Annotated in this window: 120 protein-coding genes and 2 tRNA genes (2 of these 122 only partly in view); 68 read left to right on the top strand and 54 right to left on the bottom strand. The window is 45.7% G+C overall.

Annotated elements, in window-relative coordinates; translation table 11 throughout:
- Window positions 1-1,056: the 5' portion of an ABC transporter permease gene (locus tag HWN40_RS02285; protein ID WP_176964240.1), read on the bottom strand. Its footprint begins 114 nt before the window's first position; 1,056 of the gene's 1,170 nt are visible here — the first part of the coding sequence; it begins with the start codon at window positions 1,054-1,056; its stop codon lies beyond the left edge, outside the window.
- An 84-nt stretch (window positions 1,057-1,140) separates the two neighbouring features.
- The gene (locus tag HWN40_RS02280; protein ID WP_176964239.1) at window positions 1,141-1,767 is read right to left on the bottom strand and encodes a LysE family translocator; all 627 of its coding nucleotides are present in this window, start codon (window positions 1,765-1,767) and stop codon (window positions 1,141-1,143) included.
- Window positions 1,768-2,034: 267 nt separating this feature from the next.
- On the opposite strand from HWN40_RS02280, the gene HWN40_RS02275 reads away from it, so the two are divergent.
- The gene (locus HWN40_RS02275; RefSeq protein ID WP_176966239.1) at window positions 2,035-3,285 is read left to right on the top strand and encodes a nickel-dependent lactate racemase family protein; all 1,251 of its coding nucleotides are present in this window, start codon (window positions 2,035-2,037) and stop codon (window positions 3,283-3,285) included.
- A gap of 22 nt (window positions 3,286-3,307) precedes the next feature.
- Here the strand turns inward: HWN40_RS02275 and eno are convergent, their stop codons facing one another.
- Window positions 3,308-4,582 (bottom strand): phosphopyruvate hydratase, encoded by a 1,275-nt coding sequence (gene eno / locus HWN40_RS02270; protein ID WP_176964238.1) that lies wholly within the window; start codon window positions 4,580-4,582, stop codon window positions 3,308-3,310.
- A gap of 143 nt (window positions 4,583-4,725) precedes the next feature.
- On the opposite strand from eno, the gene mreA reads away from it, so the two are divergent.
- On the top strand, window positions 4,726-5,109 hold the full coding sequence (mreA, locus tag HWN40_RS02260; protein ID WP_176964237.1) for an MreA family transcriptional regulator: 384 nt from the start codon (window positions 4,726-4,728) through the stop codon (window positions 5,107-5,109).
- A gap of 3 nt (window positions 5,110-5,112) precedes the next feature.
- On the opposite strand, the gene HWN40_RS02255 is transcribed toward mreA, so the two are convergent.
- The 5 genes from HWN40_RS02255 to nadC form a co-directional block, all read right to left on the bottom strand.
- On the bottom strand, window positions 5,113-5,580 hold the full coding sequence (locus HWN40_RS02255) for a PPC domain-containing DNA-binding protein (RefSeq protein WP_343044093.1): 468 nt from the start codon (window positions 5,578-5,580) through the stop codon (window positions 5,113-5,115).
- Window positions 5,567-6,262 (bottom strand): ABC transporter ATP-binding protein, encoded by a 696-nt coding sequence (locus HWN40_RS02250; RefSeq protein WP_176964236.1) that lies wholly within the window; start codon window positions 6,260-6,262, stop codon window positions 5,567-5,569. The genes HWN40_RS02255 and HWN40_RS02250 overlap by 14 nt, the downstream gene beginning before the upstream one ends.
- A 148-nt stretch (window positions 6,263-6,410) precedes the next feature.
- Window positions 6,411-7,517 carry an FtsZ/tubulin family protein gene (locus HWN40_RS02245; protein WP_176964235.1) on the bottom strand — a complete coding sequence of 369 codons (1,107 nt, stop codon included), beginning with the start codon at window positions 7,515-7,517 and terminating at the stop codon, window positions 6,411-6,413.
- 76 nt (window positions 7,518-7,593) lie between these two features.
- Window positions 7,594-8,859 (bottom strand): BatD family protein, encoded by a 1,266-nt coding sequence (locus tag HWN40_RS02240; RefSeq protein WP_176964234.1) that lies wholly within the window; start codon window positions 8,857-8,859, stop codon window positions 7,594-7,596.
- 133 nt (window positions 8,860-8,992) lie between these two features.
- Window positions 8,993-9,817, bottom strand: a complete 825-nt coding sequence (nadC, locus tag HWN40_RS02235) for a carboxylating nicotinate-nucleotide diphosphorylase (protein WP_176964233.1) — start codon at window positions 9,815-9,817, stop codon at window positions 8,993-8,995.
- A gap of 129 nt (window positions 9,818-9,946) precedes the next feature.
- On the opposite strand from nadC, the gene HWN40_RS02230 reads away from it, so the two are divergent.
- The 3 genes from HWN40_RS02230 to HWN40_RS02220 all read left to right on the top strand — a co-directional run bounded on the left by HWN40_RS02230 (window position 9,947) and on the right by HWN40_RS02220 (window position 12,641).
- Window positions 9,947-10,762 carry an aspartate dehydrogenase gene (locus HWN40_RS02230; RefSeq protein ID WP_176964232.1) on the top strand — a complete coding sequence of 272 codons (816 nt, stop codon included), beginning with the start codon at window positions 9,947-9,949 and terminating at the stop codon, window positions 10,760-10,762.
- A gap of 93 nt (window positions 10,763-10,855) precedes the next feature.
- Window positions 10,856-11,776, top strand: coding sequence for a quinolinate synthase NadA (nadA, locus tag HWN40_RS02225; RefSeq protein WP_176964231.1), 921 nt, complete (start codon window positions 10,856-10,858; stop codon window positions 11,774-11,776).
- Between the two features lie 13 nt (window positions 11,777-11,789).
- Window positions 11,790-12,641, top strand: a complete 852-nt coding sequence (locus tag HWN40_RS02220) for a geranylgeranylglycerol-phosphate geranylgeranyltransferase (protein WP_176964230.1) — start codon at window positions 11,790-11,792, stop codon at window positions 12,639-12,641.
- Here the strand turns inward: HWN40_RS02220 and HWN40_RS02215 are convergent, their stop codons facing one another.
- Together HWN40_RS02215 and HWN40_RS02210 are read right to left on the bottom strand one after the other, a co-directional pair.
- Complete coding sequence (locus HWN40_RS02215; protein WP_176964229.1) at window positions 12,642-13,856, bottom strand: methionine adenosyltransferase; 1,215 nt, start codon at window positions 13,854-13,856, stop codon at window positions 12,642-12,644. It lies immediately after the preceding gene.
- Window positions 13,857-13,935: 79 nt separating this feature from the next.
- Window positions 13,936-14,646, bottom strand: coding sequence for an RNA ligase partner protein (locus tag HWN40_RS02210; protein ID WP_176964228.1), 711 nt, complete (start codon window positions 14,644-14,646; stop codon window positions 13,936-13,938).
- 394 nt (window positions 14,647-15,040) lie between these two features.
- Between HWN40_RS02210 and HWN40_RS02205 the strand changes: the two genes are divergently transcribed.
- A complete protein-coding gene (locus HWN40_RS02205) occupies window positions 15,041-17,119 on the top strand; it encodes a methyl-accepting chemotaxis protein (protein WP_246275954.1) in 2,079 nt (692 codons plus the stop codon).
- A 25-nt stretch (window positions 17,120-17,144) separates the two neighbouring features.
- Here the strand turns inward: HWN40_RS02205 and HWN40_RS02200 are convergent, their stop codons facing one another.
- Window positions 17,145-19,385 (bottom strand): CDC48 family AAA ATPase, encoded by a 2,241-nt coding sequence (locus tag HWN40_RS02200; RefSeq protein WP_176964226.1) that lies wholly within the window; start codon window positions 19,383-19,385, stop codon window positions 17,145-17,147.
- Window positions 19,386-19,486: 101 nt separating this feature from the next.
- Window positions 19,487-20,185, bottom strand: coding sequence for a (5-formylfuran-3-yl)methyl phosphate synthase (locus HWN40_RS02195; protein ID WP_176964225.1), 699 nt, complete (start codon window positions 20,183-20,185; stop codon window positions 19,487-19,489).
- Window positions 20,186-20,229: 44 nt separating this feature from the next.
- Here HWN40_RS02195 and HWN40_RS02190 point away from each other — a divergent pair, with 44 nt between their 5' ends.
- Window positions 20,230-20,937 carry a HisA/HisF-related TIM barrel protein gene (locus tag HWN40_RS02190; protein WP_176964224.1) on the top strand — a complete coding sequence of 236 codons (708 nt, stop codon included), beginning with the start codon at window positions 20,230-20,232 and terminating at the stop codon, window positions 20,935-20,937.
- Window positions 20,938-20,970: 33 nt separating this feature from the next.
- Window positions 20,971-21,204, top strand: a complete 234-nt coding sequence (locus HWN40_RS02185; RefSeq protein ID WP_176964223.1) for a hypothetical protein — start codon at window positions 20,971-20,973, stop codon at window positions 21,202-21,204.
- A gap of 11 nt (window positions 21,205-21,215) precedes the next feature.
- Here HWN40_RS02185 and HWN40_RS02180 read toward each other — a convergent pair whose 3' ends face one another.
- Together HWN40_RS02180 and tmk are read right to left on the bottom strand one after the other, a co-directional pair.
- The gene (locus HWN40_RS02180; protein WP_176964222.1) at window positions 21,216-23,432 is read right to left on the bottom strand and encodes a PAS domain S-box protein; all 2,217 of its coding nucleotides are present in this window, start codon (window positions 23,430-23,432) and stop codon (window positions 21,216-21,218) included.
- Between the two features lie 167 nt (window positions 23,433-23,599).
- Window positions 23,600-24,211, bottom strand: a complete 612-nt coding sequence (gene tmk / locus HWN40_RS02175) for a dTMP kinase (protein WP_176964221.1) — start codon at window positions 24,209-24,211, stop codon at window positions 23,600-23,602.
- A 292-nt stretch (window positions 24,212-24,503) separates the two neighbouring features.
- Between tmk and HWN40_RS02170 the strand changes: the two genes are divergently transcribed.
- Both HWN40_RS02170 and polX read left to right on the top strand, forming a co-directional pair.
- Window positions 24,504-25,178: a DUF166 domain-containing protein gene (locus HWN40_RS02170; protein WP_176964220.1), complete on the top strand. Its 675-nt coding sequence runs from the start codon at window positions 24,504-24,506 to the stop codon at window positions 25,176-25,178.
- Between the two features lie 29 nt (window positions 25,179-25,207).
- On the top strand, window positions 25,208-26,932 hold the full coding sequence (gene polX / locus HWN40_RS02165) for a DNA polymerase/3'-5' exonuclease PolX (protein WP_176964219.1): 1,725 nt from the start codon (window positions 25,208-25,210) through the stop codon (window positions 26,930-26,932).
- A gap of 375 nt (window positions 26,933-27,307) precedes the next feature.
- Here the strand turns inward: polX and HWN40_RS02160 are convergent, their stop codons facing one another.
- Together HWN40_RS02160 and trxA are read right to left on the bottom strand one after the other, a co-directional pair.
- Window positions 27,308-28,732: a methanogenesis marker 14 protein gene (locus tag HWN40_RS02160; protein WP_176964218.1), complete on the bottom strand. Its 1,425-nt coding sequence runs from the start codon at window positions 28,730-28,732 to the stop codon at window positions 27,308-27,310.
- A 9-nt stretch (window positions 28,733-28,741) separates the two neighbouring features.
- Window positions 28,742-29,134, bottom strand: coding sequence for a thioredoxin (trxA, locus tag HWN40_RS02155; protein WP_176964217.1), 393 nt, complete (start codon window positions 29,132-29,134; stop codon window positions 28,742-28,744).
- 285 nt (window positions 29,135-29,419) lie between these two features.
- Between trxA and HWN40_RS02150 the strand changes: the two genes are divergently transcribed.
- The 6 genes from HWN40_RS02150 (at window position 29,420) to HWN40_RS02125 (ending at window position 34,647) form a co-directional block, all read left to right on the top strand.
- Window positions 29,420-29,593, top strand: a complete 174-nt coding sequence (locus tag HWN40_RS02150; protein ID WP_176964216.1) for a hypothetical protein — start codon at window positions 29,420-29,422, stop codon at window positions 29,591-29,593.
- A 1-nt stretch (window position 29,594) separates the two neighbouring features.
- Complete coding sequence (locus HWN40_RS02145; RefSeq protein ID WP_176964215.1) at window positions 29,595-30,611, top strand: restriction endonuclease; 1,017 nt, start codon at window positions 29,595-29,597, stop codon at window positions 30,609-30,611.
- A 122-nt stretch (window positions 30,612-30,733) separates the two neighbouring features.
- Entirely contained in the window at window positions 30,734-30,943 is a 210-nt protein-coding gene (locus tag HWN40_RS02140; protein ID WP_176964214.1) for a heavy-metal-associated domain-containing protein, read from the top strand.
- Window positions 30,944-30,978: 35 nt separating this feature from the next.
- Window positions 30,979-33,753 carry a heavy metal translocating P-type ATPase gene (locus HWN40_RS02135; protein WP_176964213.1) on the top strand — a complete coding sequence of 925 codons (2,775 nt, stop codon included), beginning with the start codon at window positions 30,979-30,981 and terminating at the stop codon, window positions 33,751-33,753.
- Window positions 33,754-33,776: 23 nt separating this feature from the next.
- Complete coding sequence (locus HWN40_RS02130; protein WP_176964212.1) at window positions 33,777-34,010, top strand: hypothetical protein; 234 nt, start codon at window positions 33,777-33,779, stop codon at window positions 34,008-34,010.
- Window positions 34,011-34,080: 70 nt separating this feature from the next.
- Window positions 34,081-34,647 carry a GNAT family N-acetyltransferase gene (locus HWN40_RS02125; RefSeq protein WP_176964211.1) on the top strand — a complete coding sequence of 189 codons (567 nt, stop codon included), beginning with the start codon at window positions 34,081-34,083 and terminating at the stop codon, window positions 34,645-34,647.
- 17 nt (window positions 34,648-34,664) lie between these two features.
- Here HWN40_RS02125 and HWN40_RS02120 read toward each other — a convergent pair whose 3' ends face one another.
- Window positions 34,665-35,645: a radical SAM protein gene (locus HWN40_RS02120; RefSeq protein WP_176964210.1), complete on the bottom strand. Its 981-nt coding sequence runs from the start codon at window positions 35,643-35,645 to the stop codon at window positions 34,665-34,667.
- A gap of 67 nt (window positions 35,646-35,712) precedes the next feature.
- Window positions 35,713-36,564: a 4Fe-4S binding protein gene (locus HWN40_RS02115; RefSeq protein WP_176964209.1), complete on the bottom strand. Its 852-nt coding sequence runs from the start codon at window positions 36,562-36,564 to the stop codon at window positions 35,713-35,715.
- Window positions 36,565-36,687: 123 nt separating this feature from the next.
- On the opposite strand from HWN40_RS02115, the gene HWN40_RS02110 reads away from it, so the two are divergent.
- The 4 genes from HWN40_RS02110 to HWN40_RS02095 all read left to right on the top strand — a co-directional run bounded on the left by HWN40_RS02110 (window position 36,688) and on the right by HWN40_RS02095 (window position 40,777).
- Window positions 36,688-37,848: a Coenzyme F420 hydrogenase/dehydrogenase, beta subunit C-terminal domain gene (locus HWN40_RS02110; RefSeq protein ID WP_176964208.1), complete on the top strand. Its 1,161-nt coding sequence runs from the start codon at window positions 36,688-36,690 to the stop codon at window positions 37,846-37,848.
- A 51-nt stretch (window positions 37,849-37,899) separates the two neighbouring features.
- Window positions 37,900-38,715, top strand: a complete 816-nt coding sequence (locus HWN40_RS02105; RefSeq protein WP_176964207.1) for a methyltransferase domain-containing protein — start codon at window positions 37,900-37,902, stop codon at window positions 38,713-38,715.
- Window positions 38,716-38,855: 140 nt separating this feature from the next.
- Window positions 38,856-39,461: a DNA-3-methyladenine glycosylase family protein gene (locus HWN40_RS02100; RefSeq protein ID WP_176964206.1), complete on the top strand. Its 606-nt coding sequence runs from the start codon at window positions 38,856-38,858 to the stop codon at window positions 39,459-39,461.
- A gap of 95 nt (window positions 39,462-39,556) precedes the next feature.
- Complete coding sequence (locus HWN40_RS02095; RefSeq protein ID WP_176964205.1) at window positions 39,557-40,777, top strand: aldo/keto reductase; 1,221 nt, start codon at window positions 39,557-39,559, stop codon at window positions 40,775-40,777.
- An 18-nt stretch (window positions 40,778-40,795) separates the two neighbouring features.
- Here the strand turns inward: HWN40_RS02095 and HWN40_RS02090 are convergent, their stop codons facing one another.
- On the bottom strand, window positions 40,796-41,473 hold the full coding sequence (locus HWN40_RS02090) for a class I SAM-dependent methyltransferase (protein WP_176964204.1): 678 nt from the start codon (window positions 41,471-41,473) through the stop codon (window positions 40,796-40,798).
- Window positions 41,474-41,590: 117 nt separating this feature from the next.
- On the opposite strand from HWN40_RS02090, the gene HWN40_RS02085 reads away from it, so the two are divergent.
- On the top strand, window positions 41,591-41,968 hold the full coding sequence (locus HWN40_RS02085) for a YnfA family protein (protein WP_176964203.1): 378 nt from the start codon (window positions 41,591-41,593) through the stop codon (window positions 41,966-41,968).
- Entirely contained in the window at window positions 41,965-42,309 is a 345-nt protein-coding gene (locus HWN40_RS02080; RefSeq protein WP_176964202.1) for a YnfA family protein, read from the top strand. The genes HWN40_RS02085 and HWN40_RS02080 overlap by 4 nt, the downstream gene beginning before the upstream one ends.
- A gap of 40 nt (window positions 42,310-42,349) precedes the next feature.
- On the opposite strand, the gene HWN40_RS02075 is transcribed toward HWN40_RS02080, so the two are convergent.
- Window positions 42,350-42,565, bottom strand: a complete 216-nt coding sequence (locus tag HWN40_RS02075; protein WP_176964201.1) for a hypothetical protein — start codon at window positions 42,563-42,565, stop codon at window positions 42,350-42,352.
- A gap of 129 nt (window positions 42,566-42,694) precedes the next feature.
- Here HWN40_RS02075 and gatC point away from each other — a divergent pair, with 129 nt between their 5' ends.
- From gatC to gatB, 3 genes are read left to right on the top strand one after another with little or no spacing between them, the layout of a single operon-like run.
- On the top strand, window positions 42,695-42,976 hold the full coding sequence (gene gatC / locus HWN40_RS02070) for an Asp-tRNA(Asn)/Glu-tRNA(Gln) amidotransferase subunit GatC (RefSeq protein ID WP_176964200.1): 282 nt from the start codon (window positions 42,695-42,697) through the stop codon (window positions 42,974-42,976).
- A 10-nt stretch (window positions 42,977-42,986) separates the two neighbouring features.
- Window positions 42,987-44,414: an Asp-tRNA(Asn)/Glu-tRNA(Gln) amidotransferase subunit GatA gene (gatA, locus tag HWN40_RS02065; protein WP_176964199.1), complete on the top strand. Its 1,428-nt coding sequence runs from the start codon at window positions 42,987-42,989 to the stop codon at window positions 44,412-44,414.
- Window positions 44,414-45,841, top strand: a complete 1,428-nt coding sequence (gatB, locus tag HWN40_RS02060) for an Asp-tRNA(Asn)/Glu-tRNA(Gln) amidotransferase subunit GatB (RefSeq protein ID WP_176964198.1) — start codon at window positions 44,414-44,416, stop codon at window positions 45,839-45,841. Before gatA ends, gatB begins: the two co-directional genes overlap by 1 nt.
- A 40-nt stretch (window positions 45,842-45,881) precedes the next feature.
- Here the strand turns inward: gatB and HWN40_RS02055 are convergent, their stop codons facing one another.
- Entirely contained in the window at window positions 45,882-46,223 is a 342-nt protein-coding gene (locus HWN40_RS02055; protein ID WP_176964197.1) for a winged helix-turn-helix domain-containing protein, read from the bottom strand.
- Between the two features lie 217 nt (window positions 46,224-46,440).
- On the opposite strand from HWN40_RS02055, the gene HWN40_RS02050 reads away from it, so the two are divergent.
- From HWN40_RS02050 to HWN40_RS02030, 5 genes are all read left to right on the top strand, one after another.
- Window positions 46,441-46,590, top strand: a complete 150-nt coding sequence (locus HWN40_RS02050) for a 50S ribosomal protein L40e (protein WP_176964196.1) — start codon at window positions 46,441-46,443, stop codon at window positions 46,588-46,590.
- Window positions 46,591-46,598: 8 nt separating this feature from the next.
- Complete coding sequence (locus tag HWN40_RS02045; protein ID WP_176964195.1) at window positions 46,599-47,351, top strand: phosphoglycerol geranylgeranyltransferase; 753 nt, start codon at window positions 46,599-46,601, stop codon at window positions 47,349-47,351.
- A 60-nt stretch (window positions 47,352-47,411) separates the two neighbouring features.
- A complete protein-coding gene (locus tag HWN40_RS02040; RefSeq protein WP_176964194.1) occupies window positions 47,412-49,130 on the top strand; it encodes an ATP-binding cassette domain-containing protein in 1,719 nt (572 codons plus the stop codon).
- Window positions 49,131-49,240: 110 nt separating this feature from the next.
- Entirely contained in the window at window positions 49,241-49,579 is a 339-nt protein-coding gene (locus HWN40_RS02035; RefSeq protein ID WP_176964193.1) for a phasin family protein, read from the top strand.
- A 161-nt stretch (window positions 49,580-49,740) separates the two neighbouring features.
- Window positions 49,741-50,217 carry a hypothetical protein gene (locus HWN40_RS02030; RefSeq protein ID WP_176964192.1) on the top strand — a complete coding sequence of 159 codons (477 nt, stop codon included), beginning with the start codon at window positions 49,741-49,743 and terminating at the stop codon, window positions 50,215-50,217.
- A 22-nt stretch (window positions 50,218-50,239) separates the two neighbouring features.
- Here the strand turns inward: HWN40_RS02030 and HWN40_RS02025 are convergent, their stop codons facing one another.
- A complete protein-coding gene (locus tag HWN40_RS02025) occupies window positions 50,240-50,509 on the bottom strand; it encodes a DUF3303 domain-containing protein (protein ID WP_176964191.1) in 270 nt (89 codons plus the stop codon).
- A 206-nt stretch (window positions 50,510-50,715) separates the two neighbouring features.
- Between HWN40_RS02025 and HWN40_RS02020 the strand changes: the two genes are divergently transcribed.
- From HWN40_RS02020 to HWN40_RS01965, 12 genes are all read left to right on the top strand, one after another.
- Window positions 50,716-52,395, top strand: a complete 1,680-nt coding sequence (locus HWN40_RS02020) for an ABC1 kinase family protein (RefSeq protein WP_176964190.1) — start codon at window positions 50,716-50,718, stop codon at window positions 52,393-52,395.
- Window positions 52,396-52,475: 80 nt separating this feature from the next.
- Window positions 52,476-53,453 (top strand): DUF128 domain-containing protein, encoded by a 978-nt coding sequence (locus tag HWN40_RS02015; protein ID WP_176964189.1) that lies wholly within the window; start codon window positions 52,476-52,478, stop codon window positions 53,451-53,453.
- A 392-nt stretch (window positions 53,454-53,845) separates the two neighbouring features.
- A complete protein-coding gene (locus HWN40_RS02010) occupies window positions 53,846-55,258 on the top strand; it encodes an ammonium transporter (protein ID WP_176964188.1) in 1,413 nt (470 codons plus the stop codon).
- Window positions 55,259-55,263: 5 nt separating this feature from the next.
- Window positions 55,264-55,602 carry a P-II family nitrogen regulator gene (locus tag HWN40_RS02005; RefSeq protein WP_176964187.1) on the top strand — a complete coding sequence of 113 codons (339 nt, stop codon included), beginning with the start codon at window positions 55,264-55,266 and terminating at the stop codon, window positions 55,600-55,602.
- A 248-nt stretch (window positions 55,603-55,850) separates the two neighbouring features.
- Complete coding sequence (locus tag HWN40_RS02000) at window positions 55,851-57,332, top strand: response regulator (protein ID WP_176964186.1); 1,482 nt, start codon at window positions 55,851-55,853, stop codon at window positions 57,330-57,332.
- Between the two features lie 478 nt (window positions 57,333-57,810).
- The gene (gene nifH / locus HWN40_RS01995; RefSeq protein WP_176966236.1) at window positions 57,811-58,632 is read left to right on the top strand and encodes a nitrogenase iron protein; all 822 of its coding nucleotides are present in this window, start codon (window positions 57,811-57,813) and stop codon (window positions 58,630-58,632) included.
- 10 nt (window positions 58,633-58,642) lie between these two features.
- The gene (locus tag HWN40_RS01990) at window positions 58,643-58,960 is read left to right on the top strand and encodes a P-II family nitrogen regulator (protein WP_176964185.1); all 318 of its coding nucleotides are present in this window, start codon (window positions 58,643-58,645) and stop codon (window positions 58,958-58,960) included.
- Window positions 58,961-58,979: 19 nt separating this feature from the next.
- Window positions 58,980-59,360 carry a P-II family nitrogen regulator gene (locus tag HWN40_RS01985; RefSeq protein ID WP_176964184.1) on the top strand — a complete coding sequence of 127 codons (381 nt, stop codon included), beginning with the start codon at window positions 58,980-58,982 and terminating at the stop codon, window positions 59,358-59,360.
- The gene (nifD, locus tag HWN40_RS01980) at window positions 59,357-60,934 is read left to right on the top strand and encodes a nitrogenase molybdenum-iron protein alpha chain (RefSeq protein ID WP_176964183.1); all 1,578 of its coding nucleotides are present in this window, start codon (window positions 59,357-59,359) and stop codon (window positions 60,932-60,934) included. The genes HWN40_RS01985 and nifD overlap by 4 nt, the downstream gene beginning before the upstream one ends.
- Before the next feature lie 12 nt (window positions 60,935-60,946).
- Entirely contained in the window at window positions 60,947-62,317 is a 1,371-nt protein-coding gene (gene nifK / locus HWN40_RS01975; RefSeq protein WP_176964182.1) for a nitrogenase molybdenum-iron protein subunit beta, read from the top strand.
- Window positions 62,318-62,345: 28 nt separating this feature from the next.
- Window positions 62,346-63,845, top strand: coding sequence for a nitrogenase iron-molybdenum cofactor biosynthesis protein NifE (gene nifE, locus HWN40_RS01970; protein WP_176964181.1), 1,500 nt, complete (start codon window positions 62,346-62,348; stop codon window positions 63,843-63,845).
- A complete protein-coding gene (locus HWN40_RS01965; protein ID WP_176964180.1) occupies window positions 63,842-65,260 on the top strand; it encodes a nitrogenase component 1 in 1,419 nt (472 codons plus the stop codon). Before nifE ends, HWN40_RS01965 begins: the two co-directional genes overlap by 4 nt.
- Before the next feature lie 187 nt (window positions 65,261-65,447).
- Here HWN40_RS01965 and HWN40_RS01960 read toward each other — a convergent pair whose 3' ends face one another.
- The 7 genes from HWN40_RS01960 to HWN40_RS01930 form a co-directional block, all read right to left on the bottom strand.
- Window positions 65,448-66,029, bottom strand: coding sequence for a nitroreductase family protein (locus HWN40_RS01960; RefSeq protein ID WP_176964179.1), 582 nt, complete (start codon window positions 66,027-66,029; stop codon window positions 65,448-65,450).
- A 5-nt stretch (window positions 66,030-66,034) separates the two neighbouring features.
- On the bottom strand, window positions 66,035-66,382 hold the full coding sequence (locus HWN40_RS01955) for a ferredoxin-thioredoxin reductase catalytic domain-containing protein (RefSeq protein WP_176964178.1): 348 nt from the start codon (window positions 66,380-66,382) through the stop codon (window positions 66,035-66,037).
- A gap of 10 nt (window positions 66,383-66,392) precedes the next feature.
- Window positions 66,393-66,641, bottom strand: coding sequence for a glutaredoxin family protein (locus HWN40_RS01950; RefSeq protein ID WP_176964177.1), 249 nt, complete (start codon window positions 66,639-66,641; stop codon window positions 66,393-66,395).
- The gene (locus HWN40_RS01945; protein WP_176964176.1) at window positions 66,641-66,958 is read right to left on the bottom strand and encodes a Rieske (2Fe-2S) protein; all 318 of its coding nucleotides are present in this window, start codon (window positions 66,956-66,958) and stop codon (window positions 66,641-66,643) included. The genes HWN40_RS01950 and HWN40_RS01945 overlap by 1 nt, the downstream gene beginning before the upstream one ends.
- Window positions 66,959-66,988: 30 nt before the next feature.
- Window positions 66,989-67,303 carry a Rieske (2Fe-2S) protein gene (locus tag HWN40_RS01940; RefSeq protein ID WP_176964175.1) on the bottom strand — a complete coding sequence of 105 codons (315 nt, stop codon included), beginning with the start codon at window positions 67,301-67,303 and terminating at the stop codon, window positions 66,989-66,991.
- A gap of 75 nt (window positions 67,304-67,378) precedes the next feature.
- Window positions 67,379-68,746: an MATE family efflux transporter gene (locus HWN40_RS01935; RefSeq protein WP_176964174.1), complete on the bottom strand. Its 1,368-nt coding sequence runs from the start codon at window positions 68,744-68,746 to the stop codon at window positions 67,379-67,381.
- Window positions 68,747-68,763: 17 nt separating this feature from the next.
- On the bottom strand, window positions 68,764-69,216 hold the full coding sequence (locus HWN40_RS01930) for a MarR family winged helix-turn-helix transcriptional regulator (RefSeq protein WP_176964173.1): 453 nt from the start codon (window positions 69,214-69,216) through the stop codon (window positions 68,764-68,766).
- 435 nt (window positions 69,217-69,651) lie between these two features.
- Between HWN40_RS01930 and HWN40_RS01925 the strand changes: the two genes are divergently transcribed.
- The 3 genes from HWN40_RS01925 to HWN40_RS01915 all read left to right on the top strand — a co-directional run bounded on the left by HWN40_RS01925 (window position 69,652) and on the right by HWN40_RS01915 (window position 72,402).
- Window positions 69,652-70,371 (top strand): NAD(P)-binding domain-containing protein, encoded by a 720-nt coding sequence (locus tag HWN40_RS01925; RefSeq protein WP_176964172.1) that lies wholly within the window; start codon window positions 69,652-69,654, stop codon window positions 70,369-70,371.
- A gap of 173 nt (window positions 70,372-70,544) precedes the next feature.
- Window positions 70,545-71,873, top strand: a complete 1,329-nt coding sequence (gene glnA, locus HWN40_RS01920; protein ID WP_176964171.1) for a type I glutamate--ammonia ligase — start codon at window positions 70,545-70,547, stop codon at window positions 71,871-71,873.
- Window positions 71,836-72,402, top strand: coding sequence for a GNAT family N-acetyltransferase (locus HWN40_RS01915; protein WP_176964170.1), 567 nt, complete (start codon window positions 71,836-71,838; stop codon window positions 72,400-72,402). Before glnA (HWN40_RS01920) ends, HWN40_RS01915 begins: the two co-directional genes overlap by 38 nt.
- A gap of 207 nt (window positions 72,403-72,609) precedes the next feature.
- Here HWN40_RS01915 and HWN40_RS01910 read toward each other — a convergent pair whose 3' ends face one another.
- The 5 genes from HWN40_RS01910 to glnA (HWN40_RS01890) all read right to left on the bottom strand — a co-directional run bounded on the left by HWN40_RS01910 (window position 72,610) and on the right by glnA (HWN40_RS01890) (window position 78,496).
- A complete protein-coding gene (locus tag HWN40_RS01910; protein WP_246275952.1) occupies window positions 72,610-73,647 on the bottom strand; it encodes a Coenzyme F420 hydrogenase/dehydrogenase, beta subunit C-terminal domain in 1,038 nt (345 codons plus the stop codon).
- Window positions 73,638-74,378 carry a GltB/FmdC/FwdC-like GXGXG domain-containing protein gene (locus HWN40_RS01905; RefSeq protein ID WP_176964169.1) on the bottom strand — a complete coding sequence of 247 codons (741 nt, stop codon included), beginning with the start codon at window positions 74,376-74,378 and terminating at the stop codon, window positions 73,638-73,640. Before HWN40_RS01905 ends, HWN40_RS01910 begins: the two co-directional genes overlap by 10 nt.
- Window positions 74,379-74,380: 2 nt before the next feature.
- A complete protein-coding gene (locus HWN40_RS01900) occupies window positions 74,381-75,889 on the bottom strand; it encodes a glutamate synthase-related protein (RefSeq protein ID WP_176964168.1) in 1,509 nt (502 codons plus the stop codon).
- Window positions 75,886-76,938 carry a class II glutamine amidotransferase gene (locus HWN40_RS01895; protein ID WP_176964167.1) on the bottom strand — a complete coding sequence of 351 codons (1,053 nt, stop codon included), beginning with the start codon at window positions 76,936-76,938 and terminating at the stop codon, window positions 75,886-75,888. Before HWN40_RS01895 ends, HWN40_RS01900 begins: the two co-directional genes overlap by 4 nt.
- A gap of 217 nt (window positions 76,939-77,155) precedes the next feature.
- Window positions 77,156-78,496, bottom strand: a complete 1,341-nt coding sequence (gene glnA, locus HWN40_RS01890) for a type I glutamate--ammonia ligase (protein ID WP_176964166.1) — start codon at window positions 78,494-78,496, stop codon at window positions 77,156-77,158.
- 362 nt (window positions 78,497-78,858) lie between these two features.
- Between glnA (HWN40_RS01890) and hdrC the strand changes: the two genes are divergently transcribed.
- From hdrC to HWN40_RS01870, 4 genes are all read left to right on the top strand, one after another.
- Complete coding sequence (gene hdrC / locus HWN40_RS01885) at window positions 78,859-79,383, top strand: CoB--CoM heterodisulfide reductase subunit C (protein ID WP_176964165.1); 525 nt, start codon at window positions 78,859-78,861, stop codon at window positions 79,381-79,383.
- Between the two features lies 1 nt (window position 79,384).
- A complete protein-coding gene (gene hdrB, locus HWN40_RS01880; RefSeq protein ID WP_176964164.1) occupies window positions 79,385-80,293 on the top strand; it encodes a CoB--CoM heterodisulfide reductase subunit B in 909 nt (302 codons plus the stop codon).
- Window positions 80,294-80,392: 99 nt separating this feature from the next.
- Window positions 80,393-80,467 (top strand) — tRNA-Arg (locus HWN40_RS01875).
- Window positions 80,468-80,502: 35 nt separating this feature from the next.
- A complete protein-coding gene (locus tag HWN40_RS01870) occupies window positions 80,503-80,955 on the top strand; it encodes an N-acetyltransferase (RefSeq protein WP_343044092.1) in 453 nt (150 codons plus the stop codon).
- 9 nt (window positions 80,956-80,964) lie between these two features.
- Here the strand turns inward: HWN40_RS01870 and HWN40_RS01865 are convergent, their stop codons facing one another.
- Window positions 80,965-81,402 (bottom strand): GNAT family N-acetyltransferase, encoded by a 438-nt coding sequence (locus tag HWN40_RS01865; RefSeq protein WP_176964163.1) that lies wholly within the window; start codon window positions 81,400-81,402, stop codon window positions 80,965-80,967.
- Complete coding sequence (locus tag HWN40_RS01860; protein WP_425487360.1) at window positions 81,399-82,598, bottom strand: amidohydrolase; 1,200 nt, start codon at window positions 82,596-82,598, stop codon at window positions 81,399-81,401. The genes HWN40_RS01865 and HWN40_RS01860 overlap by 4 nt, the downstream gene beginning before the upstream one ends.
- Before the next feature lie 150 nt (window positions 82,599-82,748).
- Between HWN40_RS01860 and HWN40_RS01855 the strand changes: the two genes are divergently transcribed.
- The gene (locus HWN40_RS01855) at window positions 82,749-83,690 is read left to right on the top strand and encodes a nucleotidyltransferase domain-containing protein (RefSeq protein ID WP_176964161.1); all 942 of its coding nucleotides are present in this window, start codon (window positions 82,749-82,751) and stop codon (window positions 83,688-83,690) included.
- Window positions 83,691-83,729: 39 nt separating this feature from the next.
- Here the strand turns inward: HWN40_RS01855 and HWN40_RS01850 are convergent, their stop codons facing one another.
- On the bottom strand, window positions 83,730-84,047 hold the full coding sequence (locus tag HWN40_RS01850; RefSeq protein ID WP_246275951.1) for a DUF2098 domain-containing protein: 318 nt from the start codon (window positions 84,045-84,047) through the stop codon (window positions 83,730-83,732).
- 64 nt (window positions 84,048-84,111) lie between these two features.
- Complete coding sequence (gene mptA / locus HWN40_RS01845) at window positions 84,112-85,065, bottom strand: GTP cyclohydrolase MptA (protein ID WP_176964160.1); 954 nt, start codon at window positions 85,063-85,065, stop codon at window positions 84,112-84,114.
- Window positions 85,066-85,485: 420 nt separating this feature from the next.
- On the opposite strand from mptA, the gene HWN40_RS01840 reads away from it, so the two are divergent.
- Together HWN40_RS01840 and argB are read left to right on the top strand one after the other, a co-directional pair.
- Window positions 85,486-85,776: a non-histone chromosomal MC1 family protein gene (locus HWN40_RS01840; RefSeq protein WP_176964159.1), complete on the top strand. Its 291-nt coding sequence runs from the start codon at window positions 85,486-85,488 to the stop codon at window positions 85,774-85,776.
- 155 nt (window positions 85,777-85,931) lie between these two features.
- Window positions 85,932-86,816 (top strand): acetylglutamate kinase, encoded by an 885-nt coding sequence (argB, locus tag HWN40_RS01835; RefSeq protein ID WP_176964158.1) that lies wholly within the window; start codon window positions 85,932-85,934, stop codon window positions 86,814-86,816.
- Between the two features lie 41 nt (window positions 86,817-86,857).
- On the opposite strand, the gene HWN40_RS01830 is transcribed toward argB, so the two are convergent.
- Window positions 86,858-87,898 carry an archaeosine biosynthesis radical SAM protein RaSEA gene (locus HWN40_RS01830; protein WP_176964157.1) on the bottom strand — a complete coding sequence of 347 codons (1,041 nt, stop codon included), beginning with the start codon at window positions 87,896-87,898 and terminating at the stop codon, window positions 86,858-86,860.
- Window positions 87,899-88,813 (bottom strand): glutamine-hydrolyzing GMP synthase, encoded by a 915-nt coding sequence (gene guaA, locus HWN40_RS01825; RefSeq protein ID WP_176964156.1) that lies wholly within the window; start codon window positions 88,811-88,813, stop codon window positions 87,899-87,901. It abuts the gene before it with no gap.
- 250 nt (window positions 88,814-89,063) lie between these two features.
- On the opposite strand from guaA, the gene recQ reads away from it, so the two are divergent.
- The gene (recQ, locus tag HWN40_RS01820; protein ID WP_176964155.1) at window positions 89,064-91,175 is read left to right on the top strand and encodes a DNA helicase RecQ; all 2,112 of its coding nucleotides are present in this window, start codon (window positions 89,064-89,066) and stop codon (window positions 91,173-91,175) included.
- Window positions 91,176-91,192: 17 nt separating this feature from the next.
- On the opposite strand, the gene HWN40_RS13610 is transcribed toward recQ, so the two are convergent.
- The 4 genes from HWN40_RS13610 to hxlA form a co-directional block, all read right to left on the bottom strand.
- Window positions 91,193-91,321 (bottom strand): hypothetical protein, encoded by a 129-nt coding sequence (locus HWN40_RS13610; protein ID WP_281361371.1) that lies wholly within the window; start codon window positions 91,319-91,321, stop codon window positions 91,193-91,195.
- Window positions 91,322-91,386: 65 nt separating this feature from the next.
- Window positions 91,387-91,854, bottom strand: coding sequence for a hypothetical protein (locus tag HWN40_RS01815; RefSeq protein ID WP_176964154.1), 468 nt, complete (start codon window positions 91,852-91,854; stop codon window positions 91,387-91,389).
- Window positions 91,855-92,054: 200 nt separating this feature from the next.
- Window positions 92,055-92,816 (bottom strand): A24 family peptidase C-terminal domain-containing protein, encoded by a 762-nt coding sequence (locus HWN40_RS01810; RefSeq protein ID WP_176964153.1) that lies wholly within the window; start codon window positions 92,814-92,816, stop codon window positions 92,055-92,057.
- Window positions 92,817-94,085, bottom strand: a complete 1,269-nt coding sequence (gene hxlA, locus HWN40_RS01805; protein ID WP_343044101.1) for a 3-hexulose-6-phosphate synthase — start codon at window positions 94,083-94,085, stop codon at window positions 92,817-92,819.
- Between the two features lie 117 nt (window positions 94,086-94,202).
- On the opposite strand from hxlA, the gene HWN40_RS01800 reads away from it, so the two are divergent.
- The 3 genes from HWN40_RS01800 to pyrI all read left to right on the top strand — a co-directional run bounded on the left by HWN40_RS01800 (window position 94,203) and on the right by pyrI (window position 96,101).
- Window positions 94,203-94,643 carry a DUF5788 family protein gene (locus HWN40_RS01800; RefSeq protein ID WP_176964152.1) on the top strand — a complete coding sequence of 147 codons (441 nt, stop codon included), beginning with the start codon at window positions 94,203-94,205 and terminating at the stop codon, window positions 94,641-94,643.
- A gap of 64 nt (window positions 94,644-94,707) precedes the next feature.
- On the top strand, window positions 94,708-95,634 hold the full coding sequence (pyrB, locus tag HWN40_RS01795; RefSeq protein ID WP_176964151.1) for an aspartate carbamoyltransferase: 927 nt from the start codon (window positions 94,708-94,710) through the stop codon (window positions 95,632-95,634).
- Window positions 95,634-96,101 carry an aspartate carbamoyltransferase regulatory subunit gene (gene pyrI / locus HWN40_RS01790; protein ID WP_176964150.1) on the top strand — a complete coding sequence of 156 codons (468 nt, stop codon included), beginning with the start codon at window positions 95,634-95,636 and terminating at the stop codon, window positions 96,099-96,101. The genes pyrB and pyrI overlap by 1 nt, the downstream gene beginning before the upstream one ends.
- 239 nt (window positions 96,102-96,340) lie before the next feature.
- Here pyrI and dapB read toward each other — a convergent pair whose 3' ends face one another.
- The 4 genes from dapB to HWN40_RS01770 form a co-directional block, all read right to left on the bottom strand.
- Window positions 96,341-97,132, bottom strand: a complete 792-nt coding sequence (gene dapB, locus HWN40_RS01785) for a 4-hydroxy-tetrahydrodipicolinate reductase (protein WP_176964149.1) — start codon at window positions 97,130-97,132, stop codon at window positions 96,341-96,343.
- Window positions 97,133-98,005 carry a 4-hydroxy-tetrahydrodipicolinate synthase gene (dapA, locus tag HWN40_RS01780; protein WP_176964148.1) on the bottom strand — a complete coding sequence of 291 codons (873 nt, stop codon included), beginning with the start codon at window positions 98,003-98,005 and terminating at the stop codon, window positions 97,133-97,135.
- A gap of 20 nt (window positions 98,006-98,025) precedes the next feature.
- Window positions 98,026-98,220 (bottom strand): 30S ribosomal protein S17e, encoded by a 195-nt coding sequence (locus HWN40_RS01775; protein ID WP_176964147.1) that lies wholly within the window; start codon window positions 98,218-98,220, stop codon window positions 98,026-98,028.
- Between the two features lie 138 nt (window positions 98,221-98,358).
- Window positions 98,359-98,646 (bottom strand): hypothetical protein, encoded by a 288-nt coding sequence (locus tag HWN40_RS01770; protein ID WP_176964146.1) that lies wholly within the window; start codon window positions 98,644-98,646, stop codon window positions 98,359-98,361.
- Window positions 98,647-98,774: 128 nt separating this feature from the next.
- Here HWN40_RS01770 and dinB point away from each other — a divergent pair, with 128 nt between their 5' ends.
- The 3 genes from dinB (at window position 98,775) to HWN40_RS01755 (ending at window position 102,084) form a co-directional block, all read left to right on the top strand.
- Window positions 98,775-99,863 (top strand): DNA polymerase IV, encoded by a 1,089-nt coding sequence (gene dinB, locus HWN40_RS01765; RefSeq protein ID WP_176964145.1) that lies wholly within the window; start codon window positions 98,775-98,777, stop codon window positions 99,861-99,863.
- A 132-nt stretch (window positions 99,864-99,995) separates the two neighbouring features.
- Window positions 99,996-101,192: a glycosyltransferase family 2 protein gene (locus tag HWN40_RS01760; RefSeq protein ID WP_176964144.1), complete on the top strand. Its 1,197-nt coding sequence runs from the start codon at window positions 99,996-99,998 to the stop codon at window positions 101,190-101,192.
- Window positions 101,193-101,232: 40 nt separating this feature from the next.
- Window positions 101,233-102,084: a pirin family protein gene (locus HWN40_RS01755; RefSeq protein WP_176964143.1), complete on the top strand. Its 852-nt coding sequence runs from the start codon at window positions 101,233-101,235 to the stop codon at window positions 102,082-102,084.
- 15 nt (window positions 102,085-102,099) lie between these two features.
- Here the strand turns inward: HWN40_RS01755 and HWN40_RS01750 are convergent, their stop codons facing one another.
- From HWN40_RS01750 to HWN40_RS01735, 4 genes are all read right to left on the bottom strand, one after another.
- A complete protein-coding gene (locus HWN40_RS01750) occupies window positions 102,100-102,867 on the bottom strand; it encodes a heparan-alpha-glucosaminide N-acetyltransferase (protein WP_176964142.1) in 768 nt (255 codons plus the stop codon).
- A 25-nt stretch (window positions 102,868-102,892) separates the two neighbouring features.
- Window positions 102,893-103,351, bottom strand: coding sequence for a Zn-ribbon domain-containing protein (locus HWN40_RS01745; RefSeq protein ID WP_176964141.1), 459 nt, complete (start codon window positions 103,349-103,351; stop codon window positions 102,893-102,895).
- A 159-nt stretch (window positions 103,352-103,510) separates the two neighbouring features.
- Window positions 103,511-104,374, bottom strand: coding sequence for an S-methyl-5'-thioadenosine phosphorylase (mtnP, locus tag HWN40_RS01740; protein WP_176964140.1), 864 nt, complete (start codon window positions 104,372-104,374; stop codon window positions 103,511-103,513).
- 43 nt (window positions 104,375-104,417) lie between these two features.
- The gene (locus tag HWN40_RS01735; RefSeq protein WP_176964139.1) at window positions 104,418-105,116 is read right to left on the bottom strand and encodes a phosphoribosyltransferase; all 699 of its coding nucleotides are present in this window, start codon (window positions 105,114-105,116) and stop codon (window positions 104,418-104,420) included.
- Window positions 105,117-105,258: 142 nt separating this feature from the next.
- Between HWN40_RS01735 and HWN40_RS01730 the strand changes: the two genes are divergently transcribed.
- The 3 genes from HWN40_RS01730 (at window position 105,259) to HWN40_RS01720 (ending at window position 107,642) form a co-directional block, all read left to right on the top strand.
- Window positions 105,259-105,333: transfer RNA gene (locus HWN40_RS01730), tRNA-Met, on the top strand.
- Window positions 105,334-105,396: 63 nt separating this feature from the next.
- Window positions 105,397-106,230 carry a DMT family transporter gene (locus HWN40_RS01725; RefSeq protein WP_176964138.1) on the top strand — a complete coding sequence of 278 codons (834 nt, stop codon included), beginning with the start codon at window positions 105,397-105,399 and terminating at the stop codon, window positions 106,228-106,230.
- Between the two features lie 92 nt (window positions 106,231-106,322).
- Window positions 106,323-107,642: a signal recognition particle protein Srp54 gene (locus HWN40_RS01720; RefSeq protein ID WP_176964137.1), complete on the top strand. Its 1,320-nt coding sequence runs from the start codon at window positions 106,323-106,325 to the stop codon at window positions 107,640-107,642.
- 33 nt (window positions 107,643-107,675) lie between these two features.
- Here the strand turns inward: HWN40_RS01720 and HWN40_RS01715 are convergent, their stop codons facing one another.
- Window positions 107,676-108,245: a GMP synthase subunit A gene (locus HWN40_RS01715; protein ID WP_176964136.1), complete on the bottom strand. Its 570-nt coding sequence runs from the start codon at window positions 108,243-108,245 to the stop codon at window positions 107,676-107,678.
- A 201-nt stretch (window positions 108,246-108,446) separates the two neighbouring features.
- Here HWN40_RS01715 and HWN40_RS01710 point away from each other — a divergent pair, with 201 nt between their 5' ends.
- From HWN40_RS01710 to HWN40_RS01685, 6 genes are all read left to right on the top strand, one after another.
- Complete coding sequence (locus HWN40_RS01710) at window positions 108,447-109,814, top strand: DUF7125 family protein (RefSeq protein WP_176964135.1); 1,368 nt, start codon at window positions 108,447-108,449, stop codon at window positions 109,812-109,814.
- 176 nt (window positions 109,815-109,990) lie between these two features.
- Window positions 109,991-110,788, top strand: a complete 798-nt coding sequence (locus HWN40_RS01705; protein ID WP_176964134.1) for a 2-amino-3,7-dideoxy-D-threo-hept-6-ulosonate synthase — start codon at window positions 109,991-109,993, stop codon at window positions 110,786-110,788.
- A gap of 33 nt (window positions 110,789-110,821) precedes the next feature.
- Window positions 110,822-111,964, top strand: a complete 1,143-nt coding sequence (locus tag HWN40_RS01700; RefSeq protein ID WP_176964133.1) for a 3-dehydroquinate synthase II — start codon at window positions 110,822-110,824, stop codon at window positions 111,962-111,964.
- A gap of 17 nt (window positions 111,965-111,981) precedes the next feature.
- A complete protein-coding gene (aroD, locus tag HWN40_RS01695; protein WP_176964132.1) occupies window positions 111,982-112,686 on the top strand; it encodes a type I 3-dehydroquinate dehydratase in 705 nt (234 codons plus the stop codon).
- The gene (gene aroE, locus HWN40_RS01690; protein ID WP_176964131.1) at window positions 112,683-113,498 is read left to right on the top strand and encodes a shikimate dehydrogenase; all 816 of its coding nucleotides are present in this window, start codon (window positions 112,683-112,685) and stop codon (window positions 113,496-113,498) included. Before aroD ends, aroE begins: the two co-directional genes overlap by 4 nt.
- Window positions 113,499-113,500: 2 nt before the next feature.
- Window positions 113,501-114,826 (top strand): prephenate dehydrogenase, encoded by a 1,326-nt coding sequence (locus HWN40_RS01685; RefSeq protein ID WP_176964130.1) that lies wholly within the window; start codon window positions 113,501-113,503, stop codon window positions 114,824-114,826.
- 10 nt (window positions 114,827-114,836) lie between these two features.
- Here the strand turns inward: HWN40_RS01685 and tpiA are convergent, their stop codons facing one another.
- Window positions 114,837-114,893: the 3' end of a triose-phosphate isomerase gene (tpiA, locus tag HWN40_RS01680; RefSeq protein ID WP_176964129.1), read on the bottom strand. Its footprint extends 612 nt past the window's final position; the window shows 57 of its 669 coding nt (coding positions 613-669); the start codon falls outside the window, past its right edge; the stop codon is at window positions 114,837-114,839.

Raw genomic sequence — 114,893 nt, 5'->3', positions numbered from 1 at the left:
CGGATCCAGCTTGAGAGGAAGCGTGGTCAGCCCGTAATACGTCTCACTTGGTATGTCTATGGGGTAAGCTAAAAGCAGAACTGTGCCCAGATATCCGAAAACACATCCCAATAGAACACCCATGGTTCCCAGGATCAATGATTCCAGCAGGAAGATCCTTGTTATATGCCCTCTGGATGTGCCCATGGCCATCAACATACCAATCTCCTTTTTCTTGTCCATTACGACAGTGATAAGGGTGTTCGCAACTCCAAAGCCTGCGATCGCATAGATAAGTCCGTAAAAGACCCATACGATTGCTACCTGAGTGTTGATTAACTCAAGTATCTGACTGTTAGCCTCGATCCAGCTCACTGCATCAAGGCCGGTATCGGATTCTATGGACTGTGCGATTACATCTGCCTGGTAGGGGTCCCTGACCCTTACGTTCATGTTACTGGCAACCCCGCTCTCACCAAAGAAATCCTGTACGGTATCAAAACGTGCATATGCAGTACTTTCATCTGCAGGTGTACCACTGTCAAATATTCCCACTATCCGGAAGGATCTTGGTTCGCTTGTCGGAATAACTGCATCCACATTGTCCCCTACGACAACATCAAGGTCTTCCGCAAGATTGTCACCGATCACAATACCGTTATTAGTTCTTGAGATCTCAAAAAGGTCCCCTGAAACAATGTCATTTTCAATATTCACAACAGCATTCTCTGCCACCGGATCTATACCCAGGAGATCCACGCCTTCAGCGTTATCCCGGTACTGCAATGCAGCCTGTCCCGAAAAAACAGTGGACACTGCCATGACACCTTCAGTGTTTCTGATCACTTCTGAATAATAACCGGAAAAGTGAATGAATTCCTGATCATCTTCCTGGGGACTTATGATGATGTGAGGAGAATTCTCCACAGTTGTAGATATGAGCTCATCTGTAAATCCACTCATAAGGGACATCAGAACAACAATTACACCTATGGCCAGAGCTACGGCGAAAATTGCAAAGAAAGTCAGCCTTTTGCGTGCACTGATATGCCTCAGGGCTATTTGAAGTTCGTACATGATTGTCCCGGAATCTGTAATGATAGTTGGTATGTCCACTTATAATATGTTTCGTATGTGCACTGAAAACAGATAAAGCAGGACTTATCTGCCGGAAATTGCAAGCTCCAGCCCTATAAAGGAGAATATGCCTGCCTTTGCCCAGTTGACATACCTGCCAACCCCCGGTCTCTCCATGATCTTAACACCGATATATCCTGCAAACATTGAAACCATGAAGAACACGACCAGCGCCTGAATCAGGAAGACCATACCAAGAAATATCATCTGGTAGGGAATATTGCCTGCATCCAGGTTCACGAACTGCGGCAAAAAAGCCAGGAAGAACAGAGAGACCTTGGGATTCAGCAAATTCATGAATATTCCCCTCCTGTACAGAAGAGAAAGGTCCTTCTCCCCCTCTACACCGGAAGATATGAAACGGTCATCTTCCTTCAGTGATTTGTATGCAAGGTAGAGCAGATATATTGCACCTGCATACTTCAGAATACTGAAAGCAAGGGCGGAATTATAAAGAATAGCAGATACACCCAGTGCTGCGGCAGTAGTATGGAACAACAATCCTGTGCACAGACCGCCTGCTGTTGCCATGCCAGCCTTTTTTCCGCGTGAGATGCTCTGGGTCAGTACGAAAAGTATATCCGGACCCGGCAGAAGCGTGAGGGCCACGGATGCTGCAATGAAGTACAGGAGCTGTGCGGGTTCTATCAAATACTCACCAGGATTCAGAATCCTGGTCTATGTTAAATAAAAGTTGTGACACAAGTGTTCATTTCGGACATACCGGATATATCATTCAGATGTACAGTACAAAAATGATATAAGCAAGCTTATCTGTATAGAAATTGACCACTGACATAATCATACCGGGATCAAAACCCGACCATAACCAATAGAAGTGTATCTATTCTTAAAGGTTGGATACAGGCCGGATGGTTTCAGTCTAACTGAACTGTTCTTAATCAAGAGGGTGATTTTATCAAAGTAAAGATACCTTACGGAAAAGATTACGTGGATCTGAACGTAGACATAGATCACGAAGTTATTCAACCTAATGAAGTAGAAGTGGAAACCGAATCCGAAATAATTTCCAGAGCACTTGAAAACCCTGTGGAGATGGATTCCCTGAAGGATTTCGTAGCCGGTAGCGACAAACTGTTAATACTTGTGAATGACGCCACCAGACCGACACCTACAGCAAAAGTGCTTCTGGAGATGAGAGACACCCTCAGGGACCATAAGGATGTCAGGTTCCTTGTTGCCACGGGTGCACACAGGGGACCTACAGAAGAGGAATTCAGGTGCATTTTCGGAGAGGTGTACGACGAATTCAGGGACAGGATATTCGTGCACGATGCCCGCAAGGATGAAGACATGGAATTTCTTGGCATCTCAAGCAATGGCACGGAAATGTATCTCAACAAGATGGTGAAAGAAAGCAAGAACATCATTCCCATCGGAAGCGTGGAACCTCACTATTTTGCAGGTTATACCGGAGGGAGAAAATCATTCCTGCCGGGCGTGGCTTCATATAAGACGATCGAGATGAACCACAAGCATGCACTCTCTGACGCTGCACAGCCCCTTGCTGTAAAGGAGAACCCTGTTGCAGAAGACATGGATGATGCTATGAAATTACTTAAGGACCTGAACATCTTCTCCATACAGACCGTACTGACAGCAGATCATGGACTGTATGCAATGATCGCAGGTGACCTTTTCAGGACCTTTGATATTGCAGTTGAGAAGGCAAACGAAGTATTCGGTGCCAGATGCAAAAGGAAAGGCAATATTGTCCTTACGGCAGCTCCCTACCCCATGGATATAGACCTGTACCAGTCCCAGAAAGCGCTTGAAAATGGAAAGCTGGCACTTGAAGAAGGAGGAGTCATCATCCTGGTATCCAAATGCAGGGATGGTGTGGGTGATGATACTTTCCTTGATCTGCTCTGTTCTTCAAAAAGATGTAAAGATGTAATGGACAGGATAGAAGAAGGCTACAAACTGGGGTATCACAAAGCCGCTAAAATGGCACAGATAGGCATCTATGCGGAAATGTGGGCTGTTTCGGATCTTGACGATGATATACTGGAAAAGGCCAAACTCAAACCCTACAAAAATATACAGGAAACCTTTGACAGGGCGGTTGCGGAAATAAGAAATAAGGGGAAAGAACCCTATGCAGTCATCCTGCCACAGGGTAGCCTTACCGTCCCTCTTCTGGATTGAGATTTAAAAAGAAAAAGAAAGATCAGAGCTGCATGTAGCGTGCAACATCTCCCAGGTCTTCCTCGATCCTGAGAAGCTGGTTGTACTTTGCAGTTCTTTCACTTCTTGCAGGTGCTCCTGTCTTAATAAGGTCAGCAGCGATCGCCACGGATATATCAGCGATTGTAGTATCCTCGGTCTCTGCGGAACGGTGGCTTACAACCACACTGTAGCCGTTACGCATTGCCATGTGTGCTGCATCCAGGGCTTCAGAAACGGAACCTATCTGGTTGACCTTGAGAAGGAGTGCATTACCTGCACACATTTCTATACCCTTTGCAAGACGTTCGACGTTGGTCACAAAGAGATCGTCACCTACGATAATGGTCTCCCATGCCTCAGATGTCAGGGCTGCGAAGTCCTCAAAGGATTCCTCATGGAACGGATCTTCTATCAATACTATCGGATAGGTCTCGATGAGATCAAGGTAGTAATCCACAAGTTCTGCAGGCTGGAGCAGTTTTCCGTCTATGGAATAGTTCTCTCCGTCAAAGAACTCGGATGCTGCAGCATCAAGACCAAGGGTGATCTCGGTTTCGCCGTATCCTGCCTCTTCGACCGCCTTGATAAGTGAATCAAGGGCATCACTGGTCATCTCAAGTGGAGGTGCATAACCGCCCTCGTAACCTACATTGGTGGCTGATGCACCGTATTTGTCTTCCAGTACCTTGCCAAGTGCATGATAGGTCTCGGTTCCCATGCGCAGGGCCTCTGTAAAGGATTCGGCACCCTTTGGCTGTATCATGAACTCCTGAATGGACAGCTCGTTACCTGCATGCTTTCCACCATTGAGCACGTTCATTGTGGGAACAGGCAGAGTATACGCATTAACTCCGCCAAGGTACCTGTATAATGGTGTGTTCAGGGAGTCTGCTGCAGCCTTTGCGACTGCCATGGAAACGCCGAGTATTGAATTAGCGCCAAGCTCCATCTTGTTATCCGTGCCGTCAAGGGCAAGCATCAAAGCATCGATCTCACGCTGATTCCTCACATCCATACCCAGAAGTTCGTTCTCGATGATGGTGGTTACGTTATCAACTGCGTCAAGTACACCTTTTCCACCGTAACGTTCTTCCTTGTCGCGCAACTCAAGTGCTTCGTTAGTTCCTGTGGATGCCCCGGAGGGAACACTTGCCCTGCCGAAGCCAGATGCCGTAAGAACATCCACTTCTACTGTAGGATTTCCTCTTGAATCCAGTATCTCTCTTGCCTGAATTTTTTGAATTCTGTATTTATTGTCTTCGCTAATATACGCCATCCTGATCCACCTTTAAATTTATACACCTACTTTGCAATTACCGTATATATTGTTACCGTTCATGATTAAACATGGCGCATGGATAACAGAAGCCATTTATATTCACATAAATTATATAAACTTAAAAGTATTATAGTAGTTAAATGAAATATGCAGAATTAAGTCTTTTAGACGGAAAAGGGTATGAGATCATTGAATTACTGCAGGGATTGGGTGTGCCGCGGACAGAATCCATATGTATAGCCTGTCTGGTCTGCGGAGAGGAATTGACATCACAGGATATCGAAAAAGCATCCGGTCTCAGGCAGCCAGAGGTAAGTATTGCCATGCGCCCCCTCAGGGAGAAGGAATGGATCGAGGAGCGCAATGAGAAAAAGAACAACGATAAGGGCAGGCCACTGAAGTACTACAAGCTTGTAGTACCTTTTGATTATATCGTTGAAACCTTTGAGACTGATTTCCTTAAAAAGAACAGGGAGATCGAAGAAGCTCTTGCACAACTTAAAGATCTAAGCTCAGGTTGCTGAGATCTATCTGCTGCCAAAGATAATCGGTGCGAATCCTCTGCCCTCATCGAATGATCTGATAGCAGATATCCCGGATATTTCCATAATAAAGACCTCCACCACCATAAAGATCTCACTTTTGCCCCGCATGCATCCGACAACAGGAGCTTTGCCCCTGCCTGCTGCGGAGTGAAGATGTATCTTTGGCTTTTCATTTTCTAAGAAGATGTTACCGACGCCTATGACCTCATGAACTTCATCCAGATTTTCCCACTGGATTTCAGGAGGAACTTTACTTTCTTTAGGACCAACAACAAGGTTTGCTTCCCTGACAGCTCCAAGCAGCACGAATACTGCGGACCTTATATCTTCAGTCTTTGCGAGATTCTCAAGTTCGTAAAGCAGGTCATCCCCGTGGTCCATCCTCACGGTAAATACCCTTCCTATTGATCCTTTTTCATATTCCATGGATTCACCATCAATCAACGTCATTATCTTCGTAGACCTTTCCGTCTACAAGCCTGATTATACGATCGGTCTTTTTTGCCATTTTCTCATCATGGGTCACCAGTATAAAGGTCTGGCCTTTATCACGATTGAGCTTTCTTAGCAGCTCGTATATCATATCACTGGATTTCGTATCGAGATTACCGGTTGGCTCGTCCCCGATAACGATACTGGGACCGTTCGCAAGTGCGCGGGCAACGGCGACCCTCTGTGCCTGTCCCCCGGATAACTGATTGGGACGATGGTCCATCCTGTTACCCAGGCCGACATCATCAAGCAGGCCGGATGCTATTTTTTTTGCCTCCTTTTTACTCTTTCCTGCAATCAGAAGCGGCATCATCACGTTCTCTACTGCGGAAAAGTCAGGCAGAAGATGGTGATACTGGAATATAAAACCCAGTATTTCGTTTCGTGCCTGTGAGCGCTCTTTTTCCGACATTTCAGTAATAACACGGCCATCTATGGTTATCTTACCTTCCGAAGGAGTATCCAGTATGCCTATCATATGCAAAAGAGTACTTTTTCCGGAACCCGATGGTCCTATGATAGACAGAAATTCTCCTTTACTGATATCAAGGTCTATACCATCCAGTGCACGTACTTCCACACCATTGGAATATATCTTGGAAAGGTTTCTGATCTCAATAATATTTGACTTGCCGTTCATTTTAAACACAGGGTTTCCAAGATAGATTTGGAGTTACACTATTTCAATGTATGTGATTTTTTTGAACCTGATAGAAAATACCACTTCAAAGCTTATACTCAAAAGTCAGGGATGTTATTAAAAAAAAGATGAGGAAAAAGAGCAGTGATCAGTAAGAAGGATCCATACCGTCTATCTGTGAGAATGCGCGGTCCACTTCCTTCTCGTTACTCACACGTTCCTTTTTCTGCTTCTCATAATTTATCGCATCAACTGCTATCGAATAAAGGTTCTCAAGCTCGGATGCGGATTCTAATGTAAGTACAGTGAGCACCTGAGGGAACTCTTCGTTCCGGACAATGATACCTTTGAAAACATGACCTACTGAGCTGGATAATTTTTCCACCTCGGCGGAGATATCGTCAATGCTCAGATATTTCCTGTCACCTTTGATTATCACCATGGACCTGCTTGCTTCATCATAGACATCCGTTGAAAACAGAAGTCCGGATGGTGACAGAGCCTGCCTGATAGCACTCTTGACCGGCATCTCGGAATCTGCCTCAAAGAAGCCTATGGTCGCAAGTCCCGCACCGCCACTCATAACGGTCTTGAAATCACCAAGGTCTGTGACCATCATCATTTCACTGTCAAGAGCATCCAGCAGGAAGAGAAGACGCCTGGCAATCATATCGTTTATGCCATTATAGGCGGATTCGACATTGCCTCCCATCTGTTTGAGGAACTGGTTGTCGGCAAGTATGATCCCGTCCACACCGCTCTCGCGTATGTCCCTTAGACAGAAAGCGGCATTCTGAAGATAGAGTGTACCTTCCTCCCTGAAGGGAAGAACCACAAGAGCATAGACCGGGAAATCGAATTTTTCCTTGAATTCCTTTATGAGCATGGGACTAAAGGAAGAACCGGTACCTCCTGAAGCTGAGGTCAGCACAAAGGCAACATCGAAGTTACCTCTCTCCTCTATCTGTTTCATGATGTGAGCCTTATTATCCTCAAAGACATGTTTTCCAACATTTCTGTTGGCTCCCACACCATGCAGGTGAGGAATGTGGATCCTGTCCTTTGCCTTTGTGAATTTCATCTCTTTTAAGTCATTGATAGCAGTGTTGATGGCAATGGTCTCTACATTGCTTTTGTATTTTTGCTGGGAGTAGAACTTGGCAAAGCGGCTTTTTTTCCCGAATGCCTCCCTGTTAATGGCATCAAGTATACGGTTTCCGCACTGCCCGTTTCCGATGATGAGTACGTTGAGCAACTAAGTCCTCCTGATCTAAATTAAATATAATTTTTTTTATACAATATATACTTATTCTTTTCCATAATCGGACCTATCAGAACTTATATTGTTTATGCCTGTGATATATCCAGCCCGCTATTGCACCGATCAGAACCAGAGGTACCAGATAAACGTATACAGGTTGTTCGAAAAGGTGATCGTATTTGCCTTTTGTCACATAGATCTGATTCGTCGTCAGTGAGGAGCTGGCTTCCTGAATCTGGGAATCCACTCCGTTGTTGAACAGATAAGAACTCTCAGCGGTCAGTGTATAGGTTCCTTCTTCAGCAGCCTTCATATCGAAAAGTATCTCCTTTTCCTGCTGCACTCCGAAAGATTCCAGGTATATTGTGGGAACACCTGATATTACCTCAATACTTGAATCACCGCCAGTATATTCAATTCCATCCGGGACTATCAGCTTTACAGTTACAGCATTTGCCGGGGCATCACCGGTGTTCTTGATCCTGACAACACCCTGAAGATCGTTATTCCTGTCAACCGTGTATTTGTCGACCTCCATGGAAATATCAAGACTTGCATTCTTTGTTGCAGATGACCCTGTGACCGTAACAGTGGGCCTGTTGGAAGAAGCCTGGGGCATATCCTCATCTATTGAATTGGAATAGATCGCAGTGGTAGGTCCGAACGTATAAGTACCGGCTTCTGTAGCCTTCATTACGTATGTATAGACCAGACGGGTTTCGCCTTCCTGAAGAGATATCTGACCCGAAGGTGATACGAATGTCTGCTCCAGAATGAATTTAGGAGGGATATTGTCTGTAAAAACAACTTTCGTCGCTTTATCATCACCTGTGTTCTTTGCGGATATCTTCACGGTAACAGTATCTCCCACATCAACAGTTGAAGGCTCTACTGTCTTGGTGATCTCAATTACCGGGGTACCGGAGAATTCTGCTTCACTGTGACCTCCGTCCACAACACCAAGTGTTCTGCTGTTGATGAAATCATCATCTGTCACAGTTATCAACAGTTTTGCCTGGGGTATGACACCTGAATACACTGAGATCACGGTCAGCTCTACATCCTCACCTTCTATTTCGAACTCAAACGAACCATCCTCAGAGATCAGTTTATCATACTTGGGGTCCTTGGCGTCTCCTTCATATATCTGTATTATAGCAGATTCCTGACTTGGGAAGACTTCGGCTACATCGATCACGTAATCATTGATCTGATAACCGTCACCCTCTGAGATCGTATCGTTATACAGTACTTTACCGGAGGCACCACCTGCAGACACCAGGATAAAAAACAGAAACAGTGATGCGAGTATGATTGTTTTCCTAAAATTAAGCATATTCCCTCAGGTTTATAGAATATTTATTACCATTATTTGCGTTGTGTGATAAATATGTGGAGTTTAATATAAACCTTATGATTATGAGCAAATTCACATTTGCCATATCATGCATATGTTTTTACAAAGTAGGTTAAGAAGTGAACTCAAGGCTTATGTCCACCCACCGAGCCTGATGTATAATAGATCCCATTGATATTACATCGACACCTGTCTTTGCATATTCTTCAAGGTTCCCGGGGCCTATGCCCCCTGAAACCTCAATTATTATATGTTCGGGTACAGATGCTTTTCTCAGGGCTTCCATGGTTTTTATGACAGTAGCGGGGGCCATATTGTCAAGCATGATAATGTCAGCTCCAAATCCTGCAGCCAGCAGAGCATCATCTGTGGATTCCACCTCCACCTCTATCTTCTGGGTGAAACTTGCTTTTTTCCTTGCGGATTCAATTGCTGATTCAATACCCATCATCTTAACATGATTGTCCTTGATCATGACCGCATCTGAGAGATTGAAACGATGAGGGTCGCCACCGCCTGCGATTACCGCCTTCTTCTCGTACTCACGCAGTCCAGGAGTGGTCTTTCTTGTACATGCGACCTTTGTATCCGAGAACTTCCTGACGGTATCGACACAGCTACGTGTAAGTGTTGCTATACCGCACAGATGCCCCAGGAAATTCAGCACCACGCGCTCAGACCTGAGTATGGATACGGAGCTTCCACGCAGGGAAAATATCCGACTTCCCTTTTTAACAGTGTCACCCTGCTTATATTCGGTTTCAGCAAGTATGCCCAGATAATTGAAGAACTCCATAGCAATATCCAGACCTGCAAGGGTACAGTCCTCCTTCGTGAAAATAACAGCCCGGACTTCCCTGTCAGGAACAAGTGTACAGGAGATATCATTGTATCCAAGATCCTCCCTTAGATAATATTCAACATCAGATCTCAGCATGCTTTCACCTCGCAGTAATTAGCTTCAAGAGATTTATATGCTTTTAATGTATTAAGGAAAACCTACTTAAGCAATCAATATAAGCTGTAATGAAAATGAGAATCGATAGTGCGATTCCGGGAGATCATAATGCTCAGAATAGGAGTGATAGGCTGCGGTACCATTGGAACAAGCATTTGCAGAGCCGTTGATGATGGCATGATCGAAGCCGAGCTGGTTGCCGTTTATGACAGGCATACAGAAGGTGTAGAAAAGCTGAAAAGCTCACTGAAGAACTGCAGACCTGAAACTCTTGAAGTGATGGAGATGTCCAGACAGATTGATCTTCTGGTAGAATGTGCTTCACAGGAAGCCGTCTATGAGATGATACCTGTTGCACTTGCAGCACACTGCGATGTAATGATCATGAGTGTGGGAGCCCTTGCAGATGATAAGCTCCACAGGACCATAGAGAAACTGGCAAAGGACAATAATTGTAAGGTTTACCTGCCTTCAGGTGCCATTGTGGGTCTTGACGGACTCAAATCGGCAGCTGTTGAAGAAATATATTCTGTGACCCTGACAACGCAAAAACCACCGGGAGGACTTGCCGGAGCACCCTTTGTTATCAGAAATGACATAGACCTTGATAAGATAACAGGCAAGACTGTGCTTTTCGAAGGACCCGCGAGTGAAGCTGTAAGCGCTTTCCCTGCAAATGTAAACGTGGCAGCAAGTTTAAGCCTTGCAGGAATTGGTTTTGATAAAACAAAGGTCAGGATAGTTGCAAATCCTGCACTTACCCGCAATATCCACGAAATTACAGTTGAAGGTGCATTCGGAGAATTCACAACAAGGGTCGAGAATATACCTTCTCCCGCAAACCCCAGAAGCAGCTTTCTGGCACCACTTTCTGCGATCGCTACCCTGAAAAAGATTGTGAATCCCTTCCAGATAGGAACGTAAAGCAGGGCACAGATTTTTTCATTCCGGAGAACACTTCATCTAAGAGCAGGAACTGTGAATGATTGCAGGAAAGCACTATCTATCGGTGATCCCATGCAGGACATAAAAAAAACTATAGAGCAAATAAAAGATCTTAAAACCAGGAAAAACGCAGTGATCCTGGCTCACAATTATGAAAGAGGTGAGATACAGGACATTGCCGATTTTACAGGTGATTCACTGGGACTCAGCCAGCAGGCTGTAGATCAGGCTGCGGATATCATAGTGTTCTGCGGAGTTCACTTCATGGCAGAAAGTGCTGCCATACTGAGTCCACACAAGACCGTATTGCTGCCTGAGATCCATGCAGGCTGCCCCATGGCATCCATGGTCACCGCAGAGGCACTGAAAGCCGAGAAGCAAAAATACCCGGATGCTGCCGTTGTCTGTTATGTGAACTCAACAGCAGATGTCAAGTCAGAGAGCGATATCTGCTGCACATCAGCAAATGCAGTTGAAGTGGTAAATTCCCTTGAAGAGGAAGAAGTACTCTTTGTACCGGACAAGAACCTTGCGGACTATGTGGCCAGAAACAGCACTAAAAGAATAATTCCCTGGGAAGGCTATTGCCCGACCCACAACCAGATGCTGGCCAGTGACATCATCAGTGCAAAGCAGGCACATCCCGAAGCTGAAGTACTTGCACACCCAGAATGCCGCAGGGATGTACTTGAAATGGCTGACAGGGTTTTCAGTACTACGGGAATGTTAAACTATGCAAAAGAATCCTCAAAAACTGAGTTCATAATCGCCACGGAAAAAGGTATACTTCACAGGCTGGAGAAGGAGAATCCGGAAAAGCGATTCTATTATGCATCGGAATTTGCAGTATGTCCGGAAATGAAGGCCATTGATCTTGTTACTCTGCTGAATTCTCTGGAACAGATGCAGTATGTCATCACGGTACCCGAGGACATAAGAGTAAAAGCAAAACTTGCACTTGACAGGATGCTTGCGGTAAAAAGAAACAGATAGGCCTTGAAAAAATATGAATGCATATCTCAGGTTGATACGTTCCGGAAACTGCACCATGGCTGCAATAGCAGCAACAATAGGAGTATTAATTGTTTACAATATCCTGATATCCGGAGGTTTTGCAGGCATAGCATTTCCTTTTTTTGAATCAATACTGGTATTTCTCACAGTATTCCTGATAACCGGAGCAGGAAACGCCATCAATGATTATTATGATATTGATATCGACCGGATCAACAAACCTGACAGACCGATACCCTCCGGCAGAATTGGCCTGTCCACAGCTCTTTACTTTTCACTGGCTCTGTTTGCACTTGGCACCTTGTTCGCTTTTATGATCAATCCGGTCTGTGGAATTATTGCACTTATCAATTCACTATTATTGATATACTATGCAAGGACACTTAAGCGCACGGCATTTCTCGGAAATCTGGCTGTGGGTTACCTTACGGGATCTACCTTCCTTTTCGGAGGAGCGGTCTTTTTTGAGAGAGGAGGTCTGGAAGACGTGTTCATTCTCTTCCTGCTTGCCACCCTTGCAACCATTGCCAGGGAGATCGTGAAAGATATAGAAGATATTGATGGCGATATGAGGGACGGTGCACGCACACTCCCAATAGTCATCGGCCCCGGAAAAGCTGCAGATATAGCGGCTCTGATAGGCCTTGTAGCCGTGATCACTAGTCCCCTGCCGTACCTTCAGTCCATAATGAGTGTCAGATACCTGTTCCTGGTAGCTATTGCCGACCTGCTGTTCGCTGTTGCTGTCTACGAGATTCTCGGGAAGAACAATCCGGGAAAATCATCCCGGATGTTCAAACTTGCAATGGCCTTTGCCCTGATATCCTTTATTGCAGGTGCCTGATCAGTAGAGGGGTACCATTCCCCTGGCAAGTTCCATTGTAAACTCACCTATATTCTCCAGTTCCCTGTCTATTACTTCGGTAACTTCGTCCTGTACGGATTCCACGCTACCCTTTTTCATTATGATCTGTGCAGCAGCCACCTTGGGTCGGTCTATAGGAGCGCCGATATCGCTCAAAAGCCAGACATATGCCTCCTCCACATCGGGAACGGCTGTGTATATCCTGTCGGCTATGCGATGCGAGAGAGCATTGTATATCTTACCCACATGGCTCACCGGGTTCTTTCCCGCAGCAGCCTCGCTGCTCACGGGACGGTTCAGAGGGATTATTCCGTTTACCCTGTTACCACGGCCCACCTGTCCGCAATCGGCGTCTTCTGCTGATGTACCTGTGACGGTGGTATATATCCCGTTCATTCCACGACCCGGCATGTCAAGATTGTTAAGCGAGAAAGTCACGTCCATAGAAACCTTGTTTTCCTCCACATAATCGGCTATGAAAGTATTGATAGCGTCTGTGAGGTCTTCCTTCACACGGAAATAGTGCTCCTCAGAATCAAGAAAACGATCGACCACAGGCATTGCCACTGTCAGGTCAAGGTCACTGTCTTTTCTCACACCCATTACCTTGATGTCCTCCCCGGACTCGGGATATTTCTCCTTGAAATCAGGAGAATTCAGGTACTTTTCAGTATCCAGAACCATTTTCTCGGTGAAAGAAAGAGGAGCATAGCCAACAGCTGCGGAAGTATCGTTGGAGCCCAGCATTTTCTCCTTCCTTCTGAAAATATCGGTCAGTTCTGCAGAACCCGGTTTCAGTTCCACCTGGTAGTCCAGGAATTCGGGTTCCACGAATCGCAGGTTCTCATCAAACCACCGGCCTGCGGTATCAACGGCTATACTGTTGACATCGATATCCTTTCCCTCTGCCGAGAACGTGGCGCGGTCCCCGATAACAAGCAACATGGGATGGGTTACCATGCCACCACCAAAGATACCTGTTACTTCACCTGCCACGAGCAGGCATTTATCGATATTATGATGCAGTATTTCCCCGAATTCCTGCAGATATTCCTCAGAGAGTCTTACTGATATGTTGTCCATTACAGCATCACAAATACTGTCAGGATGCCCCATACCTTTCCGTTCCACTATCTCAAGCTGTTGTGCTGCCGCACAGCTTGCCCTGAATTCCTCTACTGTTATGTTTCTCAAAGATATACCCCCATATACCTGCATTTTCCTTGGTTCTACAATTAGTATAACAATGTGATGTTATGAGACTCAAGAATGTTTAAACTTCCGAGTCCTCGATGGGAATGATGTTTGCTTCGGAAGCATGTTCCAGATATTCCCGCAGTATCATAGGGAAGGTGCTTGCCGGAACAAAGCGTACCCCGAGTTCCTCAGCCCATTTCTGAATTCCGAAATCACTTGCAACCACCGCAGCGTCAAGCTCCTTTGCAAGGATGAGAACATCAATATCAGGAGCACTGTCAAGTATGCCATAGCGCATGGCAGAACGATACTTGTTCCTGAACTTACCGATATAACCCCCGATAACCTTCCTTTCGATATCAGCATCTATGTCCTTTTTGTCATTGGCTTTTGTTGTTATGAACAGGCATTCCGTGGAAGAATCCCATATGTTTTCTTCTGCTATTGTCATCCCCTTGTTTATACGTTCACGCATGTAGGACACGTACTCATGGAAGACTTTTGAGGGGATCTGCACGTTATATCTGTCAGGGGCTTTTTTCACGAGCCATGTATCGATCTTTGCGATCACATCCTGATCACAAACATTGTTCTGTGCGAATTCCTGCATTTCAGTATACACCGATGGAAAAGGCACATAACAACTTATACCAAGCTGCAGCCTTGCTGAAGCTATCAGCTCCAGAATCTTACGCATCCCGCCACACATACTTTCAATGCCCATTTTCTCCCTTGCCTGCAGGTCGGTCAATGCGGTGGTATCCAGAACAAAACGCTGTCTTAACATGAGATTCCCCTTATTCGATAACAGTGATTACAAAATCGAATGGTTTTATAGATTAATATATGCACCGGGCTTAAAGTATTTTTGCTAGTTGGCTGACAAACTGGCAAACAATACCAAACAGATCCTGATATTGAGTTAAAAATTAAGTATATAAATGTAACGATTTTAAATTTTCATATCTAGTATATGTATTTTACTGTTCATACTATCTTATAATTACTACTTAAAAGAAAAATATAGTAATTATTAAATATAAAAAATCACTACTAACCTCTGATATAGATTACAATAATTTTATAGTCAAGTTGAATTAGAAGGTATTCGCATGAATTTACAAAACTTAAATATCAAAAATAAATTACTTATATATATTGTGGTTAGTATCACTTTGCTGATGGCCATAAGCACGTATGTGATTGTCGACAAAGTGACCGAGCAAGAAATTGAATCAGCAAAGGTCCAGACCGAAAGCATGGCCCAGAGTTATGCCTACAAATATGACGGTGATATATATTCGAACAAACTGCTTGCAGAAACCCTGGCAGGCACCATGGAGAATTACGAAAGCAGTGATCGGGAAGAAGTGAATGCAATACTTAAGAGCACACTTGAAGAGAATCCCGGTTTGCTGGGTACCTATGTGGCGTATGAGACCAATGCCTTTGATGGTAATGATGCGGATTTTGTAAACACGGAAGGACATGACAGCACAGGAAGATTCATACCCTACTGGAGCAAGATCGATGGATCCGTAGCCCTTGATCCTCTTGCAGGATATGAGACAGATGATTATTACCAGTTGCCCAAATCCCTGAAAGATGATGTTATACTGGAGCCTTTCATGTATGACGGTACCATGATGATCAGTTATGTATCACCAATAATGAAGGACAATCGCTTTGTGGGAATAGCGGGAGTGGATGTAGCTCTTGATTATATAGACGATGAAGTGTCCCGAATAACAGTATTTGATACAGGTTATGCATTCATGGTAAGTAATTCCGGCGTTTTCATGTCTCATCCTACTGAAAAAGAATGGATAGGAACAAAATCCCTCTCCGAATTCAATAATCCGAAAATGGACCAAATGGCAGAGGATATAAGAAACGGAGCAGGAGGACGTATAGAAGGAGTTACTGATCCTACAACCGGCAAGACGGTGAACATGGTATACCAGCCTGTGGAAACTTCCGATTTCGGTTTTGTCCTTATGGTCCCTGAAGAAGAGATAGTTGCCGGAGCAGTGGCCCTGAGAAACCAGCTTATAGCAATATCAGCCGTCGGTATTATTGCCATGGCAGGAATTGCTTTTATTATAGCAAGATCGATAACAAAACCAATCAACGATATTGTTTCGGATTTCAAACAGATATCAGAGGATATGCTCAACGGAAGACTCGATACGAGGGCAGATACCAATGTGGGAATTGATTTTGAAGCTATCCCGAGAGGCCTGAACGAGATCATGAGAACGCTTACAGAAATCATAAGCTCGGTGAGTACAAATGCCCGGAACGTAGCGGTAACCTCTGAAGAGATGTCCGCATCAATCGAGCAGATCACAGCTGCTACTAACCAGATATCCCAGACTGTGGGCGATATTTCCGAAGGATCCCATAACCAGTCCTATAAGACCGAGGAAGTCGCAAGGGCAATGACCGACATGACCAATAATGTCCAGGAAATTGCCAGCAATGCTCAAAAGGCAGCAGAATCAGCAACTTCAACAAGTGATTTTATCAAAAATGTTGGTCATCAGTCTGAAAACATGCTGACCCAGATGAATGCGATCAGGCAATCAACAGGCAGTTCGGCAGTTGCGATCAGGGAACTTGATGCCAAATCAAAGCAGATCGAAGAAATTGTCAACCTGATTACCAACATTGCAGACCAGACAAATCTGCTTGCACTCAACGCCGCAATTGAGGCTGCAAGGGCGGGAGAGCATGGGAAAGGTTTTGCTGTAGTCGCAGATGAGGTCAGAAAACTTGCAGAGGATTCCGGCAATGCAGCAAGCCAGATCGCTGAACTTATCCTTGAGATCCAGTCCAGCACAGGCATAGCAGTAGATTCCATGGAAGAAGGCACTAAAACCGTAGAATCCGGTGCAAATGCCCTGAAAGAAACTGTTGAAGCCGTCCTTAGTATTGTAGAGGAGAGCAGTAAAGTGGCCATTATGGCACAGAACATAGCAGCCGCTGCACAGGAACAATCCGCATCAATCGAGGAGATCACAGCATCCGTGGATGAGGTAGCTTCTATCTCCCAGAATGCTGCTTCCGGAACTGAGGAAACATCCGCAGCCGTGGAACAACAAAGCGCCTCCATGCAGGAGCTTGCCACAAATTCCCAGGAACTTGCCGGTATGGCAGCAGCCATGCAGGAAATGGTAGAGAAGTTCGTGCTCTCACAGGAGGAACTGGACATCCAGCCGGATATGCTTCCGGAGCCAAAGAACATGAAAGGACTTTGAAAAGTCCTTTTTTCTTTTTTAAAAATCACTGATAGCCTGTACCTGCATCCAGATCAGGCATTTTTTCCTCATCGTTTGCCGCATATCTTGCAAACGCCTCGGATGCCTGCTCATAGAAGCTCATGGCCGAGCGGGAAGTTGTAGGTTTAACACGTTTTATGGCCTTGAGGAAATGTTCTGAGCTTATTTTTATGTCTGCCAGCCTGGACTTGATCTCTTCCCGGCTGATCCCGGGCGTGATAAGCTCACGCAGTGCCAGCATGGAGGCCTCACGGCAGATCGCCTCGATATCAGCACCCACATAGCCGTCTGTCATATCCGAAAGCTCATGGACATCCACATCATCTGCAAGCGGCTTATCCTTAAGGTGTATGCCAAAAATAATCTCCCTTCCCTTCTTGTCAGGTGCACTTACATAGATCAGCCTGTCAAAGCGACCCGGACGCAGCAGGGCGGGGCCCACGATGTCCGGCCTGTTGGTAGCTGCCACTATGACCACGTCCTTAAGCTCTTCCACACCATCGATCTCGGTGAGGATCTGGCTTACCACCCGTTCGCTTGCATGGGCATCGGTGCTTGAGCCACGCTCAGATGCCATGGCATCGATCTCATCAAAGAATATCACAGTGGGAGCTGCCTGCTTTGCCTTGCGGAAGGTCTCACGCACCGCACGTTCGGACTCCCCGATATACTTGCTGAGCAGCTCGGGACCCTTGATACTGATAAAATTAGCTTCACTTTCGGTTGCCACTGCCTTTGCAAGCATGGTCTTACCCGTACCAGGCGGACCAAAGAGCATGATACCTCTTGGTGGTCTTGTACGCACGGCATCAAATATCTCCGGGAACTTCAGCGGCCATTCCACGGACTCTGCCAGCTCCTGCTTGGCATTGTCCAGCCCGCCTATATCTTCCCATTTTACAGACGGTACTTCTACGAACACCTCACGCATTGCTGAAGGCTCGATGTTCTTAAGTGCCTCATCGAAGTCCTTCCTTGTGACTATGAGCTTTTCCATGAACTCCGGTGGAATCTCATCCTCCACATCATCGATCTTAAGATCCGGGAGCAAACGCCTGAGAGCATGCATTGCTGCTTCCTTACACAGGGAAGATACGTCAGCACCCACAAAACCATGGGTCATCCCCGCAACTTCCTCGAGGTCAATATCATCCTCCAGTGGCATGCCACGAGTATGCACAAAGAGAATCTGCAGCCTGCCATCCGCATCAGGTATGCCGACCTCAATTTCCCTGTCGAACCTGCCGCCCCTGCGCAGAGCCTCATCTATGGAATTGGGGCGGTTGGTAGCGGCTATCACGATAACCTTGCCTCTGGAGGTAAGCCCGTCCATAAGAGAAAGTAATTGTGCGACCACCCTGCGTTCCATCTCACCCACGACCTCGTCACGTTTGGGGGCTATGGAGTCGATCTCATCGATAAACACGATGGAAGGAGCGTTCTTTTCGGCTTCCTCGAATATCTCCCTGAGTTTCTGCTCGCTTTCCCCATAGTACTTTGACACGATCTCAGGGCCGCTTACCGATACAAAATTGGCATCTGTCTCGCTTGCAACCGCCCTTGCGATCATGGTCTTACCCGTCCCAGGAGGACCGAAGAGCAGAACACCTTTTGGCGGATCGATGGAAAGCTTCTCGAACAGTTCCGGGTGCTTGAGAGGCAGCTCGATCATCTCTCTCACAAGCCCTAGCTCACGTTTGAGACCACCTATATCCTCATAGGTGATCTGCCCCGCAACACCTTCCTGCACCACAGTATTTTCCCTGAGCTGTATCTGGGTGTTCCTGCTGACTATCACGGGACCGGATGGCTTTGTTGTCATTACTACGAAAGAAATGGGATTATTGACCGTCTCAACCCTGATGGTCTGTCCTTTTGTAATGGGACGACCCTCGAGTATCCTGAGAATAAAACGTGCGCCTCCGACAAGATGGGTCTCCCTTGTGGGTGCCAGGACAACCCTGTCAGCCTCGTTTACCGAAACCTTTCTGACAGTTACCCAGTCATCTATACCCACCCTGGCATTGGTCCTGAGATTTCCGTCTATCCTGACTATCTTCTTACCTGCATCGTCCAGGTAGCCGGGCCAGACAATTGCATAACACTTCTCCTTGTTCCCGATCTCAACGATATCGCCGCTGATAACCCCTATGCTCTGCATGAGGTCCTTATCGAGCCTCGCAATGCCCCTGCCGACATCACGCGGATATGCCTGTCCCACATTGACGGTAATCTCTTCGGTCAAATTGAATCACCACGGTAGAAGTATAAAGCATCTGCTAAAATATTAATGGTCAGGCGGGATTAAAAAATATACCGGAAAATAAAAGGCGAGATGAGAACAGCTCACATCTCATTTTTCAGCTTGACAACCAGTTCTTCCTGAATGCAGGAAGTCCTGTCGCCTCCGCATACCATGCCGCGCACACCGATAATATCGGGATTGATGCGTCTGAGCACCGGAAGGTCCTCGAACTTCAGCGTGCCTGCAAGTGCGGATTCAAGGCCCTGCTCACGGATGGCACCTGTGAAACGGGTGAGCTCATCTTCGTCCATGAACTCAAAGGTTGAGCGACCGTCCTTGATACCGGTATCGACCATTACAACATCCACGCCTGCCTGTGCACCTATTGCCGGAAGCAGGTGCAGGGAGATAGAATTGATCCTCTTGTAATCGGAATAGCCTGATACAACAACTTTCTTATCGGGATCCAGATCCTTGACCGACTTTGTTATATTGGTCAGCATCTCAAGTGCCTGTTCCTCTGTCTGCACATCATAGAGACCAACCTTGATGTAGTGCGCACCGGCAACGGCAGCACCCAGGGCCGCAAGGGATGCGGTACCCGGCTTAAAGTTGAAGTCCCCGATGGTCGCACTGATGGGTTTGCGGGAATCAATAGCGTCCTTCACAGACTTAATAACCCAGGGAAAATTGGCACCCAGTGAGCCTTCTTTGGGGTTTTTAACATCAATAATGTCAGCACCACCTTGGTGTGCTGCGATTGCCTCTTCAGGGCTAATGGGACTGACGAGTAATTTCATTGTATAACCTCTTTTTTATAGCATGACATATGTATGAATTAAATATGTTTCGTATCCTCTTAGTTCTTGATATTTTTAACAGGACAGTTGTGCACGCACAGGGTGGAAACAGGCATGAATATAAGGCCATCCACTTTTCCAGCCGCATATGCAACAGTTCGGATCCTATTAAGGTAGTTGAAACTATAAAACCCCGTGAAGTATACATTGCCGATCTTAACCTGCTTGAGGATATCGGCAAGAGGGAAAAGAACTTCGAAGTCATGGAAGACATCGCCAAAAAATCCAGGACCATGGTGGACCCCGGGATCAGCTCACCGTCAGAAACGGATGACATCCTGGAGATCGTGCAGACAGTGGTACTTGGAACCGAAACAGCCTCACTTGAAACTATCAGGGAAGTAGCCGCCGCACATCCCGGACGCGTGGTGGTAAGCATTGATAAGAAAAATGGAAAGATACTCAGCAGCGACCCTGATATGCCGGACGATCCCTTTGAGATCGTGAGGATACTCAATGATCTTGATCTGCAGGATATAATAATACTTGACCTTGACAGGGTCGGTACGTCAAGTGGTGTGGATTCACAATTCTTAAGTAAAATAGTTTCCATCTCAGACCACAATGTGCTTCTTGGCGGGGGAGTCCGCAATAAAGAGGATATTGAGACACTCGAGCGGATCGGTATTAAAGGAGCCCTTGTGGCAACAGCACTTCATAACGGATCCATCCCCCCGGAAATGGTACAATAGATTTACTGATAATCCTGTTATCACGGTGTAAATATGGCAGATAAAGAAGATAATATAGAAGTAGGCGAAGGTTACGCAGAGATAAAGATGGGAGCAGGCTGGTACCTGACAGTAAGCCTTGCCTCAAGCGAGAGATACGAGAACGAATACATAGAGATCGCAAAGGAGAGGGGCGGACAGAAAAAAGGACGCTTTAACCTGAATCCAAAATACGCACGTTCACTTGGCGAGGCACTTATCCAGTTTGCCGATAAGAACGAACTCTGAGTTGATACGGGTTACAGGCAGCTTTTGCTGAATGTGACCCAGAAAACACTACCTTTTCCTTCAGGGTTGTCCTCAACCCCGTAACTTCCACCATGAAGTTCCATAATACGCTTAACGATTGCAAGTCCCAGACCAGTGCCCTTGACACCCTTTTTATCGAGACGCTTAAAACGATCGAAGACAAATAACTTATCCTCATCCAGGATACCGTCCCCCTGATCGCTAATGGTGACTTTGCATGTATTGTCATTATCATGAAAAGCAATATCTATCCTTTCGCCTTCCGGACCGTACTTGATGGCATTGGACAGCAGGTTAGCAAAAACCTCACTCACCAGAGGATTTACGGCATAGACACAGGGCCCTTCTGAAAACAGATTAACATCTATATTTTTGTCTGCAAGAGCCTGCCCGAAGTCCCTGACAACTTCTTCAAAGACAGCAACAAGATCTTCGTCGAAATAATCGATCTCATCAATAGAATTCAGTTTCTCATATTTGGAAGCATTCTCAATAAGCTCGATGAGTCTTTTATTACTGTCCTGTATCATCTTTAAGAGATGAAGCTTGTTCTCGTCATCCTCCATCTCCTCCAGTATTTCCGTATAGCCCTTGATGGTTCCTGCAGGATTTAAGAGGTCATGGCGAATAATATCAGAGAAAAGGTCCTTGAGACGATTAAGCTGTTCGAGCTCCTGAGTATGTTTTTTAAGTTCCCTCTCATTTTTCTTGCTCTCTGTTACATCCATAACCGTGAAGCTGATGGCTTTTGAAGGATTTTCCGGATAGATCGGGGTGGCACTGATCTCAACATCTATTATCCTGCCATCCTTCCTCTTTGCCTGTGTATCTATAGTTCCCACGCCGTTTTCTTTTATCCCCGATTTCAGGACAGCTTCCACATCGCTGTAGGTATCATCTATGTCGAAAAGAGAACGTATGCTCCGGCCTGTGAGCTCCTCCCCTGAGTAACCGAGTATCTCGGAACACCTGTCATTAATATCTTCGAACTTTCCGTCTTTTATTACTCCGATCCCCACAGGTGCCGATCGGAGTATACTTTCGATCCTTGCTCTGTTCTCATTGAGTTCCAGTTCTCTCATTTTTCTTTTCGTAACAGGTATAACTACCTGCATTGCGGCGGTAATGTTCCCATCACTATCCTTTATTGGTGTTGCAATAATCTCCGACCACATTGGATTACCATTCCTGTCGAAGCCTTGCTGTTCTCTTACAACCCTGTCCAGTCCCTTATCAAAAACTTCCCTCACGGCACACCCATCACAAACTTTTGACCTTTTGTTGTAAGCCCCATAGCATAACTTGTTCTCGACATCCCCGAATATATCCCTGAGCACATCGTTGGCCCATATGGTACGGAAATCACGCGAGATTACCGCAAGACCAAGTCCCATGCCGGAACTTATTCTCTCGAGGCGATCACGTTCGTCTTTCAGGGAGAGCTCTGCCTTTTTCCTGTCAGTTTTGTCAATCACAATACCATCATATATGAAAGAGCTGTCATCTTTCTTTTTAAGCAGGGATATCTCGTTTACCCAGAAGCTATCCCCTGACCTGTTCAAAAGCCTGTAATCATCAGAAAAGTAGACCCTGTCGGTCGTCTCAAAAGACTCAAAATCCGCAAGCAGCATTTTCCTGTCTTCCGGATGTACGATGTCAATATACTTTATAGTCCCCGATTCCAGCTCTTCTTTTGTATAACCGACCTGAGATATGTTATCGGATACGAAAAGCACAGGTCTTCCCTTTTCAGCAGACCACCTGAAAATGACAACAGGAATATCCTTTTCAACAGATACCTCTTTACTGGCACCTGATATCTCATCCAGTAAACCTTTTTCCCTGAAACCTTCTTCACAGATCTCCCCCACATAGCACACCATACCATCATAGAATCCCGAGTCATCAACTACCGGAAAAAATGTCACCGAACTCAAATTCAGCTCCTTTCCCCGATCTGAAAAGGGAATATTCTCCTCTGCGACCGTCTCAAGGGAAGATTTTGCTTCCTGGAAAAGTTCTTTGAGCTCATTCTCCCAGACAGGAAAGTGTTCGGAAAATACATGATCCAGGCCCCCTCCTATAATATCATCTGCCGAGACTTCGCAGATCGACTCCATTGACCTGTTAAAGACTGTAAAGCTGTCATTTTTATCTACAACAAATATCCCTATCGGGGAATTCTGTACAATATATGAATCAATCATCAATTACCCACGCCCAAATATATTCCGGACCCGACCCGGAACAATCAATACAGATTGAAATTGCGTATAACTATAATTAGGCATAATATATTGATCATATATTAAGAATCTTTTTATACATAAAAATAAGAAGATGCTTATAATAATAGATGGTAATAGACTTCATGTCAGCGCTTCAAAAAAGAATGTATTATATCAATAAGCTCTGCTTCGGTCTCATCTATACTCTTCCCCGCATCAATTATAACAAATGAATCAGGGTTTTCTTTCGCAAGCCTCAGATAGTTAGCACGCACACCTTCCAGAAAACCTATCTTCTCGAATTTGGTCTTGTCCCCTCTGCTGCCACATCTTGCAACCGCTGTCCCGGGATCTACGTCGAAGAGTATCGTAAGATCAGGTTCTATTGTCCAGTCCCTGTGTAAATTGCGTACCCAGTCCAGCGGGTCATCAAATCTGTCGGCAAGTGTCATCCCCTGGTATGCATAGCGACTTGCTGAGTAGCGATCGGATATGACATGCCTGCCACTGTCCAGTGACGGCCTGATCAGTTTTGATATATGCTCCGCATGGTCAGCGGCGAAAAGCATAAGCTCTGCCAGATGGTCCGTGTCCGAATGAATTGCACGATCAACAGCCTCGCCTATCCAGCTTCCGGTGGGTTCCCTTGTAAAGACAAAATCGGAAAATTCGGGATTTGAAGCCAGACGACCTGCAACCGTGGATTTACCTGAACCGTCGATACCTTCCAGAGTTATGAGTTTTCCCTTTGATGACATGCAGTACTAAAAAAGAGAATATTATATTTAGCCTATGTGTATAAATGTAATATTAAAGATTTGAAATTAAAGGCGCGAAACGTTCTCAGAACTGCACTGGAAACATCTTATAGGGAATTGTTCCGGGTTTTCCTCAAAAGTATGTTCGCAAACATTACACCTGAAGTATACTTTATACATATTGCACTGATCCATACTATTCTCCTCAAATAAAATACAATTTATTAATATAAAAATCCTGCCAAGGCATATTTAAATAAACAGAACAATCCCTCCCGGGGAAAAGATCTTCATGAGCACAATCGGAGTCATTACAAGAGGAAAGTACGGTAAAAGGCTTATCGAAACAATTCTTTCAAAAACAGAACTTGATGTTGTTTCCGCAGCTCTTCCTGAACAGCTTCCTGAGTTTATCGACGAACCCGAAGAATTTCTTGAGAACATAGACCTGGATGAGTCCGTATTCAAATCCGATATTCTGATAAGCTATTCCCTGCATCCTGACGTTACCGCTGGTATCGCGCACCTGGCAGGAAAGGCAGGTGTAAAATCACTTATTGTTCCGGGAGGAGCCGCAAAGGCTCCTGTGCATGAGCTTGAGCAGATAGCAAAAAAGTACGGAATGCATATCGAGATTGAGGAGATCTGCTGTACGCTCTCTGACAATCCAGCCATTTCGGATTTCACCTCAAAGCTTGCAAGACCCGAACTTGAAGTTAAGACTGAGAACGGCAGGATATCCGCCGTTAATGTCATAAGAGGTGCACCATGCGGAAGCACCTGGCATATGGCTGAAAAACTGATAGGTACAAAGGTTGAGGAAGCTCCCTCAAAGGCGGGACTGCTGATCCAGCAGTATCCCTGCAGGGCTGTAAGAGGTATTCAGGGCGGGATCCACAGGTCTGCCGATATACACAAAGAGACCATTGAAAAAGCTCTTGAGCTACAAAAGACTAAAAAATCCTGAAAGACAATAGTTCATCGGGAATGGTTGCAATGAATAATTTTGAGGTCGCTGCATTCTTCAAAAAAATGGCCTCATTACTGGAGTTCAGGGGAGAGAATCCCTTCAGGATAAAAGCCTACGAAAAAGCTGCAAGGAATATCAAATCACTTGATGAGGAACTCAGTGCCTATTATGACCAAAAAGGCCGTGTCCCGAAAATACCCGGCGTGGGACAGGCAACTAAAGAAAAGGTAGCCGAAATACTGGATACAGGCACCTTCAGAGAATACGAAGAAACTGTGGCAGATATCCCTCCGGGCATACTTGATATTCTGGACATCCCCGGTATCGGTCCGAAAACTGCAAAGCTGTTCTATGAAAGACTTGATGTCACATCCGTTGATGATCTTGTGAAAGCTGCAGAGCAACACCGCATCCGCAGACTGCCACGTATGGGACCCGGCAAAGAAGAAAATATCCTGCGATCCGTGCAACGCTATCTTGAAAACAGTGAAAGGAAAAGAACACCACTTGCAACCGCAGTCCCCATTGTGGAGCTGATCAGAGAAGAGCTGAATGCATGCCCCTGTATTAAAGAGCTTATTGACGCAGGAAGTCTCAGAAGAAGAAAGGACACGTTGGGAGATATCAACCTGCTTGCACTCTCTGATAATCCTGAAGAAACGCTTGACTGTTTTGCAAACCTGAGTGATATAACAGAAGTGATCGATAAGAATAATGATTTCTGCTCTGTTGTTTACAGGGGAGAAGTAAGGATCGACCTGCGTATAGTACCGGAGGAATCATTTGGTTCATTCCTGCAATATTACACAGGCTCGAAGAAACATAACAGACACCTCCAGTACCTTGCACTCCAGAGAGGCTACATTCTGAATGAATACGGTTTCACCAATACAGAAGCAGATGACACTATCAGATGTGAGGAGGAAAAACAGGTATACGATTTTCTGGGAATTGATTATCCTGTACCGGAACTTCGGGAGGACAGAGGAGAGATCGAGGCAGGCATGCAAAACAGGCTGCCTGAACTTATAGAGATAGGAGACATTAAAGGAGATCTTCATGTCCACTCAACCTGGAGCGATGGGAAAAATACTATTGAAGAGCTTGCCCTGGATGCCCGTGAGAGAGGATACGAATATATTGCAATTACAGACCATTCTCCATCCACGGCAATAGCCAACGGACTCTCCGATAAGAGACTCATGGAGCATGCAAGAGAGGTTGAGAAGGCCGATGAGAATATAGATGGTATAAGAATCCTTTCCGGTACGGAATGTGATATCAGATCCAACGGTAAACTTGATTACAGCAACCGCTTGCTTGAAAATCTCGATATTGTCATAGCCGCCGTGCATGCAGGTCTCGAGCAGCAGGAAAAAACAATGACAAAGCGCATGGTTGCGGCCCTTGAGGACGAACACGTGGATATTCTTGCCCATCCCACAGGCAGGAAGTTCGGGAAAAGGGGAGCCTATGATTTTGACCTGGAAAAAGTGTTCCAGACTGCCCTTGATAATGATAAGATACTTGAGATTAATTCATCCCCAAAGCGCCTTGACCTGAACGATACCCATGCAAGAATAGCAAAGGAAATGGGAATCAAAGTGGCTATCAACACTGACACGCACAGGCTTGATAACTTTAATAATATCAGATATGGGGTGGATGTGGCACGTCGCGCATGGCTTGAACCCAAAGATGTTGTGAATACCAGGAAACTGAAAGATATAGAATCCCTGCTTGGCATTTAGTTAAATATTTTTTTGCCCGTCTGATGGCGTTATCAACGCTTGAAAGGAAAATCAAAAAGTTTAAATTTACATCGTAGCAAATTAGTATTAACAAATACTGAGAGGTTGAGACCTAAAAGATAGCCAGTATTATTTATTGCTAGTATTTTTCTGTAAGTGGTCGAACATTTGTTCCCTTGTGATTCATGAGAGGTGCAATTGTGAAAAATTCCAGATCTAACAGACATGAGAGAATATTAAGAAATCACGAGATCGAGTTCCAGAAAGAAATGAAAAGACAGGAAAAGAGGAACAGGTTCTGATATAGATAACAGGATTTTTCTTAAGGTTTCTAAATAAAATGGCAGGACCTACCTGCCTTTGATCTCTTTACCATCACTTATTCTGTAACTTCATCCTCTGTCCGAGTATACATTTTCCTCCCCTGTGGCCACCAAGCGGATTGAACGTGGTACCAAGGGAATTCATGCACCTTGCCATGACAGCAGCGCCACGGGCAAGACCGTCGTCAACAAAAACCACATTCTCCTCGATGTTGCTGTTGATGCCCAGTTCGTGCAGGTATTTCAGGATCAGTTTTGGCTTATTACCCGTTATCCCGGCCCTCCCGGTAACACCTATGGCAGTATCCTCAAATACCAGACCCTCATCCTGTGCTACCTTTACAAGACGCTGCACAACCTTTGCCATGACCTCATCGATAACTGCAAAGAGTAATTTCAGGTCATGTTTCTCATAGATCTCGGCTCCGATCTCGGATAGTTTGTTCATGTCAGAGCCATTGTCTCCCACATCACAGCCGATAAGCACAACACCGATCTCATCTGCAGCTTCAGAGTTGACAGGAACACTACCGTATCTTTTGCGACCTCTGGGAACTTTTTCGATCAGGATGTATTCGTTTATACGGTCAGCATATTCCCTGATGGTCTTACCCTTTAGCATGAGTGTCAGGGAGCCAAGTGATACATTATCAGACACATCAAGTGCAGTACCCTTCTTTGAATCAACCAGGGCGGTCCCCTGTATGATCGCATCGGGAATTGCTCCGGCATAACCACAGAAGTTTCCTATAGTCTTTGCGTAAGGGAGTTCCGGGCCTATTACCCTGCCATCCAGGGTCGTACCGAAGTCCATTGAGATACAGGGATTACGGAAATCCACATCAACCCATTTGGCACCTTCCTTGATACCGGCTGTTGCAAGCTCTCCTTCCATCTCATTGGCAACGATCTCCACACCAGTGGCGCCTGTAGGTGGTGTTACACTTGCCACGGCGCCATCGAAGACGACATTTTCAAGTTTGCTGTGTTTGCGGAACTTTGCAGGGATATTGGCGAGTGCCATAGGAGGAGTCATGCGGTTTGGAGGCACACCAGCCATAAGACATCCTTCTGCCAGCGCCTTTATGAACTCACCCACCTCATCCGGAGTATCAAAACCCGCAACAACTCCGGTGGAGCGGACAACAAAGTGTATGTCTTCCTTGATATCAAGATTTGCCTTTTTGACTGCGCCTATCAGCGTATCCCTTACAAGTTCGGCCACCGATTGTCTTGTAAGCTCAACACCTGTGAGCGTCCTGCCGAATACTTCTTCTCCTTCCTTGGGCGGACGAACATCCCTGGTCATGCTGACGGTCTTTGTTACGAGTCTTGTTTTTCCGTCCTCCAGATTCGTGGCGGTCAGAATACATTTGGTGGTGGTGTTACCTACTTCCACAGAAGCGACTATGAAATAAGCTTTTGATTTAAGATCCAATAAACGGACGGACGGACTTTCTGCAATCCTGGGTTTCATATCTGAGCCTCACATGTAGGGTTGAAGTTTCTCCATTATACTCTGTTTCGGAACCGCACCTATTATCTGGTCAACAAGTTTTCCTTCCCTGAACACAAGCATCGCAGGTATGCTGGTTATTCCGAACTTTACAGCAGTCATTTTGTTCTCATCCACATTTAGTTTGCCAAAAACAACCTTACCCTGAAGTTCTGAGGCAAGTTCATCGATCACAGGTGAGAGCATACGACACGGACCACACCACTGTGCCCAGCAGTCCACAACCACAAGCGGGTATTTAGATACGGACTGATCGAGATCATTGTCTGTCAGTGTTATAGGGGATGCAGGGAACTGACGGCCCTGAAGGGATTTTTGTAACTCTTCCATTTTCCGTTGTCTGATAGATTCTAATTCGTCCATGATGGTCACCGTGTGAAAACAATATAAACTGCAGCAACAGATATTTCTTATGTGACTGTGGTCTGATAAATACCTGATGGGATATTTTCAGGAATGTTCATGCTTACATTTTACATTCAATACATTTAAGTTTTTGCATGGTTTTTCATTAATCATACACTACCGATATGTAGAACTTTATTTATACGAGAAAATGAAAATATCAGTAGGGAAATTTGTCTCAAAATAATAATTACTAATATAATAGATACATGATAAATATAAAGTGCTTTAAAAAGTGATATTATGTCAGGCAAAAAACAAAAACCGGACCCACCAGCCGACAGGACAATCTTTGACCAGAAATGTATCACCTGTGGCACATGGATGCAAAGGACAGTGAATTCAAGCAGGACCGGGGCAAAGACCTTTTCCTATTCCTGTCCCGAATGTGGACTTTCCTATACAGTGGATGAATAAGATGCAGAGCTGGTCGGTTGCACAACTTCAGGAGACGGACCCCTATGAGTTCGAGAAGCTCCTTGCACAGCTTTTCAGAAACATGGGATATCTCGTAGAGGAAACCCAGCTATCGCGGGACAGAGGAATAGACCTTATCATAAGAATCGATCACTTCGGACTCACCCATACATGGATAGTACAGGCCAAAAGATATACGGACTCCGTGGGTGTAAAGGCAATCCGGGAATACAGCAGCCTGAGACACCGTGATCGAGTAGACGGTGTAATCATTGTCACGACATCACATTTTACAAAGGAAGCGCAGGAAGAAGCTGCAGAGCACAATGTAAAGCTCATCGACGGCAACCTGCTTGCCGGAATGCTGAACCATTACCTGCCATCAGGAAATACTGCCGATCAATCTGCCGGAGTTCCGGGAGAGGATGACAGGAAGCCGGAAAGCTCAACTGTTCTGCGGATAGGAGAGGAAATAATTTCCAGAGAAATTGTGAGCCTTGAAAAAGAAAGATATACAATGGTTATCAGCAACAAGAACATTTTTTTCAAAAAAGAGACAAACGGCCTGTTGTCTAAAAAGGAAAGTGTCGAGCTCCGCATCCTGTTGAAAGACCTGATAGGTATCCACGTTGAAAAACAACATCTATTCCTTATAGCAGGCCGAAAGGACCTGACAGTGTACCCGCTATCGGGTAAAAGTAAAGATAAGATAGCCGAAATTCTCGAGAACCTGAGACCGGAATATATCAGGGGAGAACATCTTATCCTGTCATCCAGGAAGAGCTCTTCCATGACGATCCTGACAAACAAAAGACTGGTGCTGCTTGAGATAGGGGATAGCATTACAAAAGAGATTATGCTCTCAAAGATCGTAGAAATGGAAGTTGAGGGAGGTTTCCTTAAAAGAGACAGACTGATGATCTCTGAATCTTCAGCTGGTATGAACAAACATTACCTTGAAGTTGATGATATCCACAGATGGAAAGAAGAGATCGAACAGAATGTGAAGGTGAATTGAGGTTTTCACCCGTCGGCTAAAAACATTAATTGCAAATATTGACGGTAGAGCAGCGGTTAATAATAGTTACTGATACAATACTGATATCAGTAAAACAAAAATGATAACAAGGGAGTATAGATATGACAGAAGATACGATTAGAATAGAAGGAATGGCATGCGGACACTGTCAGGCTACAGTAGACAAGGCAATAAAGTCTGTGAACGGTGTACAGGATGTAAATGTAGATCTTGAGAATAAACAGGCTACAGTTACGTATGATCCTGCAACTGCCAGTCTTGATGAGATTAAATCAGCTGTTTCAAATGCGGGATATACAGTAGTTGAATAAAAGGCAGTCCGATAAAACGGGATTTTGAAGATAATATGCAGACAAAGATCAAAGTTTATGGCATGACATGCATGCACTGCCATAAACGTGTGACAGATGCAATCTCTGCCATAACGGGTGTATCCTCGGTAGAAGTTGATCTTGAGGATGAAAGTGCTGAAGTTGAGTTCGATCCGGATAAGACAGACCTCGAAGAGATAAAGCAGGCTGTTATCGATGCAGGATATGAGGTTGGGGAAGAAGAAAAAGCATGCCCTCTGCCTTTTGAAACCGAGCAGGAAGCCTGCAAAATAATTCCTGATGAGGAACTGGAAGAAACAACTGAGGCAGAACCCGGTCATGTGGAGGATATTGTCTTCAGGGTCTCTGGAATGACATGCGCATCCTGTGCGCAGAACGTAGAGAAAATCCTGAAAAAACAGGCAGGTGTGGTCTCGGCCAGTGTGAACCTGCCAATGTCAAAGGCTGCAATCAGCTATGAGCCTGCTAGTATCAGCCGCGATGAAATGGAGGAAGCCATCGAATCCATTGGCTATCATGTGGTGCACGACAGAACCACACTCGATGTGGGTGGCATGACATGTGCATCCTGTGCCATGAATGTCGAGAAAGTGCTCAAGAGACAGAAAGGAGTGATCTCCGCAAGCGTTAACGTGTCCACGGCAAAGGCGCGTGTTGAGTATAACTCATCCCTGATATCCGTTGAGGACATGATAGCAGCAATCGAGGGGATCGGCTATTCTGCTTCCCTGCCCGTCGGCAGAGAGGAGACAGAGGACAGGGAAAGGAAGGAGAGAGAAGAAGAGATACGCAATCAGAGAAACAATCTCATTATCTCTGCACTTATTGCAGTTCCCATAATGCTGGGAAGCATGAAGGAAGGTTTTCCGGGTCTGCTATGGTTTGTGCCTGATTTTCTCACGAATCAGTACCTGCTCTTCCTTCTGGCAACAATTGTGATAATTTTCCCGGGAAGACAGTTTTTCGTCGGCACCTATCGTGGGCTCAAGCATGGTGTGACCGATATGAACCTGCTGATAGCCACAGGAACAGGAGCAGCTTATGTCATAAGTGTCGCAGCAACCTTTCTTGATCTGGGACCGGGCTATGAGCATCTGTACTACGACACGGCAGTAATGCTTATCACATTCATCGTACTGGGAAGATATCTGGAAGCACGTGCAAAGGGCAGGACATCTGAATCCATCAAGAAGCTCATCGGCCTGCAGGCAAAGACAGCACGCATTATCGTGGGCAATGAGGAAAAGGAAGTCCCGGTGGAGGATGTTGAAGTAGGAGATATCGTCTTTGTCAGACCCGGCGAAAAAGTACCTGTGGATGGTGTGGTGATTGAAGGCTCATCTGCTGTTGACGAGTCCATGATAACCGGTGAAAGCATACCGGTGGAGAAGAAAAAGAACGACGAGGTTATCGGTTCAACCCTAAACAAAAGCGGAGCCATGAAGTTCAGGGCAACCAACGTAGGTGCTGATACCGCACTTGCCAGGATAATCGAGCTTGTTGAGAATGCCCAGAACTCCAAGGCACCCATACAGAGGATTGCGGATGTTGTTGCAGGTCATTTCATCCTTGTAGTACATGTACTTGCACTGCTTGCATTCTTCTTCTGGTACTTCGTAGGATTCGAGGCATACAACGTCCCGGTCAATTCTGGATTGCTCAGTCCGTTCCTTTTTGCGCTGCTAATATCTATTACCGTGCTTGTGATATCATGCCCTTGTGCCGTGGGACTTGCAACACCCGCAGCCATCATGGTAGGTACAGGTAAGGGTGCCGAGAACGGTATACTCATCAAGGGCGGAGAAGCACTTGAGAGAACGTTGAAAGTGGATACTATAGTCTTCGATAAGACCGGGACTCTGACAAAGGGAGAGCCCGAACTTACCGATGTGATCTCCCTTGCGGACGTTGAAGAAGACAGGATACTTGCAATTGCTGCAGGTGCCGAGAAGGGATCCGAGCATCCTCTCGGAGAAGCCATTGTCAGGGGTGCCGAAGAAAGGAATGTTGATATCGCTAATGCAGAGGAATTCAAATCAATCGCAGGCAGAGGCATAGAAGCAAGTGTGGAAGATAGCAGGATACTGCTTGGAACACGCAAGCTCATGGAAGACAATAATATTGACATCTCAGCCGCAGAAAAGAAAATGGAAGATCTGGAGGCACAGGGTAAGACAGCAATGATAGCTGCGAGCGGTGACAGGGTCATAGGTCTTGTTGCGGTTGCGGATACCCTGAAAGAGAACTCAAAAGAGGCTGTGGAAAAAATACGTGATATGGGTATTGAAGTGGTTATGATCACAGGTGACAACCACAGGACAGCCGATGCCATCGCAAATAGTATCGGTATTGAGAGAGTCCTGGCGGAAGTACTGCCCGAGGACAAGGCTGCCGAGATCCTCAAACTGCAGGATGAAGGTCGCATTGTTGCAATGGTAGGCGACGGTATCAATGACGCACCAGCACTTACACAGTCAGATATCGGTATAGCCATGGGAGCGGGCACTGATGTTGCAATGGAATCCGCACAGATCGTACTGATCAAGAACGATCTTCGTGACGTCCTGGCTGCGATCAGGCTCAGCAGACTGACCATGAGCAAGATAAAACAAAACCTGTTCTGGGCTTTCGGCTACAATAGTATAGGAATCCCGATCGCTGCAGGATTGTTTTATCCATTCGTTCACACGATACTGATCACACCCGCTCTTGCTGCGGCATTCATGGCTATGAGTTCCATATCGGTTACCACGAACTCTCTGCTGATGAAGAGGAAGAGTATCAAGTAAAAGGACACAAGGAGGTTAAATATATGAACGAACAAAGTGCAAGCAGAAGAGGTAAGTACGCCCTGATAGCCAGCCTGGCGTCATCCCTTTTACTGGTTATCATTTTTGCAGTACTCTCGGTGTTTGTGAACAGTTCAAGAACCGTACCACTCTACAGCCAGGTAGACATAATCGCAGGTACGATCTTTGTGTTTGTGCTCAGTATGATCGTTTCGGCTTCGATCTGGCCGGGAATAATCGAAAAAAGAATAAGCTGATCTCCGGTTAGGTTCTTATCTGAGGTCTGTTAAATGGGGTATCCCATCAGACCTCATACGGAGAAAGGAAATGATAATAGAGACAGAAGAGTTCACACTAAGACCCTGGGAAGAGAATGATGCCGAAGGGCTTGCTTTTATCGCGAACAACAGAAAGATATCCTGTTATCTGAGGGATGGTTTTCCCCATCCATATACTATGGATGATGCAAAAGGATTCATCTACCTTGCCAGACAGTCTGAGGTGAACTTTACCGGTTTTGCCATCGAAGTTGACGGAATTCTTGCAGGAAGCATCGGAGCATATCCGAAAGAGGATGTACACCGCAAGAGCATGGAGATCGGCTATTTTCTGGGAGAGGATTACTGGGGAAAGGGCATAATGTCAGACATTATCAAATGTATGCTACAATATATTTTTGAGAACTTCGATATTGTCAGGGTCTATGCGGAGCCCTTTGCCAGCAATATCCCTTCAAGAAGGGTGCTCGAGAAAGCGGGATTCAGGCTTGAAGGTGTGCTGAAGAACAGCATCATCAAGGATGATGTGGTGCAGGATAGTTGCATATATGCAATACTCAAAGATGAGTTTGAAGAAAAATACAGCAACCCATGCCCGACCAGAAGTAAGGCATAAATTGATCTTTTAATTGCTTATTCGAGATCCGAATGCGGATTAATATCACAGCCGGTACACGGCAGGCACATGGTTTTGAAAGAATCGGCGCGAAGTCCGTATTCATCCAGTTTTTCCCGGAGAAAATGATTGAGCATAAGCAGTCTCTCAGCAGAGGGACGCTCGACTGTCACCTCTTCCTTGCGCAAGGGATGTTGTGCCGCAGCTCTGAGTATCGGGACAACTCCAATAGATACCAGCTCTTCAATGCCTTTTTTTGCGGATTCGTCTGATTCGCCAAGACCGATTATGAAATTGGAGCAGACCTTATTTTTCCCGAAAATCTCGACACCCTGTCTGAGTGAATCAAGAAGGGATTCAAGGTCCTGATCAGGACAGAGCTTTTCGTGAAGTGGACGGTCCATGGTCTCCACATTATATTTGAGCTCATCGGCACCTGCATCTTTTAGCCTGCGAGTGGAATCCTCGGTGGGGTAGACAGATACGCCAATTGGCACTGAATAGGTCTTCCTGAGCTTTCGGATTAGCTCCACAGCTCTGTCAACTTCCTTCTCGGCAGATATCTCAACGCCTGATGTGATAGAAATTGCATGCATCTTTCCTGTTCTGCTGACATCCCCTATCATTTCAAGCATTTCGTCCATGCTTTTGACCTTACCTTCAAGCTTTGGAACCGGGCAGAACTTGCAGTCAAAAACACACTTCTCGCACATGGTTATGAAAGCCTGTTCCGGGCAATGGATAAGTTCCTCTTCAATATTGCCTCTTGCAATCTCAACATCGCCTTTTCTGATCACCAGCTCGCCGTCTTCCATTTCAGCTTTAAGCGGGGATTTTTCCCTGACAGCCAGACGTACACGGTGGCCTTCTGAATTAAAAAAGAAAGCAACATTGCCTGCCCCGGGACCTGCGGTAGGAATGGTCAGCCGGTGTATGAGGGATGGGTCCATGTTCACGGAACCTATGGATATGAGTTGAGCTTTTGTTTCTGCTTTCATTGGTTCTCCGTTAACAGATGACGCCGTTTTATGTAATTAATTTATGTACGGGCAAATATTGCCGATATTACTCCACCTTTTCCCTGAAATGACCCATGCCACAGCGATCAATGACGTCACCCAGTCTTTCTCCATCAAGTGCGTTCACGCGATAGAAATCAAGTGTTTTTTCAAGAATATCGAATACTGTTTCCTCATTGCCTGTCCTGAGAAGCTCATCACCCATGCGTGGTCTTTTACCTACCTTGCCCCCGACAAATATCGTGTAGCCCTGGTCTTTTATCTGCATGGCATCCTTGCGACAGGCTTCTACACATCGTCCGCATGCAACACATTTATTCATATCAAGATGCAGGGTTTCGTTTTCAATCTTTATGGCAGACATCTCACAGGCATTTTCGCATAGCCTGCACATTATACAATTCTCCCCCACAAAGACAGGTTCTACAAAACCCATGATACCAAAGTCATTTTCCTGAACTTTAAGACATGACGCAGGACAGCCTGTTACTGCTATCTTGAACTTATAGGGAACAGGTTCTGCAAAGTATTCCTCGTCTATTTTTTCGCAGATATCCTGGCAGTCAATCAGACCACGTTTGCATACCCTGTTACCCTGGCATGCAACAACAGCCCTTATCTTTTTTCCTGATGCACCCGGACCGATTCCCGAGGAGTTCATATTATTACTGGCATCTTCTGTGTTATCCAGATGAACAAACGGTATTTCGATTCCCTGACGTGAAGTTATGTGTGCATAACCTTCACCATAGCTGTCAGCTGCATCCGCAACTGCCCTCAGATAATCAGAACTGACATTTCCGCCTGCAGTGTGCAGACGCATGGAGAAATAATCATCCTGTCTCTGGGAAAGGAAACCTTTTTCTTTTAAATAATCTTTATCGGATTTTTTTGCCATGGAAATCTCTCAATGATCATGTTACCAGGGTTGAGTATACTCTCTGAATGATAGAAATTGTTTTCTATTCTGCAATAAGATTTATACCAGGGTCTGCCAATATAGATACAAGGATGATAAATAATGCCAGTTGATCCCATATGTAAGAGAAGGGTACCGGAAGATACCCAGCATTTCAGTAATTATGGCGGAAAGAAGTACTGCTTCTGCTCCCCTGAGTGCAAGACAAAGTTCGATGATCTTGAGAAAAGTGTGATACGTCTGAAAAGATCCATCGGAGAGAAGGAAAGAATATCCTTCGGCAAGCTCAGAAAGGAGATAATCAAGCCCGGCATCTGCACCCTCTGCGGAGCCTGCGCCGCATCCTGTGAATCGATCACCATAGAGGACAGTCAGCCAAAACTTGTGGACAAGTGTACGGCCTGTGGTGTCTGCTATAACCAGTGCCCCAGGACAATTACAACGGAAGAGGGACTCATAGGCAAGATACGCAACGCCTATGCAGCCAGGACAGGCATCAAGGATCTTAAGGGACAGGACGGGGCGGTTGTGACATCCATGCTGGCATATGGTCTTGAGGAAGGGCTGATCGACTGTGCTATCGTGACTGTCAAATCAGAGGAAGAGCCCTGGAAACCGGTACCTATTGTGGCTACAACATACGATGAACTGATAGAATCTACTGGAAGCATATACAGTCACAGCATGACACTGGAAGCCCTGATGAGTGCTGTGAAGCAGGGCATGCGGAGTATTGCTTTTGTGGGAACAAGCTGCAATATCGATGCGGTGTATAAGATGCAGAAGAGTCCCTACGGATTTTTGCACCTTTTCATGCGTGCCAATATTCTGAGACTTGGACTTTTCTGTATGGACACCTTCCATTACGAGGGTATCAGGGAATTTGTGCAGAGCAAGGGCATGCGTCTTGAAGATATAGAATCCATGAAGATACGTAAGGGTATGTTCGAGTTCCAGACAGATGATGAACTTAAGGTCTACGAGCTTGAAGAGCTTGACCAGTACAGAAGCAGCTCATGCAAGTTCTGCACCGACCTTGCGGCTGAGAACGCCGATATCTCATTTGGCGGCGTTGGAACACCAAAGGACTGGACCACGGTGCTGGCACGCAGCGGTATCGGATATGAGATATTCAATGAGGCGGTTGATAGCGGATACATCGAATCCCGGCTGCTAGAGGAAAACGAGATGAAGAACGTACTTAATCTCGCCAAGATGAAGAAGACGCAGATGTATTCGGTTATACGCAGGCAGAATCTCTGAGTTCGAAACAAAACATCTGTATTTTTAAATAAGGTAGCACAATATCCCATCATGCCCTCCCTGAAATCCCATGATTACGTTCACGGCTACTCCGAAAGAGAATCTGCTCGCCTCAATGACCAGGCAAATACACTGGAAGAACTCCTGCACAGCGATACAAAATACTCGCCAGGCAGCGCAGTACTCGAAGCCGGATGCGGCATCGGTGCGCAGACAGTCATTCTCTCGAAGAACAGCCCAAAGGCTAAGATCACATCAATTGATATATCCGAAGAATCCCTGAACCTTGCAAAAGAACGTGCCGCCAGAGATGGAGTCACAAACGTGGAGTTCCGCGTGGAAAACATCTTCGATCTGCCCTTCGAGGATGAGAGTTTCGACCATGTTTTCGTCTGCTTCGTACTCGAACACCTCAAGGAGCCTGTCAAAGCACTGGCAAGCCTGCGTCGAGTACTCAAAAAGGGAGGGACAATCACAGTTATCGAAGGCGACCACGGCTCATGTTTCTTCCACCCTGAGACCGAGGATGCGGTAAAGGCCTGGAACAGCCTTATCGAGGTGCAGGCAAGGCTCGGCGGAGATTCACTCATTGGTAGGCAGGTCTATCCGCTTCTCAAAAAAGCAGGGTTTTCAGATATTAGAGTCTCACCCCGCATGGTCTATAGTGATTCCAGCAGGCCTCATATGGAGGAAGGTTTTGTTAGAAGGACCATAATCCCTATGGTTGAAGGTGTCAGGGAGAGTGCTATCGAGATGGGAATCATTGATGTGGAGACATTTGACAGGGGAATTGAGGATCTGCACAGGACGGCAGGGGAGTACGGGACATTCAATTATATGTTCTTTAAGGGTGTGGGGAGGAAATAAATGTTGCATACTACAGGAAACTGCTGTCTTAAATAGAAAGATAAGTATCAACCGGAAGTATTCGGATTAGATTTTCTATGCGAAAATAAGCAAGATACTTTTTTTAAGATGCCGGAACAACAACTCACAAGGAAAGTAACATGCATATTTTCAGGTACGGGCAAAAGGAGCTGAAGTATCTAAAAGAAAGGGACAAAGCACTTGGTTCTGTAATCGGGCGTATCGGGATGTTGCAATTCGAAGTGATACCAGACATATTCGCAGGGCTTGTAAGAAGCATAGTGTTCCAGCAGATATCCATCAAAGCAGCTACCTCGATCTGGAATAGAATGCTTGGACATTTCAAGGAGATCAGCCCGGAAAGAATTTCTTCTGCAACAATTGAAGAAATCCAAAACTGCGGCTTGTCAGCACGTAAAGCAATATCCATCAAAGAAATTGCTATGGCTGAGATGCAGGGAGAGCTGAATCTGTCGGAATTACGTAACCTTTCTGACGAGGAAGTTATCAGACGCCTTTCAGCACTGAGAGGTATAGGTGTCTGGACAGCGGAGATGGTCCTGATCTTTTCAATGGAGCGTCCTGATGTGGTCAGTTGGAGTGATCTTGGCATCCGTCAGGGAATGATGAGATTATATGGACTGAAAACACTGACAAAAGAGCAGTTTGAAAAGTACAGGAAACGCTATTCTCCTTACGGATCGATCGCATCATTGTATCTTTGGAGATTACCTCCTGACCTATAAAGCTAATAATTCAAGACAAATTGATAATCCCTATATGCCTCGAAGCATAATATTTGAACGATCAGTCGAATACAATATACCTGGAGAAAGATTAAATGCTCTACAGGGAAGTGCCAAAAAGCGGGGATAAACTTTCAATACTTGGCTTCGGGGCCATGAGGCTTCCAGAAAAGAATAGTGGTATCGATCACGAGAAGGCCACCACTCTGATCCGTCATGCCATCGATAACGGGGTAAACTATATCGATACTGCATGGACCTACCACGGTGAGGAAAGTGAAAAATTCCTTGGAGACGCTCTGGCAGACGGTTACAGGGAGAAGGTCAGGATTGCCACAAAAATGCCTCACTGGCTTGTCAGCAGCCGGCAGGATATGGACAGGTTCCTTGAATTGCAGCTGGAGAGACTGCGTACCGATAACATTGACTACTATCTTATCCATTCACTGACAGCCAGTGGATGGAGAGAGATTAAAGACAAAGGAGTGCTGGAATTCGTTGATGCGGCAAAGAAAGACGGTCGCATTAGAAATGCCGGTTTTTCCTTCCATGACAACACAGAGGTTTTCAAAGAGATTGTGGATTCCTATGACTGGGACATCTGCCTGATACAATACAACTACCTTGACGAAAATCACCAGGCAGGAACAGAAGGCCTGAAATACGCTGCTGAAAAAGATATCGGAGTCATCGTAATGGAACCCCTGCGCGGAGGAAGCCTTGCCACAAACATTCCGCCCGAGGTAGAAAGAATCTGGGATGAGGCGACTATCAAGAGAAATCCTGCAGAATGGGGACTACGCTGGATATGGAACCATCCTGAGGTTACTGTGGTCCTCTCAGGGATGAGCGATATCTCACAGCTTGATGAGAATATCCGGACGGCATCTGAAGCCTTTCCTGACTCACTGACCGAGGATGAACTCAATACTGTCCGAAGGGCTGCAAAAAAGTACAAAGAATTAGTGACCATTCCCTGTACAGGTTGCAATTATTGCATGCCATGTCCTGTGGGAGTCGATATTCCCGGATGTTTTGACCTGTATAACAGCGGTGAAATATTCGGACATAATGATAGCAGCGCCAAACACAGGTATCTCCTGTACCAGATGGGCATCCTCGGGGAGAGATCATCCGCCTCACTTTGTGTCAGCTGCGGGAAATGTGTGGAAAAGTGCCCCCAGCAAATCGACATTCCCGGGAAGATGAAAGAGGTGGAGGCTCAGTTCGAGCGGCCTGTGGTAAAGCTCAAGGCTTCGGCCATGAGGCGTATCCTGCCGGTCTTCAGGCGAGTTGGTTTCTTAAAATATCGATAGGCAGGAAACGGGATAATCTCAGACTTTCCGGCCTACTACAATAAACCCGTTAATCCGATTCCCCGTCCTCGTCACAAAAGTATCCCTTTTGAAGAAATCAACCTCAAAGCTGTTCTCAACCAATAGCAACACCAGCTCCTTCTCAGTGAAGTGATGGGCGATATAGGCAATCTCCCCGGCCTCCTTGTCATAAGCAATAATCGAACCCTCCTCCTTTGTCACGGGCAGGTCATTGATATAGCGTTCGCGATATATCTTAGAATGCCAGGTCTGACCAAAATCTGCCAGGTAAAGATGTCCTTCTGGTTTCAGGACCCTGCAAGCTTCCCGAATTATCCTGACTCGTCCCTCTTTTGAGGTAACGGTTGTCAGGAAAGCCTGCATGATTGCCATGTCGAATGTAGCATCAGAGAAAGGTAAATTTGTGGCATCGCTTCGAGTGAATAACGGATTTTGCAGGAATTTCTCAGATTTGCAAGAATATAGTGCTATCTTCAGAGCTTCTGCATTGATGTCCACCCCTGTTAATGAAAAACCACGCGATGCCAGTGGAATTGTAACTTTACCGGTACCGCAGCCAATATCCAGCACACGGCAGCCGGGAGTAGTATACTTGTAGAGAACAGGATCAAGCTCTATGGTAGTGGGAATATCCTCTGCCTTTATTCCTGACCATGAATTGGATCGGTTTTCCATTTAAGTCTCCGGGATAATTTCATTTACTTTGCTTATTAACACTATTGGAACGCCGGGACGGTATTAAACTATGCCGTGAAGCAAAGATTTATAGTGTTCACGTCGAGAACTGATATCATGGTCCGTATAGAAACAAGCTGCATCTCAAAAAAGAGATGTTTCATCTACACCATTCTTCTCTTCATCCTCGCCGGTATCTTTGAGATAGGAGGCGGATACCTCGTCTGGCTATGGATACGGGAGAACAGGGACATCACCTATGCACTACTCGGAGCTGTTGTCCTTTTTCTATATGGTATCGTGCCAACATTCCAGCCTGCCCACTTCCACAGGATATACGCAACCTACGGAGGTATATTTGTAGTTATGTCACTTTTGTGGGGGTGGGTATTTGACAGGATACCACCGGATATCTATGATATCATAGGCTGTATGATCATCCTGATAGGTGTCGGCATCATCTTCTACTGGCCACGGGAAGGTGAGGAGGAATGAGCGAGGATATAGTCTCATTCGCACTGGCATCCCTGGGATTGTTCTTCCTTGCAGCCCTTTTTGAGATTGGCGGAGGTTATCTTGTCTGGCTGTGGCTGCGGGAGAAAAGGGGTCTCATGTTCGGCCTGCTGGGCGGACTTGTGCTTGCCATCTATGGGGTCATCCCGACCTTCCAGCCAGTCCACTTCGGCAGGGTATATGCTGCATATGGCGGGATATTCATAGTCTCATCACTCATCTGGGGCAAGTTCGTGGACAGGACCGAGCCGGACAGGTATGAGATAATCGGTGCGTTAATCGCGCTTATCGGAGTGCTGATCATGTTCTATGTGCCAAGGTAGGGCATCCATTTAAGAAATGCCACTATGCGGTTGAATGCTTTTACTTTTTATTCCTGGTAAGTTCCTGCTCTGCCTTAAACCTGCATTCCTTCATTACAGGCTCAGAGATTATTACCTTCACCAGGAGGAAAGCCAGAGGAAGGATGATCATGTCATCAAGTATTCTCCTGTATGACGGACTGTGCCGCCTTCGGCGGGTGGTCGCATTGCTCTTGGTTTGCCGGCTGTTCTTACCGGAATTATTACATCTTCGCATCCTGGAGTTGGCTATATATCCAGGATTTCTACGGAACCCCTTAAACCAACATTTTTAATATAATCGTCTGCTTTTCTAAGCTTAAATATTGACACCTAACAATCTTATTTCATATTTGAGGAACTTACGATGATCACTAAAGAAGAAGTAGAACACGTAGGCTGGCTCGCACGTATCGAGATAGACGAGAAGGAATCGGATGAGTATGCTGAGAAGCTCAATTCCGTACTGGACTATTTCGGACAGCTTGACGAGGTCGATACCGAAGACGTGCCCCCCACCTATCATGTAATGGATGTTGTAAACGTATTCAGGGAAGACGAAGTGAAAGAATCCATGCCACAGGAAGTCGTGCTCGCAAACACCGAACACAAGAAGGAAGGCAACTTCAAGTCCCCGAAGATCATGTGAGGTGGCATAAATGGTAGCATGGACAGACATTACAGGAATCAGACAGAAGATCGCGGAAAGCTCTGCAGAAGAGGTTACTGCCTCATACCTTGAAAAAATAGACAACAGCTGCGTCAACGGTTTTGTTACCACCTGGGACAAGGCACTGGAAACGGCAAAAAGCATAGATAAAGAAGGTCAGGACGGACCACTTGCCGGCGTACCCATTGCCATCAAGGACAATATTTCCACAAACGGCCTATCAACCACATGTTCATCTAAAATACTACAGGGATATGTTCCACCATACGATGCACATGTAATAGAGAAGCTCAGGGCAGCAGGTGCTGTGATACTCGGTAAAACAAACATGGACGAGTTCGCCATGGGAACATCCACAGAATCCAGCTACTACGGAGCCACCCTCAATCCCTGGGATACGGACAGGGTACCAGGAGGATCATCAGGAGGAAGTGCCGCTGTGGTTGCTGCTGGTGAGGTTCCGGTCTCACTTGGTTCGGACACCGGTGGCTCGGTCAGATGTCCCGCAGCCTTCTGTGGTGTTGTCGGACTGAAACCAACCTACGGATGCATTTCAAGGTTCGGACTGATCTCCTACGCCAATTCCCTGGAACAGATAGGACCCCTGGCAACCAGTGTTGCTGACATTGCAACACTTATGGACGTGGTTGCGGGATACGATGCAAGGGACAGTACATCCATCAACAGGGAGAACAGCTACAGCGATTCCATCAAGGACGATGTAGACGGCCTTAAAATAGGTGTTCCGGAAGAGTACTTCGGAGAAGGAATCGACGAGGGTGTCGAAAAAACTGTATGGGATGCCATTGCAAAATACGAGGATATGGGAGCATCCTGGCAGAAGGTATCAATGCCACACACAAAATACGCACTTGCAGCTTACTATATCATAGCCATGAGCGAGGCATCATCAAACCTTGCACGTTTTGACGGTACAAGATACGGATTCCGTGCCGATGGTGACAACTGGCATGTGATGGCCTCAAAGACCAGGGCTGAAGGGTTCGGCGACGAGGTCAAGCGCAGGATACTGCTCGGAACATATGCACTCTCCGCAGGTTACCATGACAAGTACTACCTCAAAGCACTCAAGGTCAGGACACTTGTGAAGCAGGACTTTGACAAAGCACTGTCAGAAGTAGATGTGCTCATGGGACCGACAATGCCTACACCTGCATTTAAGATAGGAGAGAAAATAGATGATCCGCTTTCACTCTATCTTGCGGATGTCAACACCGTACCGATCAATCTTGCAGGCGTGCCATCCATATCAGTTCCATGCGGATTTGCCGACAAAATGCCAGTAGGATTACAGATTATAGGAAAGCACTTTGACGAGAACACAATTCTCAGAGCGGCTTACAGCTTCGAGCAGAATACCGATCATCACACCAAGAGACCCGGGGAGGTGGCATAATGGTTTACGAGAATCCCGATGGTGTCAAAATAGGACTTGAAGTACACGTTCAGCTGAACAAGCTCAAAACCAAGCTGTTCTGTGGCTGTTCCACCGATTACCATAGCGACGAACCTAACACCCATGTATGTCCCGTGTGCCTCGGACTTCCTGGTTCACTGCCTGTGATAAATGAGAAGGCTGTGGAGGCTGCCATAAAGATAGGACTGGCCTTAAATTGTAGTATCGTCGAGCAGACCCAGTTCCACAGGAAGAACTACTACTATCCCGACCTTCCCAAGGGTTTCCAGACAACCCAGTATGATTACCCCATTGCAGGTACCGGAAAGGTTGTGATCGAGGGAGAGGACGGAGAGCGTGTTATCGGAATTACACGTGCGCACATGGAAGAAGATCCAGGCAGATTGCAGCATATCGGTACTATTGAGAGGTCAAAGGGTACACATATTAACTACAACCGTTCCGGTATGACACTTATCGAGATCGTCAGCGAACCTGATATGAGAAGTCCCAAGGAAGCCAGACGCTACCTGGACAAGCTCAGGAGCATACTGGACTACCTGGATGTTTTCGACGGTGATCTTGAAGGTGCCATGAGAGTGGATGCCAACGTTTCTGTCTTTGGCGGACAGCGTGTTGAAGTCAAGAACATATCTTCGTTCAAAGGTGCCGAGAGGGCGCTGCTCTATGAGATCATGAGACAGAAGAACCATGTCAGACGTGGCGGTGAGATCGTCATGGAAACAAGGCACTTTGACGAGGCAAGGGGTGTCACGATTTCCATGCGTACCAAGGAAGAAGAGCACGATTACCGCTACTTCCCCGAACCTGACCTGGTACCACTGAGGGTTGCCGACAGAGCACCTGAGATCAAAAAAGCACTTCCGGAGCTTCCCGATGCAAAGCGTGAGCGCTTCCTGGAACAGTACGAGATGTCAGGTATGCATGCGAGGGCACTCACCACCGAGATCAAAGTGGCCAACTTCTACGAAGACGTCGCCTCACAGGTCAGTCCAAAAGATGCATCCGTCTGGGTTGCCGACATCCTCAAGGGTGAACTGAACTACCGTGACCTCGGGATCGATGCCTTCACTATTGAGGATATAGTTGAGATAATACAGCTCGTTACAGAGAATAAGATCACCGAGCAGAGTGGTGTTGAGATCATACGCACCATCCTTGACCACGGAGGCAAACCACAGGATATTGTCAAAGAAAAGGGGCTGCTCAAAGTTGAAGACGATATCGTTGCAAAGGCAGTGGAAGAAGCCATCAGCGAGAATCCTGAAGCTGTTGAGGACTATCTTGGTGGAAAGGAAAAGTCCCTGAACTTCATTGTGGGCAAGGTCATGCAGAAGACAAAAGGACGTGCCGATGCCCGTGAAGCAAGGGAGCAGCTAATTGAGAAGATAAAAGAACAGAATTGAGGAGGAGATTTTGCTCCTCTTTTGCTTTTTTTACTTAGATTTATAAGTGCTTTGATTCTACATTCTCAAGGAAAGCCTCACCGCGTGGCGTCAGATAATACTCGTAGGTGCCGTCCTTTTCCTCTTTTTCGATGTAGAGAGTGTCTTCAAGCATGCGCAGGTCAAATGTTGCATGCATGTCGTCAAGCTGGAACTCCTCTTTTATCTGGTCGAACCTCATTCTGCCCTCACCAAGTCGCCTGAGTATGCCCCTTCGGACAGGATGCTGGAGCGCCTCGAGTCCTGCACGATGATCTTCAGTTGGATTTGCCTTGAGCTTTCCCTCTTTCTTCGCCTTCTCGTACCATTCCTGTCTTTTTTTCATCAGATCTTCATCAGCCATGGTAATCAATCATTATTAATAATTATATTATTAAATAGGCTTTGCTTGGAAGGTGATATACACCCGTCACAAACTCCCATATATTATGGGAACCTGCAGGTACTTTAATCTTTCAGGGGAGAGCCGTTTTTTGCCAAAACAATTATATGTTTTGAACATAATGTAAGCAGCCTACCATTATTCTAATTAATCACATTACAATAATCAGGTGAAGATCATGGGAAGATTTCCAGAAGCTGAAGAAAGAATACTCAACAAGAAAGTATGTATGAAATGCAATGCACGTAATGCAGTCCGTGCAACCAGATGCAGAAAGTGCAACAACAAAACCCTTCGTCCTAAATCCAAGGAATCCAGAGGCGGCTGATCCTGTTCATGCAAGTGGAAGAGTACCTCAATGATATCGCAGAACGCGAGGGTACAGTTCACTTGACACTTATCGACCCCGCATCCCAGTCTCCCGATGAGGCGGCAGAGATTGCCTTTGCTGCATCACAGGGTGGCACGGATGCGATCATGGTCGGTGGTTCCACAGGAGCCGGAGGCGTGCTGCTGGACCAGACGCTTATCAAAATCAAAGAGCAGACAGACAAACCAACAATACTTTTTCCCGGAAATGCAGCAGGTGTCAGCCGTTATGCTGACGCTATTTTTTTCATGAGCCTGCTGAATTCCAGGGACATCAGTTTCGTTACTACTAATCAGGCAATGGGAGCTCCGGTTGTGTACAGGAGCGGCATAGAACCCATCTCCATGGCATACCTCATAGTAGAACCCGGAGGAACCGTTGGCTGGGTAGGGGATGCAAAGCTCATTCCGAAAAATAAAGCCGATATCGCAGTGGCCTATGCGCTTGCCGGCAAATACCTGGGAATGCACTACACATACCTTGAAGCAGGTTCCGGTGCCGATGAAGCGGTCAGACCTGAGATGATAGCTGCTGTGAAGCATGTCCTTGGTGACAATAAACTCATAGTCGGCGGAGGCATACGTGACGGAGCTGCTGCAAAGAAATGCGCTCTTGCAGGAGCGGACATGATAGTCACTGGCACAGTTGTCGAGAAAAACTCAAAAGCCACTTACGTCACTTCAAAGATAGAAGAGCTCGTATCGGCCATCAAGAACTGAAGCGACAAATCTCAGTTTTCCTTTTTACATATTTTCATCATCCGATCAGAGGTTTTGACAATGCTTGATGTATCCGACATCACAAAGGAATATGAGTTCAACAACGAGAAAAAACGTGTTCTGGATGACATAAGTTTCAGCGTTGCCGATGGAGAGATACTTGGTATCACAGGAAAGAGTGGAAGCGGAAAAACCACCCTTCTCAAGATACTCCGCGGAATAGAGAGTTTCGATGAAGGTTCCTTCAGGCTTGAAGAACTGGAAATCACTCCAGACTCGGGAAAAGATACTATCAGGTCTCTTCAACTGAGTACTGCGATCCACCTGCAGCGAAACTTCGGACTATGGAACGGACCTGCCATTGATAATATCATACGCAGACTCAATATTCAGTATTCAGGGGACGAAGGGCTTCCAGAGCCGGATTCACTCTATTATGACGAGATGTATGAAGAAGCCATGGAATACATCAGGCTCGTCGGTCTTGAGGACAAGGCACTGCATTCTTCAAACCTTCTGAGCGGCGGTGAGAAGCAGAGACTTATCATGGCCCGCCAGCTTGCCGCAAAACCCAAACTGCTGCTACTGGATGAACCTGTTACCATGACAGGACCGGGCACCAAGCAGGAAATACTTGATGTTATAAAGAATATCAAAGGCAAACTCAATATACCTATTATAGTAGTATCCCACCTTCCCGAAGTCCACCTGTATATCTCGGACAGGGTGGCATATCTGGAAGACGGCAGGCTTGTTGAGACAGGTGAGCCTGAAAAGATCTTGAAGCACTTCCTGAAAGACCTTGATGAGCAGGTCAAATTACCACAGCTTCAGCAGAAAGAAGCTGTTATAAAGGTGAGGAATCTCTCAAACCGTTTTTCATTGCTGAGGGTCGGCGAGGTACTCAAATTCGAGAATGTCTCTCTTGACATAAACCGTGGTGAGATCACCGCACTGATAGGACAGTCCGGTGCCGGCAAGACAACACTGATGAAGATGATAGAAGGCCTGAGAACACCAAAAGAAGGGGATATCAGCTACCTGCATGAAGGCGAGTGGCTGAACATCCTTGAGTTCACAAGACAACGTCTTGATCTGCGCAAGAAGATAAGTATCATGCACCAGGAGTTTACCCTTTCTCCCCATTCAACCGTCAGGGAGCAAATGGCTTTCAGGCTGAGACTGAAGGGAGAAAAGTCCCTTGACTTCGCAAGGAAAAAAGCAGCAGAACTGGGAATCTCAGAAGAGGTGCTTGATACCCTTTACAGCCTCCCGGACATGTCAGAGGATGAGAAAGACAAGATCATGCATCAGATCAATATGAGTCCGGATGTCTATGCACTGCTGTTCCCGCTCATAACAAAAACTGATGTAGATGAGCATGCAGAGAAGGTTTTCGATGCCCTTGATCTGCCAATGGAAGTCCTCGATAAAACTCCCTACCAGATAAGCGGCGGGGAGCACGTACGCGCATATATTGCCCTCGCACTTGCGACGGATCCTGAGATACTCCTGCTTGACGAACCCTTCGGAGACCTTGATCCGGTAACTCTCAGGGATGTTACAAATTCCCTCAAAAGAATTAATGAGATCTTCGGAACCACGATTGTTCTGGTGAGCCACCACATGGACTTTGTCAGAGAAGTTGCACATAGAGCAATACTTCTTGACAAAGGCAAAATTATAATGGACGGGAAACCAGAAAAAGTCTGTGACAGGCTGATCGAGATGAGCCATGCAAGCTACCTTGAACATGATATTCGGGAACTTGCAGCCTGATATTTAGTTATCAGGCCACCCAGTTACTTTTTTCTGTATTTTTTTGGACCGCAGGAAATGGAATAAGGTATTTATTAATCCACCTCCAATTTATAAACGGAGGTTTGCATTTGAGACAAATAACAGAGATATGGAAAAAGGCTGGCTTGTTTGGCATTGGTATGTGGGCACTTACAGAGGAAAAGCTCCAGGACATTACCGATGAGCTAATAGAAAACGGTGAGATGCAAAAGGAAGAAGGTAAAAAGTTTGTACGCGACCTCATGGATGAACAGAAGAAACAAAAACAGGAAATGGAAAACAAGATATCTGCGAAGGTACAGGAAACCGTTGACAGAGCGGATCTGGCAAGCAAAAGCGAAGTTGACGAACTCAAGGAAATGATAAGATCCCTGGAAAGCAAGATAGATAACCTGAAGAGTGAAGAAGAGGAAGAGAAAGACCTTTAAAATCCTTTTCGGGGAATGGGGGAATATTTACGGGTTTAAAGAAAGGAGAAAATTTTGTTTTAGGTCTGGCAAAACTGGTCTATTCCTTTACCCAGAGTGATCAGGAATACAGTTCTGAAGACAGCAAGATAACCGAATGGAGTATCCGGCCCGAAGACCCGGTGGCCGGGGACGTATTAAGGATCCAGGGAAAGACAGAACCAAACATTGTTACCGATGTCTCGGTCTCGTTCTCCAGGTCAGTTGAAGTCAATAATGGAAGTTATGAGTACAGCTTTGAGAACCTGCCGATACCGAAGGGAAAAAATCGTTTTGATGTAAGATCCAGTCCGGTGAAGAATCTCAATTTCATTGTCAGGATGTTCGTTGATTTCAAACGAAGTTTTGATTCCAGCAGCGGGGTCGCAAAATTCACAGATGAGAATGTACCGCCTGGAAAATATGATATTGTCATCAACGGTGAAGCAGCGGACGGTGAAGATAAAGTAAAACTAGAGTTCACAGCCATACAGACAATGAAGTCTGACAGTGAAGGGAACTTCGATTTCAACTATGAAACAAACGCGCTTCCTGAAGGTGATTTTACAATCAACATCGGAAGTGAGGAAAAAAAAGTAACGTTAAGACAGGTAAGTTAACCTGTCAGACAGAGAGAAAATTTTACATACTCTTCTTAGACATTAACTTAATAAAGTCAGTTGATTCCATTACCGGGCAACTCTCGATCAGACATATGTCAGACCATGGAAGGTTGAACTCCGCAAATGCCTGCGGGTCGTCCGTCTCATAGAGAATGAAATACCGTCCGCCTGAAATGTCTACCCACTGATTGATAATGTTCACACCTGCCGGTGGTCTCAGCTCTTTAAAATGTTCAATGACCTTATCGCTGTTTTCAGGTTGCCATGTGCTTATATCCAAAAATAACATCTTATCACTCCTTTCTTAATGGTAGGCAGAGCATATACTTTACAGCTTACACCCAACTCCACCTAGTATAATTTTGCAATGGTAATTATTTAACAATTTCCCCGATTATACTCCTTTGATAATCTGAACGACAGTTTAATGATGATATTCCAACAAAAATAAGCATATAAAACAAGAATGTAGTTTTAAGGAATCCTCTGTAAACCATGCTAACCCGCAGACTGCACAGATATTCAATGATCAAAAGATATGGAAAGATCGTTGATACACTGATAATATATGAATTCGGACATATTGCTGACAGACTGAAAATCAACCAGTTCAGGCCTCTGAGTTCAAGGTTCAAAAAAAGAGAGCAAAAAATGGATGGTGTGATATCCCATCCAAAAAGGGTCAGGATGGTACTTGAAGAGCTCGGACCCACTTATGTCAAGCTCGGACAGATATTGAGCATGCGGCATGACCTCATACCTCCGGAGTATATAGAAGAATTTTCCGGCTTACAGGATGAGGTACAACCTTTTAGTTACAGGGAAGTCCGAGAAGTAATTCGGGAGGAGCTGGGCGCCGATATTGAAGAACTTTACATGCATTTTGAAGAGATACCAATTGCTGCAGCCTCCATAGGACAGGTCCATCGTGCAAAACTAAAAAACGGAGATGAGGTGGTTGTAAAGGTCCAGAGACCGGGAATAAAGAAAACTATCGAAGCCGATCTGGATATAATGTACAGCCTTGCCGGCTTTGCAGAAGAACATATGCCCGAATCCAGGCTCTACAGGCCTGTGGAGATTGTGGAAGAGTTCGAGCGTTCCATCCACGACGAAATGGATTACACACAGGAAGGCAGAAATGCCGAACGCTTTGCCAATAATTTCACTGAAGATCCACACATATACATACCCGGAGTCTACTGGGACCATACCAGCATGAAAGTCCTGACACTGGAATATATCGACGGTGTCAAAAGCACATTATATGATGATACTGTGGGTACAGGCCCCGACAAGAAACAGATAGCGAATATTGTCATCGAGGCCTTTATGAGACAGGTTTACGAACACGGTTTTTTCCATGCTGACCTGCATTCGGGAAATGTGTTCATAATGAAGAACGGCAAAATAGCCCTTCTTGATTTCGGTATGATAGGATTCCTTTCATCCGACACAAGGAATCTGCTTGTCGATGAGCTCGTTGCCATAACCAGGAGCGATACTCAGCTATACATTGAGATTCTAAGGGACTTTGGCTCCATCGGGGAAGATGTTGATATACAGTCTTTGAAAATCGACATCGAACAGATACTCTATAAGTATTACGGCAGATCCGTAAAACAACTGGACACGGTGTCCATACTCGAAGAAATGATAAGTATACTCCGTAAACACAATGTCCGTGTACCTCCCAACGTTGCCCTGCTCTCAAAGGGAGCAATGACCGTGGAAGGATTTGGAGCCCTGATGGACCCGGAGGTAAACATGGCAGCAATTGCCGAACCCTTTGCCACAAGGGCAATCAAGAACCGCTTCAGATTGAAGAATCTTGCAGGGGGAGTATACCGGGATGCCTATAACTGGTCAAGGGTCCTGCATCGTGCACCTCTGAAACTGTCCCATATACTGGATATAGCCGAAAGAGGATATTTGAAACTGCGCTTTGACCCCCATGGTTTTGACAGGATCGTGGCCGAGATCGATGTTGCAAGCAACCGCCTTTCCTTCAGTCTTATAATATCTGCCATAATCGTCGGTTCGTCACTTATCATCCAGACAGGCCAGGGACCCTACATATGGGGCATGCCAAGTCTGGGAGTCATTGGCTTTGTAATGGCCGGTCTGCTGGGGATGTGGCTTGTAGTATATATACTCAGAACCGGGAAGATTTGAAAGCATACATACAACTTAAATAAAGACACCACCTATAATCAGAGTTGTTCAGACAAGAATATCCTAGAATGGTGTGAAAAATGACGGACCCTAATGTTGAAAGAAAACTCGTGGAAATAATGCGCATCATAAGTGAAAGTGATAAACCGGTAGGTGCACGTCTTATAGCTGACGAGATGCACAACCGTGGTTATGCAATAGGTGAGCGAGCCGTCAGATACCATTTGCGGATACTTGATGAAAGAGGATTCACTGAAAAACACGGATACATCGGCCGAACGATAACAGAGCGTGGGAAAAAAGAGCTCAGTGACGCACTGGTCAGCGACAGGCTTGGTTTTATCATCACCAAGATAGAGGAGCTGATCTATAGAACCGATTATGACCTGGACAGCGGCAAGGGTAACGTTATCGTGAACATCAGTTACATTGACAAGGATGATTATGACAATGCTGCTGATGTCATAAGATATGCCATGGCCCACGGAGCATCCATCAGTCCCAAAGTAGGAGTACTTGAAGAAGAATCAGACGACTACGATATCTACATCCCTGAAGGGAAAATTGCTTTAGCAACAGTATGCAGTATTACTTTTGACGGGCTTTTGCTGAAGAACGGGATCCCCACAATGCCGGCATTCGGCGGACTGATGCAGATGGAAAACTATGAACCCGAAGGATTTGTAGATCTGATATCCTATAGCGGAACTTCCATTGATCCCATAAAGATATTCCTCAGGAGAAAATCCACGTCTATTCTGAAGTCCATTGATACAGGTAGCGGTTACATGCTTGCGAATATGCGGGAGATACCTGCATCCGCTGCCAAGAGAGCGGAAATCGTCATCGAAAGAGCGAAAAAAGATGATATTGGCGGAAACATCTGTATAGGAGATTCCGGCGAGGATGTCCTCTATGCACCGGTTCAGAGAGGTAAGGTCGGTATTCCGGTCATGGTGGGAATCAATGCCGTGGCAGCAGTTGAGGAAGCCGGCATTCAGATAGACACACATCCCGTATCCACCGTAATGGAATACAAAAAGATGAAGATACTCTGATAGAGGCAAGCTTACTCAATGTATCTAAAGATGGTTTACTGCCCTTTTTCTTAGTTCACTGCTTCCCACTTAAGGCTTCTCCGACTACTTACTGCAATCAGCATCCTGGCTGTATTTAGCATCTCTTATGCCTCAACCTCTTGAACTGGTACCAGCAACTGCCAAAAAATAGAGCTTGTTTATATATGATGAAAGTAAAAATATATAAAGTGTATATTTTGTCTTATTTTAATGTAATTTTGACCCGCAAGAAGACCTACTTTTAAACTAAAATTTAACACTTGTGCACACATTAGTCATATTTGCACTAAGTTGCCGTAATGTTTAAATATTATTAAGTCTACACATAGCATCCGTGTTCCTTTAAAAAAGAAAATCAAAGGTGTGTACTCATGTACGAAACATTGAAGAAATATAATTCAAAGATGATCTGGCAGTTCTTGCTGCTGATCAGTGTGATATTTATGATATTTGCTGTGCCGGGATCGGCGCAGACAGTTGAAGAAAACGCAGCATCCATTGGAAACCTTGAAACGGCACTTACAGTCATATGGCTGATCGTAGCCGGCGCTATTGTGTTCCTTATGCATGCTGGTTTCTCATTAGTTGAAATCGGTCTGACAAGGACCAAGAACACAGCCAACATCCTCATGAAGAACTTCATGACAATCTCCCTTGGTATTATAGTATACTGGGCTGTAGGATGGGCGATTATGTACGGTGCAGATTATGCAGGCCTTATCGGTATTGACCAGTTCTTCCTCCAGGGTGCTGACAACGCAATCTGGAACAGCTGGTGGTTCCAGATGGTCTTCGCAGCAACCGGTGCAACAATTGTTTCCGGTGCAATGGCTGAGAGGACAGACTTCAAGGCTTATCTTGTCTATACTATTGCTATGGTAGCACTCATCTACCCTGTATACGGACACTGGGTATGGAGTGGTTCAGGAATACTCACAGCAGGCCCTATAGTTGACGCAATTGGTGTTGGAATGCACGACTTTGCAGGTTCCGGTGTTGTCCACTCCATAGGTGGATATTCAGCTCTTGCCGGTGTAATGCTAGTCGGCGCAAGAATAGGCAAGTTTAGAAACGGAAAGCCTGTAGCAATACCAGGTCACAGCCTTCCACTTGCATTCCTCGGAACTCTTATCCTGGCATTCGGATGGGTAGGATTCAACGGTGGTAGTACCCCTGATGGTAACGATCCATTTGTTAGTCTGGTTATTGTAAACACCTTCCTGGCAGCAGGTGCTGGTGCGATCATGGTCATGCTCATAACCTGGATAAAGACAGGAAAGCCAGATCCATCACTCACTGCAAACGGTATGCTTGCAGGTCTTGTGGCTATAACCGCACCCTGTGGTTCAGTCAGCAATACAGCAGCAGTCATAATAGGTCTGGTCGGTGGTATAATAGTATATGTAGGTGTAATGTTCAATGAGAATGTACTCAAGCTGGACGATCCTGTGGGCGCTATTGCAGTACACGGATACTCTGGTAGCTGGGGACTTATTGCAGTTGGTCTCTTTGCACTCGGAACCGATGGTACAATACTTGAAGGTGCAGCATACACTGCAGAGGTAGCAGGTCTGTTCTACGGTGGTGGAGTACAGCTTCTTCTCATACAGCTGGTAGGAGTAATACTCAGTATCGTATGGGCATTCGGAGCCTCATTCATAATCTTCAAGATACTGGATCTTATAATTGGTCTTCGTGTACCTGAAGAGCATGAGATCGAAGGACTGGATGTCGTTGAACACGGAATCAGTGCATATCCGGAGTTCCTTATTGCAAAGGAGTGATTTAAATGATGAAAATAGAAGCAATCATAAGGCCTACCAAGATCCACGAAATAAAGGATGCACTGGAAGAAGCAGGCTATGAAAGTTTGACCGTGACCGATGTAAAGGGACGCGGAAAGCAGAAGGGTGTTATGCAGCAGTGGAGAGGCAGGAAATACTGTGTCGACCTGTTGCCAAAGATCAAGATGGAAGTAGTTGTTAATGACGCTGATGTAGACAGTGTTGTCGATATCATTATGAAGAGCGCTGCAACCGGTTCCATCGGTGATGGTAAGATCTTCATCTATCCTGTAGCAAAGATCCTCAGGATCCGTACAGGTGAGACCGACGGAGATGCGCTTTAAGCGCATCTTCACCTTCAAAATCCATTCATTTATTTTTTGGACTATTCAACCTGGGCCCCGGAAATTTAACTCCTGTTAAAGATCGTATAAGCATTATCGCGCGATCCTGCCATATCCAAAACCACTTCCATAGTTTTCCGGTGCCCCTTCCCTAATTTTTTATTGCTGCAGTTTTTACCTGAACCTTAACTAATATACATAATTGTAGCAAATTTTTTATATATTAATAAAAATATAATATATTTGCTATGCTAAAATGCAGCAAGAGGAAAATTCTCATCATTGATGATGAAAAGATCAATGTAATGCTCCTGAGTTCTTATCTTTCCGACGATTATGAAGTCCTGATCGCATCCAGCGGAGAGGCGGGACTTGAAATTGTAAAGAAAGAGGAGCCAGACCTGATACTCCTTGATGTTGTGATGCCGGGGAAGGATGGCTTTGAGATCTGCAAGATAATCAAAAAGGAGTATAAGCTTGATTTTATACCTGTGATCATGCTTACATCCCTTACATCCAGAGACGATCATCAAAGGGGTATTGAAGTTGGCGCAGATGATTTTTTGAAAAAGCCCGCTGACAGGTTCGAGCTGGACAAGAAGATCACATCACTCCTGCGTATCAAGGACCAGCATGATTCCCTGCTCACCGAACTTGACAGGACTCACAGGTATCTCGACTATGTAGGAATACTGATCGCAGTGCTTGATCCTGAATGCAGGCTGATACATATCAATAAGAAAGGGACCGATATCCTTGGATGCAACAGAAAGAATATCATCAACCGGGACTGGATAGACCTTTTTGTGGCTGAGAGTTATGCTGACCAGGTACAGAGAAGATACAAAAACCTGCAAGAAGGACAGATTAAGCAGAATGAATACCATGAATATCCAATCCGTACTATCACCGGTAAAGAAAGACTGTTCAAATGGTATGATTCAGTCCTGAAAAATGAAGAGGGCAACTTCACAGGAATCCTGATATCAGGAGAAGATATAACCGAAAAAAGAAAAGATGAGATAAAACTGCAGGAGTATGCCAGCCAGCTGGAGCGTTCCAATGAGCTCAAAGATCTTTTCACAGATGTCCTGCGTCATGACCTCCTGAATCCCGCCGGACTTATAAAATCATTTAGCGAACTTCTTGAAGATACAGATCCGAATGATAGACAAAAACGCATTATAGAGAGCATAAACAGATCAACTGTGAAGTTGATCGAACTGATCGAAGGAGCATCCCAGCTTGCAAAACTGGGAGCTATAGATAAAATTGCCTTTGTGAAATGTGATATCACTTCCATGATACAGGATGTAGTAAATAATTATGTGCCTGATATGGATAAAAAGGACATTGTACTGGCAGACCTCCCGGAAAGTACATTCCATGCACTCGCAAACCCTATGATAGAAGGCGTTTTCACAAACTTACTGTCAAATGCTATTAAATACAGCCCCAACGGAAGCATCATTAAAATAAAGATAGACAACTCAGGAGACAAGCTGAAAGTCAGTTTCATCGATCAGGGAGATGGAATACCCGGTATTGAAAGATCAAACATCTTCGAGCGTTTTAAACGTCTCCACAAGGAAAATGTACAGGGGAGCGGAATAGGTCTTGCAATTGTGAAAAGGATCCAGGATTTGCATGATGAAGAAGTGGGTGTTACAGATAATCCGGAAGGAAAGGGCAGCATATTCTGGTTCACACTTAAGAAGGCATATAACTGAGTTTTAGCGTATTTTCAATTTAAGTGCCGGAAGATGAAAGAGTGTATAGTTGATAATTTACATGGCACCTTTAATTAAATTAAACCTGAAGAATTAATTAATTGCAATAAAACAGTCATCCAGGAAATATTCAGAATAAATTATAATATTGAACATATTTGCCTTGACTTGAAATTGCGCCCTTAAATTGGAAATTTCAAGTACCATCATATATAAGAGTTACTCATAAAATAACAGTAACCCTGAAATTTAGTAATAGGTGGGAGAGTTAAAAACACATTTACCATTTTTCTCACATCAAAGTGAAACACACTGCAAGAGATCTTTTTTTCAAAAATGGAACAAATAGGACAATAAATCATATGCAATACATTTATATATTATAAACTAGTACATGGGATTCCGTTGTACTATGAAAAGCAAGGCAGCTCCAAAACAGTACAACACAATCAATTACAAAGTACAGAAGGAAAAGACCATGCGACAAGTAGCAATATACGGAAAGGGCGGAATCGGAAAGTCAACAACAACACAGAATTTGACTGCATCACTCGCCACCATGGGAAAAAAGATACTGTTAGTAGGATGTGACCCTAAGGCTGACTCAACAAGAATGCTTCTTGGAGGTCTTAACCAAAAGACAGTACTTGACACATTAAGATCAGAAGGAGACGACTCCATCGAACTCGACCAGCTTATTCAGCCAGGTTTCGAAGGAATCAAGTGCGTGGAATCCGGTGGACCAGAGCCTGGTGTAGGCTGCGCAGGAAGAGGTATCATCACTTCGATAGGACTTCTTGAGAATCTCGGAGCATACGAAGATGATCTTGACTACGTATTCTATGACGTACTCGGTGATGTCGTATGTGGAGGTTTCGCAATGCCAATCCGTGAAGGAAAGGCACAGGAGATCTACATTGTAGCCAGTGGTGAACTCATGGCTATCTATGCAGCTAACAACATCTGTAAGGGTATCAAGAAGTACGCAAAGGGCGGTGCACGTCTTGGTGGAATCATCTGTAACAGCAGAAAGGTAGACGGAGAACGTGAACTTCTCGAGGCATTTGCAGAAAGACTCGGCAGCAAGCTGATCCACTTTGTGCCAAGAGACAATATCGTCCAGCGTGCTGAGATCAACAAGAAGACTGTTATCGACTTTGACCCGGACTGTGACCAGGCTCAGGAATACCTGACACTGGCCGCAAACATAGAATCAAATGACAAGTTCGTTGTCCCAACTCCACTTGAGATGGATGACTTAGAATCAATGATGGTAGAATTCGGTATCATCGAATTATGAGGTGTCAAGAATGCAAATGATCCGTGCAATAGTCAGACCGAACAAGGTCACTGACATTGTCGAAGAACTTGAGAAGGAAGGATTCGTATCCCTTACCAAGACCGATGTTTTCGGAAGAGGTAAGCAGAGAGGTATCCACACCGCAGAGGTACAGTTCGATGAACTTCCAAAGACGATGCTCATGATGGTAGTTGAAGACGCAGACAAGTCAAAGGTAATAGACATAATCAAGGGTTCAGCACACACAGGAAAGTACGGAGACGGAAAGATCTTCGTAAATCCGGTAGAAAACGCTTACACAATACGTACCGGCGAAAGCGGACTGTAAACAGGATGGAGACTATTAAATGAAGGAAATCACGGCAATTATCCGCATGAACAAGGTGCACAAGACACTTGATGCACTTTCTGACTGCGGATATCCTTCCTTTACAGTGGAAAAGGTGATGGGAAGAGGAAAGCAAAAGGGACTTTGCTATGAATTCGACCCACCACTTCCAGCACAGGAAGGAGTTTCATCAAAGAACTGTATTCCATTTGTTCCAAAGCGCCTGTTCACAATAGTTGTTGACGACAAGGCAGCTGAGAAGGTAATCCAGCGCATAATAAACATCAACAAGACAGGACATGCAGGAGACGGAAAGATCTTCGTGACCGATATTCCTGAAGCAGTCAGGATAAGGACCGGAGAAGAAGGCGAAATCACTGTAGGGAGGGAAGAACAATGAGTTCTGAAGTAGAGTCCACGCAGGAAGTCATCGATGAGATGATGAAGATCTACCCTGAGAAGGTCGCCAAGGACAGAAGAAAGCACTTTACAGTCAAGAGCTCCTGTTCCGACAATCATATCGAAGCTAACGCCAAGACCATCCCCGGCATAATGACAAACCGTGGTTGTGCCTATGCAGGTGGTAAGGGTGTGGTAATGGGACCTATCAAGGATATGGTTCACATTACACACGGACCAATTGGCTGTGGATACTACACCTGGGGAACCAGGAGAAATATGGGAAAGGCAGACGATGGCGGCGATAACTACCTGCAATACTGTTTCTCAACCGACATGAAGGAAACAGATATTGTATTCGGTGGTGAGAAGAAACTCAAGCAAGCTATCGATGATGCTGTCAGGATCTTCAAGCCGGGTGCGATATCCATCAATGCAACATGTCCTGTAGGACTTATCGGAGACGATATCGAAGCAGTTGCTTCGGAAGCAGAGAAGGAACATGGTGTAAAGATAATGGCCCTTCGATGTGAAGGTTACAGAGGTGTAAGTCAGTCAGCTGGACACCACGTTGCAAGTAACGTAATCATGGAGCATCTGATAGGTAGCGAAGAACTGGAGAACCCAACACCATTTGACATCAACATATTTGGTGAATACAACATTGGTGGAGATCTCTGGGAAATCAAGCCACTCTTTGAAAAGATCGGATATCGTATAGTTTCAAGTTTCACAGGAGACGGTTCATACCACAATCTTTCAAAGGCACACCAGGCAAAACTCAGTATCCTCCTCTGTCACAGGTCAGTAAACTACACCAACCGTATGATGGAAGAGAAATACGGAGTTCCGTGGCTCAAGGTCAATTACATTGGTGTCGAAGGAACAAAGAAGTCACTCAGGAAGATGGCTGAATTCTTCGATGACCCGGAACTCACAAAGAAGACCGAGGAAGTAATTGAAGAGGAAATGGCTAAGATCCAGCCAGAACTGGAAAAGTACAGGAACAAGCTCCAGGGTAAGACAGCATTTATCTTTTCCGGAGGATCCCGTTCACACCACTACCAGAATCTCTTTGAAGATCTCGGAATGAAGGTTGTTGTTGCAGGATACCAGTTTGCTCACCGTGATGACTATGAAGGAAGGCAGATCCTGGAAGGTATGAAGGAGAAGGCATCAAGCGGAATTCTTGAAGACCTCCACTATGAGAAGGAAGAAGGATTTGAACCTGCCATCAGCGAAGAACGCATGAAGGAACTCAAGGAAAAGCTTGGACTGATGTCCTATGACGGAATGCTTCCGGAAATGCCTGAGGGTACGATCGCTGTGGATGACCTTAACCACTACGAGACCGAATTCCTCATCAAGGAACTCAAGCCGGACCTGTTCTGTTCAGGTATCAAGGATAAGTACTGGGCACAGAAGATGGGAGTCCCGTCCAGACAGATACACTCCTATGACTACAGCGGTCGTTACACCGGATTCACTGGTGTACTGAACTTCGCCAAGGATGTGGACATGTCAGTGAACAACCCAAGCTGGAAGCTCCAGAAGACCCCATGGAAGGGAGCATAAGGAGGCCTGAAAATGTTAGATTATACACCAAAGGAAGATGTCCAGAGAGATGCACTGGTTGTTAACCCTGCAAAGATATGCCAGCCAATTGGCGCAACATATGCTGCACTGGGTATACGTAACTGTATGCCTCACAGCCATGGTTCACAGGGATGTCTCTCATACCTGAGAATGTGCCTTACAAGGCACTTCAGGGAACCAACGGTCGGTACGACCAGCAGTTTCTATGAAGGAACTGCAGTATTCGGTGGTGCATCAAACCTTAAGAAGTCACTTGCAAATATCGAAGCTGTATACACACCTGAAGTGGTTGCAATCCACACAACATGTCTGTCAGAGACAATTGGTGACGATGTCGGCCAGATCATAGAAGATGTAATGGAAGAAGAGTTGATCGACCCATCCATCAAGCTCTGTGCAGCATCAACCCCGAGTTATGTGGGAACCCACGTAACAGGTTATGACAACATGGTAAAGTCATTTGTCACAACCTTTGCACAGAAGACAAAGCCAAACGGAAAACTCAACGTAATCCCTGGTTTTGTGAACCCGGGAGATATTCGTGAGATCAAGAGATTACTCTCCATCCTGAATATCCCTGCAATCGTGTTCCCTGACCAGACAGATGTCCTGGATACAGGAATCGGCCAGGAAAGAGAACTCTTTGCAAATGGCGGAACACCGATCGGTGACGTAGAGGACAGCGCAAACTCCATGGGAACCATCGCACTATGCGGAATGGCCGGCGGAGCAGCAGCAAAGGTATTCCAGAACAAGTTCAAGATGCCGGTCCAGATCGGACCTGTGCCAATAGGCATACGCTTTACAGACAGGTTCGTCATGAAGGCAGCTGAACTTGCAGACGTTGCTATCCCAACGGAACTTGAACACGAAAGGTCAAGGGTCGTTGACATGATGACAGATGCTCACCCACACTTCTACGGAAAGAAGGTAGCAATATTCGGTGACTGTGACATCATCGAAGGTCTCACAAGCCTCGTGCTTGAGATGGGAATGGAGCCAACTGTGATACTCTCCGGTACGGTAAGCAAGGATTTCGAAGAAAGGGTTTCAGAAATGGTACATCCACTGTATCCTGACTCACAGATCCTTACCGGAGCAGACCTGTTCACCCTCCACCAGATAATCAAGAACGAACCTGTGGATATGCTGATAGGTAACACCTACGGTAAGCACATGGCACTAGCAGAAGACATACCATTGGTCAGGGTAGGATTCCCGGTCATGGACAGAGCAAACCTCCATCACTTCCCGGTTATGGGATACGCAGGAGCAGCTCGCCTGGTCGAGAAGATAGGAAACACATTCCTTGACATAAAGGACAAGACTATCCCTGAAGAAGAACTCGAGGTCGTACAATAAGCGACCTCATATATTTTGGAGTGAGAACATGCCAGACATTACAAGCGTGATAAACACGCTGGATGAAAGACAACCATACATCGCCCTGAAGCAGGCTAAAAAAGGAGGAGAACTTGCATGTGATAACACATCTATTGCAGGTTCCATGAGCCAGAGAGCCTGTGTGTATTCAGGAGCACGTGTGGCCCTAAATCCCGTCACCGATGCTATACACCTCGTACACGGCCCCATAGGATGTGCAAGTTACACCTGGGACATAAGAGGCAGCCTGTCAAGTGACAAGGAAACGTTCCGTACCAGTTTCTCAACTGATATGAAGGAATTAGATGTAGTATTCGGTGGTGAGAAAAAACTCTCGAAGTGTATTGACGAGCTGGTCGAGTTATACAACCCTCCGGTCATCTTTGTCTATTCAACCTGTATTGTCGGTATAATCGGCGATGATCTCCAGGCCGTTTGTAAGGAATCAACTGAGAGGGTAGGAATACCTGTGATCCCTGTGCAGTCAGAAGGGTTCAAGGGAACCAAGTCCGATGGATACAAGGCAGCATGTAATGCGCTAAAGGAACTTATCGGAACAAGGGAGCCCGAGATAAAATCCGAGTACAGGATCAATATACTTGGTGACTACAACGTGGCAGGAGATGTCTGGCTGGTAAAACCCCTCTTTGAGAAGATGGGAATACAGGTGATCACTTCGATGACAGGGGATGCAACCGTAGACAGCATCTCAAAGTCACACGGAGCACAACTGAACCTTGTACAGTGTTCAGGCTCTATGACATTCCTTGCTAAGTGGATGAAGCAGGAATTCGGAACTCCTTTCCGCAAGGTAAGTTACTTCGGCATAGATGATCTTGCTATCGCACTGCGGACCGTAGCCGAGTTCTTCGGTTCCGAGGAGATGATGAAGATCGCCGAAGAGATAATAGAAAATGAAACCAGGAGAATAATGCCCGAGATCAAGGCTATCAGAAGCAGGCTTGAAGGAAAGACTGCAGCGATCTATATGGGCGGTGCTGCAAAGGCACTTACACTTATCAAGGGCTTCCATGAACTTGGAATGGAAGTCGTAATAATCGGAACACAAACCGGAAAGCGGGACGACTACAAACAGATCAGCTACCAGGTCAAGGACGGTACGGTCATTGTGGATGATGCGAACCCGCTGGAGCTTGCTGACCTTATAAGGAAGCAGAAGGCAGACCTGATGGTAGCGGGTGTCAAGGAGAGATTCCTTGCCTACAAGCTCGGTGTGGCTTTCTGTGACTTTAACCATGACAGGGTCATTGAGTTCGAAGGCTATGATGGTTTCCTCAATTTTGCACGGGAACTTGACGCTTCCATAAACAGTCCTGTCTGGAAGGCATACGGAAGCAAGTTAAGACCGGCAAATGACGGAGATACGCCTTCGGAGAGTTCTGACCTTAAGGCAGAAAACGGGACAAAACTGAAAAGTTCAATAAAGGAGACTAACAAGATGCAGGATCTTAATACCGCTACACTGCACCAGGAGTCGATAGCATGACAGAGAGAAACTATTCCACGGTCAACCCCTGTATTATGTGCCAGCCAATCGGCAGTGTAATGGCATTTAAGGGGATAGAGGATTCCATGGTACTGCTCCATGGCTCACAGGGATGCAGTACATATATGAGACTCCACCTTGCACACCATTTCAGGGAACCTGTGGACATCGGATCCAGTTCCCTTAGTGAAAAGGGTGCTGTGTATGGCGGAAGCGAGAATCTCAAGAAAGGTCTCAAGAACCTTATATTACGTTACAGGCCAAAGGTGATCGGTGTTTCAACAACCTGTCTTGCCGAAACTATCGGCGACGATATAGGACGTATAATTGCCGAGTTCAAAGAGGAAGAGCCTGAACTTTCAGAAAACCTGATCATAATTCCTGTGCCAACCCCAAGCTATGAGGACAGCCATAACAGCGGCTACATCAAGGCAGTGGAAGCTATAGTGAAACAGTTCACAACCCATGAATCAGAAAGCGATATCTTCAACAACAAGCTCAATGTGGTGCTCTCAGAGAACATATCTCCGGAGGACACACGTGAACTCAAGAACATACTTTCCAACACCATAGGATCAAATTCATTCATATTCCTGCCGGATATCTCTGAAACCTTTGACGCACCTATGACAGGGGAACTCCAGAAGATATTCCCCGGAGGTACTACCCACTCCGATATAGCAGACATGAAGAACAGTGCTGCAACGATCGGCTTGGGAATAACTAACGATAACAGAGCAGTCGGTTACCTGGAACAGACCTTTGATATTCCTTCCCAGAATCTGCCACTACCAATAGGACTGGAGTACACTGACAGGTTACTGGCTGCACTGTCCAAAATAGCAGGAACGGATGTTCCAGAAGAGTACCAGAAGGAGAGAGGACGCCTCATAGATGCCATGGTGGACGCACACAAATATCTCTACGGAACAAAGGTCGCCATCTACGGAGATCCTAACAATGTCCTGGGCATGTTGTCCCTTGCTCTTGAAAATGGCATGCATCCAATTCTGGTTGTGGCTTCCAGCAAGTCACCCAGATTCGCAGAATATGCAATGGAAAGGGTCAAGCAGGTCAAGCCTGACTGTGATGTGACCATCCTCGAGGATGTGGACTTTGACACGTTCAATGATGCGGTAAGAAAGGCGAAGCCTGAAATGCTTATCGGCAATTCGAACGGTAAGTACATCGCAAAGGAGATGGGAATACCTCTTGTGAGAATCGGTTTCCCGATCCATGACAGAGTCGGTGCCCAGCGTATGCTCGATGTCGGATATCGCGGAGCGATGGAGATGCTGGACAGGATTACAAACACGATTCTGGAAGTACAAGAGGATAAGCTCGCTGTAAAATGGTCCGAACCGGAAAGCTACGTTCCGCTCGGCGAGGATTCGTTTCACTCCGCAGAAGCGTGAAGATGATAATAAAAACGTTTAACTAAAATGGGTTTGGAACCTGTCCTCCAAACCCGCCTCTTTTTTAATTTTTCATAATTACAGTAAAAACCATACCCTGAATCCATCTACCTAAATTAGTGGAATCCAGGAAGAATTAAGTCTGGAAATTTCAAAGAAAAAGACAACAGGATAGAATGATCCTGTTTCAGTGTATCCAGACCACTTCCGGCTCCTGCCTGGGTGGTCTTTCCCGGACCTTACCTTCGTATCCGAATACTATGGGTGCTATGACCCGGTAATCGTATGGAATCCCGAGTTCGCTCATGAACTCCTCATTGTCCTGGATGAAGCATGCGGTACCCACCCAGCAGCTGCCAATTCCCATGGAATGAGCTGCAAGCATCATGTTCTGGGCACACATTGCACAATCGTAGTCCGTTGTAAAACCTGCATTGCTACCAAGTACGATGATCAGCAGAGGAGCATTGTAGAAGATATCAAACTCTTCCTTTTTAAGCATCTTTTTAAACTCAGTAACATTGTCGCTTGGCACATCCTCAAGTTGCGAAAGCAATTTCGGTTTGCAGTAATCGGACATCCTTTGCATCATTTCCCTGTTCTGGATCACCACAAAGAACCAGGGTTCCGACCCAAAACCTGTGGGAGCGTGTATTCCCGCATCTATGATCGTATTTATGGATTCCTCGCTCACCTGCTTATCAGTATAGTCACGGACACTCCTTCTTGTTTTTATGTTCCGTATGACCTCGTTCTCTTCCCCCACCATGTATTTCACTCCTTATTTCTTGACTGCTCAAATTCCTTCCTTGATATCTGAGGAAGGTCATCAGGATTGTCAACATCCTTATGAACATAAAGACCGCACCAGCAACGCCTCATTGCGTCAAAGTGCTCCCTGTGGAAAGGTATACAGGGACATACCAGTTTCATATCGTGTTCCCGCTCTCCGGTCAATCCCTGACAGGGACAGTATGGACTTCCCTTTTCCTTTTCCAGATTTACTTCCTGCTCAAGCAGGAAATCAACCAGTTCCTCATCAGGACTGTATTTATATCCCAGAGACTCAATAAGTGGCTGGAACATATTTCTGAGTTGTTCTTTTCGCTTTTCAGTATCCATTAGCAACCCTTCATGATTTCAGCAATTTTGAATATTTCTCAGGGTTATAGCCTACCACTACATCTTCTCCGGTCTTGACAAAAGGGAAGGACATCTCCTCACCATGAGCCTTGCAGTCTTCCTGAATAGACTTTCGGGTTTCTTCATCGGCTTTATCGTAATCGATATACTCAAAGGGAATATCCTTTTCCCGGAAAAATTTCTTCGCCCTCATACACCAGGGACAGGTACTCAGAGTATACATCATTATCTTCTTCATTAATGATCACCTTCCATATTAACAAAAACCTGACCTTCAGAGATCTTAGTATCATATACAGGATTCTTAATCTCCGATGCAGTGAGAAACTCTCCGTTTCTGATATCGAATTCCCAGTCATGGCAGGGACATTTTACAATGAAACCTTCCATGGTCCCTTTTGAAAAAGGACAGCCCATATGTGGACATTTATTGGACATCGCGTAATAGTTTCCCTCCTGTCTGGCCAGAAGTATCGCATTACCTTCAAGAAGTAACGGCTTATTCTCACCGTCATTAATTTCATTCTCATTTATTGCAAAGATCCATGAAGCCAAAAATACACACCTTCTGTCAGGATTATTCTTTTAAAGCAGGACCAGGATTTTCCCGTCTTCTATTTTATTTTCATAAATTTCAAGAGCAGTATTATCATCACCATTATGCTTGCCGGATCTTATATCATATTCCCAGCCATGACAACCACATTTTAACGTATAGTCATCGATGAAATTTCCCTTGGACAGGCGACAGCCCATATGAAGACATTTGCCATATAGGGAATAGATAGTATCATCCTTCTTTACAAGAATAACAGGAGTGCCTTTTACCCTGGCAAAACCTATTTTTCCCTCATTCAGTTCATTTTCCTTCATTGCAAAGAACCAGGATTTCTCCGGCATATGATAACCTCCCATATAAAGCAGGGATTCACAATTATAAATAATTGTCGTGAACACACTCAAAAAGTGGAAATATCAGGAGTAATCACCGTCTACCCGGTGTTTGAAATACTGATATTCCTTCAGGACAAAGAACATACTAAGAAGGCTGGCAAACAGGTCAGACAGTGGGGAAGCCATCCACACACCTGAAAGATCGAAGTAGTATGGAAGCAGGATCACCAGTGGTATCAGGAAAAGTATCTGACGGCACATTGACAGGAAAAAGGATGGCCGGGCTTTCCCCACCGACTGGAACAGAGTAGTTCCGATCACGTTAATACCGATCAGAGGGCTTGCGAGAACCATTATTCTCATAGCGGATGCTCCACTGCTGATAAGATCCGCATCCGTACTGAACAGGCTGAAGAAAGTACCCGGGAACATGGATAACAATATCAGGCCTGCCAGCCCGAACATAGTAGTGACAATCAACGATTTTTTGACGGATTCATTCACCCTTGCATAATTTTCCGCACCGAAGTTGTAACCGACTATTGGCTGGAGGCCGTGTGAGATACCGATAATAGGCATAAGAATCAGCATCATCAGTTTAATGGCTACACCAAAGACGGCTATGGAAAGATCACCACCATAGACCGCAAGCACATTGTTTAGTACCAGCATCATGAAACTGTTGGATGCTCCCATCACAAAGGAACCAAAGCCAATCAATGTTATCTCTTTTATCAGTGGGAACTGAGGAACAAGATTACCCAGTTCAAGTTTCAGGGGACTTTTTCCGCTCATATAGTAGTGCAATAGATACAGAGTGCCTGCAAGTTGTGCAAGTACGGTTGCAAGAGCCGCACCCTTAACACCCATCCCGAATCCGAACATAAGGATGGCATCAAGGAAAATGTTCAGGACACCTGAGAAAACCATGTTGTTCATGGCAACCTTTGAATTACCCTCGGCCCTCACGAGATTGTTCAATACGAAACCGAAGGTAAATGCAAATGCGCCCTGCAGGATCACAACCGAGTATTCCTTTGCGTAGGGCAGGTTATCAGATGTGGCACCGAACAAATTCAGTACCGCATCTACATTGAAGAAGAACAGGATCTGGAAAATAATACTGAGTATCAATGTATATGCAAATACATTCCCGAGTGTCTTCTCAGCTTTATTGATATCCTTTGAACCAAGCATACGGGAAATTACCGAAGAACCACCCACACCTATACCAATGGATATTGCCATCATAAGCATCTGCAGGGGAAAAGCAACAGCTACGCCTGCAATTCCCAGTACGCTCTGTTCACCAAGTGCCCTGCCTACGAATAATGTGTCCACGAGGTTGTAGAATGCCTGTACCAGAAGCCCTATAATGGCAGGTGTTGACAGTTTCCACAGTAATTTGTTTATATCCTCTGTGCCTAAAAATTCACTTTTGTTGTTCATAGATTCTTCTGATTCTGTTATTTGTGTTTCTGGTCCGATTCTTTGTCGTATTCCATCAGTGTATCCTTTGCTTTGTCAAGGAGTTTCCTGAAGGTCTCTTCCTCTTCATCCGAAAACTGTGAAAGAAGGATCCGGTTCCACTTGTAAAGTGCATCATTGATCACAGGAAGCAGTTCACGACCCTTACCTGAGATGAAAACACGGTATATTCTCCTGTCAGCATCATCCCTCTCACGGTAGATGTAACCCTCCTTTTCAAGTGCTGTGATAGCACGTGTCGCGGTAGCCTTGCTGAGATTGAGATACTTTGCCAGGCTTTCCTGAGAACAGCCCTCCTTAGATGATAGAACAAGCAAGAAAGCAAACATTGGGCCCTTTAGATTATAGGATTCCAGGGCATTCTCGATGTAGAGGTGATTGTGCGTGAAGATGCAAGCGATCTTAGCACCAATCCTTTCAGATTGTTTCATAGATACTCCTTTGATGAATAGTTTCATGTGAAACTAAATTGTTTAACGTGAAACAAATATATAAACATATGGCAAGTTTCAAAGAAAAGAGAAAACGGTAAAAAAAATCAATAATAACTGGAAGATATGCTCATCCAGTTATCCGGCGCGTTTCCCAAATAATTTTCCAGGTCTATGAAGTATTCATTGTTGTAGTAATACCATATTTCCAGAACGGTATAGCCCTCATCCCGAAGAGTAAGTCCTGATGGAAAATTCTTGTATCTCTTAATTTGAATCTTACAGGTTACACCTGCAGAAGCCTAAATTAATGCAGAATGAGCAATAGTATAAATATCATGACACGGATTAACACAATACTCACAGGTCAAGTATAAAAGCAACAAGCGCATTGATTAAACTTATAGTAATGCAAGACCGTAATGGAGAACAGGCATGAGAATAGCGATACTTGGAGGAACAGGCAATATAGGCAGAGGGTTTGCACTTCGCTGGGGCCAGAAACATGACATAATAATCGGCTCCAGAAATGCTGAGAAAGCTGAAGCATTCGCCGGGGAATACAAAGAGATACTTGAAGACCGTGGATATGAGGCTCATATCACAGGCACTGACAATAAGACAGCAACAGAGAATGCTGAAATAGTTGTAATTGCTATCCGGTATAACCGGCTTCAATCCCTGATAGACCTGATAACTCCTGTTATCGATGAACAGATCTTTATCAGCGTTGTCGTACCCATGGAAAAGAACCTGTGTTATATAAGCCCAAATGCGAAACCTCGTACCGTGCCAATATCAAGTGACCAGTTCAATACCGACTATTTCTGTTTCACTATGCCTGAAGCAGGAAGTGCGGCGCAGGAAATCGAAAAGATGTTGCCTGCAGGAACAGAACTTGTATCTGCTTTCCATACAGTCCCTGCGAAAAAACTTGCAAATCTTGAACTGGAACTCAATTATGACATCGGGGTTTGCGGAAGCTCTGAATACTCTAAAAAGCTTGTATTCGAACTTGTGGAGGACATATCGGATATGAGACCTCTTGATACGGGTCCTCTTGAAGCCTCTGCAATGCTTGAGTCACTCACACCGCTTATCATCAATATTTCCGCAAGGAATAACATGAAAGATGTAAGTATTAAATTCATTTGAAACTGTTTTTGCAAACAGTATGCTCCAGGTTACAAAAACCAAAACCCAATCTTTTTTAACAGGGAGGTACGACCAGGCCTTCCTACAGAAGGTATAATTTTACCTTCAAATAATATTCAATCGCAGTTCTGTATTGACTGCTTAGAGATCAGAGGAAGTATAAAGGCGATTGAATGAAGATCAACAACAAAGACGATGTGATCAAAGCCATCGAAACACATAATGTCAAATTCATACGGTTACAGTTCACTGATATACAGGGAATAGTAAAGGATGTTGAGATCCCGGTGACACAGATAGAGAAGGCACTGAGCACCGGTATTTCCTTTGACGGATCATCCATCGAAGGAATGGTAAGGATCGATGAGTCCGACATGGTGCTCAGACCTGACACAAAGACCTTTGCAATCCTTCCCTGGGGAAAGAATAAAGGTGTCGTTGCCAGGATGATATGTGATGTTTACCTGCCCGACGGAAAAGAGTTCGAAGCCGACCCACGTTATGTCCTGAAGAAGGTTATGAAAGAAGCGCATGAGATGGGATACGAGTTCAATGTGGGACCAGAACTTGAGTTCTTCCTTTTTGCCAAAGAGGACGGGAAAGCCACAACCACACCCAATGATTACGGACGCTATTTTGAGTTCGCACCCACCGATCTTGCAGAGGATATCAGAAGAGATATTGTCCTTACGCTGACAGATCTTAATTTTGATATTGAAGCCTCTCATCATGAAGTGGCCTTTGGGCAGCATGAGATAGATTTCAAGTACGGTGATGCTCTTTCAACAGCCGACAACGTGGTAACCTTCAGGTATGTCACAAGAACCATCGCAAAGACCTACGGACTGCATGCAACTTTCATGCCAAAGCCCATTGCCACCGAGAATGGTTCCGGAATGCACATTAACCTGTCACTCTCAAAGGACGGTAAAAATGCGTTCTATGACCCTGAAGACGATATGGAGATCAGTGACACTGCAAGGTATTTTATTGCAGGTGTCCTCGAGCACATAAAAGCCATTTCCTGCATTGCAAACCCGCTTGTCAATTCATACAAGAGGCTCATACCCGGATACGAGGCACCGGTTTACATTACGTGGTCAGGAGCCAACCGCAGCTCACTTATCCGCATACCTTCAGCCCGCGGGAACAGTACGAGAACAGAACTTCGAAGCCCTGATCCTTCCTGTAACCCCTACCTGACATTTGCTGCCATACTTGCAGCCGGACTTGATGGCATAAAGAACAGGAAAGAGCCTCCCCAGATAATGGACCAGAACGTCTTCGACCTTACGCCTGAAGAACTAAAAGAAAGGTCCATTGAAATTCTGCCCAGTACCATAAATGAGAGTTGTAACTATCTGGAAAAGGACGAATTGATGAGGGAAAAACTTGGTGCACATGTGCATAACAACATCCTCAGGCTTGCAAGGGCCGAATGGGATGCATACAGGACACAGGTACATGAATGGGAAGTCAGCAGATATCTTAACACATTCTGATGCTGAAGAGAACATCATCATAAGAGAAGCTACAAAGGAAGACTTCAGTGAGGTCCTGCAATTTATAGAACTTGTTGACAGTGAGTTCTGCCCTCCCCTCTCACAGAGGGGAGGAGGGATCTATGAAAGAGTCCGGAACACTCTTGCAACCCCTGATGCAAACTATCTCATCGTACAAACTAAAAATCCGGAACACTCCGATAAACTTCATGGATTTCTTGCAATGGTTGGCTGCACCAGAGGGTGGCAGGGAAGGGACAGAGCATACATCAACTTTTTTGCTACGCGCCCGGCATATCGTAAAGCCGGACTGGGCGAGATACTGCTTGCAGAGCTTGAAAGAAAATTACTTGAAAAAGGCATTGATAAGTTATATCTCTGCACCTGGACCGGTAATAAGAAGGCTATGAGATTCTATGAGAAACTGGGATACAGCATATACTCTGTGATCCTGAACGACAGAGGCAGGAACATCAATACTTTCAATTACCGGAAGAAGATCGAACCTGCTAAATCTGCAAAACAATAATATAAGATTGTGTTCGATAAGAGAAGAGCTTTCCTTAAGACAGGTTGAAAAATCCCTTTCATAGCGGTTTTGTATATCAGGCATCCATTGCCGTACCTGACCGCTTTGAACATTGAAAAAGTCCGGACACGATACCTATTGCATGGTTAGGAAGAATAGAGGAAGTGTATAGGTACCGTGTCCATAAATGTGATATTTGTTTTTGGTTTATTCCTCCGGCATTCGGCCAAGCTTCTTTTTAGACAGCTTTTCCACCGATTCCAGATTCACATCATTTTCAATTGACAGTTTTCCATTGTCCACAGCACTCTCTATGAACTGTTTGCCCACGGCACTGCGTATGATCAGGGTCGTGTAACCTTTATCGCTGCCAATGGAACCTGCGGATACATCAGCATCCAGAGCCGTGAGATCCGTACAGATATTACATCCCGGACGTACACAGTCCTCAACGTCTTTCAGTGAGATGATGGTCATGTTCCCATCTTTCAGGGTGATCTCAAGTTTGCCCTTGACATCAAAGTGTATAATATCAAGAGGATCGATCTGACGCTCTGCAATAAGTTTGTCCTGTACGAGTTTCTCGTAATCAAATGTCTCGGTACAGAAAAGTCCCATTACAAAGCGGATATATTTCCTGAACGGACGCAGAAGATCAAGATCACTTTCCCGCATCTTTTCCACTGCCTGGACCACACATGGAACACCTACAACTGCTATGTTGGTGAACTTGCGCTTCATGACGGCTTCCTTGAGTGATGCGACAAGAGGAACCCACCAGTTGTATCGGCTTCCTGCCTGATGAACAAGTACTTCAGATGAAGTGATAACAGCGGATGAAGGCCTGAGCGTCCAGGGATCTTCCACGACAGTGACCACCGCATCGATCATACCTTCATCGAGTGCGTTTGTGAGTATTGCTGTCACAGCACCACCGCTCTGTTTTTTCGGGACTTCCATCTCTGCCTTTGCAGATACGATATCAATATAGTCTCCGAGAACCTCTGACGGTGCTTTGTCGATTCTGGGGCATACTGCATAGCATGCACCACAGGGTACTCCGTCATTTACATCCTTACAGTAACCACTGTTCAGAGGACTTGTGGAATCCCTGCCAATTTCAAAATAGATAGCATCTGCCGGGCATACGGCCACACAGGCACCACATGCTGCACATTTACCCGTATCCCAGATTTCTGCCTTAAGATCTAAATAATTTTTACCTGCCATTGTGATCACTCCCATGTGTATTTACCTGCAAATGGTCTGCTGCTTGCAGGAATTATTCTTGAGTAGTTCGTGTCCAGGAAAGGAGACGGGTCTATGTCGAACCTTCCACAGAACTCTTTTATCACAGGAGTCAGTCTCTGGAGGTCTTCACCGGTGAATTCAACCTTCTTGGCTCCTACACCGAGCAGCCTGTCGCTGACATCGCCCCGGATGACAATCTCGCCGCCGTGTATACCACTGCCGATACCACGGTCCTGGACCGCTGGCTCATGACCGATACCAAGCACAAGAATGAGTCCTCCGGCCATATATTCGCCAAGGAATGCATGGGACGTGCCGCCTACAACTAGTATCGGGCGCTTTCCCTCGTATTCTTTCATGTGGATGCCGCCACGATAGCCGATATTACCTTCAACAAAGACCTTACCGCCACGCATGCTGTGTGCAACGGCGTCACCGGCACTTCCGTGAATGACAAGTGAACCCTTATCCATTGTATTGCCCGGTGCATGTTCTGCATCACCGAATACCTCACACTCGGGACCGCTCATGAACATTCCAAGATCCCCACCGGGTACACCATTGATGGTGATTTTTGCATCGCCTCTCAGTCCATTACCTATGAAACGCTGTCCAAGAACATTATTGAGTACTATCTCCTTTACACCGGAAGCAATGGCAGCACGGATCTGTTTGTTCAGAGGGGTGTAGTGCACACCCTTAGCATCTATTACCACAGGTTCCACTTTCAGGCCCCCACGGATTCGATTTTCAGTACGTCAAGCAGACCTTCGTCAAGCATGTAACCACGCAGACGTTCACGGTTACCACGCAGGCTTTCAATACTGTTCAGACCTGCTGCTCCCATGAGTTCACTTAGCTCGAGTGTCCAGCCGCGGATCAGATTTGCAACGTTCTCAGATCCGACATCAGAGTCGATACGCTCAACCAGTTCCGGCCTCTGGGTTGCGATACCCCAGGGGCAGAGTCCACGATAGCAGCTGCCACAAACGCGGCAGCCAAGTGCTATAAGTGAGGCAGTTCCGATGTATACTGCATCCGCACCGAGTGCTATGGATTTTGCCAGATCTGCACTGTTACGAAGTCCGCCACTGGCTATGATGGAGACTTCATTCCTGATACCCTGGTCATTGAGCTTCTGGTCGACTGCTGCAATTGCAGCCTCGATTGGAATACCTACATTGTCCCTGAATACCTTTGGTGCTGCACCAGTACCTCCCTTGAAACCATCAATTACGACGGCATCGGCAGATGATCTTGCTATACCTGCGGCAATTGCAGCCACATTGTGTACTGCAGCGATCTTAACAAAGACCGGTTTCTCCCAATTGGTAGCCTCTTTAAGGCTGCGTACCAGTTGTGCAAGGTCCTCTATACTGTAAATATCATGATGAGGAGCAGGACTTATGGCATCCGAACCCAGAGGTATCATGCGGGTGCATGATACATCGGCACAGACCTTCTCTCCTGGAAGGTGTCCGCCAATACCTGGTTTTGCTCCCTGTCCAACCTTTATCTCAATGGCTGCACCACGTTCCAGATAGTCGATATCAACACCGAAACGTCCAGATGCGATCTGGACTATGGAATGGTCCTGATATGGATAGATTGCCTCGTGCATACCTCCCTCACCGGTTCCCATGAAAGTGCCGGTCTTTGCAACTGCCTTTGCAAGACTGAGCTGTGCATTCAGACTGATAGCACCGTAGCTCATGTGACCGATCATAATGGGAGTATCGAGCTTGAGATTGGGAGCAAGCTTTGTATTGAGTTCCACATCTCCATCCTTCATTGTGAAATCAAGTTTTTCAGGCTTCTTTCCGATGTAGGTCCTCAGTTCCATTGGCTCTCTCAGAGGATCGATACTCGGATTGGTTACCTGGCAGGCATCCAGTACAAGCCTGTCAAATATAATAGGATAGTCAACTGCATTCCCCATTCCTGACAGGATTATCTTTCCCGAACGTGCCTGGTTTATCACGTCTTCACGTGCCTCTGTTGTCCAGAGAGGGTGGCTGCGATAGTCCACAGGCCTCTCCTGAAGCATTATGGCATCCCTGGGACACATGGAGATACAGCGATGACATGCTGTACATTTACGGGAGTCGATGATTATCTTATCATCCTCTATCCTGTACACACCGTATGAACAGTTATCGACACAGCGCATACATTTCATACACTGGTCACGATCAATGCTTATCTTGTATTTCAGGGGAACGCTACCAAGACTCATTGTGTAACCCTCCCGATGACAGGCTCTCCTGCCCTTGGCATATAAATTCTTTCCACATCCGGGTCCATTATACGGATAGCTGCCTCTTCACTGGAGATATAGAGTTTTGAATCGTTTTCTCCTACTACAAGGGGACGCAGCTTGATCCTGTCAGTAAAGCCGACTATTCCATCCTTTGTGGCTATTACTATTGCAAATGGACCGTTCATCAGTGCAGGGCCGTATGTCAGGCGCAGTGCACGCATGAACTCTTCTTGTTTTTCCGGCATTTCGTCGATCTCATCCCAGAAAGGAGGAGCAAGAGCTTCTACCACCATATCCGACGGAAGACCATGTCTTCTGCCAATCAGATCAAACAGATAAGCTACAACTTCTGTATCTGTTGACATTGTACATTGGTAACCGTGACTTTCCACATAGCGACGGTTGGTACCATATGAGGTTATCTCGCCATTGTGAACGACCGACCAATCGAGAAGGTTGAAAGGATGAGCACCGCCCCACCATCCGGAAGTGTTGGTAGGATAACGGTTGTGTGCAAGCCATATGTAGCCTTTGTAGTCCTCTATTCTGTAAAAGTTGGCTACATCCTCGGGCCATCCCGATGCCTTGAAGACTCCCAGGTTTATACCTGAGGAGAAGACCAGAGCACCTTCAACGGTTGAATTGATGGTCATCACGAGACGCTTGACATTATCGTCATCGGGATTGGTGGTACCCACCATCAAATCGGTGTAGGGTTTGAAAAAATATCTCCAGGGGATATGCTCTCTTTTAAGATTGGGCTGTTCATATGTAGGGATCTCTTCCTGGTAAACGATCCTGCCCCATTTTTGCAAAATCCGGTCTACATTTGTTTTTGGTTCTAACAGATTATCAAAAAAAACGTGGATAGCATAACAATCGGAGTAATCAGGATATATACCATATGCTACATATCCGGCTCCTTCACCACTTCCTCTTTCATCCATCAGACTCAGGGCCTTCTTTATACTGGATCCATCCATTCTGGCCATGGTCCGATCGATTACGCCTATAATTCCGCACATGTTGATCACTATAAGTATTTAGTCTTTGGGGGGCTATGAAATAGTACTAACCCAATATGAACTTAACCATGCAAAAAATCCATATTGAAAAGCCCGATTCTCGTGAACAACTCTGATTCACGTTTTAGCAGCAAAAAAAGGCTGCCTGTCAAAGATATAGTTATTAGTATTTGTTGTTTGAGTTTTTTCTTAATTTAAAGTAAGGGAATTATTTCCCTTACAATATGCTAAGATAGGTGTCAAGTTCCCACTGGTGGACCTGAGCCTTGTAATCGTCCCACTGGGCAGTCTTGGATTCGATGTAGTTCTTAAATACATGCTCACCAAGCACATCCTTGACAAAGTCACTACCAGCCATAAGGTCAATTGCTTCCTTAAGGTTACCTGGCATGGATTCGATACCTTTTGCTTCTCTGTCTTCCTCGGAGAGCTGGAAGAGGTTTACATCGGTTGATGTTCCTGCATCCATTCCCTTCTCAATACCGTCAAGACCTGCACAGAGCATTGCAGCGAATGCAAGGTATGGGTTACATGCTGGGTCCGGGCATCTCAGTTCTACCCTTGTACCCTTTCCTCTTGTTGCAGGGATCCTGATAAGGGAACTGCGGTTTGCTGAAGACCATGTACAGTAGATAGGTGCCTCATATCCTGGAACAAGTCTCTTGTATGAGTTTACTGTTGAATTTGTGATTGCAGCGAAGTCACGGACATGTGTGAGGAGACCTGCAATGTACTGCTTTGCAGTTTCTGAGAGCTGGTCTGATGTGTTTGGATCGTAGAATGCGTTCTTGCCGTCCTTCATGAGGGACTGGTTGGAGTGCATACCTGAACCGTTTTCACCAAAGAGTGGTTTTGGCATGAATGTTGCGTAGTAGCCCATGTGTGCTGCAATGGACTTTACAACATATTTGAATGTTACAATGTTGTCACATGTGGTAAGTACATCACCGAATCTGAAGTTTATCTCGTGCTGTGATGGAGCTACCTCGTGGTGGGATGCTTCGATCTTGAATCCCATATCCTCAAGAGCAAAGTCTATTGCTCTTCTTACATCCTGTGCCTTGTCAAGAGGTGTGAAGTCGAAATATCCACCGTGGTCTGTAAGGTTTGTGGTTGGGTGACCATTCTCATCGAGCTCAAACAGGAAGAATTCACACTCAGGACCGATATTCATTGTGTAGCCCTTTTCTGCTGCCTTCTCGATAGCTCTTTTCAGGACGTATCTTGGGTCGCCTTCGAATGGTTGACCGTTTGGTCTGTATACATCACCAATGATACGGGCGACTGCGCCTTCCTGAGGTCTCCATGGGAGAATTCTGAAGGTTGTTGGGTCTGGCATGAGGATCATGTCGGACTCTTCGATCCTTGTGAAACCTTCGATTGATGAACCATCGAACATTACACCATTTTCAAATGCTTCATCGAGATCTTCTGCAGGGATTGCCCAGCTTTTGATCATACCCATTGTGTCGGTGAATTGGATTCTTATGAATTTAACATCGTTCTCAGTTACAGCCTGTAACACTTCTTCCTTTGTTACTGGATTTGATTTTACCATTTTGATTACTCCTCTATTCATTAGGGGTTGTAAGTATCCCATTACCTATTATCCTCTATAAATAAGTATCGCTTTGTAGTTGGCATGAAAACCCCATTTCTAACTCCTACAAACAAAGAGAGCTTATAACTAATAAACATGCACGGTAGAGTTTCTATTTGGTACACGGAAGAATAAGTGCTCCAATATGCAGACGTTTTCCCAGTAAGCTAAAGGATCTCAGAACGTGGAAGAAAAACAAGCGATAACCCTGACCGAGATTTCGGACCATTTTTTGTCGGAAGGTTTATCAGATTTGCAAAAAATACAGAGAAGGAGCTATAATTTTACTTCACGAAAAAGCTCTCAAAAATGTGAGTACCATGTCTTATACATCACAGGACAATGCAGGCATATCAAGCGGAGTCAAAAATGCCTGCAAGGATATATTCAAGTGTATGCAGTGTGGCGTATGCAGCGGCAGCTGTCCTTCCGGCAGGCATACCAGCCTTAACATCCGGAAACTTGTCAGAAAAGCCGCCAGGAATTCCGACGTGATCCGGGAAGAGGAATTATGGATGTGCACCACCTGTTACAACTGCCAGGAGCGCTGCCCGAGGAACATTGATATCGTAGACGCAGTACTCGGTATCAGGACACTTGCAGCACATGAAGGGATAATGCATTCCGAGCACAGAAAGGTCAGTGAACTTCTCCTTGAGCATGGTCATGCAGTGCCAATTGATGAGGAGAACAGAAAAAACAGAGTTGAGATCGGACTTGAAGAGTTACCCGAAACCGTCCACAAGTATCCGGAAGAGCTTGAAGAAATAAAAACACTCCTCAGCTCATGTGGCTTTGACAGATTGCTGGGAAAGAAAAGGAAAGGGAGCTTGAAGAGGAAGTAAAATGAAAGGACTTACAATCTTTCTTGGCTGCCTGATACCAAACAGATATCCCGGTATAGAGATGGCAACCAGGTTATGTCTTGCAAAACTGGATATCGATTTTGTCGACCTTGAAGGTGCTTCCTGCTGCCCTGCCCCGGGAGTGTTCAGATCTTTTGACGAACCAACCTGGCTTGCTGTTGCAGCCCGCAATATAGTACTTTCCGAAACCCTGCAGAGAGACATACTGACCATATGCAACGGATGCTTTGCTTCACTGGCCGATGCAAACCAAATATTAAAGAGCGAGCCGCAGTTAAGGGAGAAGACCAATGAGCATCTGGCAAAGCTCGGAAAGGAATTCAAAGGAAATGTCGAGGTCAGACATATAATAGAGTACCTCTACAAAGACGTAGGTATAGATAATATAAGATCACATCTGGATAAAACACTTGACCTCCGGGTTGCCGTGCATTACGGATGTCACCTGCTCAAACCATCAAGGAGCAGGGGGCTTGGAGCCTTTGAGCGTCCTGAGTTCTTCGACGAGCTGATCGAGTGTCTGGGTGCAACAAGTGTGGATTACCCGGATAAGATGGAATGCTGCGGAGCCGGTGGAGGAGTGCGTTCGGCATTAAAGGACGATTCCCTGAAGATGGCAGACCACAAACTCTCCCGAATAAAGGAGGCGAATATCGACTGTATAGTCAATGCCTGTCCTTTCTGCCATATGCAACTTGATGCGGGCCAGGAGGAGATCAGACAGAAGACCGGAACAGACTATAATATACCGGTATTGCACTACACGCAACTTCTGGGACTGGCAATGGGTTTTCCCGCGGAGATGCTGGGGATAGACCGAAATGTCACTATCAATAAAGACTTCATTGAAAAGATAGAACGTATATTACTATCAGAGGAAATGGAATAATCGTGAAGAAAAATCTATATTCTATATTATAGTATCCTGAACATAAGATTCCACCAATAAGTTTAAGAAACTGAATGCTATTACAGTGTACCGCGATATGAGCGTGTGGCCTAGTCAGGATATGGCGGCAGCCTCCTAAGCTGCAAGCCGGGGGTTCAAATCCCTTCACGCTCGCTATTTTTCCTTTAATGATTTCCGGAGATCTATGATTGATAATAAGAAAGGCTATTGTTAACGATATACCAGGTATAAAGAGCATCATAGATAACTATGCAAAACAGGAACTGATGCTCCAGCGTTCTTTAAGTGAACTCTATGAGTTCACCCGCAGTTTCTACGTCTGTGAGATAGATAACGAGATCATAGGCTGCTGTGCCCTTCAGGTAAGCTGGGAGGACATGGCAGAGGTGATGTCCTTTGCCGTAAAGAAAGAATATCGAGAACAGGGTATCGGCACCGAACTTGTAAGATCCTGCCTTGATGAGGCAAAGGACCTTGGAATAAAAAATGTATTTACGCTGACCTATGCAGTTCCCTTCTTTGAGAAGCAGGGGTTTAAGATAATCGACAAGCAGCTACTTCCACATAAGGTATGGAGCGGGTGTATAAAGTGTCCCAAATTCCCCAATTGTGATGAAGTTGCAATGCTGAAAGAGATATAAACCTGAATGTCACAGGGGCTTCTCAAAATAAACAGCCCTGTCCTCTTCTTTTACCCTGATAAAACCATGTCCCAGATAGAGTGATATGGCCTTTTTAAGAGACGGGTCGGTCTTAAGCCTTACAAGCGAATAATTCATCTCTGCGAATTCAAGTGCCTTTCTGAACAGGGCAAGTCCCAGACCTCTGCCCCTGAATTCTTTTTTTACATAAAGCCTTTTGATCTCACAGATACCTGAGCCAAGGTTCCTTACCGCAGAACTACCTGCTATCTCTCCGTCATCTATAGCCAGGAAGAAAGCACCTCCATTTTCAATATAGTTGCCTTCTATATCATCAAGGTCAGAATCCTTCAGAGAATCACAGACAAAACCTTCATCGGAGAGCACACCGATAACAAAAGACTTTGCTTTTTCGGAATATTCCGGAGAGAATGGTATGATATTCATTTGAGATATGCTCCGGGATCTTTCAGGAAATCAAGGGCAAGCGTGTGAAGTAACCGCACACCGATCATCAGTATGTCCTCATCTATATCAAAACTTGATGAATGGTTCCCTTCAAGAATTCCTTTTTCTACATTCCTTGTTCCGACAATAGCATACATCCCCGGGACTTCCTGCAGATAACAGGCAAAGTCCTCGGCACCGAATATTGCGTTGGCTTCCGGGTTGACCTTCAGGAAGATGCTTTGCAGCAATCCAGTGGCTTTCTCTGTGAATGCCGGATCGTTATAAAGCACTGGATACCCGTACTGAACATCAAGTTCATAGGAAGGGGTTCCGGCATGGGAATTATACGAATACGCCTCCATGAGTGAATCAAGAAGCGAGGACATAGAGGTTTCTATAATCCCGGTATCCTCATCAGAGAATGTCCTGAAACTGCCTACGATCTCCACTTCATCAGGGGTCCTGTTGAATTGTTCACCACTGTTTACAGTACCGAAACCGAGTACGTAATCCGACGGACCTATTTTTTCGCTGATGCCTGACTTCAGGGATGATATGAACTCAGCAGCTATTGCTATTGGATCAACGCAGTATTCGGGAATTGAATGATGTCCCCCTTTTCCGAATATCTTTACTGTGAACCGGTTGGAGCTTGCCATGAAGGGACCCGGGCGCAGGTTGATAACGCCGACATCAACATTCCCGAAGATATGGAGACCAATGACAGCATCAACACCTTCCAGACCACCTTCCCCGATTATCCGGGCCGCTCCGCCGGGAGGTACTTCCTCAGCAGGCTGGAATATCAGTCTCACAGAACCATTGAAAGAGTTCCTTTGCTCCTGCAAAAGTCTTGCCAGCCCCAGCACGATAGCCATATGACCGTCATGCCCGCAGGCATGCATGACGCCGGGATTCTCTGAGATATAATCTTTATTGAACTCCGTCTGCTTCTCAACTGCGGCAAGCGCGTCCGTGTCGGAACGAACAGCTATGCATGGACCCGGACCTTTACCGTATAAATCGGCAATAACCCCGGTATCAGCGATTCTTTTACATTTTATGCCGAGCTCTTCAAGCACGGATATTATTCTTTCCTGTGTCCGGTACTCATTGAAACTCAGTTCCGGATCACGATGGAATTGTCGCCGAAGGTCTATTATCCATTCATCAAGGGCTTTCAACAGATTCACCTATCAGTATTTCAGAACAAATACACAACTAATGGATATAATCAGATCTATTTAATTCATTTGAAAATACATGAATCATTGCAAACCGTTTTTATGCATAAGTACAATCTACTGTAACCAAGATCTGAAAATAAGCAATGGATGATACCAATGATAAAAACAAGGATAAGGGATTTCCTTATAACAGAAGATGACTGGATATTTGCAGTTTCTGATTATTGCCATCCTCATGGCATAAGGTCGACCTTGAGGTATGTACCCGATGAGAGCGGGGAAAGAGAGCTCAACGGGACCCGATACAAGAAGTATGATTTTGATGTTTCCTTTGATTTCATGCGTGAGAACAGGCCCGAGTGGGTGGAGGATGTGCACGTGGTCCCGGAAGACAAGATCAAAAAAATCCTGAGACCAAACGATGTTATCGAAGACTTAAGCAAATCGGATAGTCGTGTTCAGGCGATCGTCAGTACACTTAAAAAAGCAGGCGTACCGGAGGATAAGATGGGCGTAACAGGTTCATTCTTACCCGGCCTGCAGAACGAAGGCTCTGATGTTGATTTTGTTGTCTACGGAGCAAACTGGTTCGTTGCACGTGATGCCATAAAGGATGCAAAGCAGGAAGGCGGACCCATCGAGGATATCGATGAAGAGATGTGGAAGAAGATATACCGCAAACGTATACCTGAGATCAGTTTTGATGAATTCGTCCTCCATGAAAAAAGGAAAGGAAACCGTGGGATGGTTGAAGGGACATATTTCGACCTTCTTTTTGTGCGGGACTGGGAACAGATAAAAGAGCCGATCCGCAGGGGAGAAGATATCGGAAAAATGAAAATCGAAGCGAAGGTGACAGATGCTGACCTTGCCTTTGACAGTCCTTCAGTATACAAAATAGAACATGATGAGATAGATCATGTGCTCTCCTACACTCACACATACGCAGGTCAGGCTCTCGCAGGTGAGACCATCGAGGCCAGCGGCACGGTGGAGCAGGTCGGCGATCTCAAAAGACTTGTTGTGGGCACATCAAGAGAACCTAAAGGAGAATGGATTCGTTCTCTGACACTTCTTGAAAAAGAAGGATTTATTTGAGCAGTTCTATCAAAAAAATAAAGTCAGCGGGTGGCCGGATCAGCCGCCACCTGTGAACTGCCCTATGTCTACAGATTCCGGACCCACGCCATATTCACGCATGTATTCTTCTGCTTCGGCGGCGGTCCTGGTTGTTTCGGTCTTTTCCTTAAGTTCGCTCTCATCTGTTATGACAAGGGTTTCCACTTTATAGTAGAGCTGGGTACTGTCAAGAAAAGCCCAGATGCCTTCTTCATCCGATCTTATATCAACAACCCTTCCAACAGTACCGGTATTAATGTACCTTACAACTGTCCCGGCTTCTATGGGGTCCCCGTTTATGTCTGAAGCAGTCAGGTTTTCTGTTTCTTCCGCCAAATAAATCCCTCATCTGAAAATAAATATAAATATGGAACAAACAGGATTAATACCTGTCTGTTGATTATTCCTGCGAGATCTCACTGCGCAGCTCACCAAGGGTTGCAACCCTTTCGGCAAATGCATTGTGCCTGTGGATACTTTCCTCGTTGATCTGCTTTATGGTTACAATCGCTTCATCCGGTAGTTTGGCGAATTCCCTTACGACATTCTTTGCCATTGTGCGCACACAGTCCTCAACAAATTTGGGGTTGTTGTGTGCTGTCTGGACAACCATGGCCTCGTCGGAGCGCTTAAGCAGCTCATATACGCTGGAACTCATTGAATTCTCAATGATCTCGATGATCTTTTCGAGGGAGACAAAGTTATTACCTTCCACTTCAATGGATATTATACCCCTACCACGCTGGTTATGGGTCGCCATGGGCACCCTGTGAAGGAACTTGGCGATCTTTGTGTTATCGATCCCCAGGGCTTCCAGCTCCTGTCTGGCGTTATCCCTCATGATCTCCTGGGCGCAGGGACATGCGGTCATTCCTACGACTTCGGCACCGATAAGTTTCTTGACTGCCATTTTCTCCACATCATCGCGCAGTGCGATCGCTTCTGCAAAGATGTCAACAACTTCCTGACATTCCATCTTTGTGGATGGTGATTCTCTTTTTATCACATATTCGCTTTTCAGTATAACTTCTGCACGTGTTGCGTATTCATGACGCGTCAGAAGACTCTGGGCCACATCACTGCAGAGCTGCTCGATCTCATAGACAGGCAGCTTGACAGCTTTTTCAAGAACCTCATCAACCGCTTCGAAGTTGCGGGAAAGGTTTGCTCCCTTCAGGTGAGAAGGAAGGTCCACGAAAATATCAAACGTAGCTATAAGAACAACAGGACGTTTTTCTTTTCTCTTGACCTCAACGAGTTTCTTTACGTTGGTAACCCCTACACGGGTAAGATTGATTGGGATTTGAGGCTTATTAGCCTGTATATCCGGTAGTTTAACGACTGGAACTTCCATGATATTACCTCAAAATGAAAAATAAGAGTGTAAAGCTCTTCAGTAAATTACTAATAAGCACTTGAAATGGACTCATTACATGTAAATGTTGTGTTAAAAAAGAAATGCCGGAATGATCTCAAATATGGATAGTTACATAGTAAAATATTTACTTGTAATAGTAAGTAAGCTCTCCTGATACCATAATACATAAGCAGAATAAATCAAGTTAATTTGTCTTGTTGCCTAATAGCGCTCAAGTGTAAAACGAACTATTACAAAAAATACTGAAATTAGCTCCATCCGGGGATTTTTCGCTATATGAAATTCACTATTGTGATAAATCAGGTACAAAAGACTACATTAAAAGAAAAATATATATACTTTACATACCAAATACGATAAGCAGTGGTAATCGCATGATGATTACGAGGTGACAAGATGTCTGAAACAAGAAATTTTGTGTTAAGAGATAAAAAAGGAAATGAACACGGGGTGTTCACCGGAAAGCAGCCACGACAGGCCGCACTTAAGGTAGCTAACAGAGGCAAAGGTACAAAATCCAAGCCAGAAGATATCAGACTCCGTGAACGTGGAACCAAGAAGATCCACATATTCAAGGGATGGAGAGAGATGGTCAACGCACCAAAGAACAAACCTGACTGGATGCCCGACAAGATCAACAAGCCATTCGTAAAGAAGGTAGGAATTGAGAAGCTCGAAAAGCTCTGATCATTCATAACCCATGCAGATGGGTTTCTTTTTTTAATTTGGTATTTTATAGCGCCAAAGAAGTTTTAAATCGTTAAAGGTAAATTCATACCATTCACAGGTACTGGGACAGATACATCTCCCTTCCGTTTCCCGGCAATAACACAGGTAGTAACATGACACTCAAAAGAGAGAATGTGCTGATAGAAGCACTTCCGTATATCAGGGATTTCCATAATTCTGTAATGGTGATAAAGGTCGGCGGACATGCAATGGTCGACCCCGAAGTAATGAGCGACATAGTACAGGATATCGTACTGCTCAGATTCGTAGGCATCCACCCGATAATCGTTCACGGCGGAGGACCCGAGATCACCCAGAAGATGGAGCGCATGGGAAAGAAGCCGGAGTTCGTTGGCGGATTACGTATAACCGACGATGAGACCCTGGAGATCGCAAGGATGGTGCTTGTAGGTAATATCAATACCGAAATAGTCTCCCTCATAGGCAAACACGGAGGCAAGGGCATAGGACTTTCCGGAAAGGACGGAAGGATGATCATAGCAAAAAAGAAGCCATCCCAGAAAGTTATCATCGAAAGTATCGAGCACGAAGTGGACCTGGGATGGGTGGGAGATACAGAGATCATAAACCCGGACCTTCTAAACATCGTCATAAAAGAAGGATACGTCCCGGTGATATCACCGATCGCGACAGACCTGAGCGGGAAGGCCCTGAACCTTAATGCTGACACCGTTGCAGGGGACATTGCCGCTGCCTTAAATGCCGAAAAACTGGTCCTTATGACCGATGTACCCGGCCTGCTGAAGGACATCAATGATAAGTCATCCCGTATTTCAAGGGTTACCATAGACGAGATCGAGCATCTGATCGAAGAAGGAGTCATCACCGGAGGCATGATCCCAAAACTCAGAGGTGCCGGAACTGCTGTTAAAAGTGGTGTTGAAAAGATCCATATTATCGATGGAAGTATATCCCACTCTATTTTACTCGAACTGTTCACAGATTCCGGGATCGGAACAATGGTATACAGTGACTGAAAGGGATATACTCCCTTTCAAAAAAAAAAACTATTTTAATATCAATCGTTAATGGGTGTTCCGAAGGTGTGATCATCCAGTTGCAACACACATTCCCAGAGATCTTTACACTCACAGTCAGGGACTTCCAGAAGGGAAATATCCTGTGAGAGCGAGAACTGCCTGATCAGATCCGCTACATCCCTGCTACACTGCTTACAATTATGGGGACCCCTTTTCGAGCCCGCACCCACAGGGTCGGAGCTTATAACCATATCAGGAAACTCAGACTTGGTCCTTTTGAGTATCTCGATTATACTCCACAGCCATGGAGGACGGTACTGTCCCTTCTGCCAGAGCCTCTCAACATAGGTACCATTCTGGATGTTACACAGGTTTATCGAAAAAGTGTCACTGAAAGGAGCTGCATCCCTTACGGACTTAACAATATCCTCTAGTGCCTGTTTCTCGGACAGGAAAAGAGGTTTGAGCATCAGGTAAGTCTTAACAGTGGCACCGTTCTCCCTGGCAATCACCGCAGCTCTTTCGAAATCATCGAATTTGAAACCCTTATTGATAGATTCCCTGCGGATCAGGTCCGAGCTTGTTTCAAGACCCATGGCCACCTCAAAGGCTTTTCCACCGAGATATTTACGGCAATCCTTCACTGCCTCCTCGCTGACAAATTCCGGACGGGTTTCCGCCAGTACCTTGCTAACCCTATCATCCTTTTCCAGAGCTGATAGAATACTGTGCCTTACAAGAAGCGGAATTTCCCGTATGTCAAGGAAGCTGCCCGAGGTGAATATCTTGACCATGAAGTTCTCAAAACCGGATGCTTTTTCCATGGCATTCTCGAGCTGTTTTATGAGGTCAGTATCCGAGGGCGGAGTCTGCGCGCTGTCATAGACATAGCCGCACATGGTACAGCCTCCTGCCTTACCCCACCAGCATCCCGATGTCCGGAAGATGATGGTAAGTGTATCGATCTTTTGACCATCTACCAGGTCTACTCCTGTCCATGCCGCACAGGGCTTATCAGGAGCAGAGGGTTTTACCCTCTGTCTGTTCCTAATTTCAAGAACTGCTTTATTGAGTGACATTTATTCGAACTCTATTGTCGCCGGGGGTTTTGGAGTAAGATCATAGACCACACGTGCAACTGTCGGAAGCGCGGCTGAGATACGTGATTCGATCCTGCTGAGTACTTCCCATGGCAATTCCATGGCCTCTGCGGTCATACCATCTCTTGAACCGACAGCCCTTACCGCAACTATCCATCCGTGGACCCTTACATCACCCTTAACACCGGTGCCTTTGCCCACAATAGCGGCAAATGTCTGCCAGGGGTGGAAGCGCTCAACAAGTTCTTCCTCAACGATGGCATTGGCCTCTCTTACTATCTCAACAAGTTCTTCTGTGACCTGCCCGACTATCCTGACAGACAGACCCGGGCCCGGGAAAGGCATCCTCTCTGAGATCTCATGGGGAAGATCAAGGGCACGTGCCACTTCCCTTACCTCATCCTTGTAGAGATCCTCTATCGGCTCCACAATAGCCTTAAAATCGATCACAGAAGGAAGACCACCCACATTGTGATGTGACTTTATGCCGCCTTCGGACTCTATCCTGTCGGGATAGATGGTTCCCTGTATAAGGCAGTCTGCTTCCAGTAACTTTGCTTCCTCTTCAAAGACACGTATGAAGGTCTCACCCACTGCCTTGCGTTTCTCCTCTGGATCCTCGATTCCTGCAAGGGCTCCGAGGAAGCGGTCCTTTGCATCAATGACCTGAAGGTTCATGTCACAGAAGATCTCTTTTATCCGTTCGGTCTCTCCCTTTCTCATCAGGCCTGTGTCTATATAGATCGGTGTGAGCCTGTCTCCTATTGCACGGTGTGCCAGGATCGCGCAGACTGAACTGTCAACACCTCCCGAGAGTGCTATGATAGCTTTGCCCTCGACCTGCTGGCTTATCTTCTCTATAGCTTTTGGAATGAATTTATCTACTTTTACCATGGATACGAACTCCGGTAAACGATTATTCAGTGATTTTCAAATCAGATCAATTCAAACTGATCTTAAATACGTTCAAATGAGATTTACTCCTCAGATATAAGTTCGTATTTATTAATGCTCGCCTTCGTGAAATACTACAGGAAAGGAAAATAAAAAATCCACTGTATCATAAATATTACTTACACCCTGCTTGCCAGAATGTTATATATCGCGAGTTCGTATAGGCAGGACAAAGGATTACGGTAAAAAGATGCATCGAACTCTCCAGAAGTACTTTGGATATTCGTCTTTTCGTCCGCTTCAGGAAGATATCATTAAGGACGTACTGGAAGGCAGGGACACTTTTGTACTGATGCCAACAGGAGGAGGAAAATCACTGTGCTACCAGTTACCCGCTCTTCTCATGGAGGGGTTGACAGTGGTTGTCTCTCCGCTCATCTCCCTGATGAAGGACCAGGTTGACAGCCTGCAGGCTAGCGGTATCAATGCCGCTTACCTGAACAGTACCCTCAGCCATAGTGAGGCAAAGAGGATATACAGGGAGATAGAGAACAACGAGATCAAAATCCTGTATGTGGCCCCTGAAAGGCTCACAATGTCCCATACCATATCACTGATACAGAAGGCAAATGTAAGCCTGTTCGCAATAGATGAGAGCCACTGCATATCCGAATGGGGACACGATTTCAGGCCGGAGTACCGCAAACTCAGTTTTCTCAAGAGAAAGTTTTCCGGAGTACCTATTATAGCCCTGACGGCTACCGCCACACCCAAGGTACGTGAGGATACTATCAAGCAATTAGGAATCAGTGACTGCGGGACATATGTTGCCAGTTTCAATCGTAAGAACCTGCTCTACAAAATAAGGCCAAAAAAGGACACCTATAAGCAGATCCTGAAATACTTGAGGAAACACAGGGGCGAGAGTGGTATCATCTATTGCCAGAGCCGCAAGAACGTGGACACCATAGCTTCCAGGCTCAGAAGAGACGGATTTAATGCCCTTCCCTATCATGCAGGACTCAGCGATTCCCGGCGTGAAAAGAACCAGGAGATGTTCATCAGGGACGATGTTGAGATCGTTGTGGCGACCATCGCCTTTGGAATGGGAATAGATAAATCAAATGTACGTTTTGTCATCCACCACGACCTGCCAAAAAACCTCGAAGGTTATTATCAGGAAACAGGAAGAGGAGGACGTGACGGACTCGAATGCGAGTGTATCCTCTTTTTCAGCCGCGGAGACAGGTATAAAATAGAATATTTCATCAAGCAGAAGGGCAAAAAGGAAGAGCGTGACATCGCCCTGAAACAGTTGCAGGACATGGTGGCCTTCTGTGAAAGTACCGTATGCCGCAGAAAAGTGCTTCTGGCCTATTTCGGAGAAGTGCTTGAAGAGGACGACTGCGGCAGATGTGATGTCTGCCTTCAGCCAAGAAAGAAGGTTGACGGAACCGAAGAAGCCCGGATCCTTATAAACTGCATCAGCGAGCTGAACCAGCGATACGGCATGAACCATGTGATAGATGTACTCTGCGGATCCAATGCAAAGAAGATACGGGATAAAAAGCACAATAAACTGGCATCACACGGTGCCGGTGATATCCATACGAAAGACCGGTGGATGGAAATTGCCAGGGAGATGATCCAGCAGGAACTGATCAAGGTCCAGGGAGCCCGATATCCGCTTCTGAAACTCAATAAGGCCAGCATGGAGGTTATGAATGGCAAACGCAAGGTCACCCTAACAACCATTGAGGATACCGATTTTGAAGAGCCGGAACCTGCTGAAAGAATAGTTCCTGATAAAGCTGTGGCACCCCCCGGAAAAACCAGGACTAGTTCTGCTCCGGTCTCCGAGATAAAATGGACAGCAAACAGGGATGATGGACTGTTTGCAAGGCTGAAACAACTGAGAAAAAAGATGGCAGAGCTACAGGACGTGCCCCCTTATGTTGTCTTTGCGGATACCAGCCTTAAACAGATGGCATCAAAAAAGCCGGGCAGCAAGGAGGAGATGCTGAAGATCACCGGTGTGGGGGAGTACAAGCTGAAAAAGTATGGTGATACTTTCCTCAAGGAGATCAGCAACTATTGCCAGGAACAGGAAGAAGCTTCGGCCAGTGAAAACAGTTTCAGCGACGATAACCCGAACTCAGAAAAAGAGGACCAGCAAATCCCGGCCTGTGAAAAGAAAGAGACATCCACATCTGATCCAGATACAAAACGTGAAAAAATATTAGAAACCATAAGCGGGCTTGAAAAAGAGCTTATAGTTCTGACAAAAGCCAAGCTCGACGAGAATTATTCTGAAGATGAGATCAGAGCTGTGTGGTCCGAGATACTTGCCGGAAGTGAGTAAAGCAGCTTTATTCCTGTCTACTCGCAGGTATCCAGCAGGTGCCTTCTGCCGCGTAGCCGGGAGTCGCCCGGTCTGACAGGAGATACTTTGGCTTCCTTCTCGTCCTCATCTTTGTGGTCTTTCTTTCCCTTTATCTTATCTGCCACGGAGCCCACCTCCTGATTTATAGTTTGTTGGCGGTGGTATTAATAGATGATGAAAAAAGTGTGAGTTAATATGACATATCGCTTGCAGACTCCATTATCCGGCCAGCTTCTGCTTTTGGCAATAGATAGCCATATACTGAATCTATTTTCGGATTAGCAGGGTCAACACCGTATTTTTTGATATAATCCACTCTTGCATTCTCAATTATATCTTCCATTTCCCGTTCGCTCAAAACCAGATCGTAATCCACGCCTAGCTCCATATTTTCCGGGGGCAGGCCATCTTCTGTAACTATAACCCTGTTACCGACAAGGACCGTGTCATTCAGATAATTTGGCAGTTCACCTTTTGCGAACTTCAGGTCATTCTCAGTAATCCCATACTCATAGTAGAGTTCCTGAAGTTCTCCGTCAGTATAAGTCAGATCTTTTTGCACTCCCATATCCGTAATTATCGCAGCAGCAACTGCCAGAGTTATTATAAATGTGATAATAGAAACTGTGATTATCCTTGACTTTGTGTCTGTTTTCACTGATGTCCCTCAAGATTGCTTTACATGCGGTTGCAGGTTTTTCTGTAAAATTTTCCAGACCCCAAATCTGCACACATCATTGTAAATTTGTATATCAGGATTACTAGAATTTTTATTATTAATAGATTGTGGCTGCTTTTCTAACTAAAAAAGACATCATGAAGTAAAACAAAACAAAACAAAACAAAACAAAAAGCAGTTCACATCATCATGAACTGCAGGGTAAGATAGAAGATCAGATCACCGAAAACAACAGCAGTAATGAATCCCGCGGTTATCGGGATCATGAAGGGAAGTCCTGGTGTGACCCAGACACTGTCGTTTATCTTGCCATTCCTCAGATAAGCCTTGAGTTCTGCAATCACGTTTGTGGTCAGCTCGGTACCAGATCTGGTGAAGCCAAAACTCACACCTTCTTTGGTCTCGTTGTAGGACTCGATCATGCGGATATGGCCCTGTTCCAGACTGGATACCGGAGTCCTGTAGCCTATCAGCATGTAGAGGGGTCTTTTCAGGTTCTCTTTCAGGGGGTTGTGCAACAGATTGTAGATGAACAGGCCAATTGGCACAATCACAGTGAGAATCACCGAATTGCCGAATACACTGAAAGCGAAAACACCGAGTGGAGGAACTCCGTTGATCGGGAGTTGGGTTCCGTTAATCACAATATCCGGGAATGTGGGGATGATCAGGGATATGACCATGAGTACCTTGGCGTCGGCACCTCCGAAGGCTCCGAGCTGAAAAAGAATGTATACGAATGTGAAGATGAAGGCGAATGTCAGTATATTCCTGATAAGATATGGCAGGCCAAGTGTTATCAGGTCGTACATTATGAAAACAAAACCTACCCCGAACATCACAACCCATACCTCGTTGGCAACCCTGCGTGTCTTTATGTCCGCATAGCAGGCATATAGTAAAAAGGGCATGCATGCAAGTACTTTTAATAATTCGATCATTCAGTGTTTCTCCCATTTTTTAAGTTTCATTACTTCCGACAGGGTTGCTCCCCTGCGGATCTCTTCGAAGAGTCGCTGCTCGGTCTTCTCGACTTCTTTCGCACGCCTTGCGATCTCGTATGCATGCTCCTTTGGTATGACTACCACACCGTTGTCATCCCCTACAATATAGTCACCTGGTTTTACCGTCTGATTACCGCAGACGATCTCCGCATTGATCTCACCGAAACCCTTGGGTTCCCCTGCATTGGGTACGTGACACGTGGCAAAGACCGGCAGATCCAATGTACGTATATCGTCTATGTCCCTGACCGCTCCGTCTATTACCACTCCTGCAATACCCTTGTTCAGGCAGCTCTGAGTTGCAAGGCCGCCCCAGGGAGCCACATGCCTGCTACCGTTATAGATAACAATAACATCTCCCGGACCTGCTTCGTCTATGGCTTCCACAGCCTTGGCCCAGTCTCCCTTAAAGGTCTGGACTGTTACCGCCTTGCCGATCATCCTCTTTCCGGCAAGCATGGGAAATATATCCTGCATGGCACCCTTGCGATGCATTGCATCCGATATATTGGGAGTTGAAACTGATCCAAGGATAGAACGGATCTCTTCGTCAATGGATTTTTTGGAATAAGCTCTAACCGAAGGTGAATCCACAGCCTCCCTTATTGCTTTCGAGGAAGCAGTGACGTCAGCGGAGCGCACTATATTGCCTCCGACCACAACTATATCCGCACCTTCCTGCACTGCCACTGCGCAGGAATCCGCATCGAGCCCTCCGGCAACAGCAACCTGTATATTAACTTCCCTGACAACTTTCTTCATGATGGAAAGAGAATCCTGTCCGGTCATCTGCTGGTCTATACCTGCATGCACATTGATGATATCGACACCAAGCTCTTCCAGTTCCTTTGAGCGTGTGACCGGCTCATTCACCGATATCAGGTCAGCCATGATTCTGGAACCGTACTTCTTTGCAGCCCTGACAGCCTCAAGCACGGTGGAGTCATCCGCACTTCCCAGTATAACTATAATATCAGCACCGGCCTTTGCAGCCATTTCAACTTCCATGGAACCGGTATCCGCTATTTTCATGTCAGCAACGATGATATTTCCGGAAAATGCTTCCCTGAGACTTCTGATGGCATCCATCCCTTCGCTTTTGATAAGGGGTGTACCTGCCTCTATCCAGTCGGCACCGCCTTCCAGGGCCTCCTGCCCGATGCTAATGGCACGGTCCGTTTCCAGCAGGTCCAGGGCAACCTGAATTATGGGTTTGATCTGATCACCTTCATTTATTTTCTTTATTACTAAATACTTTAGAGCCTATAAATTTAATCTGGATAAAATCTTAATACTATATAGCTCAACTCTACTAAGAAGGAAATGGCTGAAGAGTGTGAGATTACAGACCCCGAGAGGAACCGTTTACTTAACAGTCTTCACCGGCGGCTTTTCTGGGTAGGGGAACAGATTCCCAGCAAAGTAAAACTTGACGGGAAAGAAGTCAACCTGCATGAAGTAGTCTGGGAAATAGTCAACAAGAGAAAATACACTTCAGAAGACCTTGAAAATATACAGACATTCCTTGACATGCTAAATGAGAAAGAGAAGGAATGCGAAAGATACCTGGAGGAAGGAGATATTACCTACAGGGAAGCAAAGGAGATCTTCAATGAAACCGCCGGCCTGATGCGTGCTATCATGGATCTGCAGGAACTTACCGTGCCTTCTAAAAGGAAAGCAAGAGCTCAGACAAAACATACCTGTGACGTTAAAACAGAAGAGTGGGACCGGCTTATTAAGATACTCGATTCAAAAAAATAACAATTTTAATTCTGGACAGATTATATCAGTAAACATATATCTGATGGAATTCCTTTAGTTGTCGATGATATTCAAGGACCACCATATCATTTCAATGACATCTTTCTCAAAGGATATGATCGATCATATACTTGAGACCGCTGAGAAGATGGAACCGATAGCACTTGGAAAACAAAAATCCGACCTTCTCAGTGGCAAGGTCCTGGCAGTCCTTTTTTTTGAACCAAGCACCCGCACACGCATGTCCTTCGAAACCGCAATGTACCGACTCGGAGGTGACGTGCTCAATCTTGGCTCTGTTGATGCCAGCTCAATCGCAAAGGGAGAAACACTTGCAGATACCATCAGGGTTGTTGACAGTTATGCTGATGCCATTGTACTCAGACACCCGAGAGAAGGGGCGGCATTCCTCGCATCGGAGTTTTCCACGGTACCCATACTAAATGCAGGAGACGGTGCGGGACACCACCCGACCCAGACCCTCCTTGACCTGTATACGATCAAAAGGCAAAGCCATCTTGACGGTCTGAAGATAGCGCTTGCAGGTGATCTTAAATACGGAAGGACAGTGCACTCACTCTGTTACGCACTCTCGCTTTATGGAGCACAGATAACCATGATATCGCCTCCGGAACTCAGGATGCCCGAGGAGATAATAAACGATCTTGAGAACAGGGGCGCAAAGGTTACAGAGGTCGAATCCATAGAAGAGGCCATCGGTGAGGTTGATGTGCTCTACATGACCCGTATACAGAAAGAAAGATTCCCCGATCCTGCGGAATATCAGAAGGTTGCCAACAGGCTGAAGATCACAACCGACCTGTTAAAAGATGCAAAGCAGGAGCTGCGGATAATGCATCCGCTCCCGAGGGTCAATGAGATACACCCGGATGTTGACGATACGGTACATGCATGTTACTTCAAACAGGCATTCTATGGCGTGCCGGTACGTATGGCACTTGTTGCACTTGTACTGGGGGCGATCGAATAATGGGAGAGGAAAAAGAGCTCAGGGTACGCAGGATCAAAAACGGTACGGTCATAGACCATATTACGGCAGGCCAGGCCCTGAATGTGATCAAGATACTCGGATTGCCTGATGCAAGCGAAGGAGTTGTGAGCATCCTCCTGAATTCACCAGGAGAACACGGGAAAAAGGATGTTGTAAAGATAGAGAACCGGGAGCTGAAGGTCACAGAAGTTGACAGGATAGCACTTATCGCGCCCAATGCGACAATAAACATCATACGCAATTTTAATGTTTCCCAAAAAAAGAAAGTCCACATCCCCGAATTTATGGAAGGTGTGATCAGATGTATCAATCCCAACTGTATTTCGAACAGTAACGAACCCATAACATCCAAATTCAATGTCACAGTGGATGATGACATGCCAAAGCTTCGCTGCACTTATTGCGGAAGAGTCATTTCAGAGAATATCGCTAAGCATTTGCTCTGAGCCTTTAAAAATAAAAAGAAAAAAGAAAGGTTTTGGAGGTATAGACGACATAGCAACCCGGCGGAAAGTTCTGTTGCTATAACATATAATATATATAGATAAATATATAATATACCCGGCTATAAATAAGCCAAAAACCTCTGAATCTGTGAACGTAGACAGAGATATCTGCGCCACATTTGTTCACAAAACAAGCAAATTGTGCAAATTTTGAGTTAAAAATTAGAAAAGAATGGGATTTATAATCCCAGGATATCAGCCATTGTATAAACACCTGGCTTTGCCTTTGCAATCCATATCGCGGCTTTGACCGCACCGCCAGCAAAGGCCTGTCTTGAATGAGCCTGGTGCTTGATCTCGATTCTCTCGCCATCACCTGCAAAGAGTACTGTATGGTCACCTACTATATCCCCTCCGCGTACGGCATGGATCCCGATCTCCTTGCCTCTGGGAGCCAGTCCCTGACGACCATGAACATAGTCCTTGCCACCGAGGGCTTCACTGATAACATCCGCAGCCCTGATAGCAGTACCACTTGGAGCATCCTTTTTCTGGTTATGATGTGCCTCGATCACTTCTATATCCGTATCTCCGAGATACTTCGCAGCTTCCTTGAGTATTCCAAAGAAAACATTCACACCCACTGCATAGTTGGGTGATATGATCCCTGCGACATTGTTCTGCCTGATGGAATCTTCGATCGTGGCTTTCTGCTCATCTGTCAGACCGGTAGTACCTATCACCAGGTTCACTCCGCTTGATGCCACACGCGGGGCATTGACAGCAGTTGCGTCCGCAATGGTAAAATCGATAAGAACATCAGTATTGGAAGACTTCAGTACCGATTCCATATCCTCAACGGATGAGATTGCCACACCAAGGTTTCCAAGCTGTGCAACTTCTCCGGCATCACTGCCGACATTCATCAGATCGAATGCCGCAGATAATTGAGTTTCCTCGGATCTGAGAACATTGGAGATTATACGCCGACCCATCTTTCCGGATGCACCGGTTACAGCTACGTTGATCATTTATATGCACCCCAGTCCACGAAGAGCATCCTGGAGGACCTTATCGTTCTCCTCGCTCAGAGGTGCGAGCGGAAGTCTGAGATTGCCGTTCACAAGTCCCATGAGTTCCATGGCACGCTTAACAGGTATCGGGTTTGTCTCCGAGAAAAGAGCCCTCATAAGAGGTGCCATCTTGAAGTGTAACTTTCTTGCAGTTTCCAGATCTCCCTTCTTTGTGGCTTCCACAAGGTTTACCATCATCTCAGGAACGATGTTTGCGACAACTGATACAACACCGCTTCCTCCAAGGGCAACGGCAGGGAATGTCAAGGCGTCTTCTCCCGAAAGTACCCCGAAGTCCTCATCGGCAGTCATCTCAAGTATACGGGATATCTTTTCCACGCTACCGCTTGCTTCCTTGACAGCAACTATGTTATCCACGGTTGCAAGTTCTGCGATCACTTCAACTGATAGGTCCTGTCCTGTACGTGATGGTACATTATATAGTATGATAGGAATATCCGCTTCTTCTGCTATAGTCTTAAAATGAGCGAGCAGGCCGGCGGTATTGGACTTATTGTAATATGGAGATATGACCAGAGCCCCGTCTGCACCCACATCGGCTGCGTGTTTGGTAAGTTCTACTGCCTCTACAGTGTTGTTGGATCCTGTACCTGCCACCACCGGAACGCTGGAGCAGTCCATGGCAATGTCGATCAGTTCCTTGTGCTCGGCCATTGAAAGGGTAGCTGATTCACCGGTCGTACCGCATGCAACTATACCTGAAACTCCACCTTCTTCCACTAAAGAGACAATATTCCTGAAATTCTCGGAATCGATGGTATTATTCTTAGAAAACGGGGTTACAAGCGCTGGTAGAACTCCTTCGAACATGGGATCGTCCCCCTCAAAGGTTACTCTTTAGGCTTGTGAGTCATCTTTCTTGTAACATAGCCTGCAACACGGTTTCTGATAACCTTGCTTTCGATTGTTGTGTACTTTGTTACAAGATGCTTGTTTGTGTCAAAATCTGTCGTAAAAGTGTTACCGTAGTTGTCAACTAAACGTAATGCAATGTTCTTGATGTTGGTCTGTCTAATATTTCCCATGTAAATTCTCCATTAGTATATGATGAAACTGTAAACTGAACTGTTAATTTTATGATACTAAGTAAGTACGTATCGCCTAATAATAAATACCCTTACATTTATACCTTTTGGATTGCAGCCGGGTGAAAGTTATGTACTTCAGATATCGGTCTTACCCAGCAGGCGGTCGACAGTACCTGCTTCATTAAAGACCTTCTCCCTGATACCCTTGCGATTCAGGAAAAGTCCGATGAATACAACAAGAAGCCCGAATTCAGGATTCCTGGGAGTGATCAGAACCCCGAGAAGTACTACTGTGGATGCGATAATTCCCCTCTGTGCGCCCTTGCGATAGGAAACAATACCCGTACGCCGGAATATTCGGATATCACGCAACGTCAGGAAGAGGATGACAAAATAAGCCAGCAGCGCGATATAAACATACATTTCTACACCTGAACCTTAGATTCTAGGACACCATATTATTTCAGTATTCCCTTAGATCAGAGAATATGATACATTTGAGACAGTAGTCCATAATTTAGATAAAGAACTTATTATATAAAACAACTGGAATGAGTAATCCAGCCAGGAACAGAATCACACTGCACGTGGATATGGACAGCTTCTATTCATCTGTAGAGGTCAGGGAGAGACCCGAGCTCAAGGGTCTTCCCGTGGTCGTTGGCTCGGATCCCAAGGAAGGTAAGGGGAGAGGCGTTGTCAGTACATGTTCCTACGAGGCAAGGGAATTCGGGATACATTCGGCAATGCCCATATCCAGAGCATACAAACTATGCCCGGATGCAGTCTACCTTCCTGTGAATATGAAACTCTACAAGGAAGTTTCAGAGAACATAATGGATCTGATCCGTATCTTTGCAGACAGGTTCCAGCAGGTGAGTGTTGACGAAGCCTACCTTGACGTGGGTAATGGCATAGACGATTACGAGTCCGCAACCCTGCTTGCACGCAAGATCAAAGATGAGGTCTTACGCAAACAGGGACTGACCTGCTCCATAGGCGTGGCACCCAACAAGATCCTGGCCAAGATAGCCTCGGACTTTGACAAACCCGACGGACTCACGGTCATAAGACCGGAGGATGTTGAAAGTTTTCTCTTCCCGCTTCCGGTCTCAAAGATCCCCGGAATCGGTAAAAAGACACGCCTGATTCTTGAAGATATGGATACAGAGACAGTGGGTGATCTTGCCAGCATGGATGTGCAGCTGCTTGTTGCACGTTTTGGAAAATCAGGGGTTGTGATGCACCAGCTTGCAAACGGCATAGACCTGCGCGAGGTCAGGGAAAGAGAAGAGGTCAAATCCATAAGTACTGAAGATACATTTGAGGAGGACATCTTCGACCCGGCTGCAATACGCAATGTTTTTTTCGAGCTTACGGACAAAGTACATGAATCGCTTTCCAGGAAGAGATTCCGTTTCAGGACAGTGACAATAAAAGTTCGCTTCGAGGATTTCAGGACATACACCAGGGCAAAGACACTGCAGGCAGCGAGCACTGACAAGCAGGCCATTATCAGAACTGCACTGGGACTGATGGATGAGTTTATCGGGAAGGGCAGGTTCAGGTTACTCGGAGTGGGCGTCACCAAACTTGAGAAGATAGATGAAAGGCAGACTTTGCTCAATGACTTTTTCTGAGAAAGTGATTTTTCATCCTGCAGCGTTCCGATGCCACTGATCTAATTTATATAGATGTTTTTAAAGGTTTCTTTTAAATATCATCCAAATATACTGCCAACTATTGCATAACCGAGATAAAGTGGTAATCGAATGGAACTCAAAAAAAGTATCGGAGACAGACTTGAAGATATCGAGGAAGTAGATGTTGTCGTGGGAATACTCACCAAGAATGTAGAACCCACCATCCTGCACGTGATGAATGTGGTACGTGAGGGAGTACTGCAATACCTTTCCCCCTATAATACACTGATAGTCGTATCGGACGGTTTTTCAACAGACAGGACTGCAGAGATCGCGGATATGTTCGACATATCCCCGGTAAAGAAGATAGTTGTAGAGCAGATGGGAGTCCCCGGAAAAGGTGACGGCATACGGACCGTGATGGAGATCGCGCATAAGCTGAACTCAAAGGCAGTAGCTTTTGTAGATGGAGATCTGCTCTCAATCAAAGCAGAATGGATACAGGAAATGGTCAGGCCGGTACTGTACGGAAGAACGGATCTGGTAGTACCTTTTTACGTGAGGGACAAGTTCGACGGCGTGATCACCAATAACCTTGCCTATCCTTTCACAAGAGCCTACTACGGCAGTGATATCAGGCAGCCAATAGGCGGAGAGTTCTGTATATCCAAAAAACTCATGGAGATATTAAGAGATCATCCGCTTTTCCCATCGGATTTCGGAATAGACATATTCATCACCACAGTGGCTTCCGCCGAAAGGCTGAGGATAAGAGAGGCAATGCTTGGTCTGAAACTGCATGAATCAACTACAAAGTACGCAGACCCTGAATCATCCCTGATACCCATGTTCAGGCAGGTGGTAAAAACCATGTTTGACCTTGCTGTATATTATGAGGATAAGAACAGCAAGCCTATCATAACCGATGGTGTTGAAGTGTCGGAATACTATGGTCCGATACCCCTTCCGGTAAATGTGAACAAGGACAAGATGCTCGAGACAGTCTCCAAGCGTTATGAAGAATACTCGGACATTTACACCACCCTCCTGCCAGCAGATGTGATGCACCATCTTCATGGTTTCCTTGAAGGAAAGGAACAACTGGATGCAGAACAGTGGTCACGTATTGTCTGGTATATCTATGAGGAATACTCAAAAACATATGATATTTCCCTTATCGATGCATTGAGAGTTATGTGGCTTGCAAGGTTCGTGACATTCTACAATGAATGCAAGGAAATGGATTTCTCGGAAGCTGAAGCAAAGATCCGTGAGAATGCTATTATTTTTGAAAGTTTACAGCAGGATGTTTTAACGGATAAGTGAACATAGATTAGATAAAGGTCAATTAAGGGAGTGGGGATTAATGGAAAATACCAGAACAGTCAGCAGAATAATTAAAAGCGTAGCTGTAACCGAAGGTGCAGGCGTACATCTGAGAAGAGCTTTCAGCCATCATCAGGCAAGTGAGACAGATCCTTTTCTGATGCTTGATGAATTCCATTCGGACAACCCGGAGGAATATAAAGCAGGCTTCCCGTACCACCCGCACAGAGGTATCGATACAATCACCTATATGCTGGCCGGAAAGGTCACACACAGTGACAATCAGGGAAATGAAGGAGTGATCGGTCCCGGCGATGTGCAGTGGATGACTGCAGGCAGCGGAATAGTACACCAGGAGATGCCGGAGGGGGATGAGAACGGAGAGCTCTGGGGATTGCAGCTATGGGTTAACCTGCCTGCATCCCATAAGATGACAGAGCCAAGATACAGAGGAATAAAAAGTGAGCAGATACCCGGAGCTCACACCGCAAACGGAACATTCATAAAAGTGATATGCGGGGATGCGGAGGGCATGCACGGTCCCGTGGAGAACATTACCACAGAAATCGAATATATGGATTTGCGAATTCCTGCCAACGGCTCTTTCAGGCATTATACAGAGAAGGAATATACAGTACTGGCATATGTCCTCGAGGGAAAAGCCAGAATGCACCCGGAACTCGGACCTGTTGCAGACAGCGGAAGTCTGGCCATATTCGAACATGATTACTGGGTGGAGATAAAGGCTGAAGAGGAAAATGCAAGGGTCCTGCTTATGGTGGGCAAGCCACTGAGCGAACCGATAGCATGGATGGGTTCGGTTGTCATGAATACCGAAGAGGAAGCCAGACGGGCATTTGAGGAATACAGTGAAGGCACATTCACAAAGTAAGTTCAGAGAAATACTTCAGAATCCCACGTAATTCAGATCAGCATATCCAAAAGCCACCAGCAATCCTATGATTATGGGTTGGTGGATTATGTAGATAAAAAGCGATTTCCTTCCGAGATAATCAAGCACACGGATCAGAGGATCGTTCTCGATGTTGCGTATCTTGAATTGCCGGCGATATCCCAGATACAGGTTGTTACCTGTGAAAACACCCAGCAGGACAAAGCCGAACCAGGGAATCAGGGGGAAGTAATCAAATGTATAGAAGCCGACGGGTTTGATGCCGATCCAGAGCAGCCATGGAAAATCAACATATGCGGCATGGGTGAGAAAGCCCATCATCAGTATGACAAACGCAGCAAAAACAGGTGCAAAACGATATTTCAGGAACGGATAGGCAATAATTATTGAAACCCCGATGAAATGCAGTATTCCGAAAACTATCATACCCCTTTCCAGAAACAAGCCCGTGACAAGTGTTATGACAAGTCCCCAGGAAAATATGACAATACCCCTTTTCAGGTATTTGGGAAAGAGGTTCTTTTCATTTCCATAGACATGTCTTGCCCGTGAATAACTGAGGGTCAGGGAAAGACCTACAAGGAAAATGAAGGTTATGGCTGAACTTCTTCCTATGAACAGCATTAATCCGGAGCGTACACCTGACTCGTATATGCCCATATATTCCAGATCAAAGAAAACGTGATAGATCACCATGAAGATGATCGCAAGACCGCGGAATACGTCTACCTCCCAGAAACGCTTTTCATAATCCCCACCCATCAACTGATCCCCCTATCAGGAATTATTATTTCCTGTCCTTACTCTTTTCCTTATCTTTATCCTTATCCTTTTTGAAAACCGATGGCAGATGAAGTGCATAGGCACCGTCTTCTTTTATTGCCATGACAATTTCCTTGCGGTCAAGAAGAGAATCAAGATTTAGCTCGTATGATCCGGGGCCAAGAATACGCACGGACTCAACCCGCTCTCCATCCTCGGTGGTAACACTTTGCTTTTTATCCTCATGCCCGATTATATCATCGATCTCACGGATGATCTTCTCCCCGGACTCGTGTTCATGACTTTCATCAATTATATGATGTTCTTCCTTTTTCTCATCCTCACTGATATCCTTCTCTTCACTTTCAGGTTCTTCATCCTTGACGTAGAGGAATTTGTTCCAGCCACAATTAGGGCAACCGCTAAGTATGACCGAAGCGCCGTCTTCGAAAACAGATTCACATCTTGTACATTTGTGAGGCATGATTCACCGATTTATATAAGTATAATGATATATTAAAATTCTTGCGATAAAACCACATTTCAATATATGGACGCAGGCTATAAAATCAGGACGGTTGGAACGTCCTGAAAGGCTTGTTTCAATCGAGTGTGGTTCGATGACCCCTGGAATTGATTAATTTCATTCAAGGTATTTACCTATCAGAGGTTCAAGCCTTCTCCTTGTTTCATGGGATATCATCTCAGGAGCTGTGGTTATGGCACCTGCCAGAGCGTTCTTACATATACAATTCTGCTCAAGGCTTATCCTGTCAAGTGCGTCCATGAGAATAGCTTTCACAGCTTCCTCATTCTTCATCGCATTCGCAATAACGGTCTCGATGCTGACATCTTCCTCATGCCATACATCATAGTCAGTTACCGTGGCGATCATGGAATAGCATATCTCGGCCTCTCTGGCAAGTTTTGCTTCGGGGATCGCGGTCATACCTATGATATCAAAACCAAGAGCTTTGTAAACCCGGGATTCCGCACGTGTTGAGAACTGGGGACCCTCCATGCATACATACGTCCCGCCCTTATTGACACTGTAACCTTTGGAATCTGCAATCTCTGTAATAGCATCCGACATTTCGGGACAGAAAGGATCCGCAAACCCGATATGTGTGACAATGCCATCCTCAAAGAAAGTACTCGGTCTTGATCTTGTACGGTCATATATCTGGTCAGGAATGACAATATCCAGAGGCGCAAGCTCTTCCTTAAGACTTCCCACAGCAGATACCGCAATGATGCGTTTGACACCGAGTTTTTTCAGAGCGAAGATATTTGCCCTGGAATTCAGCTCCGATGGAGATATCCTGTGACCTTTGCCATGCCTTGGCAAAAAGCATATGGTCCTTTCCCCGTGCTCACCTATTGTAATGGAATCCGAGGGTTTCCCAAATGGTGTATCGATATCTATTTCTCGTACCCTGTCCAGCATATTTCCGTCATATATGCCGCTTCCGCCAATAATTGCAATATCAGCTTTTTCGTTATTCATCTGATTCCTCTTAAAATTGGTAGATTTATATCATGAAGTTGGATCAGTCAAGTTTCCAGTACTGATTTCCATCTTCAGACACTGATTTAACAATTCCCCTGCGGTTCATCTCAGCCATGATCTCGGGAAGCCTGCCGGGCTGGGCGATCTCGAACGCGAAGGAATCAAGTGAGTGATACATGTAAAGCCCGTGCCTGATAGAAGGAATATCCCACATCTCCCTGTCCTCTTTTGTCATCAGAGTTGAGATCAGGTCGGTCATGTCTTCGATAAAGTTCCACGGGAAAACTACCCATGCCCATTCTTCAAGACGCTCACCACAATAATCTGGATCATGTTCTGAAGAGTCAAGATACTGCAGGGTAGCGGTTCTTATTTCCTTTGGTCCCTGCTCCTTCACATACTCGATCGAATGCGTCAGGCTCTTACCGGTATCTGTGATATCGTCAACGATGAGTATGTTCTTTCCCTCAACTGCATTGTCAGCCAGCGGATACTTGATCTTTGGTTCATCGCCTGCAAGTGCCGTGCCTACATAGTGCTCGATCTTCAGGCTGGTAAGGTCATCAAGTCCCAAGAAGTCACACATCACACGACCTGCAAACCATCCACCCCTTGCAAGGGCGATTATCATATCCGGTTCGTAACCGGAGCGTTTTATCTGATCTGAGACCTCTCTGCAGAGATCATAGATGTAGTCCCAGTTTGTAACAACACATTTGAATTTATCAGGTAATGCCATTTTTGTCCCTCTGATATGAACAGTAAAATACGGACATAATTTACACAGACAAAGCATATATCTTTTGGTTTTGGATGTCTTCATACGCAAACTTTATCTGCAATGATATTGTTGTAGGGAAGTACCCTCCCAGACAAAAAGAAGCGGGGTGGGGTAGCCAGGAGATCCCGACGGGCTCATAACCCGTAGACCGATGGTTCGAATCCATCCCCCGCTACTGGGATACTTTTTTTACAGAAAGACTTTTTCTTCATCTAAATAAAACAGGATAACGTAACAGATGGAACTTTCTACCGTTGTATTCGGACTCGGAGCTGCAGTATCATGGGGTGCAGGCGATTTCAGCGGAGGAGTTGCTACAAAGCGCACAGGCGTACTTGCGGTTGTGATCGTATCCCAGATCGTAGGAGCTATATTGCTAGCATTTTCTGCGTTGCTCATCGGAGAGAACATACCATCCACACAGGACATGCTGTGGGGAGCTCTGGGAGGTATTTCCGGAGGCATCGGGCTGCTTGCACTGTATCATGCCCTGTCGGTCTCAAAAATGGGAGTTGTCGCACCCGTAACAGCAGTATCCAGTGCTCTGGTCCCCGTTGCTTTTGGTATAACAATAGAAGGACTGCCTGCAGGTACCCAGATGCTGGGTTTTATCTTCGCGTTCATTGGTGTCTGGTTCATTTCAAGGGAAGGAGATACATCAAGAATAAAGATGGATGGGCTGAAGCTTCCTTTGCTTGCAGGCCTGGGTTTTGGCTTTTTTATGATCTTCATTGACAGGATACAGGGAGATGCCATCCTCTGGCCCCTTGTGGGAGCAAGGGTTGCATCCCTTGCAATGTACTTCCTCGCAGCCTTATACCTGAGAAAGACAGAACTGCCTACCATCACACATCTTCCGCTAATGATACTTGCAGGCATATTAGATACGGGAGGAAATCTGTTCTATGCCCTTGCAGCTCAGGCAGGAAGGCTTGATGTAGCAGCTGTTCTTACGTCACTATATCCCGCTGTAACGGTGCTTCTTGCGTGGATACTCCTGAAAGAGCACCTGACCGGAAGACAGTGGTTTGGCGTATTTTCCGTGATGATCGCCGTCTTGCTTATAGCCTGATAACTGTTACAGGCATGCGTAAGAGTTTTACAACAATATTAAATACGAACTCCCCATTTATTAAAATAGAAAGATAACAGGACGATCCTTAAATGGTAATGGATAAATTAGGAAATTCCTTGCAGGATGCCCTTAAGAAACTGGTAAAATCCGGACGTATCGATGAACGCACTGTGAACGAGGTAGTCAAGGATATCCAGAGAGCTTTGCTCCAGTCCGATGTTAATGTAAAACTGGTCATGGAGATGTCAAAGCACATCAAAGAGCGTGCCCTTAAGGAAGAGGTTCCCTCCGGGATGAGTCCCAGGGAACATGTGATCAGGATAGTCTATCAGGAACTTATTAACATCATCGGCGAAAGTACCGATGTTCCCCTAAAGCCCCAGACAATAATGATGATAGGTTTGCAGGGTAGTGGTAAGACAACAACCTCTGCCAAGCTTGCCCGCTATTTCCAGAGAAAAGGTCTCAAACCTGCGGTGATCTGTGCCGACACATTCCGTCCCGGTGCCTATCAGCAGCTAAAGACACTCTGTGACAAACTCAACGTTGCGTTCTATGGAGAAGAAGGTAACCCCGACGCAGTAGGAATCGTTGAGAGGGGTCTCAAAGAGGTCCAGAAATACGATGTTATCGTGGTGGATACAGCCGGACGTCACTCCCTTGAAAGCGATCTGATCGTCGAGATGGAGAACATACATGCCGTTGCAAAGCCTGACTACAAATTGCTGGTACTTGATGGTGCTATCGGACAGCAGGCAAGCGAACAGGCCCGCGCCTTCAATGAGTCAGTGGGCATATCAGGCGTGGTCATCACCAAACTGGACGGTACGGCAAAGGGTGGTGGTGCGCTTTCCGCAGTATCCGAGACAAACTCATCCATAGCTTTCATCGGTGTCGGAGAGACACCAAACGATCTTGAACGCTTCGAGCCGGACAGGTTCATTTCCAGGCTTCTGGGAATGGGTGATATCAAAAGCCTGATAGAAAAGGCAGAAGAAGCCCTCGGAGATGAGGAACTCGATGTCCAGTCCATGATGACCGGACGCTTCACCCTCAAGGATATGTACAAGCAGCTTGAAAGCCTCAATAAGATGGGACCCATGAAGCAGATAATGCAGATGCTGCCCCTGGGTGGAATGGGTGCGAAAATACCCGAGGACGCTTATCAGGTTACCGGGGACAAGCTCCAGCGCTACAGGGTTCTCATGGATTCAATGACAGAGGAAGAGATGCTAAATCCGAGACTTATCGGTAGCTCACGCATCAAGAGGATTGCAATGGGCTCCGGATGTACCGGTGATGATGTAAGAGAGCTTCTCAAGTATCACAAGATGATGCAGACCGCTATGAAAGGATTCCGTGGTGGTAAGTTCAATATGCAAAAAATGATGAAGAAAATGGGTATGTGAGATCAGTAGTTCTCACATAACAGAATGCGAGACTTAATAAGTCTCACATATCTCAAGGAAATTTTCCAGTAATTTTTCTCCTTTTTCCGTATGTGCGACTTCTGGATGCCACTGCACACCAAAGATCGGCCTTTCCACATGCCTCATTGCCTCATACTCACAGATATCCGACCTTGCAAGCTGTATGAAATCTTCGGGCAGACTCGCTACCTCATCCGCATGTGATGCCCAGACAGACATTGTGGGACCAAGTCCTTTCAGAAGCTCATCTTCATCCACGATTTCAATCTTGATTGCCGCATATCCGCCGGAAGCACCCGGACCAACCTCTCCACCAAAGGTCTTTGCTATTAGCTGGTGACCTAGGCAGATACCGAGTACAGGCTTGTCAATGCTCTCAAGATATTCGGAACACATTCCGGACCTTTCCATTGTAGGACCCCCGCTGAGTATCAGCCCGTCGGGTTCCTCGTCAAGGATTTCCTCAATGGGTGTCGTGTTTGGAACAATCTTAGTATCCATGTCCAGATCCCTTACTGAACGGTGGATAAGGTGGCAGAACTGCCCATAGTTATTGATAACAAGAATCTTTAATTCTCTCATGTGCTTATCCTTATGTAGTGCTATTATAGATAGTATTGTTCTGCTATAGTATTTCACACTATAAGACAGTTTCATATCCTGTGACCACTAAAATAAATAGTGTTAAGTAAAATCAAAATGTAAACTACATCAGGGAGAGGAAATTTAATATAAAGATAAATATAATCTTTTCAGTTACCGTATTATGATCGAGGAGTTGTATTGGATATAAAATCTACAGGTATGCCCGGCCTGGATGAAATACTGGGGGGCGGAATTCCCACAACCTCAACAGTGCTCATAGCAGGCAACCCCGGCACCGGAAGAACGACACTTGGAATCCAGAGCCTGTGCTATGCATCAAAGGAAGGGGAAAAGGTACTGTATGTATGCCCCACAACCAAATCAGAAGCATCCATCCGTGAGACACTGTCCCAGTATGACTTCTATGAAGAAAGTCTGAATATCCGCACATACAATATCAGTTCGGTGGAAAGGGACCCCCTGACCATGCTGGTAGACCTCGGAAATGCAGTTGCATCCCTGAATCCTGACAGAATTCTTATCGATCCTGTAACTCCCATAGGTTTCGGATTTCCCGAAGCAGAAAGAAGGAGATTCATGTATTCACTGAACTCGGCAATGAACGACTGGAATGCCATCGTATACCTGACCGGGACAATGAGTACGCAGGAGATGTGCAGATCGGTTATAACCGATATTGTTGATGGTGTGATATATCTCTCCCAGAAGATCGGACGTGTAAATACCGACCGGCGTCTGAGGGTTATAAAGTTCAGTGGCCTGAGCTACCTTAATGGAGAGCATTTCTTTGAAGCATCATCCTCAGGTGTAAGCATTTACCCCAGAATAGAGATTCCTTTTTCCAGACCCGACTGGAATTCGGAAAGGATTGGTTTTGGAATAGACAAACTGGAAAAGCTGATGGGAGGAGGTCTGTTCAGGCAGTCATCCACATTGCTTGCGGGTAATACCGGTACCGGCCGGACCATCTTTGGTTTGCAGTTCATTCTTGACGGTGCAATGAAAGGTGAGCCAGGAATTATAAGCAGTTTTGAAGAGACACCTGAAGAGATCCGATACTATGCCGAAAACCTGGGTTATGATCTGAAAGAGCTGGAAGATAAAGACCTTGTCAGAATATTCCATATGGCTCCATCGGAGATCAATCCGTGCAAACATGCCATTAAACTTAAAGAACACATCGAGACCATCGGTGCAAAAAGGGTGGTAATTGATGACATATCAGGATTTGAAAATGCTTTCGGGGTTTGTGCTGAAAAGCGGGAACACCTTTCAAATCTTATCAGATTGTTCAAAGCCCTGGATATCACATCCGTGCTGATAGGCGGCAATATGGCCCCTGGAAGCGACCTTCTGGTATCCGAAATACCCGTTTCGTCGTTTGTTGACAATCTTATACTCCTTCGGAACCTGGAGATAGATGATGAGATTAAAAAAGCTCTCTATATTCTCAAAATGCACGGCAGCAATCATGAAAAACGCCTTGTCGAGTACAACATAGATTCTGACGGGATACATATTGGTGAATTCCTCAAAGATATGTAATCTTAATTCCTCTTTTTGAATACACGTTTCTGCTATCAACACAAAAACCTTTAAATAATAAATCGTGCTACTATGTGACATAGTAGCAAAGAAAACATAAATACATTGATGTACATTTTAGTACATTGATGCCCATGTATTCTTATCAATATAATGCAGAAAGAGGCCATGAATATATGACTGAAATCGGAAAAAAGATACGCATCGAAAGGATAATGCACAGGGACAGCAGGAACATGGTGATCATACCCATGGACCACGGTATGTCCGACGGACCCATAAAAGGGCTGATTGACATAGCTGATTCTATCAACAGGGTAGCTGAAGGCGGTGCTGATGCTATCCTCATGCAGAAAGGGATGGTCAATCACGGACACAGAGGATATGGACATGATATAGGGCTGATTGTCCACATGAGTGCCTCCACATCCCTGGGACCCGACCCTAACAATAAAGTCCAGGTCTGCACTGTTGAAGAGGTTATGAAAATGGGTGCTGACGCCGTGTCCATACATGTGAACGTGGGATCAGAGACAGAAGCGGACCAGCTTCAGAAGCTCGGAAATGTTGCAAGGGACTGCAACTACTGGGGAATGCCACTTCTTGCCATGATGTACCCCCGTGGAAAAGACATTAGCAATCCGCATGACCCTGAACTTGTGGCTCATGCTGCAAGAGTGGGTGCCGAACTTGGTGCGGATGTCATTAAAACCAACTACACCGGAGATGTTGATTCTTTCAAAGATGTGGTTCTGGGTTGCCCTGTACCCGTGGTCATTGCAGGAGGACCGAAGACAAACACTGATGAAGAGTTCCTTGAAATGATCGAGGGTGCCATCGAAGCCGGTGCCAGGGGTGTTGCCATCGGAAGAAATGTGTTCCAGCACGACAACCCTACAAAAATTACAAAAGCCATAACGGAGATAGTGCACCATAAAACTTCAGTTGAAGAAGCACTGGAAATCCTGAAATGAAATCAGAGGGTCAGTGCTTGCGGACGTGCTTATATGAATGATAAGATAATCTGGATCAAAGCCGATGAAGGCAGTTGGGATGAACGCAAGGCTGTGGTTACCACCGGAATGGAATCCGGCGTGGATGCCATACTGGTCGATGCTGCGGATGTTGAGAAGGTAAAGGAGCTTGGAAACGTAAAAGTCGCAGCCTTTGCCACGAATCAGATAGAAGGAGCAGACATAATAGTAGTAGGCAAAGGGGGAGAAGGCGACGGAACAAAACCACTGCCACCTGACTATGGCGGTTCTCTTGACGTTACCACTGCCCTGCGCCTGAAAGAGAGAGGACTAAAGGTTGCAGGATATGTTGTCATCCAGAACAAGGATTACGAGAACTTTGCAGCGGAAATGGGAAACGTTTGTGATTATCTGATAACCATAGGCACTGACTGGCAGGTAATTCCTCTTGAGAACCTGATCGCAGGACTGCAGAAAAAGGATGTCAGGCTCATGTCAGGAGTCAAAACCTCTGAGGAAGCAAAGCTTGCCTTCGAGACAATGGAACATGGTACAGATGGTGTACTGCTTGACACAAAGGACCTGAGCCAGATCAAAAAGACAGCAGAAATTGTGGAGAATGCAGGCATCCAGACACTTCCGATCCAGACTGCCGTTGTTACAAGAGTCGAATCCATCGGCATGGGCGACAGGGTCTGTGTGGACACATGCAACCTCATGGTAAGAGGCGAGGGAATGCTTGTGGGCTCACAGGCAAACGGCATGTTCCTTGTGCATTCGGAATCCGAGGAAAGCCCGTATGTGGCATCCCGTCCATTCAGGGTGAATGCAGGTGCTGTACACGCATACATCAAGGTTGGAGAAAAGACACGCTACCTTTCCGAGCTAAAGGCAGGTGACGAGGTCACAATAGTAGACGGTGAAGGGAAGCAGAGAACCGGTGTGGTCGGTCGCGTGAAGATTGAAAGAAGACCGCTCATTCTCGTAGAAGCAGACCTCAACGGCAAGATCATCAAGAACATCCTGCAGAATGCAGAAACTATCAAGCTCGTTACAAAGGACAAGGAACCCATAGCGGTCACCGACCTCAAGGTTGGCGATGAGATACTGGTCCACTCAGAGGATATCGGCCGCCACTTCGGAATGAAGATCGAAGAGACCATAATCGAGAAGTGAACACCGGGGTGTTGCTGATGGTTAAGATAGGCAACTTCGACCTTGACAAACGACCTGCAATTGTTGCAGTGATAGACGACGACCCGGCAGAGAATGCAAAGGCAGCAAAGTGGCTGGGTGCCAACGTGCTTGAACTGAGGCTAGATCTTCTCAATTTTTCAGATCTTGATGAGGCTAAGAAGACCATTGAAAGGATAAAAGTGAACACAAGTCTTCCATGTATTGCAACCAATCGATTACAAGCTGATGGTGGCAAATGGGAAGGTAGCGAGGATGAAAGAATTGCATTTCTGATTGACATACTTCCCTTTGTGGAAGCGGTCGATATAGAGCTCAGCGCGGGTGCAGACCAGCGAAATAAGGTCATTGAAGCGGCAAAAGCAGCAGAAGTGACTGTTATTGTTTCCGCCCATGACTTCAATGAGACTCCAACTGTTGAGGAAATGAAGAAGATACTCAAAAGTGCACATGAAGCAGGTGGCGATATTGCAAAACTTGCAGTTATGGCAAAATCAAAGCAGGATGTACTGGATGTGCTGCAGGCAACTGCAGACATGGAAAAGCCGGTGTGCACCATCGCAATGGGAGAGGTCGGCAAGCACAGCCGCATAGTTGCCCCTTGCTACGGTTCACGCCTCACATACGGAGCGATAGCACAAGCCGTTGCACCCGGACAGATTAAGATACACGAACTCAAATCAGCCCTGGAGATACTCTTTTGAGAACGGTTTTCGGCGTATTCGGTGACCCTGTAGCACACTCAAAGTCCCCTGACATGCATAATGCAGCATTCAGGGAACTTGACATGGATTGCATTTATCATGCTTTCAGAGTCAGTCCCGAGAACCTGAAAGATGCACTTCTCGGAGCCAGAGCCATGGGCTTTGGTGGTGTGAACCTCACCGTCCCGTTGAAACAGGAAGCACTCAAGATCGTTGAAGCCGACTCGCTCGCTGCTGGCATTGGTGCGATCAATACAGTGGATTTCAAGGACGGCATGAAAGGGTACAACACCGACGGCCTTGGAGCAAAGCGTACACTTGAGGAAAAGGATGTTACGATCAAGGGGTCAAACGTGCTGATAGTAGGCGCAGGCGGTGCATCCCGGGCAATAGCATTCCAGTTCGCAAAAGACGGGGCGGACATCATCATTGCCAACAGGACGGAACAAAAGGCAATCAATCTTGCATCTGAGGTCGCAGCAGTTGGCAGTGCCAGAGGATGCGGACTTGAAAGCATTAAGGAACTGATAGCTGAAAGCGACATACTCATCAACTGCACCACTCTTGGGATGCACCCCAATACCGAGGGAACGATTGCAACAGCAGAGGACATGCATCCTGACCTCACCGTATTCGATATAGTTTACAACCCCCTGGAAACCAGGCTTTTGAAGGAAGCTAAAAAAGCAGGAGCTAAAGCTGTCACAGGAGAAATGATGCTCATCTACCAGGGTGCAGAAGCATTCAAAATATGGACCGGCGTGGAGCCTCCGATTAACGTCATGAAAAAAGCAGTATTGGAGGGCCTCTGAATTTGAAAGTCCTTATCATAGGCGGTACCGGTGAAATGGGACAGTGGTTCACCCCTTTTTTCAGGAACCACGGTTACGAAGTGGTTGTCTGGGGCAGCAGCGGGAAAGTTGAGGTAGCAGAGCGAATGGGAGTTGAGTTTGCCCATGACCTTGATGCTGCAATAAGCACCAGCGACATCGTGATCGTAACTGTACCCATCAACATCACCGAGAAGGTAATCAGTGAAACCGCACCTAAAATGAAGAGTGGAAGCCTCTTGATGGATTTCACATCCCTTAAGGTCGGACCCACTGAGGCCATGAAGAAGTACGCTCCTGAGGATGTGGAGATACTCGGTACCCACCCTATGTTCGGACCATCCATTCCTAGTTTACATGGCCAGATATTCATTTTAACACCAATAAACGGTCGATGTGAGAAATGGTTCCCTGTGATGCACTCACTTTTCGAGGACAACGGAGCACACATCGAGGTGATAAGCCCTGCTGAGCACGACAGATTCGTTTCCGTTGTGCAGGGACTGACACACTTTGCTTACATCACCATCGGCACGACCTTTGACAGCCTTGATTTCAGCGTGAACGAGTCAAGGAGATTCATGAGTCCGGTCTACGACATCATGCTTGATTTCGTTGGCAGGATAATTGGGCAGAACCCATACCTCTACGCATACATCCAGATGGAGAACCCGGAAGTGCCCAGGGTGCACGACGCTTTCATGCAGCAGTGCAGTGAGATGTCATCCATTGTCAGGAAAAAGGACGTCGAAGCCTTCACTGCTAAAATGAAGGAGGCAGCAGTACATTTCGGAGATACCGCATCTGCACTGCGCCGCTCGGACAAGCTCATTAACTCAAAGATTGCAGAGTTTGACAGGCTGCTTGATTCCATTGGACAGGAAATTGGAGTCAGGCACATCTATTCGGGAATCGTGCACACCGGTTTCGTCGATAAGGTTACACCCAGAACCGTTGTGCTGGATAGTGGGAGCAAGATGATACCTCTTAAGATAGAGAACATCCGCCTGTTGAATGAAGAGGAAATGCATCAATGGAAGCTGGATAATCTCGAACATCATTTAAGAGACATATCTGTGCTGATACCTGAGGAAGCGGATGAGAAAATTATCATGGAACTTATTTCCTGTAATGAGGATATCGTTTCTGTTGAGATCATTGACAGGTATGATGGAATCGAGGGAACTGAACGCCTTAGTGTGACATACCGTGTAATGATAATGGGCGATATTGAGCCGGAAAAAGTGCATCATGAAATAGAAAGGCAGCTGACAGGCATAGGTTGCACTATTCGTGGACAATCAAATTAAAAAAGAATAATCAGACCTTACTCACAAGGTCTTCAAGCGCAGCCTTTGGATCAGCGGCCTTTACAAT

Source organism: Methanolobus zinderi (assembly GCF_013388255.1).
Taxonomy (GTDB): domain Archaea; phylum Halobacteriota; class Methanosarcinia; order Methanosarcinales; family Methanosarcinaceae; genus Methanolobus; species Methanolobus zinderi.
This window is presented reverse-complemented; position numbering and strand designations above follow the sequence as displayed.

What these genes read in the sequence shown, in the direction of transcription:
- trxA (WP_176964217.1), bottom strand. Translation starts at nt 29,134, where the DNA reads ATGGACGAATTAGAATCTATCAGACAACGGAAAATGGAAGAGTTACAA.
- HWN40_RS02020 (WP_176964190.1), top strand. Translation starts at nt 50,716, where the DNA reads ATGCTAACCCGCAGACTGCACAGATATTCAATGATCAAAAGATATGGA.
- HWN40_RS02015 (WP_176964189.1), top strand. Translation starts at nt 52,476, where the DNA reads ATGACGGACCCTAATGTTGAAAGAAAACTCGTGGAAATAATGCGCATC.
- HWN40_RS01720 (WP_176964137.1), top strand. Translation starts at nt 106,323, where the DNA reads ATGGTAATGGATAAATTAGGAAATTCCTTGCAGGATGCCCTTAAGAAA.
- HWN40_RS02170 (WP_176964220.1), top strand. Translation starts at nt 24,504, where the DNA reads ATGAGCACAATCGGAGTCATTACAAGAGGAAAGTACGGTAAAAGGCTT.
- HWN40_RS01910 (WP_246275952.1), bottom strand. Translation starts at nt 73,647, where the DNA reads ATGGGAGTGATCACAATGGCAGGTAAAAATTATTTAGATCTTAAGGCA.
- HWN40_RS01985 (WP_176964184.1), top strand. Translation starts at nt 58,980, where the DNA reads ATGAAGGAAATCACGGCAATTATCCGCATGAACAAGGTGCACAAGACA.
- nifH (WP_176966236.1), top strand. Translation starts at nt 57,811, where the DNA reads ATGCGACAAGTAGCAATATACGGAAAGGGCGGAATCGGAAAGTCAACA.
- dapB (WP_176964149.1), bottom strand. Translation starts at nt 97,132, where the DNA reads ATGATCAACGTAGCTGTAACCGGTGCATCCGGAAAGATGGGTCGGCGT.
- HWN40_RS01915 (WP_176964170.1), top strand. Translation starts at nt 71,836, where the DNA reads ATGAATGGGAAGTCAGCAGATATCTTAACACATTCTGATGCTGAAGAG.
- HWN40_RS02180 (WP_176964222.1), bottom strand. Translation starts at nt 23,432, where the DNA reads ATGATTGATTCATATATTGTACAGAATTCCCCGATAGGGATATTTGTT.
- gatC (WP_176964200.1), top strand. Translation starts at nt 42,695, where the DNA reads ATGATCACTAAAGAAGAAGTAGAACACGTAGGCTGGCTCGCACGTATC.
- HWN40_RS02205 (WP_246275954.1), top strand. Translation starts at nt 15,041, where the DNA reads ATGGCCATAAGCACGTATGTGATTGTCGACAAAGTGACCGAGCAAGAA.
- dinB (WP_176964145.1), top strand. Translation starts at nt 98,775, where the DNA reads ATGAGTAATCCAGCCAGGAACAGAATCACACTGCACGTGGATATGGAC.
- HWN40_RS01965 (WP_176964180.1), top strand. Translation starts at nt 63,842, where the DNA reads ATGACAGAGAGAAACTATTCCACGGTCAACCCCTGTATTATGTGCCAG.
- HWN40_RS02230 (WP_176964232.1), top strand. Translation starts at nt 9,947, where the DNA reads ATGCTCAGAATAGGAGTGATAGGCTGCGGTACCATTGGAACAAGCATT.
- HWN40_RS02130 (WP_176964212.1), top strand. Translation starts at nt 33,777, where the DNA reads ATGAACGAACAAAGTGCAAGCAGAAGAGGTAAGTACGCCCTGATAGCC.
- HWN40_RS02050 (WP_176964196.1), top strand. Translation starts at nt 46,441, where the DNA reads ATGGGAAGATTTCCAGAAGCTGAAGAAAGAATACTCAACAAGAAAGTA.
- HWN40_RS01895 (WP_176964167.1), bottom strand. Translation starts at nt 76,938, where the DNA reads ATGTGCGGAATTATAGGCGTAATCGATCGGACCATGGCCAGAATGGAT.
- HWN40_RS02160 (WP_176964218.1), bottom strand. Translation starts at nt 28,732, where the DNA reads ATGAAACCCAGGATTGCAGAAAGTCCGTCCGTCCGTTTATTGGATCTT.
- HWN40_RS01705 (WP_176964134.1), top strand. Translation starts at nt 109,991, where the DNA reads ATGACTGAAATCGGAAAAAAGATACGCATCGAAAGGATAATGCACAGG.
- HWN40_RS01935 (WP_176964174.1), bottom strand. Translation starts at nt 68,746, where the DNA reads ATGAACAACAAAAGTGAATTTTTAGGCACAGAGGATATAAACAAATTA.
- hdrB (WP_176964164.1), top strand. Translation starts at nt 79,385, where the DNA reads ATGAAAGGACTTACAATCTTTCTTGGCTGCCTGATACCAAACAGATAT.
- mptA (WP_176964160.1), bottom strand. Translation starts at nt 85,065, where the DNA reads ATGGAAGTTCCAGTCGTTAAACTACCGGATATACAGGCTAATAAGCCT.
- HWN40_RS02195 (WP_176964225.1), bottom strand. Translation starts at nt 20,185, where the DNA reads ATGAAATTACTCGTCAGTCCCATTAGCCCTGAAGAGGCAATCGCAGCA.
- HWN40_RS02040 (WP_176964194.1), top strand. Translation starts at nt 47,412, where the DNA reads ATGCTTGATGTATCCGACATCACAAAGGAATATGAGTTCAACAACGAG.
- nifK (WP_176964182.1), top strand. Translation starts at nt 60,947, where the DNA reads ATGTTAGATTATACACCAAAGGAAGATGTCCAGAGAGATGCACTGGTT.
- HWN40_RS01775 (WP_176964147.1), bottom strand. Translation starts at nt 98,220, where the DNA reads ATGGGAAATATTAGACAGACCAACATCAAGAACATTGCATTACGTTTA.
- mtnP (WP_176964140.1), bottom strand. Translation starts at nt 104,374, where the DNA reads ATGAATAACGAAAAAGCTGATATTGCAATTATTGGCGGAAGCGGCATA.
- polX (WP_176964219.1), top strand. Translation starts at nt 25,208, where the DNA reads ATGAATAATTTTGAGGTCGCTGCATTCTTCAAAAAAATGGCCTCATTA.
- HWN40_RS02080 (WP_176964202.1), top strand. Translation starts at nt 41,965, where the DNA reads ATGAGCGAGGATATAGTCTCATTCGCACTGGCATCCCTGGGATTGTTC.
- HWN40_RS01855 (WP_176964161.1), top strand. Translation starts at nt 82,749, where the DNA reads ATGATAAAAACAAGGATAAGGGATTTCCTTATAACAGAAGATGACTGG.
- HWN40_RS01865 (WP_176964163.1), bottom strand. Translation starts at nt 81,402, where the DNA reads ATGAATATCATACCATTCTCTCCGGAATATTCCGAAAAAGCAAAGTCT.
- HWN40_RS01930 (WP_176964173.1), bottom strand. Translation starts at nt 69,216, where the DNA reads ATGAAACAATCTGAAAGGATTGGTGCTAAGATCGCTTGCATCTTCACG.
- HWN40_RS02095 (WP_176964205.1), top strand. Translation starts at nt 39,557, where the DNA reads ATGCTCTACAGGGAAGTGCCAAAAAGCGGGGATAAACTTTCAATACTT.
- eno (WP_176964238.1), bottom strand. Translation starts at nt 4,582, where the DNA reads ATGGCGTATATTAGCGAAGACAATAAATACAGAATTCAAAAAATTCAG.
- HWN40_RS02090 (WP_176964204.1), bottom strand. Translation starts at nt 41,473, where the DNA reads ATGGAAAACCGATCCAATTCATGGTCAGGAATAAAGGCAGAGGATATT.
- pyrB (WP_176964151.1), top strand. Translation starts at nt 94,708, where the DNA reads ATGATATTCAAGGACCACCATATCATTTCAATGACATCTTTCTCAAAG.
- glnA (WP_176964171.1), top strand. Translation starts at nt 70,545, where the DNA reads ATGAAGATCAACAACAAAGACGATGTGATCAAAGCCATCGAAACACAT.
- HWN40_RS01725 (WP_176964138.1), top strand. Translation starts at nt 105,397, where the DNA reads ATGGAACTTTCTACCGTTGTATTCGGACTCGGAGCTGCAGTATCATGG.
- HWN40_RS02220 (WP_176964230.1), top strand. Translation starts at nt 11,790, where the DNA reads ATGAATGCATATCTCAGGTTGATACGTTCCGGAAACTGCACCATGGCT.
- guaA (WP_176964156.1), bottom strand. Translation starts at nt 88,813, where the DNA reads ATGGTAAAAGTAGATAAATTCATTCCAAAAGCTATAGAGAAGATAAGC.
- HWN40_RS02000 (WP_176964186.1), top strand. Translation starts at nt 55,851, where the DNA reads ATGCTAAAATGCAGCAAGAGGAAAATTCTCATCATTGATGATGAAAAG.
- HWN40_RS02135 (WP_176964213.1), top strand. Translation starts at nt 30,979, where the DNA reads ATGCAGACAAAGATCAAAGTTTATGGCATGACATGCATGCACTGCCAT.
- HWN40_RS01810 (WP_176964153.1), bottom strand. Translation starts at nt 92,816, where the DNA reads ATGATCGAATTATTAAAAGTACTTGCATGCATGCCCTTTTTACTATAT.
- hdrC (WP_176964165.1), top strand. Translation starts at nt 78,859, where the DNA reads ATGTCTTATACATCACAGGACAATGCAGGCATATCAAGCGGAGTCAAA.
- HWN40_RS02120 (WP_176964210.1), bottom strand. Translation starts at nt 35,645, where the DNA reads ATGAAAGCAGAAACAAAAGCTCAACTCATATCCATAGGTTCCGTGAAC.
- HWN40_RS02140 (WP_176964214.1), top strand. Translation starts at nt 30,734, where the DNA reads ATGACAGAAGATACGATTAGAATAGAAGGAATGGCATGCGGACACTGT.
- HWN40_RS01900 (WP_176964168.1), bottom strand. Translation starts at nt 75,889, where the DNA reads ATGAGTCTTGGTAGCGTTCCCCTGAAATACAAGATAAGCATTGATCGT.
- HWN40_RS02105 (WP_176964207.1), top strand. Translation starts at nt 37,900, where the DNA reads ATGCCCTCCCTGAAATCCCATGATTACGTTCACGGCTACTCCGAAAGA.
- mreA (WP_176964237.1), top strand. Translation starts at nt 4,726, where the DNA reads ATGAAATATGCAGAATTAAGTCTTTTAGACGGAAAAGGGTATGAGATC.
- glnA (WP_176964166.1), bottom strand. Translation starts at nt 78,496, where the DNA reads ATGGTAAAATCAAATCCAGTAACAAAGGAAGAAGTGTTACAGGCTGTA.
- HWN40_RS02250 (WP_176964236.1), bottom strand. Translation starts at nt 6,262, where the DNA reads ATGAACGGCAAGTCAAATATTATTGAGATCAGAAACCTTTCCAAGATA.
- HWN40_RS01990 (WP_176964185.1), top strand. Translation starts at nt 58,643, where the DNA reads ATGCAAATGATCCGTGCAATAGTCAGACCGAACAAGGTCACTGACATT.
- recQ (WP_176964155.1), top strand. Translation starts at nt 89,064, where the DNA reads ATGCATCGAACTCTCCAGAAGTACTTTGGATATTCGTCTTTTCGTCCG.
- HWN40_RS02115 (WP_176964209.1), bottom strand. Translation starts at nt 36,564, where the DNA reads ATGGCAAAAAAATCCGATAAAGATTATTTAAAAGAAAAAGGTTTCCTT.
- gatB (WP_176964198.1), top strand. Translation starts at nt 44,414, where the DNA reads ATGGTTTACGAGAATCCCGATGGTGTCAAAATAGGACTTGAAGTACAC.
- HWN40_RS02125 (WP_176964211.1), top strand. Translation starts at nt 34,081, where the DNA reads ATGATAATAGAGACAGAAGAGTTCACACTAAGACCCTGGGAAGAGAAT.
- HWN40_RS02190 (WP_176964224.1), top strand. Translation starts at nt 20,230, where the DNA reads ATGTTTCGTATCCTCTTAGTTCTTGATATTTTTAACAGGACAGTTGTG.
- HWN40_RS01715 (WP_176964136.1), bottom strand. Translation starts at nt 108,245, where the DNA reads ATGAGAGAATTAAAGATTCTTGTTATCAATAACTATGGGCAGTTCTGC.
- HWN40_RS01755 (WP_176964143.1), top strand. Translation starts at nt 101,233, where the DNA reads ATGGAAAATACCAGAACAGTCAGCAGAATAATTAAAAGCGTAGCTGTA.
- HWN40_RS02045 (WP_176964195.1), top strand. Translation starts at nt 46,599, where the DNA reads ATGCAAGTGGAAGAGTACCTCAATGATATCGCAGAACGCGAGGGTACA.
- HWN40_RS02005 (WP_176964187.1), top strand. Translation starts at nt 55,264, where the DNA reads ATGATGAAAATAGAAGCAATCATAAGGCCTACCAAGATCCACGAAATA.
- HWN40_RS01940 (WP_176964175.1), bottom strand. Translation starts at nt 67,303, where the DNA reads ATGCCGGAGAAATCCTGGTTCTTTGCAATGAAGGAAAATGAACTGAAT.
- nadA (WP_176964231.1), top strand. Translation starts at nt 10,856, where the DNA reads ATGCAGGACATAAAAAAAACTATAGAGCAAATAAAAGATCTTAAAACC.
- HWN40_RS02100 (WP_176964206.1), top strand. Translation starts at nt 38,856, where the DNA reads ATGCATATTTTCAGGTACGGGCAAAAGGAGCTGAAGTATCTAAAAGAA.
- HWN40_RS01830 (WP_176964157.1), bottom strand. Translation starts at nt 87,898, where the DNA reads ATGTCACTCAATAAAGCAGTTCTTGAAATTAGGAACAGACAGAGGGTA.
- HWN40_RS02055 (WP_176964197.1), bottom strand. Translation starts at nt 46,223, where the DNA reads ATGGCTGATGAAGATCTGATGAAAAAAAGACAGGAATGGTACGAGAAG.
- HWN40_RS01800 (WP_176964152.1), top strand. Translation starts at nt 94,203, where the DNA reads ATGGCTGAAGAGTGTGAGATTACAGACCCCGAGAGGAACCGTTTACTT.
- HWN40_RS01950 (WP_176964177.1), bottom strand. Translation starts at nt 66,641, where the DNA reads ATGAAGAAGATAATGATGTATACTCTGAGTACCTGTCCCTGGTGTATG.
- HWN40_RS01760 (WP_176964144.1), top strand. Translation starts at nt 99,996, where the DNA reads ATGGAACTCAAAAAAAGTATCGGAGACAGACTTGAAGATATCGAGGAA.
- HWN40_RS02085 (WP_176964203.1), top strand. Translation starts at nt 41,591, where the DNA reads ATGGTCCGTATAGAAACAAGCTGCATCTCAAAAAAGAGATGTTTCATC.
- HWN40_RS02210 (WP_176964228.1), bottom strand. Translation starts at nt 14,646, where the DNA reads ATGTTAAGACAGCGTTTTGTTCTGGATACCACCGCATTGACCGACCTG.
- HWN40_RS01840 (WP_176964159.1), top strand. Translation starts at nt 85,486, where the DNA reads ATGTCTGAAACAAGAAATTTTGTGTTAAGAGATAAAAAAGGAAATGAA.
- HWN40_RS02185 (WP_176964223.1), top strand. Translation starts at nt 20,971, where the DNA reads ATGGCAGATAAAGAAGATAATATAGAAGTAGGCGAAGGTTACGCAGAG.
- dapA (WP_176964148.1), bottom strand. Translation starts at nt 98,005, where the DNA reads ATGTTCGAAGGAGTTCTACCAGCGCTTGTAACCCCGTTTTCTAAGAAT.
- HWN40_RS01745 (WP_176964141.1), bottom strand. Translation starts at nt 103,351, where the DNA reads ATGCCTCACAAATGTACAAGATGTGAATCTGTTTTCGAAGACGGCGCT.
- HWN40_RS02150 (WP_176964216.1), top strand. Translation starts at nt 29,420, where the DNA reads ATGTCAGGCAAAAAACAAAAACCGGACCCACCAGCCGACAGGACAATC.
- HWN40_RS02110 (WP_176964208.1), top strand. Translation starts at nt 36,688, where the DNA reads ATGCCAGTTGATCCCATATGTAAGAGAAGGGTACCGGAAGATACCCAG.
- HWN40_RS01770 (WP_176964146.1), bottom strand. Translation starts at nt 98,646, where the DNA reads ATGTATGTTTATATCGCGCTGCTGGCTTATTTTGTCATCCTCTTCCTG.
- HWN40_RS01735 (WP_176964139.1), bottom strand. Translation starts at nt 105,116, where the DNA reads ATGGCATTACCTGATAAATTCAAATGTGTTGTTACAAACTGGGACTAC.
- tmk (WP_176964221.1), bottom strand. Translation starts at nt 24,211, where the DNA reads ATGTCATCAAAGGGAAAACTCATAACTCTGGAAGGTATCGACGGTTCA.
- HWN40_RS02145 (WP_176964215.1), top strand. Translation starts at nt 29,595, where the DNA reads ATGCAGAGCTGGTCGGTTGCACAACTTCAGGAGACGGACCCCTATGAG.
- nifD (WP_176964183.1), top strand. Translation starts at nt 59,357, where the DNA reads ATGAGTTCTGAAGTAGAGTCCACGCAGGAAGTCATCGATGAGATGATG.
- aroD (WP_176964132.1), top strand. Translation starts at nt 111,982, where the DNA reads ATGGTTAAGATAGGCAACTTCGACCTTGACAAACGACCTGCAATTGTT.
- nifE (WP_176964181.1), top strand. Translation starts at nt 62,346, where the DNA reads ATGCCAGACATTACAAGCGTGATAAACACGCTGGATGAAAGACAACCA.
- HWN40_RS01955 (WP_176964178.1), bottom strand. Translation starts at nt 66,382, where the DNA reads ATGGATACTGAAAAGCGAAAAGAACAACTCAGAAATATGTTCCAGCCA.
- HWN40_RS01700 (WP_176964133.1), top strand. Translation starts at nt 110,822, where the DNA reads ATGAATGATAAGATAATCTGGATCAAAGCCGATGAAGGCAGTTGGGAT.
- HWN40_RS01960 (WP_176964179.1), bottom strand. Translation starts at nt 66,029, where the DNA reads ATGGTGGGGGAAGAGAACGAGGTCATACGGAACATAAAAACAAGAAGG.
- HWN40_RS01750 (WP_176964142.1), bottom strand. Translation starts at nt 102,867, where the DNA reads ATGGGTGGGGATTATGAAAAGCGTTTCTGGGAGGTAGACGTATTCCGC.
- HWN40_RS02010 (WP_176964188.1), top strand. Translation starts at nt 53,846, where the DNA reads ATGTACGAAACATTGAAGAAATATAATTCAAAGATGATCTGGCAGTTC.
- HWN40_RS01925 (WP_176964172.1), top strand. Translation starts at nt 69,652, where the DNA reads ATGAGAATAGCGATACTTGGAGGAACAGGCAATATAGGCAGAGGGTTT.
- HWN40_RS02240 (WP_176964234.1), bottom strand. Translation starts at nt 8,859, where the DNA reads ATGCTTAATTTTAGGAAAACAATCATACTCGCATCACTGTTTCTGTTT.
- gatA (WP_176964199.1), top strand. Translation starts at nt 42,987, where the DNA reads ATGGTAGCATGGACAGACATTACAGGAATCAGACAGAAGATCGCGGAA.
- HWN40_RS02025 (WP_176964191.1), bottom strand. Translation starts at nt 50,509, where the DNA reads ATGTTATTTTTGGATATAAGCACATGGCAACCTGAAAACAGCGATAAG.
- argB (WP_176964158.1), top strand. Translation starts at nt 85,932, where the DNA reads ATGACACTCAAAAGAGAGAATGTGCTGATAGAAGCACTTCCGTATATC.
- pyrI (WP_176964150.1), top strand. Translation starts at nt 95,634, where the DNA reads ATGGGAGAGGAAAAAGAGCTCAGGGTACGCAGGATCAAAAACGGTACG.
- HWN40_RS02255 (WP_343044093.1), bottom strand. Translation starts at nt 5,580, where the DNA reads ATGACGTTGATTGATGGTGAATCCATGGAATATGAAAAAGGATCAATA.
- HWN40_RS02075 (WP_176964201.1), bottom strand. Translation starts at nt 42,565, where the DNA reads ATGCGAAGATGTAATAATTCCGGTAAGAACAGCCGGCAAACCAAGAGC.
- nadC (WP_176964233.1), bottom strand. Translation starts at nt 9,817, where the DNA reads ATGCTGAGATCTGATGTTGAATATTATCTAAGGGAGGATCTTGGATAC.